At 40.3% G+C, this 115,343-nt stretch carries 95 protein-coding genes (2 of these 95 only partly in view); 53 read left to right on the top strand and 42 right to left on the bottom strand.

What is annotated here, in order from left to right:
- The 5 genes from J4861_RS04840 to J4861_RS04820 all read left to right on the top strand — a co-directional run.
- Positions 1 to 2,310: the 3' portion of a TonB-dependent receptor gene (locus J4861_RS04840; RefSeq protein ID WP_211816011.1), read on the top strand. It extends 951 nt beyond the left edge of the window; the window shows 2,310 of its 3,261 coding nt (coding positions 952–3,261); its start codon lies off the left edge, out of view; it ends in the stop codon at positions 2,308 to 2,310.
- A gap of 158 nt (positions 2,311 to 2,468) precedes the next feature.
- Complete coding sequence (locus tag J4861_RS04835; protein WP_211816010.1) at positions 2,469 to 2,801, top strand: cupin domain-containing protein; 333 nt, start codon at positions 2,469 to 2,471, stop codon at positions 2,799 to 2,801.
- Positions 2,802 to 3,088: 287 nt separating this feature from the next.
- Entirely contained in the window at positions 3,089 to 4,186 is a 1,098-nt protein-coding gene (locus J4861_RS04830; RefSeq protein ID WP_487247510.1) for a cyclically-permuted mutarotase family protein, read from the top strand.
- 120 nt (positions 4,187 to 4,306) lie between these two features.
- On the top strand, positions 4,307 to 5,533 hold the full coding sequence (locus J4861_RS04825) for an MFS transporter (protein WP_211816009.1): 1,227 nt from the start codon (positions 4,307 to 4,309) through the stop codon (positions 5,531 to 5,533).
- A gap of 98 nt (positions 5,534 to 5,631) precedes the next feature.
- Positions 5,632 to 6,549, top strand: coding sequence for a dihydrodipicolinate synthase family protein (locus J4861_RS04820; protein ID WP_044046045.1), 918 nt, complete (start codon positions 5,632 to 5,634; stop codon positions 6,547 to 6,549).
- 118 nt (positions 6,550 to 6,667) lie between these two features.
- On the opposite strand, the gene J4861_RS04815 is transcribed toward J4861_RS04820, so the two are convergent.
- A complete protein-coding gene (locus tag J4861_RS04815; RefSeq protein WP_211816008.1) occupies positions 6,668 to 7,708 on the bottom strand; it encodes an asparaginase in 1,041 nt (346 codons plus the stop codon).
- Between the two features lie 445 nt (positions 7,709 to 8,153).
- Between J4861_RS04815 and J4861_RS04810 the strand changes: the two genes are divergently transcribed.
- From J4861_RS04810 to mnmE, 3 genes are read left to right on the top strand one after another with little or no spacing between them, the layout of a single operon-like run.
- Complete coding sequence (locus J4861_RS04810; RefSeq protein WP_211816007.1) at positions 8,154 to 9,029, top strand: nucleoside phosphorylase; 876 nt, start codon at positions 8,154 to 8,156, stop codon at positions 9,027 to 9,029.
- An 8-nt stretch (positions 9,030 to 9,037) separates the two neighbouring features.
- Entirely contained in the window at positions 9,038 to 9,799 is a 762-nt protein-coding gene (locus tag J4861_RS04805) for an exodeoxyribonuclease III (RefSeq protein ID WP_211816006.1), read from the top strand.
- Positions 9,800 to 9,809: 10 nt separating this feature from the next.
- Positions 9,810 to 11,198, top strand: a complete 1,389-nt coding sequence (gene mnmE, locus J4861_RS04800) for a tRNA uridine-5-carboxymethylaminomethyl(34) synthesis GTPase MnmE (RefSeq protein ID WP_211816005.1) — start codon at positions 9,810 to 9,812, stop codon at positions 11,196 to 11,198.
- A gap of 41 nt (positions 11,199 to 11,239) precedes the next feature.
- Here the strand turns inward: mnmE and J4861_RS04795 are convergent, their stop codons facing one another.
- The 6 genes from J4861_RS04795 to rfbC form a co-directional block, all read right to left on the bottom strand.
- Positions 11,240 to 12,085 (bottom strand): DUF7281 domain-containing protein, encoded by an 846-nt coding sequence (locus J4861_RS04795; RefSeq protein WP_211816004.1) that lies wholly within the window; start codon positions 12,083 to 12,085, stop codon positions 11,240 to 11,242.
- A gap of 12 nt (positions 12,086 to 12,097) precedes the next feature.
- Positions 12,098 to 15,745 carry an ATP-binding protein gene (locus J4861_RS04790; protein WP_211816003.1) on the bottom strand — a complete coding sequence of 1,216 codons (3,648 nt, stop codon included), beginning with the start codon at positions 15,743 to 15,745 and terminating at the stop codon, positions 12,098 to 12,100.
- Positions 15,729 to 16,286 (bottom strand): condensin complex protein MksE, encoded by a 558-nt coding sequence (locus tag J4861_RS04785; protein ID WP_211816002.1) that lies wholly within the window; start codon positions 16,284 to 16,286, stop codon positions 15,729 to 15,731. The genes J4861_RS04790 and J4861_RS04785 overlap by 17 nt, the downstream gene beginning before the upstream one ends.
- The gene (locus J4861_RS04780) at positions 16,276 to 17,475 is read right to left on the bottom strand and encodes a hypothetical protein (RefSeq protein WP_211816001.1); all 1,200 of its coding nucleotides are present in this window, start codon (positions 17,473 to 17,475) and stop codon (positions 16,276 to 16,278) included. Before J4861_RS04780 ends, J4861_RS04785 begins: the two co-directional genes overlap by 11 nt.
- Before the next feature lie 609 nt (positions 17,476 to 18,084).
- Complete coding sequence (locus J4861_RS04775; RefSeq protein ID WP_211816000.1) at positions 18,085 to 18,876, bottom strand: DUF4738 domain-containing protein; 792 nt, start codon at positions 18,874 to 18,876, stop codon at positions 18,085 to 18,087.
- Between the two features lie 103 nt (positions 18,877 to 18,979).
- Positions 18,980 to 19,534 carry a dTDP-4-dehydrorhamnose 3,5-epimerase gene (gene rfbC, locus J4861_RS04770; RefSeq protein WP_036921329.1) on the bottom strand — a complete coding sequence of 185 codons (555 nt, stop codon included), beginning with the start codon at positions 19,532 to 19,534 and terminating at the stop codon, positions 18,980 to 18,982.
- A gap of 138 nt (positions 19,535 to 19,672) precedes the next feature.
- Between rfbC and J4861_RS04765 the strand changes: the two genes are divergently transcribed.
- Positions 19,673 to 20,668 carry an HU domain-containing protein gene (locus tag J4861_RS04765; RefSeq protein WP_455080671.1) on the top strand — a complete coding sequence of 332 codons (996 nt, stop codon included), beginning with the start codon at positions 19,673 to 19,675 and terminating at the stop codon, positions 20,666 to 20,668.
- A gap of 189 nt (positions 20,669 to 20,857) precedes the next feature.
- On the top strand, positions 20,858 to 21,391 hold the full coding sequence (locus tag J4861_RS04760; protein WP_211815998.1) for an FHA domain-containing protein: 534 nt from the start codon (positions 20,858 to 20,860) through the stop codon (positions 21,389 to 21,391).
- A gap of 334 nt (positions 21,392 to 21,725) precedes the next feature.
- Here J4861_RS04760 and J4861_RS04755 read toward each other — a convergent pair whose 3' ends face one another.
- Positions 21,726 to 22,112: a DUF1573 domain-containing protein gene (locus tag J4861_RS04755; RefSeq protein WP_120175251.1), complete on the bottom strand. Its 387-nt coding sequence runs from the start codon at positions 22,110 to 22,112 to the stop codon at positions 21,726 to 21,728.
- A 290-nt stretch (positions 22,113 to 22,402) separates the two neighbouring features.
- Here J4861_RS04755 and aspS point away from each other — a divergent pair, with 290 nt between their 5' ends.
- The 8 genes from aspS to J4861_RS04715 all read left to right on the top strand — a co-directional run bounded on the left by aspS (position 22,403) and on the right by J4861_RS04715 (position 30,774).
- On the top strand, positions 22,403 to 24,160 hold the full coding sequence (gene aspS / locus J4861_RS04750; RefSeq protein WP_211815997.1) for an aspartate--tRNA ligase: 1,758 nt from the start codon (positions 22,403 to 22,405) through the stop codon (positions 24,158 to 24,160).
- Positions 24,161 to 24,401: 241 nt separating this feature from the next.
- Complete coding sequence (locus J4861_RS04745; RefSeq protein ID WP_036865141.1) at positions 24,402 to 24,683, top strand: winged helix-turn-helix domain-containing protein; 282 nt, start codon at positions 24,402 to 24,404, stop codon at positions 24,681 to 24,683.
- A 65-nt stretch (positions 24,684 to 24,748) separates the two neighbouring features.
- Positions 24,749 to 25,078 (top strand): hypothetical protein, encoded by a 330-nt coding sequence (locus J4861_RS04740; RefSeq protein WP_211794564.1) that lies wholly within the window; start codon positions 24,749 to 24,751, stop codon positions 25,076 to 25,078.
- A gap of 127 nt (positions 25,079 to 25,205) precedes the next feature.
- On the top strand, positions 25,206 to 26,273 hold the full coding sequence (locus tag J4861_RS04735) for a mannose-1-phosphate guanylyltransferase (protein WP_211815996.1): 1,068 nt from the start codon (positions 25,206 to 25,208) through the stop codon (positions 26,271 to 26,273).
- Positions 26,274 to 26,634: 361 nt separating this feature from the next.
- Positions 26,635 to 27,669 carry an esterase-like activity of phytase family protein gene (locus tag J4861_RS04730; protein WP_211815995.1) on the top strand — a complete coding sequence of 345 codons (1,035 nt, stop codon included), beginning with the start codon at positions 26,635 to 26,637 and terminating at the stop codon, positions 27,667 to 27,669.
- A 647-nt stretch (positions 27,670 to 28,316) separates the two neighbouring features.
- Positions 28,317 to 28,523, top strand: coding sequence for a hypothetical protein (locus tag J4861_RS04725; protein WP_346267008.1), 207 nt, complete (start codon positions 28,317 to 28,319; stop codon positions 28,521 to 28,523).
- A gap of 36 nt (positions 28,524 to 28,559) precedes the next feature.
- On the top strand, positions 28,560 to 30,206 hold the full coding sequence (locus J4861_RS04720; protein WP_211815994.1) for a hypothetical protein: 1,647 nt from the start codon (positions 28,560 to 28,562) through the stop codon (positions 30,204 to 30,206).
- A gap of 97 nt (positions 30,207 to 30,303) precedes the next feature.
- A complete protein-coding gene (locus J4861_RS04715; protein WP_211815993.1) occupies positions 30,304 to 30,774 on the top strand; it encodes an HU family DNA-binding protein in 471 nt (156 codons plus the stop codon).
- Between the two features lie 402 nt (positions 30,775 to 31,176).
- Here the strand turns inward: J4861_RS04715 and J4861_RS04710 are convergent, their stop codons facing one another.
- From J4861_RS04710 to J4861_RS04695, 4 genes are read right to left on the bottom strand one after another with little or no spacing between them, the layout of a single operon-like run.
- Positions 31,177 to 31,866, bottom strand: a complete 690-nt coding sequence (locus J4861_RS04710) for a sigma-70 family RNA polymerase sigma factor (RefSeq protein ID WP_211815992.1) — start codon at positions 31,864 to 31,866, stop codon at positions 31,177 to 31,179.
- A gap of 35 nt (positions 31,867 to 31,901) precedes the next feature.
- A complete protein-coding gene (locus J4861_RS04705; protein ID WP_004359927.1) occupies positions 31,902 to 32,552 on the bottom strand; it encodes a DedA family protein in 651 nt (216 codons plus the stop codon).
- Between the two features lie 31 nt (positions 32,553 to 32,583).
- Positions 32,584 to 33,777, bottom strand: a complete 1,194-nt coding sequence (locus J4861_RS04700; protein ID WP_211815991.1) for a tetratricopeptide repeat protein — start codon at positions 33,775 to 33,777, stop codon at positions 32,584 to 32,586.
- A 17-nt stretch (positions 33,778 to 33,794) separates the two neighbouring features.
- Complete coding sequence (locus tag J4861_RS04695) at positions 33,795 to 35,513, bottom strand: glutamine--tRNA ligase/YqeY domain fusion protein (protein WP_211815990.1); 1,719 nt, start codon at positions 35,511 to 35,513, stop codon at positions 33,795 to 33,797.
- Positions 35,514 to 36,267: 754 nt separating this feature from the next.
- Between J4861_RS04695 and J4861_RS04690 the strand changes: the two genes are divergently transcribed.
- Complete coding sequence (locus J4861_RS04690; protein WP_211815989.1) at positions 36,268 to 37,530, top strand: Nramp family divalent metal transporter; 1,263 nt, start codon at positions 36,268 to 36,270, stop codon at positions 37,528 to 37,530.
- Between the two features lie 398 nt (positions 37,531 to 37,928).
- Here the strand turns inward: J4861_RS04690 and J4861_RS04685 are convergent, their stop codons facing one another.
- Entirely contained in the window at positions 37,929 to 38,150 is a 222-nt protein-coding gene (locus tag J4861_RS04685) for a hypothetical protein (RefSeq protein ID WP_211815988.1), read from the bottom strand.
- 209 nt (positions 38,151 to 38,359) lie between these two features.
- On the opposite strand from J4861_RS04685, the gene J4861_RS04680 reads away from it, so the two are divergent.
- The 6 genes from J4861_RS04680 (at position 38,360) to J4861_RS04655 (ending at position 44,070) form a co-directional block, all read left to right on the top strand.
- Positions 38,360 to 38,980 carry a Type 1 glutamine amidotransferase-like domain-containing protein gene (locus tag J4861_RS04680; RefSeq protein ID WP_211815987.1) on the top strand — a complete coding sequence of 207 codons (621 nt, stop codon included), beginning with the start codon at positions 38,360 to 38,362 and terminating at the stop codon, positions 38,978 to 38,980.
- A 62-nt stretch (positions 38,981 to 39,042) separates the two neighbouring features.
- On the top strand, positions 39,043 to 39,690 hold the full coding sequence (gene nth / locus J4861_RS04675; protein ID WP_013265335.1) for an endonuclease III: 648 nt from the start codon (positions 39,043 to 39,045) through the stop codon (positions 39,688 to 39,690).
- A gap of 135 nt (positions 39,691 to 39,825) precedes the next feature.
- A complete protein-coding gene (locus J4861_RS04670) occupies positions 39,826 to 40,536 on the top strand; it encodes a DUF2461 domain-containing protein (protein ID WP_211815986.1) in 711 nt (236 codons plus the stop codon).
- A gap of 802 nt (positions 40,537 to 41,338) precedes the next feature.
- Positions 41,339 to 41,545 (top strand): hypothetical protein, encoded by a 207-nt coding sequence (locus J4861_RS04665; protein WP_249110740.1) that lies wholly within the window; start codon positions 41,339 to 41,341, stop codon positions 41,543 to 41,545.
- 57 nt (positions 41,546 to 41,602) lie between these two features.
- Positions 41,603 to 43,144, top strand: coding sequence for a hypothetical protein (locus J4861_RS04660; protein WP_211815985.1), 1,542 nt, complete (start codon positions 41,603 to 41,605; stop codon positions 43,142 to 43,144).
- 494 nt (positions 43,145 to 43,638) lie between these two features.
- The gene (locus tag J4861_RS04655) at positions 43,639 to 44,070 is read left to right on the top strand and encodes an HU family DNA-binding protein (protein ID WP_211815984.1); all 432 of its coding nucleotides are present in this window, start codon (positions 43,639 to 43,641) and stop codon (positions 44,068 to 44,070) included.
- A 282-nt stretch (positions 44,071 to 44,352) separates the two neighbouring features.
- On the opposite strand, the gene J4861_RS04650 is transcribed toward J4861_RS04655, so the two are convergent.
- Positions 44,353 to 47,046, bottom strand: coding sequence for a valine--tRNA ligase (locus J4861_RS04650; protein ID WP_211815983.1), 2,694 nt, complete (start codon positions 47,044 to 47,046; stop codon positions 44,353 to 44,355).
- A 145-nt stretch (positions 47,047 to 47,191) separates the two neighbouring features.
- Between J4861_RS04650 and mazG the strand changes: the two genes are divergently transcribed.
- From mazG to J4861_RS04635, 3 genes are all read left to right on the top strand, one after another.
- A complete protein-coding gene (mazG, locus tag J4861_RS04645; protein ID WP_211815982.1) occupies positions 47,192 to 48,073 on the top strand; it encodes a nucleoside triphosphate pyrophosphohydrolase in 882 nt (293 codons plus the stop codon).
- Positions 48,074 to 48,102: 29 nt separating this feature from the next.
- The gene (locus tag J4861_RS04640) at positions 48,103 to 48,660 is read left to right on the top strand and encodes a lipocalin-like domain-containing protein (protein ID WP_211815981.1); all 558 of its coding nucleotides are present in this window, start codon (positions 48,103 to 48,105) and stop codon (positions 48,658 to 48,660) included.
- Positions 48,661 to 48,766: 106 nt separating this feature from the next.
- Entirely contained in the window at positions 48,767 to 49,681 is a 915-nt protein-coding gene (locus J4861_RS04635; protein WP_211816644.1) for a ribonuclease Z, read from the top strand.
- A gap of 598 nt (positions 49,682 to 50,279) precedes the next feature.
- On the opposite strand, the gene J4861_RS04630 is transcribed toward J4861_RS04635, so the two are convergent.
- Entirely contained in the window at positions 50,280 to 50,483 is a 204-nt protein-coding gene (locus J4861_RS04630; RefSeq protein ID WP_211815980.1) for a hypothetical protein, read from the bottom strand.
- A 137-nt stretch (positions 50,484 to 50,620) separates the two neighbouring features.
- Between J4861_RS04630 and rpsF the strand changes: the two genes are divergently transcribed.
- The 4 genes from rpsF to J4861_RS04610 all read left to right on the top strand — a co-directional run bounded on the left by rpsF (position 50,621) and on the right by J4861_RS04610 (position 52,941).
- Positions 50,621 to 50,965, top strand: a complete 345-nt coding sequence (gene rpsF, locus J4861_RS04625) for a 30S ribosomal protein S6 (protein WP_004359906.1) — start codon at positions 50,621 to 50,623, stop codon at positions 50,963 to 50,965.
- 3 nt (positions 50,966 to 50,968) lie between these two features.
- Entirely contained in the window at positions 50,969 to 51,238 is a 270-nt protein-coding gene (gene rpsR / locus J4861_RS04620) for a 30S ribosomal protein S18 (protein ID WP_004353605.1), read from the top strand.
- Positions 51,239 to 51,253: 15 nt separating this feature from the next.
- A complete protein-coding gene (gene rplI / locus J4861_RS04615; RefSeq protein ID WP_211815979.1) occupies positions 51,254 to 51,781 on the top strand; it encodes a 50S ribosomal protein L9 in 528 nt (175 codons plus the stop codon).
- An 86-nt stretch (positions 51,782 to 51,867) separates the two neighbouring features.
- On the top strand, positions 51,868 to 52,941 hold the full coding sequence (locus tag J4861_RS04610) for an AAA family ATPase (protein WP_211815978.1): 1,074 nt from the start codon (positions 51,868 to 51,870) through the stop codon (positions 52,939 to 52,941).
- Between the two features lie 110 nt (positions 52,942 to 53,051).
- On the opposite strand, the gene J4861_RS04605 is transcribed toward J4861_RS04610, so the two are convergent.
- From J4861_RS04605 to nspC, 3 genes are all read right to left on the bottom strand, one after another.
- Positions 53,052 to 54,599: a Gfo/Idh/MocA family protein gene (locus J4861_RS04605; protein WP_211815977.1), complete on the bottom strand. Its 1,548-nt coding sequence runs from the start codon at positions 54,597 to 54,599 to the stop codon at positions 53,052 to 53,054.
- 520 nt (positions 54,600 to 55,119) lie between these two features.
- Positions 55,120 to 55,815, bottom strand: coding sequence for a DnaJ domain-containing protein (locus J4861_RS04600; RefSeq protein ID WP_211815976.1), 696 nt, complete (start codon positions 55,813 to 55,815; stop codon positions 55,120 to 55,122).
- A 59-nt stretch (positions 55,816 to 55,874) separates the two neighbouring features.
- Positions 55,875 to 57,041, bottom strand: a complete 1,167-nt coding sequence (gene nspC, locus J4861_RS04595; RefSeq protein WP_211815975.1) for a carboxynorspermidine decarboxylase — start codon at positions 57,039 to 57,041, stop codon at positions 55,875 to 55,877.
- A 73-nt stretch (positions 57,042 to 57,114) separates the two neighbouring features.
- On the opposite strand from nspC, the gene J4861_RS04590 reads away from it, so the two are divergent.
- The 9 genes from J4861_RS04590 (at position 57,115) to J4861_RS04550 (ending at position 71,532) form a co-directional block, all read left to right on the top strand.
- Positions 57,115 to 57,723: a thiamine phosphate synthase gene (locus tag J4861_RS04590; protein WP_211813285.1), complete on the top strand. Its 609-nt coding sequence runs from the start codon at positions 57,115 to 57,117 to the stop codon at positions 57,721 to 57,723.
- Between the two features lie 54 nt (positions 57,724 to 57,777).
- Complete coding sequence (locus J4861_RS04585; protein ID WP_004359899.1) at positions 57,778 to 58,716, top strand: ribose-phosphate pyrophosphokinase; 939 nt, start codon at positions 57,778 to 57,780, stop codon at positions 58,714 to 58,716.
- A 1,187-nt stretch (positions 58,717 to 59,903) separates the two neighbouring features.
- Positions 59,904 to 61,016 carry an MORN repeat-containing protein gene (locus J4861_RS04580; RefSeq protein WP_211815974.1) on the top strand — a complete coding sequence of 371 codons (1,113 nt, stop codon included), beginning with the start codon at positions 59,904 to 59,906 and terminating at the stop codon, positions 61,014 to 61,016.
- A 40-nt stretch (positions 61,017 to 61,056) separates the two neighbouring features.
- Positions 61,057 to 63,141, top strand: coding sequence for an alpha amylase C-terminal domain-containing protein (locus tag J4861_RS04575; protein WP_211815973.1), 2,085 nt, complete (start codon positions 61,057 to 61,059; stop codon positions 63,139 to 63,141).
- A gap of 4 nt (positions 63,142 to 63,145) precedes the next feature.
- Positions 63,146 to 64,102, top strand: a complete 957-nt coding sequence (locus J4861_RS04570; RefSeq protein ID WP_211815972.1) for a hypothetical protein — start codon at positions 63,146 to 63,148, stop codon at positions 64,100 to 64,102.
- Positions 64,103 to 64,769: 667 nt separating this feature from the next.
- Positions 64,770 to 66,074: a hypothetical protein gene (locus J4861_RS04565; RefSeq protein WP_211815971.1), complete on the top strand. Its 1,305-nt coding sequence runs from the start codon at positions 64,770 to 64,772 to the stop codon at positions 66,072 to 66,074.
- Between the two features lie 47 nt (positions 66,075 to 66,121).
- A complete protein-coding gene (locus tag J4861_RS04560; RefSeq protein ID WP_211815970.1) occupies positions 66,122 to 67,483 on the top strand; it encodes an imelysin family protein in 1,362 nt (453 codons plus the stop codon).
- A 103-nt stretch (positions 67,484 to 67,586) separates the two neighbouring features.
- Positions 67,587 to 69,284: a di-heme oxidoredictase family protein gene (locus J4861_RS04555; RefSeq protein WP_004359892.1), complete on the top strand. Its 1,698-nt coding sequence runs from the start codon at positions 67,587 to 67,589 to the stop codon at positions 69,282 to 69,284.
- A gap of 82 nt (positions 69,285 to 69,366) precedes the next feature.
- Positions 69,367 to 71,532: a cytochrome c biogenesis protein CcsA gene (locus J4861_RS04550; protein WP_211815969.1), complete on the top strand. Its 2,166-nt coding sequence runs from the start codon at positions 69,367 to 69,369 to the stop codon at positions 71,530 to 71,532.
- Positions 71,533 to 71,765: 233 nt separating this feature from the next.
- Here the strand turns inward: J4861_RS04550 and J4861_RS04545 are convergent, their stop codons facing one another.
- The 4 genes from J4861_RS04545 to J4861_RS04530 all read right to left on the bottom strand — a co-directional run bounded on the left by J4861_RS04545 (position 71,766) and on the right by J4861_RS04530 (position 77,496).
- On the bottom strand, positions 71,766 to 72,518 hold the full coding sequence (locus tag J4861_RS04545; RefSeq protein WP_211815968.1) for an ABC transporter ATP-binding protein: 753 nt from the start codon (positions 72,516 to 72,518) through the stop codon (positions 71,766 to 71,768).
- Positions 72,499 to 75,858: a preprotein translocase subunit SecA gene (gene secA / locus J4861_RS04540; RefSeq protein ID WP_211815967.1), complete on the bottom strand. Its 3,360-nt coding sequence runs from the start codon at positions 75,856 to 75,858 to the stop codon at positions 72,499 to 72,501. The genes J4861_RS04545 and secA overlap by 20 nt, the downstream gene beginning before the upstream one ends.
- An 84-nt stretch (positions 75,859 to 75,942) precedes the next feature.
- The gene (locus tag J4861_RS04535; RefSeq protein WP_211815966.1) at positions 75,943 to 76,311 is read right to left on the bottom strand and encodes a hypothetical protein; all 369 of its coding nucleotides are present in this window, start codon (positions 76,309 to 76,311) and stop codon (positions 75,943 to 75,945) included.
- A 6-nt stretch (positions 76,312 to 76,317) separates the two neighbouring features.
- Positions 76,318 to 77,496 (bottom strand): Lnb N-terminal periplasmic domain-containing protein, encoded by a 1,179-nt coding sequence (locus tag J4861_RS04530; protein WP_211815965.1) that lies wholly within the window; start codon positions 77,494 to 77,496, stop codon positions 76,318 to 76,320.
- A gap of 155 nt (positions 77,497 to 77,651) precedes the next feature.
- On the opposite strand from J4861_RS04530, the gene bamG reads away from it, so the two are divergent.
- The 5 genes from bamG to J4861_RS04505 all read left to right on the top strand — a co-directional run bounded on the left by bamG (position 77,652) and on the right by J4861_RS04505 (position 85,337).
- Positions 77,652 to 78,959 carry a BamG family beta-barrel-assembly machinery protein gene (bamG, locus tag J4861_RS04525; protein ID WP_211815964.1) on the top strand — a complete coding sequence of 436 codons (1,308 nt, stop codon included), beginning with the start codon at positions 77,652 to 77,654 and terminating at the stop codon, positions 78,957 to 78,959.
- A gap of 1 nt (position 78,960) precedes the next feature.
- Positions 78,961 to 79,614 carry an LPS export ABC transporter periplasmic protein LptC gene (gene lptC, locus J4861_RS04520; protein ID WP_211815963.1) on the top strand — a complete coding sequence of 218 codons (654 nt, stop codon included), beginning with the start codon at positions 78,961 to 78,963 and terminating at the stop codon, positions 79,612 to 79,614.
- Between the two features lie 322 nt (positions 79,615 to 79,936).
- Positions 79,937 to 81,202 (top strand): hemolysin family protein, encoded by a 1,266-nt coding sequence (locus J4861_RS04515; RefSeq protein ID WP_211815962.1) that lies wholly within the window; start codon positions 79,937 to 79,939, stop codon positions 81,200 to 81,202.
- A gap of 100 nt (positions 81,203 to 81,302) precedes the next feature.
- Positions 81,303 to 83,450 carry a peptidylprolyl isomerase gene (locus J4861_RS04510; protein WP_211815961.1) on the top strand — a complete coding sequence of 716 codons (2,148 nt, stop codon included), beginning with the start codon at positions 81,303 to 81,305 and terminating at the stop codon, positions 83,448 to 83,450.
- A gap of 222 nt (positions 83,451 to 83,672) precedes the next feature.
- Positions 83,673 to 85,337 carry an AMP-binding protein gene (locus tag J4861_RS04505; RefSeq protein ID WP_211815960.1) on the top strand — a complete coding sequence of 555 codons (1,665 nt, stop codon included), beginning with the start codon at positions 83,673 to 83,675 and terminating at the stop codon, positions 85,335 to 85,337.
- 522 nt (positions 85,338 to 85,859) lie between these two features.
- Here J4861_RS04505 and J4861_RS04500 read toward each other — a convergent pair.
- Complete coding sequence (locus tag J4861_RS04500; protein WP_211815959.1) at positions 85,860 to 86,492, bottom strand: cation diffusion facilitator family transporter; 633 nt, start codon at positions 86,490 to 86,492, stop codon at positions 85,860 to 85,862.
- Between the two features lie 73 nt (positions 86,493 to 86,565).
- Positions 86,566 to 87,357 (bottom strand): Cof-type HAD-IIB family hydrolase, encoded by a 792-nt coding sequence (locus J4861_RS04495; RefSeq protein ID WP_211815958.1) that lies wholly within the window; start codon positions 87,355 to 87,357, stop codon positions 86,566 to 86,568.
- Positions 87,358 to 87,492: 135 nt separating this feature from the next.
- Here J4861_RS04495 and trmB point away from each other — a divergent pair, with 135 nt between their 5' ends.
- Positions 87,493 to 88,290, top strand: a complete 798-nt coding sequence (trmB, locus tag J4861_RS04490; protein WP_211815957.1) for a tRNA (guanosine(46)-N7)-methyltransferase TrmB — start codon at positions 87,493 to 87,495, stop codon at positions 88,288 to 88,290.
- A 207-nt stretch (positions 88,291 to 88,497) separates the two neighbouring features.
- On the opposite strand, the gene J4861_RS04485 is transcribed toward trmB, so the two are convergent.
- The 11 genes from J4861_RS04485 to gcvT all read right to left on the bottom strand — a co-directional run bounded on the left by J4861_RS04485 (position 88,498) and on the right by gcvT (position 101,031).
- Complete coding sequence (locus tag J4861_RS04485) at positions 88,498 to 89,208, bottom strand: LytR/AlgR family response regulator transcription factor (RefSeq protein WP_211815956.1); 711 nt, start codon at positions 89,206 to 89,208, stop codon at positions 88,498 to 88,500.
- Entirely contained in the window at positions 89,183 to 90,265 is a 1,083-nt protein-coding gene (locus tag J4861_RS04480) for a sensor histidine kinase (RefSeq protein WP_211815955.1), read from the bottom strand. The genes J4861_RS04485 and J4861_RS04480 overlap by 26 nt, the downstream gene beginning before the upstream one ends.
- A 251-nt stretch (positions 90,266 to 90,516) precedes the next feature.
- Positions 90,517 to 91,122, bottom strand: a complete 606-nt coding sequence (locus tag J4861_RS04475) for a riboflavin synthase (protein WP_211815954.1) — start codon at positions 91,120 to 91,122, stop codon at positions 90,517 to 90,519.
- Between the two features lie 575 nt (positions 91,123 to 91,697).
- Positions 91,698 to 92,144, bottom strand: a complete 447-nt coding sequence (locus J4861_RS04470; protein ID WP_211815953.1) for an HU family DNA-binding protein — start codon at positions 92,142 to 92,144, stop codon at positions 91,698 to 91,700.
- Between the two features lie 272 nt (positions 92,145 to 92,416).
- The gene (locus J4861_RS04465; protein ID WP_211815952.1) at positions 92,417 to 94,204 is read right to left on the bottom strand and encodes a fimbrillin family protein; all 1,788 of its coding nucleotides are present in this window, start codon (positions 94,202 to 94,204) and stop codon (positions 92,417 to 92,419) included.
- A 42-nt stretch (positions 94,205 to 94,246) separates the two neighbouring features.
- Positions 94,247 to 94,465: a hypothetical protein gene (locus J4861_RS13345; protein WP_249110738.1), complete on the bottom strand. Its 219-nt coding sequence runs from the start codon at positions 94,463 to 94,465 to the stop codon at positions 94,247 to 94,249.
- Positions 94,466 to 95,166: 701 nt separating this feature from the next.
- On the bottom strand, positions 95,167 to 96,531 hold the full coding sequence (lpdA, locus tag J4861_RS04455; RefSeq protein ID WP_211815951.1) for a dihydrolipoyl dehydrogenase: 1,365 nt from the start codon (positions 96,529 to 96,531) through the stop codon (positions 95,167 to 95,169).
- 34 nt (positions 96,532 to 96,565) lie between these two features.
- Entirely contained in the window at positions 96,566 to 98,056 is a 1,491-nt protein-coding gene (gcvPB, locus tag J4861_RS04450; protein ID WP_211815950.1) for an aminomethyl-transferring glycine dehydrogenase subunit GcvPB, read from the bottom strand.
- Between the two features lie 31 nt (positions 98,057 to 98,087).
- Entirely contained in the window at positions 98,088 to 99,398 is a 1,311-nt protein-coding gene (gcvPA, locus tag J4861_RS04445; protein ID WP_211815949.1) for an aminomethyl-transferring glycine dehydrogenase subunit GcvPA, read from the bottom strand.
- Positions 99,399 to 99,526: 128 nt separating this feature from the next.
- The gene (gcvH, locus tag J4861_RS04440) at positions 99,527 to 99,907 is read right to left on the bottom strand and encodes a glycine cleavage system protein GcvH (protein ID WP_211794518.1); all 381 of its coding nucleotides are present in this window, start codon (positions 99,905 to 99,907) and stop codon (positions 99,527 to 99,529) included.
- Positions 99,908 to 99,945: 38 nt separating this feature from the next.
- A complete protein-coding gene (gene gcvT / locus J4861_RS04435; RefSeq protein ID WP_211815948.1) occupies positions 99,946 to 101,031 on the bottom strand; it encodes a glycine cleavage system aminomethyltransferase GcvT in 1,086 nt (361 codons plus the stop codon).
- A gap of 246 nt (positions 101,032 to 101,277) precedes the next feature.
- On the opposite strand from gcvT, the gene J4861_RS04430 reads away from it, so the two are divergent.
- Positions 101,278 to 102,363: a 4Fe-4S binding protein gene (locus J4861_RS04430; protein WP_211815947.1), complete on the top strand. Its 1,086-nt coding sequence runs from the start codon at positions 101,278 to 101,280 to the stop codon at positions 102,361 to 102,363.
- Between the two features lie 520 nt (positions 102,364 to 102,883).
- Here the strand turns inward: J4861_RS04430 and J4861_RS04425 are convergent.
- The 4 genes from J4861_RS04425 to J4861_RS04410 all read right to left on the bottom strand — a co-directional run bounded on the left by J4861_RS04425 (position 102,884) and on the right by J4861_RS04410 (position 106,663).
- Entirely contained in the window at positions 102,884 to 103,636 is a 753-nt protein-coding gene (locus J4861_RS04425; RefSeq protein ID WP_211813308.1) for a shikimate dehydrogenase family protein, read from the bottom strand.
- Between the two features lie 240 nt (positions 103,637 to 103,876).
- Positions 103,877 to 104,611: a bifunctional demethylmenaquinone methyltransferase/2-methoxy-6-polyprenyl-1,4-benzoquinol methylase UbiE gene (gene ubiE / locus J4861_RS04420; RefSeq protein WP_013265560.1), complete on the bottom strand. Its 735-nt coding sequence runs from the start codon at positions 104,609 to 104,611 to the stop codon at positions 103,877 to 103,879.
- Between the two features lie 132 nt (positions 104,612 to 104,743).
- The gene (locus J4861_RS04415; protein WP_211815946.1) at positions 104,744 to 105,694 is read right to left on the bottom strand and encodes a phosphoribosylaminoimidazolesuccinocarboxamide synthase; all 951 of its coding nucleotides are present in this window, start codon (positions 105,692 to 105,694) and stop codon (positions 104,744 to 104,746) included.
- 21 nt (positions 105,695 to 105,715) lie between these two features.
- A complete protein-coding gene (locus J4861_RS04410) occupies positions 105,716 to 106,663 on the bottom strand; it encodes a PhoH family protein (RefSeq protein WP_211815945.1) in 948 nt (315 codons plus the stop codon).
- Between the two features lie 108 nt (positions 106,664 to 106,771).
- On the opposite strand from J4861_RS04410, the gene J4861_RS04405 reads away from it, so the two are divergent.
- The 5 genes from J4861_RS04405 to J4861_RS04385 all read left to right on the top strand — a co-directional run bounded on the left by J4861_RS04405 (position 106,772) and on the right by J4861_RS04385 (position 111,380).
- Positions 106,772 to 107,566, top strand: a complete 795-nt coding sequence (locus tag J4861_RS04405) for a DUF5715 family protein (protein ID WP_211815944.1) — start codon at positions 106,772 to 106,774, stop codon at positions 107,564 to 107,566.
- 352 nt (positions 107,567 to 107,918) lie between these two features.
- Positions 107,919 to 108,140, top strand: a complete 222-nt coding sequence (locus J4861_RS04400; protein ID WP_211813310.1) for a hypothetical protein — start codon at positions 107,919 to 107,921, stop codon at positions 108,138 to 108,140.
- 39 nt (positions 108,141 to 108,179) lie between these two features.
- The gene (locus J4861_RS04395) at positions 108,180 to 109,883 is read left to right on the top strand and encodes a hypothetical protein (protein ID WP_211815943.1); all 1,704 of its coding nucleotides are present in this window, start codon (positions 108,180 to 108,182) and stop codon (positions 109,881 to 109,883) included.
- 146 nt (positions 109,884 to 110,029) lie between these two features.
- Entirely contained in the window at positions 110,030 to 110,491 is a 462-nt protein-coding gene (locus J4861_RS04390; protein WP_211815942.1) for an HU family DNA-binding protein, read from the top strand.
- Between the two features lie 337 nt (positions 110,492 to 110,828).
- Entirely contained in the window at positions 110,829 to 111,380 is a 552-nt protein-coding gene (locus J4861_RS04385; RefSeq protein WP_211815941.1) for a 30S ribosomal protein S16, read from the top strand.
- Between the two features lie 778 nt (positions 111,381 to 112,158).
- Here the strand turns inward: J4861_RS04385 and hutI are convergent.
- The 3 genes from hutI to hutU all read right to left on the bottom strand — a co-directional run.
- Complete coding sequence (gene hutI / locus J4861_RS04380) at positions 112,159 to 113,403, bottom strand: imidazolonepropionase (RefSeq protein WP_211815940.1); 1,245 nt, start codon at positions 113,401 to 113,403, stop codon at positions 112,159 to 112,161.
- Positions 113,404 to 113,512: 109 nt separating this feature from the next.
- Positions 113,513 to 114,994: a histidine ammonia-lyase gene (gene hutH / locus J4861_RS04375; RefSeq protein ID WP_211815939.1), complete on the bottom strand. Its 1,482-nt coding sequence runs from the start codon at positions 114,992 to 114,994 to the stop codon at positions 113,513 to 113,515.
- A 34-nt stretch (positions 114,995 to 115,028) separates the two neighbouring features.
- Positions 115,029 to 115,343 carry the final stretch of a urocanate hydratase gene (gene hutU / locus J4861_RS04370; RefSeq protein ID WP_211815938.1) on the bottom strand. The gene runs 1,695 nt beyond the window's last position, so only the last 315 of its 2,010 coding nucleotides appear in the window; the start codon falls outside the window, past its right edge; the stop codon is at positions 115,029 to 115,031.

Raw genomic sequence — 115,343 nt, 5'->3', positions numbered from 1 at the left:
TCTGAGCAGTCAGCTGTTGATGCAGCAAAGGCAAATGATATCTTGGTTAAGATTGCTGATATTGCTAAGCGTCAAGGTGTAAACTTCCCAACAGCACTTTCTAACAGTGATATTTATACAAAGAGTAATAAGGTGGGTTTGAAGCTCGACTGGAATATTAATGAGACCAATAAAGCCTCTCTTCGTTGGAGTCTTGTTGATGCAGTTCAGTTGAATAATGCAGGTTCACGAACAGCTGTTAATGGTAGTAGCTATGCTTTCCCATTTGAAAGTACTACCAATTCATTCATTGCAGAGTTGCAGAGTCGTATCTCTCCATCTGTTGCTAATGAGGCTCGTGCAAGCTATGTACGTGTAAGAGATAATCGTGCTATCTCTGGTGAATATCCTAATGTTACTATCAATAACGTCGGTGGTGGCGCAGTAAACTTAGGTATTGACCGTTCTTCTATGGCTAACCGCTTGGATCAGGACATCTATACATTGGAAGATAACTTGACTTGGTATAAGGGTAATCACACCTTTACATTCGGTACTCACAACGAATTGTATAAGTTTACCAACCTCTTCCTTCAGGATCTCTTTGGTAGTTATACCTTCAAGAACTATGATTCTTTCGTAAGCTACTACAATGATTATGTTAATGGAACTATCGATCCAAAGAAGTCATATATCAACTTGTATCGTTATGGTCATGCAAATGTTGACGTAACAGGTAACCCACGTTGGGAATCTTCATTTGGTGCGGCTCAGTTGAGTTTCTATGCACAGGATAAGTGGGATGCAACCACAAACTTCCAATTGACTTATGGTTTGCGTATGGATATTCCAATTATCATGGATACCCCTACAGCAAATGAGCCATTTGCTCAGTATGCAGAGACAAAGGGATGGAATGTTAAGACTAATCAGCGTTTGGCAAGTAGTCCTCTTTTTAGCCCACGTGTAGGTTTCCGTTGGGATATCAAGAAAGATCGCAGATTTATTCTCCGTGGTGGTGCTGGTGTGTTCACTGGTCGTATACCTTTCGTTTGGATTAGCAACAACTATGCTAATACTGGTATTCAGGTTTCATCATTTAATGTTAATTCTCCAACTGGCTTGGATTTGTTGCTTGACCCTAATGGACAGGAGGCAAATGCTAATAAGTTGAAGGCATTAGGAAGTCAGACTATCAATGTTTACGATCGTAACTTCAAGTATGCACAGAACCTTCGTTTCAACCTCGGCTTTGACTTCAATGTTCTTGGAATCAACTGGACAGCTGAGGCTATCTACTCAAAGACATTGAATGATATCCTTTATGAGAATCTTGCTTACGAGCAGACTGGTAAGACCTTCGGTGAAGTCTATGGTAGTGCAGGTGCTCCAGTAGAAGACAATCGTCCACTTTTCTCTAAGGTAACTGCTGGAAGTCCTTATACAAATGTTTATAAACTCAGCAATACTTCAAAGGGTTATACAATGAACTTGAGCTTGAAGGCTGAGAAGCATTTCGACTTTGGACTTGACTTGATGGCAAGTTATACTTGGACAAAGGCTATGAGTGTTAATAATGGTAGCTCATCTGTTGCTGAGAGTAACTGGAGATATAATTATACTTATCGTAACCCTAACGACCCAGAGTTGGGCTATTCTGCTTACAATATTCCTCATCGTATTCAGGCTTCTGCTTACTATCACATAAACTATGGTGCACAGAAGCAGTGGCAGACTACCGTAGGTCTTATCTATCAGGCTAAGAGTGGCTCTCCATATAGTATCTATTATTATGGTGATGTTAACGAAGATGGCGCAAATGGTAACGACCTCTTCTTTATCCCAACAGATGCTCAGATTGATAAGATGCAGTTTGAAGAGACTAACTTCTCTGCTAATGCACTTACCAAAGCAGTCTTTGGTGATAACTTCACTGCACCTAAGTTGACTGCTGATATGCAGCGTGCAATGATGAAGCATTGGATTGGCAATGACTCTTACATGAAGAATCACCGTGGTGAATACTACAAGCGTTATGCTGATAACCTCGCTTTCGAACATCACTTCGATGTTCACTTCGCACAGAAGTATAGCTTTAAGGTAGGTGGTCAGATTAATTCTCTTGAGTTGAGCTTCGATATCATCAATGCTGGTAACATGCTGAATAAGAACTGGGGTCATACTTATGGTGATGGTTTCGGTGTTTATTATAGTCCAGTTAACTACCAGAGAAATGGTCGTTACCAGTTCACTGGTGGTTATGCAACACGTAACTATAACGACTACTACAGCCGTTGGCGTGGTCAGCTTGGCTTGCGTTACACATTCTAAGATGTAAGATAAAACTATATAAAAAGCAGAGACTCTTGTTGGGGTCTCTGCTTTTTTTGTTACCTTTGTGCTTGATAGACTGCATTCGGTAATCTGTGAGCAATCGTTCATAGCATCCATTTGCACTATCTTCATATAAGATTTAAAAACCATACATTATGATTATTGATTTTGACAAGATTACCGAAGAGCATATTGAAGGCTTTAAAGGCGGTGAAGGAAAATTGGATGTGCGTGCTTTTGTAGATGATCAGGCACGTATCATGTACTCAACCTTGCGTCCTGGTGCAAATAGTGGAAAGCATCAGCATGTTGGCTCTTTTGAGGTGATGTATGTTATTAGTGGTGAACTGACTGTTCATTATGACGATACAACGGAAGTTGCAAGGGTAGGACAGTTACATTATTGTCCAGAAGGGCACTTCCATTGGTTTGAAAACTGTACAGACCATGATGTCGTTTACCTTGCTCTCGTACCAACTTTGAGATAAGAGCGAATTCTTTTCATGAAAAAAAATATTTATTTTCGTGATGAAAAAGATTTCTTTTCATGATAATAATTCTTTCTTTTCATGAAAAGAATTTGTTTTTATACTATCATATTGCCTCAGCTATCTCGGTCGTTTTCAATTAAATAGTAAGGGAAATGTAGGCTACTTGTGGTTAGTAGGCAAAATGATTACGGCATGGAATTTTACATTATACGTACGTAAATACTGTTGTATAGTTGTATTATAGTAAGATGGGGGTAACCCAAGCGATATTTCAACCTAAAACGATGAGAATTAAAAACCTAATAATGACAACGATAACTTTATTGACGGGATTGGGTGCAAACGCCTCTGATGCCGATAGCTTAATGGTGATGCGTGGTTTTCCTACGGATGAAGTAGGAATCGAACATGGCGTTTCTGCTTGTTATGCAGGTAGAATTGATGACCAACTTGTTATGGCTGGTGGTTGTAACTTTCCGGTAAATACGTTGGCTCCTGATAGTAAGAAGGTTTATTACAGTGGGATTTATGCTACCAAAACTGGCAATGGAAATCAACTGAATTGGAAGTTGGTTGGTCACTTGCCTGAACCTTTGGCTTATGGTGTTACTGTGACTTGCGACAACAGTATGATTGTTGTAGGCGGAATGAATAACGACGGAAGCTATGGAAAAGTTTATCGTGTAACTCTTGTTGATGGTAAAGCTGAAGTTTCTCCTCTCCCTTCTATGCCTTGCTCAGTGGATAATATGGCTGGTGCTTTGGTCGGTAAACATCTCTATATAGCAGGAGGAGCAATGGATGGTAAGGCTTCTAATCGTATTTTGCGCCTTGATTTAGATAACATCTCAGCAGGATGGAAGGACATAAAGCCTTTCCCCGGTATGGTACGTGTGCAGCCAGTGGCAGGGTGTATGGGTGATAATCGTTTCTGTCTTTTCGGTGGTTTCGCTCCTGCAGCAAATGGTGAGGAAGCAAAGTTGTCGTTGAATGGTTGTGTATATGACGAGACGACTGATGAGTGGGAGTTGGTTGAAGGTCCGAAAGACGACCAAGGAGAGCCTCTATTCGTTGGAGGTGGTACAGGTATAAACCTAACTAAAGACCAGCTTTTAGTAATGGGAGGCGTAAACAAAGATGTTTTTCTCTCTGCTGTCAATCATCCTCAACCAGATTATTTGAGTCATCCTATTGAGTGGTATCGCTTTAATCCATACACTTTATACTATAACAAAGATGGCTGGAAAGTTCTTTATAAGAGTTCAGAAACGGCACGTGCTGGTGCATCCTTGGCACAGACAGATCATGGTTTGTACGTCATTGGTGGCGAGTTGAAGCCGAGAGTGCGTAGTAATAAGATAGTAAAGTACCCGAAACGCTAATATCTATTGGAGAAATTAAGCTTCTAATTTAAGTAATTTATTAATCGCCCGTTGTTCTCTATGACATTCATTGCTTACTTATGTAAGATGATTGATATGCGGGGAGGGCTGTAATCTTTTATGAAAAAATACTATCCTTGGGTACTTGTTGCCCTCCTTTGGTTTGTAGCCTTACTGAATTATATGGATCGACAGATGTTGTCGACGATGCAGGAAGCTATGAAAGTCGATATTGCAGAACTAAATCACGCAGAGGCTTTTGGTGCATTGATGGCTGTTTTCTTGTGGATTTATGGTATTGTAAGTCCATTCGCAGGTATTATTGCCGACCGAGTTAATCGTAAGTGGCTTGTTGTTGGTAGCATCTTTGTATGGTCTGCTGTGACTTATCTTATGGGTTATGCTGAGAGTTTCGACCAACTTTATTGGCTCCGTGCCTTTATGGGCATTAGCGAAGCACTTTATATTCCTGCAGCTTTGTCGCTCATTGCTGATTGGCATGAGGGAAAATCACGCTCATTAGCGATAGGTATTCACATGACAGGACTTTATGTTGGTCAGGCTGTTGGAGGTTTTGGTGCAACGTTGGCAGCGATGTTCTCATGGCATGCTGCCTTTCATTGGTTTGGTATTATCGGTATTGTTTATTCACTTGTATTACTTTTATTCTTGAAAGAGAATCCTAAGCATGGACAGAAAGCGGTTTTACAAGGTGAGACTAAGTCAAGTAAGAACCCTTTCCGTGGCTTGTCTATTGTCTTCTCGACGTGGGCTTTCTGGGTAATACTCTTCTATTTTGCCGTGCCAAGTCTCCCAGGTTGGGCAACAAAGAACTGGTTGCCAACGCTATTTGCTAATAGTTTGGATATTCCAATGTCAAGTGCAGGACCAATGTCAACGATAACTATCGCCGTATCATCATTCATTGGCGTTATCATGGGAGGTGTTATTTCTGACCGTTGGGTACAGCGTAACTTGCGAGGACGTGTCTATACTAGTGCCATTGGACTTGGTCTTACCGTTCCAGCCCTTATGTTATTGGGCTTTGGTCATAGTCTTGTGTCTGTCGTCGGAGCAGGTTTATGCTTTGGTATTGGTTATGGTATGTTTGATGCTAACAATATGCCAATCCTCTGTCAGTTCATTTCTTCAAAGTATCGTAGTACTGCTTATGGTATTATGAACATGACTGGAGTCTTCGCTGGTGCTGCTGTTACACAGGTATTAGGCAAGTGGACTGATGGTGGTAACCTTGGTAATGGCTTTGCTATCTTGGGAGGTATTGTTGTATTAGCTTTGGTTTTGCAGCTCTCTTGCTTGAAACCAACAACCGACAATATGGAGTAACGAATCGCTTATAATTGCTTATTATTATCATATATAATCGCCTTTCCCACGCATACAACCCCCTTTTAGAGGATTAAAGGTGGAGGGCAACAATGTTTATGGAAAAGATTATTGGATTAATTGACGCACCGTTTACGCCATTCTATGCTAATGGCGATGTCAATCTTGAGCCTATTGAGGCTTATGCAGCCATGTTGCAGAAGAACGGTTTGAAGGGAGTGTTTATCAATGGTTCATCTGGTGAGGGCTATATGCTCACAACTGAGGAGCGTATGCAGTTGGCAGAACGCTGGATGCAGGCTGCACCAGAGGGCTTCAAGGTTATTGTACACGTGGGTAGTTGTTGCTTGCGTGAGAGCGTACGTTTGGCAGAACATGCAGAGAAGATTGGTGCATGGGGTATCGGAGCTATGGCTCCTCCATTCCCAAAGATTGGTCGTATCGAGGAGTTAGTGAAGTATTGTGAGACGATTGCAGCCGCAGCTCCCTCACTTCCTTTCTACTACTATCACATCCCAGCATTTAATGGTGCATTCTTATCTATGCTCGAACTCTTGAAAGCTGTCGATGGTCGTATCCCTAACTTCGCAGGTATCAAGTACACCTTTGAGAGTCTTTACGAGTACAACCAGTGCCGTCTTTACAAGGATGGTAAGTTTGATATGCTGCATGGACAGGACGAAACGATTCTCCCAAGTTTGGCTCAAGGCGGTGCAAAGGGTGGTATTGGCGGTACAACCAACTATAATGGTCGTGAGCTGACAGGTATCATCGAGGCATGGAACAAGGGTGATATCGAAACAGCACGTGAGAAACAAAACTTCTCACAAGAGGTTATCAACGTCATTTGTCACTTCCGTGGCAATATCGTTGGTGGTAAGCGCATCATGAAGTTGATGGGTTTTGACCTTGGTCCTAACCGTGTTCCTTTCCAGAATATGACAGATGAAGAAGAGGCACGCATGAAGAAAGAACTTGAAGAAATCGGTTTCTTCGAGCGTTGCAATAAGTTCTAACAAACATAATTCAGCCCAATATTTCCTTTTATTCTTCCTTTCAATGCTTATTGATTTGTAGGAAGAGTGGGAAATATTGGGCTGTTTTGTTTTTTATCAAGCCGTTCGCAGTAGTCTATCAATTATAGATAGTGATTTCACCTGCAATCGACTGGTTCATATATTTGCGAATTGTTTCTGTGTCGTTGTATTTAGCTTGCAGATACATCAACTTTGTTACAGCAGCTTCAACCGTACTATCATAACCACTAATAACGCCAGTATCCTTAAGTTGATACCCCGTATCGTAACGATTCATCTCAACCTGTCCGCTAATACACTGACTGATATTAACCACAATAACGTCACGTTCTGAAACCTTACGAAGTATGTTCATAAGCCAAGGTTGCTGTGGAGCGTTTCCACTTCCGTATGAACGCATGACAATACTTCTCAACTCTGGCGCATCAAACATGTGATGAATCAAATGCTCCTCAATACCAGGGAAGAGAGAAAAGATAATCACATTGTTATCCAACTCGAAGTGTGGCACCATTGGTTTTGCAAAGTCTGGCTTTAGGATATTGTGTTCATTAAAGTTGAAGTTGACGCCAGCCTCACAAAGATGAGGATAGTTAAAGGTGTCAAACGCATTGAATTCGTCTGCGTTCTGCTTAGTTGAGCGGTTGCCACGTAGGAGATGACCGCTAAAGTAGATACAAACTTCTGGTACCATTGGCGTGCCATCTAAGTGATGAGCAGATGCTAATTCAAGACTTGTCATGAGGTTTTCCTTACCGTCTGTACGCAGCTGACCTATTGGAAGTTGTGAACCTGTAAGGATGATTGGTTTTGTAAGGTTCTCAAACATAAATGACAAGACAGAGGCTGTATAAGACATCGTATCTGTACCATGCAAAACAACAAAACCATCATACTCATCATATCGGTCTGAAATAACTTTCACCAACTGCTTCCATCGCACTGGCGACATGTCAGAAGAGTCGATAGGAGGGTCGAACTGATAGGTATCAACCTCCGTAGGGATTAGTTTAAACTCAGGAACGTTCTCAACAAGATGATTGAAGTCTAATGGCTCCAATGCGCCTGTCCGTTGGTTATGTCCCATACCAATGGTGCCGCCTGTATAAATAAGTAATACTTTGTTGGTTCTGTTCATCGTGCATTAGTTTGTTATTTTTGCAAAGATAAGAAAAACATTTAATTCCTATCGTAATTTTAAAAGATAATTTTCTATATAATGCTGTATGGTAAGCAAATATCTTATATGTTAGTTGTTAGTGGCTTGTTTCATATGGTAATGCCCTTTATCTTATCGTTTTCTTTTGTTATATTGTGGCTTGTTAAGCCTTGTTTTGTAGGTAAGCACCAATGGTGTTAATGCTCCGCACCAATGGTGCTGACGCTCCGCACTAATGGTGCTGATGCTTAATAACGATGTTATATATCTCCCTTTTTGGTGCGGAAACTATGTTATTCGCCCTTTTGTGAGGCTTCATTCTGATATGTTTTTTCCTTTACAACCTTTGGTTATCTCTTCTTTTATGCTTACCTTTGTTTTTTAAACATGATCAATCACAATATTACCAAATCATCTTTCGACTATGGAGAAGAAATATTTTGCCCCTTCAGAACTGATTATAAATGAGGATGGAAGTATCTTCCACTTACACTTGAAGCCAGAGAATCTTGCAGATAAGGTTATACTTGTTGGTGACCCTGGTCGCGTGGCACTCGTTGCTTCACACTTTGAGAATAAAGAATGTGAGGTTTCTAATCGTGAGTTCTGTGCTATCACAGGTACTTTCAAGGGAAAGAGAATTACGGTTTTGAGTACAGGTATTGGCTGTGACAATATTGATATCGTTTTAAACGAATTGGATGCGCTTGCTAACATAGATTTCAAGACACGTACAGAGAATGAGCAGTTGCGCCAGTTGACACTTGTACGAATCGGTACTTGTGGAGGATTGCAGCCTTACACTCCTGTTGGTACTTACATTGCATCTGCCAAGAGTATTGGTTTCGATGGTTTGTTAAACTTCTATGCAGGTCGTAATCAGGCTTCTGACCTTGAGTTTGAAGCGGAATTCAAGAAGCAGGTTGAATGGGATTCGCAGTTGGGAAATCCATACGTGGCTTGTGCTGACAAGGATTTGCTTGACACTATCGCTGCTGATGATATGGTACGTGGTGTTACGATTGCTTGTGGAGGATTCTTCGGACCACAGGGACGTGAACTTCGTTTGCCATTGCAGGACCCTAAACTGAATGAGAAGATAGAAAACTTCTCTTATAATGGTATGCAGGTAACTAACTTCGAGATGGAGTCATCGGCTCTTGCTGGTCTTGCAACGCTTATGGGGCATAAGGCTGTAACGGTTTGTATGGTTATTGCCAACCGCCTTGCAAAAGAAGCAAATGCAAGCTATAAGAATATTATCGACGGCTTGATAGAGAAGGTGTTGGAGAGAATATAGGACTCTTTATGAGGATAATTTCTTGGAATACTTTTGGTATTAGGACAGCTTTACCAAATCTCCAGAAGATGTTGGAAAGCTGTACTCCTGATATAGTATGTCTACAAGAAACCAAAGTAAGAACGCGATATGCCAATTTTGACTTTAAAGGCTATCGGCAGTATTGGAATGAGTCAACAGACTTTGCACATTTAGGTACTGCTCTTTTGTCAAAATCAAGCTCTCTTATATCTGTTACATATGATAACTTTGATGCATATTACGACAAAGGGAATGTCATTGTTACAGAGTTAAAAGAGATTTATGTTGTATGTGTTTATGTTCCTTATGCAGGGGCAACAGCAACAACAAGAGATAATAGACACCATTGGTATAAATGTTTTCAAAGTCTTATTCACCAATTACAGCAAAATAAGCCATGTGTTATATGTGGTGATTTCAATGTTGTGCAGCAAGATATAGATGCTTGGGATAAGGCTGTTATAAACACTTCTTTAGCTTGTTTTAGTAAAGAAGAACGTGCAGAGATTGAAAGGTTTGTTCAAGAAGAACAGTTGATTGATGTCTATCGTTACCTATATCCCAGCACTAAAAGTGAGGGATTTACTTATTTCCCGTTCGGGTCTGACTATAGAAAGAATAAGAAAGGGTATAGAATAGACTTGTTTCTCATTAGCAAACAATTAATCAGTAAGGTTGTTGACTGCTGTCCATTACAGGATGTAGAAGGTTCATGTAATGTTCCTCTCTTACTCGATATAGATATATAACAATAGTAAAATGAATTCAAAGGGTACATTTTTATCAGTATCTGATACAGTGTGTAGTCTTGCTACTCAGCCGGGTGGAGCTATAGGTGTCATCCGTGTGAGTGGTGAGAAGGCGATAGAAGTGACGGACAAAGTCTTTCATGGTGTTCGTGGAAAGCATTTAACAGATGCGAAAGGGAACACCTTGCATTATGGTGAAATCCTCGATAAGGAGGGAAATACCATTGATGATGTTTTAGTTAGTGTCTTCCGTGCTCCCCATAGTTATACGGGTGAGAACAGTACGGAGATATCCTGTCATGGTTCTGCTTATATTCTTAATCAGGTTGTAAAGGCACTCATTAATGCTGGCTGTCGTCAGGCTCAGCCGGGAGAGTATACACAGCGCGCTTATCTGAATGGTAAGATGGATCTTAGTCAGGCAGAAGCTGTTGCCGACCTTATCGCTGCTTCTAATCGTGCTACGCATCAAGTGGCTTTGAGTCAACTGAAGGGCCATTTTAGTTCAGAGCTTTCACTCTTGCGTGAACAGCTTTTGAAAATGACTTCTTTGTTGGAGTTAGAACTTGATTTCTCTGATCATGAGGAACTTGAGTTTGCTGATCGTACAGAACTAAAAGCTTTGGCAGAGACGATTCATCAAAAGATAAAACTTCTCACAGATTCCTTTGAGACGGGTAAGGCTTTGAAGAAAGGTGTGCCTGTAGCCATTGTTGGTAAGACAAATGTGGGTAAGTCGACTCTGTTGAATTGCCTTCTTCATGAGGAGAAAGCTATTGTTTCAGATATTCATGGTACGACACGCGATGTCATTGAAGATACTACAGAAATCAAAGGTGTCACATTCCGTTTTATAGATACGGCTGGTATTCGTCACACTGATGATCAAATTGAGAAGTTAGGCATTGAGCGCGCTTATCAAAAGATGGATGAGGCAGCCATTGTTGTGTGGGTTATTGATGAACAACCAACAGCAGAAGAATGTACTGAAATGCAACGTTTGACACAGGGTAAGCACTTGATAACAATCTTCAATAAAATCGATAGTAAAGCGGTAGAGCCTAAGCAGGTAGATAATGACTTACATACGGTCTATATATCAGCAAAGTTAAAGCAAAATATTAAGGCTTTGGAGGAGGCTATTTATGAAGCTGCTGATATCTCTGAGATAAGCGAGAATAGCGTTATCATTACTTCTGCGCGTCATTACGAGGCATTAACGCATGCTGACGAATCTATCTTACGTGTCATAGAAGCTCTTGACTTTGGACTTAGTGGTGACCTCGTTAGTGAAGATTTACGCATCTGTCTTCATCAACTCGCTGATATAACTGGTGGTCAGATTACCCCACATGAAGTGCTTGGGAATATATTTAAGCATTTCTGTATCGGTAAGTAAGGTCTTTGGATAGGTTGCTCTCTTTGTGTTGTAAGTCCTTATTATTGAGAAATGTAACCCTCTTGATCATAGCCTTTACGCTCATGATGAATGAGGTCTATCAATTGTTGAATCTCTATTCTATCTGATTTAATATCCTTATAACGAGCATATTGTTCGTTATAACGTCTTGTTGAGGCACATCTTAATCGTGAGGAGATATCTTCTGGGATTAAGAAAGATGTGCGTTCTGTGCCTAAATGCTTCTGGAACTCAGACAGGAATATATGAATACCAGCCAAATCAAAGTCACCAAAGTGGATATATGGATTGGGAATAGTTACCAGCCATTCTCTAAGATCAGTTGATTGTGGATAGCGTGAGACGAACAGTACTTTTTGTGAAAGGCAGTGTTTATGTAGATATTCATCGAAGAAGAGCCTTTGTTGACGTACTTTTCTGAAATTCTCCATGTTCTCAATTCCAATGATAGTTACATCTTCTGGAATTGTAAAAGTTCTCCAATCAGAAACAAATAGGAAACATCCTTCTTGCGGATTGATGATAAATGGCTTTTCATTCAATCGACATTCAATAGGCTCATACGTATTCACTGGGAATCCAGGACACGAACGTACAGTCACGAGTTTAGAGTTTCCTGTCTCGCTTGCCATAGAACTTCTTGAGTTGAAATTATCGACATCTAAAATCCGATAGTTCTCATCCTTGTCAATGAGAAATCTCTTCAATGCTTCGATGTTATTAGCACGATACGACTTTCTCGACCCATGTGTAATGATTTGCAATAGACCTTCCTGAATAAGTTCTGTCAGTAGTCTATTACTTATCCTTGAGCCTGCAACGGTCTCACCAGCTATTAACGCTTGTATAGATGCACTTACTGCCATAGTCTTTCGATGTTATATTCTCTTTAAAAGTTTCTCAACTTTCGTCTTTACACCATGCTTGCTTAGTAGGTAAGTGTACCGGTAATCGTACGGATTATAGGATGTTGGTGAACTATTTATTAGCTGGATATTACGTGAGTTGGCAAACTGTAAGATTCCTTTAATGTTGTTTGGATGTAGACGACCAATCTCATCCATCATACAATGGACGATGAAATCACCACTCTTACGGGCTGCCTTCTTCTTGAATACGTTGATAAGCATGATGTTAACCATTGCCTTCACTAAGATGTCTGTTCCGTCTGAACCAACGTTATTAATGCGTTCTACCCAGCTTGTATCGTTGTCGTTCTCCTTTACACGGAACTGTAAACGGAAGGCATCGCCCAATGATACGATGTTACGATTTGGCTCGTTCTGTAACTGACGAGATAAGCTCTTCAGATAGTCTACAACCTTTCGGTTTACTTCATCACGATTATCACTTGAGAAGAGGTTAAGTTCTCCTATAGAAAGAGCATTCTCTATGCAGTAATTATGAATGGATATAAGCAACTGCATAAGCTTGTCTGACGACTCATTTGCTCTTAATTCTATACTTTTAATAACTCCAGCAAAGTTCTTCTCAACAAAGTCTCGATTGATGTCAAGGATTACTCCATCTACATCTGATCTACGTTTCATCAACGCGCCGACCTCAGTTGAAATACGTCCTAAGATGTCTTTATAATGTTCACTGGTACGTCTTCGATACTCTTCTATCTTATTATTGTCGATAAACTCTTGTAAGTCAACTGCAATCTGCATATAATCTGCGTCTGTGATAGGCATTGTGTTGAAGTGAAAAGCATTCTGAGGCTTAAAGTTACGATTGAAGTTTACGACTGTTCCTTTTAGTATCTCAATGGCTTCTCGTTTCTGATTAATGGTGCCTCTCAGCTGACTTATTAGCTGTAGACAGTCTAAATGTGTAGACTTAACCTTATTATCAGCAAGATAATCGTTGGATACTAAGTGTTCATTTTCTATAACTTGATGATATTGATTTAGTCCATCTCGTCTATGAGCGAGGTCTTTTTGGATCGCTCTCTGTTGGTCTTCAAATCCCTGCCTCTTCTTCTCTATGCGTATTCTCTTGTCTTCGTAACGTTGTTGCAACATAATAAGTCGCTGCCCAATCTCCTTTATATTGTTTCTAATATCAGCCTCTTTGGAGAATAGAGACTCCACCGCATCTTCGTATTTGATTACGTCATTGCGGTCTGTTTCTATCTGTTGAAGTAGCTTGTTAAGTTCATCAAGTGCTTTGCGATATTCGTTCAATAGTTTGATATCTACTCCCTTACCTTCAAGCTCAGCTTTTTGTTGCTTGTCAAGTTGAGCTTTTTGATTTTCAAACTCCTGATTATGCAATTCGGATTCAGACTTTTGTTGCTCTTGAAACGCATGTAGTTCATTATTAAGTGCCTTTACAGACCTATTGAAAGCAGCATCAAGTTCCTTCAAGTCCTTTTCGTTCTTAGCATCATTCTTAGCTTGCCTTTCTTTCTCAGCTTCAACTTTAAGAGTGGCATCATTGAATGCACGCATACGTAACTCTTGTTCGCTTGAGATTATTTCCTGCTCTTCCATCTCTAATTTATGCCATTGGTTCTGCAGGTTCTGTCTCTTTATAGGTATTTGATCAACCTCCACTCTTAACTGAGTAGCCTCTTGACGCAATGGTTTAAGTAGGTTACCATACTTCTTACCAAGTTTAGATATTTCCTCTTGGAGGGTTATTGGCAGTTGTGATAACTGTCTATTCAGAAGTTGAAGTCGTTCTTCTAATTTCTTCTTCTCTGTCCGATACTCATCAGGAGTACGGTGAGTTGACTCAATGTTGTCTAAGTTGAGTCTTACACCAAATAAGTTGTTTGTTTTATAGTCTAACGTTGGTTCAAGTCCTTGCGCATAGAGTATTCGTTCTTCATCTACAACTTTTCCAATCGTATCTTCCCATCCTTCAGCATTCTCACACAACCAATGATACAGCGAGTCATCCAGATGTGATAGCAAGTCGTTGATTCTTTCAATCTCATTACGGCATATCGCACGATTGTCTTCCAATCGCTTTTGTTCCTGCAAAGAGGCTTGTTTCAACTCAGCCTCTTTCATTTCGAATTCGTTAGTCAGCTTTTCTATTTGAATTCTAACAGTTGTCTGCTGTGCTTCGTTCGCCTTTTCTTTGATATCTAATTGTACCAGTTGCTCCTTTACCAGCTTAATATCATCCTCTTTAGGGTGCCATTGACGCAGTTCTTTAAGTCTACTATCTGTTCTATACTGTTCAGCTATAAGGCTTTGAAGGCGTTCTTTAGATTCAAGTGATAAGGTACGATACAGGTTCATAACCTGATTTCTGTTCTTAGAACGCTTTTCTTCATAGCGATTTCGTTCTTGTTGTAGCTCTGTTTGCTTTGTATACAAAGCCTCTCTCAGCCTATTGGTAAATGCTTGATGAGCATTTTCAAGTTTTGTTTTGGCGATATTATATTTCTCTGCTATTGATTCATTCGTTTTGAGCAAATCATCCAATAGCATTTTTTTCTCATCCGCCTCATACTTTAATGACTTCTCACGGGCGTTAAGAGCAACCTTTTCTTTTATATTGATAGCATCAAAATACTTCCGTTTCTCAGCTATCTCTTTCAGTTTACTATTCTTTCCTCCAAGGTCTTGATTGAGTGAGTCTTTTTCTTTGTCATAGTCTGCTTTAAGTTCCTTCTGACGTTTACTCTCTTTCTCAATATTGTTTCTTACATCTACAAGTTTACTTTCCAATAGTGGTATTTGTTGTTCATCGTCCGCTACAACATAGTTCAGCATGTGCCATACATCAAGTAGTTGCTGATCAAACGCAACAATCTTACGGCCCTGTTCTGCTATTTTCAGTGCCTGCTGGCGTACGGGATAAATTCCGTCACGTGTCTGTCGGAACCAACAGTCTATTTCATCGTATTCCCTTTCAAAGTCTGTTACCAGTCTTCTGTACGTTTGTAAATCAATAGGGTGGTCTTCGTCAGCCATTGACTGGATGATAGTATTCTTCACAAAGTCAGCATCCAACTTCGTGTTAAGGAATACATTTTGAATACTTCGGGGTATGTTTTGATAGTGGGAACTCTGTACTAAGGCATAGCGAGTAAACTTATGGTCGTGTGTATTACCAAAGATGATATCCTTAAACATCACCCCTGAGTCGATTCTTGCCGATACACTCACATTCTTATCAATACGTTCACGTATCTTCACCCAGTCACTTAATACCTGTTTATCATTGTCAATGAGCCACTCCCTTTGGTATGGTGCATCAATAAAGCGCCAAGAAGCACGTCCTTGGTATCGGTTGACTAATATGGTATATGCTCCATTATCACGCATTACCTCATAGAGGATATGCGAGTTAGATTGGCGGAAATAGAACTCATCAAACGACTTCTGGCCTTGTTGAATACCCAACTTATGCTTGTCGGCATTGTAGAAGAACAGTAGTGCTCTTAGTACTGTACTCTTTCCTACACCCTGTGTCCCAGTGAAATGCACGTTGCCATCTACTGATATTTCAGCATAAGGAATATTAGCACTATTGATAAATATGATTCTATTCAGGTATTTCATCTTCGTTAGCTATTTGAATCATGTTAACCAATTCCTCAGCATAACGGAATGCAGAGGTTATCTTAAAAGTCTCATCTTGAATATTGACACATTCAGCAAACCCCATGTTTTGCATCTCTTGGAGTAGCTTGTTCACTATCTCTTGATTTGAGCCTGCGCCATACTTCTTAAACAGGTGGTTAGCTTTTTCCTTCAATTCAATATCTAAACTGATTTGTTCTATCAGATGTCCTTTACGAAATTGATAGCCAGCCGAGAATGCTTGATTGTAGCATTTAAGGAAGTCAAGATAATCAAGCCACTTAGAGAAACTCTCTAACTTCTGTTCTATAGCTTGTTTTCCTTCCCCTATACGAGAGAAGTAGAAGTAACCATTGCCTTGTTCTAATTGTAGACCAATCTCCTTAAAGTAGTCTGCATAATCTTCAAAGTTTTCTTCTAAGTCATCATATAGATGGCGGATAGAATTGTCAGAACTGTCAACAGAGAGGAATTCTCCGCGGATTAATCGTTCATATATTCGTTGAGTGTTATTTCGCATAGATGATTGGATATTCAATGTTTTGGTAAGTTGCGTATTCTCCTGTCATTTTACATTCGTCAGAATGTAGGATGACAAGTTGACAAAAGAGGGTTGCATGATCTTCTATTTCACGTTTTGTGGTATAGTTATACTTTAGGATGAACTCAAATAAATTGTAGCTTGATGCAGCAAAGGCATTCCAGACTTCAGTAGGGTCAATCTCTTTCAGAAGTTGTACTTGCTCTTGTAAGTCTTCCTTTGTAAGTGGCTCTGCCTCTGTTCGTGACGTCTTTTGTATACCGTTACGTTCTGCTATTCTCCTTAAAACCTTTGCTATCTCATCATTTTCTCTTAATGCCTCCAATGAAAGACGAATCTTACTATATTGCCGAGACTCCATCCATAGCGGATTGTTATCTTCTAATACTTGTGTAATATTAGTTTCTGTCTTGATGAGAACTTGGTCTTTCAGATACTTTAATTTGCGTATCTTCTTGTAAAGCTGGTTCTGTTGGTCTATTTGATTGATATAGACAATAATTTGTCTATCTATCTCCATCAGTGCATGATAGGCTTCAACGAAATCGTGTCTTACATTGCTACAAGTCTTAGCCATGTGTGGGTCATTGGCCATAATGAAGAAGGCTTGCTCATTGTCCATTAGTTTCTCACATTCACGTATCATCGAGCGTATGCTATGACTTTTCTCATCAAGGTTCTGGAGTTTCGTTTTCTTGTTGAGATAGTTTGGTTCTTGCTTATAGGTGTTGTCCATGTTTCGTTTCAAGTCCACTACATTTTTCAACGTCCTAAAGCCTGTCTTCTTCAAGATTTGGCGTACACTATCTTGGTAGCCAGCCTTCCGATTTACGTTTGTCTCTTGTAGGAAATAAGTGATATGCTCCTTTAGTGTGTTGATACATTCCTGCACACTTAACACACTTATTTCCTCATTCACGTTCAGTACCTCCTCGAAGAAATTAAGATAGTCGCTCTCTATTTCAAGAGAATTGCCAGTTTCTACTACTACACCATAGTCAATGAGCCTACTTAGTCGGCTCTCATTCCCTCCAACTAACTCCAGTGCTATTCCTTTGGGGAATTTTATCAGCTTTCGCTTTTCAAACATCTCACTCAGTAGTCTTTGTTCGCGTGAGAGTGTTTTAGTTAGCTCTTCTATTGTTCTAAAGTGTGACAGTATGTCCATGTGCTTGTTTTATATATCAAGAGTATGATAGTCTTTAACTTTATTATTGAATAAGGTGGGAATAAGCAAGATTTCTTAATACATCAGTTTTGTATGGATAAGAATTTGTTTGCTTTCAGACCAGCATCTTATACTTAAGGTATTAAAACAGATACAAATATAATAATTACTTTTGAACAATGTTGCTAATTCCTGATAAAATCTGAGTAACTTATGATAAACACACCGTGTACATGCCCTTTTATCGGTATGTTCGTGTGAAATGGATAGTAATAGACGAACTTATATACATCTTTCTCTTATTGTGCGGGTGCTCCGCACATGTGGTGCGGAGGCTTAACACTATGCGTGCGGAGGCTTAACACCACACAAGTTTATGGTAAGGATAAAGGTAACTTATCGTCGAGAAGTGTGCAAAAGTTATCTGATTGGCATGAATTTCTATGTGGTTAGGATGGCGTAAGCATTTGATAAATAGTATCTTATATAGTATGGTTTCTTCTTCCTGTTTAATTAGGTAATATTAAAAAACCGTACTTAGTTACTCTCGTAATTAAGTACGGTTTTTTATTTGTTAGAATATTGATTTGTTGTTGACGATAATCAATTTTACTTTAACTTCTTACTCATTCTTCCATCAGGAGTTACTCTCAGTTCGATAACGTATGTTGTGGCAGCATCAGGGATTCCGATAATAACATAATAGTAGAGTGCTTTGGCATCAGCATGTGTGAAATACATCTTACGCAGGATGCTGCGAGAGAGAAAACTCTTAGGGATAAGCGACTGGAACTCCTGCTTACGGAAGTCATGTGCGAAGACAGGAGTACCATGATTGTACAATCGCAGTAATGCAACATTATCAAGATAGATGTTATCAACTTCTACTCCGTTATCGTTATAAGTTGACTTAACCACCTTATCAGATGTTGTTTGTACATGAACTTTACTCTGGAAATAACCTAAGTCTGTACAGATAACGGTATCTTGTGATTGCTCCAAGAAGGTGTTCATAGCGTAAACATGATAGTTAAAAGCAGGATAGAGCGCTTTATCATTACTCTTTATCAACTTTACTTCATCACCATTTTGGTTGGCAAATTTCAGTAGGTGAGCAGCCTGTTTCTCAATTTTATAGCCATGAATGTTTTGACCTTGCAGGTAGATTGTATCTTGATAAATCCAGAAGCGTACAGGCATACTTGCAGAGTCAGGGTAGAAGATGCTATCTCCCTTTACTAACATAGCAGGATCACTATTCTCTCCATTGGTCCATAAGCCCTGCAACATCTCTTTTGCTTGCTTGTCCTCATGTTGCTGTTGATAATCAGCTCCACGATTGTGGCAAGCTGTTAAAAGAACCAGTAACGTTAATATGCAGACAAATAACTTCTGTTTCATCTTTACTGATACATAGTAGAACGCTCCGATTGTACGTTCGTAAATAAATTTGTTATGTCGGACGCACAATCACTGCGCCCGATATTGTAAATGATTTTGGTGTTTATTCAAATACTTTTGCGTCCTTCAAAGACAGTCCCTTGTTAAGGTCTTTGTCTGAAAGTATGACATCCTTTGCATCGATAGGCCATTTAACACCTACAGTCTCATCATTCCAACGAAGGCTTGCTTCAGTCTGTGGAGAGTAAACATTGTCCACCTTATAAGTAAAGATTGCCTCATCAGACAGAACGAGGAAGCCATGTGCAAAGCCACGTGGTACAAAGAACTGACGCTTATTCTCGTCAGACAACTCAACCATAACATACTTTCCGAATGTAGGTGAGCTCTTGCGAAGGTCAACAGCCACATCAACTACCTTACCTTTGATGACACGCACCAGCTTAGCCTGTGCGGTATCGCCCTCTTGGTAATGTAGTCCACGCAGAACACCATAGCTTGATTTAGACTCATTGTCCTGTATGAAATCAACATGATAACCAACGTTTTTGTCGAATTCAGCCTGTTTGAATGATTCAAAGAAATAACCTCTGTCGTCATTGAACACCTTAGGTTCAATAATCCAAACGCCATCAATTTCTGTCTTAATAAACTCCATTGCTTTATTTTTAGTTCTTATTGCAAAGATAGTAAGTTTTATCGATTATCGGAAGGATTATTTCCTTTTTCATTATTCAAATAAGAATTTAACGTTGGGGACTTGCCACTTCCAAATAAATTACTTAATTTTGCAAACGTGATAAAACTCGACCGACATATAGAGATACTTCTGTTGGAGAATGACTGTGTTATTGTCCCAGGCTTAGGTGGCTTTGTTGCCCATCATGTTTCAGCAAGATATGATGAGCAGGATGGCTTGTTTCTGCCACCTTATCGCACACTCGGCTTTAATGCACAGCTGCGAATGAACGACTCTTTGTTGGTACAATCTTATGTTGATGCCTATGAATTAAGCTATCCTGAGGCTTTAGCACAGATAGAAAAAGAGGTTGATGAGATTTATCAAGCATTAGATGAGGAAGGATTATTTGAGCTAAATGACCTTGGAAGTCTATCAAGAAATAGTGAAGGTAATTTAGAGTTTGAACCTTTTGAAAGTGGTATTCTCACGCCATTGTATTATGGTTTGAGTAGCTTTAACTTCACAAAGTTTGTTACTGAGAAGCAGTCTGCACCTACAACGATTGAGGTTAAGACACAAAAGCAGGGTGTTGTCTTTGTTGATGACTCAGATACTGCGAATAAACGTATTAGCATCAGTATGCGTGCCGTGCGCAATGTAGCTGCTGCAGCAGTCTTCCTTACTGCGGTCTTCCTTGTTGCTTTCCCTGGTTCTAACCGTCAAGGAGCAAATGATAAACAGCAAATAAAGAGCGGAGTTCTTTATAATATCTTTGATTCAGACGATACGTCAAATGCTTCTCAGCAATTAAATACGTTAACACCTACCAATCAAGTGTCAGGTGTAAAGCTACAGCAGACAACTCCTACTATTACTTCTCATTATTGGGCAATCGTTATGGCAAGCCACGTAACAGAGAGTAATGCACGTGCTTTTGTACATAAATTGCAAAAGAGTGGACTTTCTGATGCACGTGTCTATGAAGGAGCTGAAAGCATAAAGGTTCTTTATGGCTATTTCTCAAGTCAAAAGGAAGCTTATGAAAAGATGAAGTTTATCAATAAAACTACAGATTTTAAGGAAGCTTGGGTGATAGAGATAGGAAAGTAAGATAGGCTCACATACAACGAAGGGGTAGGGCAGATATATTTTTCTTCCACATAGAATCCAATACAATAAAGTTTAGAGAGAAGACTTTTCATTGCTTATTTATGTTTAGCCTTGTATGTTTCTCCATGATAGCCTCTTTATCCTCTTCTGAGGTGAGGGGCATTTTTATTAAAATTACTTTTATTATATATGAAGCGCGTAAGATGTCCGAAGTGTGATAACTTCATAACTTTTGATGAGACAAAATATAAGTCGGGACAACGTCTTGTTTTCCAGTGTCCTCAGTGTAGTAAGGAGTTTGGAATCCGTATAGGAGTTTCTAAACTTCGTAAGACACAAAAAGAGGAAAACGATGCTCCAGCAGATGAAGAAGCAGAGAACAAGTATGGCTCTCTTCACGTGATTGAAAACGTCTTTCATTTCCGCCAAGTAATTCCTCTACAGATGGGTGAAAATGTTATCGGACGTTATATGAAGGGAAATCCAATTAACTGTCCGATTGAGACGGTTGACCCAAGTGTTGACATGACGCACTGCTCTATTACTGTTAGTAAGAATAAGCATGGAAAATTGCAATATGTGTTGCGTGATGGTCCTTCTTATACAGGTACGTTTGTTGACAATGTGATTCTTGGCGACCGTGAACGTCGTGTTATCGAAGGCGGTACGCTCTTTACGATTGGTGCCACAAGTATTATTCTTCATACTCCAGATGAAGATTAAGTTGTGAAAATACTTTACAACAATTAGGGTGATTTACTCTTAAAACCCTAAGAATGTACGTCTTTTTGTCGACTTTGTAACTATCAGTATATCAGTTTGTAGTAAAGTCGTGTTCTTGAAGGTGCTTAATAAGGGTTCAAAAGGGCGTTAGTTAGACTCCAAAAGGGCATCTTTTAGAAGCCGATTGGTGCTTAATTCGAATGCAATTAAGCATCAATAAAAATTGAACTTGTGAATTTTTATTACAAAACACTTGATTGTTCAGTGTTTACAAAACAATAGAGCCAACTTTTACAGATGCGTAAAAGTTGGCTCTATTATTTTAGTTTGTTATTTATTTACCAGTCATGACACCCTCTATATATAGTCGGGTCATTTCTACTTTTCCATTTGTTCGTACGGTAATACTCTTCTTGAAGTGTCCAGGGAACTTACCAGTTCCGTTGTATGTCACGTCAATCGTACCTTTCTGACCTGGTGCAATCGGTTTCTTATCGTAGTTAGGAATAGTGCATCCACAACTTGCAACAATCTGATTAATAACCAATGGCGCCTTTCCAACATTTGTGAATGTGAATGTTGTTTTGTGCACTGGGTTGTCGTCAGAGAAAGTACCGAAGTCGTAAGTTACCTTATCAAATTTAATTTCTGCCTGATTCTGTGCTACTGCAAATGTCAGTCCGAAAACTAACATCACTGTCATTAATAAGAACTTTTTCATGTCGTCTTTGTTTAATTGATATTTATTAAGTTCGATGCAAAAGTAATGAGAAAGTTTATAGTTTCATTAAAATTTCACAATAATTAAGGAGATATTGTTATTTTAACGCCTTTCAGATAGCAGACTTAACAATAAATCCGTAGAACTTTCTTTATATTTTTATAAGGTGTTTCCCATTTTTAATTTAAAGTTCGTATCTTTGCAGGAGATTATTAAAACCAAACAATTACGTTTGATTTCCCTTTTGGGGATAATTGCAGAAGCGAAATATAATAAACATATAATAAGATATGTATAGAACAAATACTTGTGGAGAGCTGCGCCTTTCGGATGCAGGCAAGGAAGTGACCCTCGCTGGATGGGTACAGCGCGCACGTAAAATGGGAGGTATGACTTTTGTCGACCTTCGTGACCGCTATGGTATTACCCAGTTAGTTTTCAATGAGGCCGATAATGCAGACCTTTGTGGCGAAGCTAACAAGTTAGGACGTGAATATTGCATCCAAGTTAAGGGTGTTGTTAATGAGCGTCAGAGTAAGAATAGCAAGATTCCTACAGGTGATATAGAGATTATTGCTAAGGAGTTGAAGGTGCTTAGTAGCTCAGAAACTCCTCCTTTCACAATTGAAGATAACACAGACGGTGGTGATGACCTCCGTATGAAATATCGCTACTTAGACCTTCGTCGTGAGGCAGTGCGCAAGAATATGGAATTACGTCACCGCATGACGATTCTTATTCGCAACTTCCTTGATGCTGCACAGTTTATGGAAGTTGAGACACCTATACTCATTGGTTCAACACCAGAGGGTGCACGCGACTTCGTTGTACCATCACGTATGAACCCAGGTCAGTTCTATGCACTCCCACAGAGTCCACAGACATTGAAGCAGTTGTTGATGGTTGCGGGTTTTGATCGCTACTTCCAGATTGCTAAGTGTTTCCGTGATGAGGACTTACGTGCCGACCGTCAGCCAGAGTTTACACAGATAGACTGTGAAATGTCATTCGTTGATCAGGATGATGTTATCAATTTGTTTGAGGAGATGGCACGTCATCTTTTCCGTGAGATTCGCGGTGTAGAGCTTCCTAAGTTAGAGCAGATGAAGTGGCATGATGCTATGAAGCGTTATGGTTCTGATAAGCCAGACTTGCGTTTCGGCATGGAGTTCGTAGAGTTGATGAACGACTTGAAGGGTACAGGTTCATTCTCTGTATTTGATGAGGCTGCTTACATTGGAGGTATTGTTGTTCCTGGTTGCGCTGACTATAGCCGCAAACAAATCAACGAATTGACCGACTTTGTGAAGCGTCCACAGGTAGGTGCTCAGGGCCTTGTATTCATTAAGTACAATGCAGATGGTACTATTAAGAGTTCTATCGATAAGTTCTATACAGAGGAGCAGTTGCTGAAAGTTAAGGAAACAACAGGTGCTAAGGATGGCGACCTTGTGTTGATTCTTTCTGGTAGCAACGTTAGAAAGACACAAGTTCAGCTTTGTTCTCTGCGTCTTGAGATGGGCGATCGCTTAGGACTTCGCGATAAGAACGTATTTAAGTGTCTTTGGATTGTCGACTTCCCATTGTTTGAATGGAGTGATGAAGAGCAGCGTTTGATGGCTACTCACCATCCATTTACAATGCCTAACCCTGATGATATCAAGTTGTTGGATGAGCATCCAGAGCAGGTTCGAGCAAAGGCATACGACTTTGTTTGCAATGGTATCGAAGTTGGTGGTGGTTCACTTCGTATTCACGATACTCAGTTGCAGGAGAAGATGTTTGAGGTTCTCGGCTTCACACCGGAGAGTGCTAAGGCACAGTTTGGCTTCTTGATGAATGCTTTCAAGTATGGTGCACCACCTCATGCAGGTCTTGCTTTCGGTCTTGATCGCTTTGTGAGTATCATGGCAGGTCTTGATTCAATTCGTGATTGTATCGCATTCCCTAAGAATAATAGTGGACGTGATGTCATGTTGGATGCTCCTTCGTTTATTGATCAGAAGCAGTTGGACGAATTGGAAATCAAGTTAGATTTGAAGGCATAACACTCTTTTGGGTTGACTTAAGTCAATAAAATGTCGCAGGAGGAGTTAAAGCGTTCATTATCTGTTACTTTTCGTCGTAAGTATTTGACACATTGGAATATTTGATGTACTTTTGCAACAAATAAATAGCATTCACCAGAAGAAAGCTAACAACTCTTTTGTATGTTTGCATTATTTAAGTAGATTGATACATATAAATAATTATTCGATTGCTTGAACAATACTTTAATTGTGTAAAACTATGACAGAAAAGAAAGAAGTTAAGTCTGCTCCTAAAGCAGCAAAGAAGGCTCCTGCTAAGAAAGCTCCTGCTAAGAAGTCAGTTGTAGCTATTAATGCAGAGAATGTCGGTTTTAAGGCTGGCGATGTTTACAATGCTCTTGCTGCTGAAGCCAAGGCTTTGACAGTTGCTGAGATTGCTAAGGCTGCTAATATTAGCACTGAGGAGGTTTATCTTGGCATTGGTTGGCTCTTTAAGGAGGGCAAAGTTAAAGGTGAAAACGATAAAGTTGCTCTTGCATAATTAGAGTAATTATTATAACACAGGAGGGGGAGTCTGTATGGTTAAGGTATAGGCTCCCTTTTTGTATGCAATACGATAAGGAAATATTACGGGTTCTTGCTGAAGCAGGAAACGAGGGACTTTCAGTTCAGAAAGTCTCCCGTCATGTTTTTAATGCTTGTAATTCTCTTTTCAATTCATTGAATCAAGAAGACGTACACAAGTATGTACAGACGTACCTCTTGAAGAATAGCAAGTCTTGCAACTCTCTTATAGAAAAGAGTAGGAAAGGAGTTTATAGGCTAAATGAGAATAATCAGTTATCTCAACAACTGATTCTTCAGTTTCATGACGAGGTAGAAACTCCTAAAGAAAAGCCTGCTGAAGATAGAAGTCTGAATCTGTTTGATTTCTGATTTTATAGCTTTATTACTCAGTAATCCTTGCTTTCTACCACTAAAAAAGAAAAAGCGACATTAATAATTGTCGTTATTCATTTTTATTTGTATATTTGCAATCATATTAATTTTTTGATAATAAGTTATGGCGCAAACTGATAATCATCTCGTCATTATGGCAGGTGGCGTAGGAGGTAGATTCTGGCCGATGAGTACTGCAGACTGTCCTAAGCAGTTTATTGATGTCTTAGGAGTAGGTAGATCACTCATCCAGTTGACCTATGATCGCTTTGCAGGTGTTGTTCCTTCTGACAATGTGTGGGTTGTCACGAACCAAAAGTATGTCTCTTTAGTTCATGAACAGCTCCCAGAGATACCTTTGAATCACATCTTGAGCGAGCCTTGCCGTCGTAATACAGCACCTTGTATTGCATACGTGAGTTGGCGTATCAAGAAAGAAAACCCAAAGGCTAATATCGTGGTGTCACCAAGTGATCATATTGTGACCAATGAAACGGAGTTCAAACGTGTTATTTCTAACTGTTTGAAGTTTACTGCAGAAACGGATGCTGTGGTTACTTTGGGTATGAAACCAACACGCCCAGAGACGGGTTATGGCTATATACAAGCTGACCTTTCAACAGCTTCAGCGCGTAATCGCGAGATTTATCGTGTTGATCAGTTCCGTGAGAAGCCTGATTTACCAACAGCAGAACAATATATCAAGCAGAATAACTTCTTCTGGAATGCAGGAATCTTTATTTGGAGTGCCTCTACTATTGTCAATGCTTTCCGTATCTATCAACCAAGTATAGCAAGAATTTTCGAGCGTATCATGGATGTCTTGGATACAGTCGATGAACAACGCGTGATTGATGAGGTATATCCTGAGTGTGAGAATATCTCTGTCGATTATGCTATTATGGAAAAGGCTGAAGAGATATTTGTTTGTCCTGCAGACTTTGGATGGAGTGATTTAGGAACTTGGGGCTCGTTGCTTGCCCAGACACAGCATGATATTTACGGTAATGCTGTTATTGGTAATGATGTTCATCTGTTTGATAGTAAGAACTGTATTGTACATACAACGGAGGAACGTAAGGTGGTTATCCAAGGTCTTGATGGCTATATTGTAGCTGAACAGGATGGTAAATTGCTTATTTGTCGCCTTTCTGAAGAGCAGCGTCTGAAGCAGTTTACAGGAGAAGGATAGGCTTATTCAATTCGAATTCGTAAATTAAAAGCTTGCGTAGGTACTTGTTTTATAAACGAGACCTACGCATATCTCTTTTATAACAAGAGGGCTATGTGAGATGTACTAATAGCTTGTTTAACGATTAAAAAGGCTGTTGTCTGATTTGGTTAACCAACTTTTCGTTCTCTTTCTGAGGTTCGTTTGTGTTGTGTTAGGTCCCCGCACCATTGGTGTTCACCCTCCGCACGCCTCGTGCGAAGCCTTCGCACAGTATGTGCCAAGGATAGTAAGGATGTTAATTAACCTTATCTTATATAATAAGACTTTATTGATTAAGGTAAAAGGGAGTTATTATTAGACGGCTTAAAACCAAAAATTCATGGTTATGAAACTAAAACTCAAGCATATTTTATTCTTTGTTTTCTGTTTCCCATTTACGCTTTTTGCACAAGCTCAACAGCTTGTCAGACTCAATCCACAGCATTACTTTCAGCGTACAGTTCCTAAAGGAAACTATAGTGGGTTGACATGGTTGGGTGGTGACCGTTATGCAGTGGTTTCTGATAAGACGTCTGAAAGTGGCTTCTTTCGCTTTCGTATACAGATAGATTCTGTTAGTGGAGATATTAAAGACGTTGTGAATGAGGGCTTCCAATCATCGGGCGAGTTGAATAAAGATGAAGAGGGCATAGCTTTCTTTCCTAAAGACAGCACGTTGTTCATTTCCCGTGAAGCAGATAATAGTATCTTAGAATATGGAATGAATGGTAAACAGACGGGTCGGAAGCTTACTATTCCCTCCGTTTTCAGTATGGCTATACCTGCTTATAGTTTTGAAGCACTAACTTACAATGCCCATACGCATCGTTTTTGGACGACTTCTGAAAGTACGTTGAAGATAGATGGAGAACAAGCTAATGCAAAGAATCAAGTGAAGAATAGACTTCGTTTTCAAAGTTTCGATGACTCCTTTATTCCTCAAAAGCAGTATGCTTATCTGATGGATGCTGCGGAGATTCACCCTTCTGTGCCTAATTATGCAATGGGTGTATCAGCAATGACAGCCTTAGATGATGGAAGGTTACTTGTCTTGGAGCGGGAGTTCTTAGTGACTTCAAGTAAGATTGGTTCGTTTGTAGAGAATAAGATTTATTGTGTTGACCCAGTGAAGTCTATGACTATCAGTCAAGAAAAAGCACTTGATACGGATAGTCCGTATATGCAGAAGACTTTGATTGCAACGTGGAAAACCTCCTTAGGACTGCTTCGTCAGAATCTTGCTAACTATGAGGGTATGTGTCTTGGCCCCCGCCTTGCAGACGGAAGCCAAGTTATAGTACTTTGTGCTGACAGCCAAGACCAGTATGGTGGTGTTCTTCGTGACTGGTTTCGCACGATTATTATTCGTTCGTGAATACGTTTTCTATTATTAAGGGATGATATGCCTCTTTATATTATTTTATCAAAAAGGTCTTTTTTGCTTAAAAGCTTTTGGCATTTAGAATATTCTTATTACCTTTGCAGCCGTGAAACAATTAGCAATGACATATCAGACCAATCCAGCGCAGCAAAGAAACTTTAATTTCTTTGCCTTTTTTAGTGCTTTATATTTGGTAGTTTCAGATATTTTGCTAACACACACACACACACACACACACACACACACACACAGGCGCACCTAGCGTTTAATCATCTATTTTTTCTTCCATCCTACGCGCGCGCGAAGCGTGGCGTAACCCTTGTAAACAAAGGACTTCACGAAGGTTCCTTTGTTCGCTTTTTTGTGCCCATTTGCGAGCTGTCAAGAAAGCAAAATAAGAACGTTTTAAGTACTGATTTTACCACAATAATTCATTGTATTTCTCTAGTAATAGTTTGTTTTCTCTCGTTGATTTCTCAGGTAGGCAGCAGTAAGATGCTGTCTGCCTGTAGAGAGGGAGAGGGCAAGCGGTTAAGAGGAATAGATAATGAGTTCAACAGGATGTATATAATAAAAGGTGAGCAATGAAGCCACATAATAGAGAGTAGATAACAACTATTTTTAATCAAATCAAAAAAGCAATGAGAAAAAGACAAGAAAAGAAGAATTATTCTGCACCACGTTGCATGATAATTCAAGTGAATGAAACTAGTTATTTAATGGATACATCCATGCCTGGTCAGCATAAGAAGGCAAATCATGGTACTGGACCTGCCAGTGCAAAATCAGCCCCAGCTTGGCAAGATGACAATGAAGAGACATGGGACAGCCCTTCTTGGGAAGAATAGTAAAATGAGAGTTATAATCACAAATTAGAAAAAGTAATGATGAAAACAAAACAATTATTTAAGACACGTTTATTCTCCCTTGCAGCACTTTTCAGTATGGCACTGGCAGCCATCTCTTGTGCCAACGAAGACATCGTGCAGAATGGTACAACCAGAGAGAACGGCAAAGGCTTTGCAACCTTTGTTGCAGATGCACCAACACAGACTCGTACCTCAATCGATTATGCAACAGGCGATTTCTATTGGGAAGAGGGCGATAAGATATACGTAAAGGACGACGACGGCACGATGCAAGTAAGTAATGCCGTAGATGCAGCTCACGCACATTCAGCTTCGTTCAAGTTCAAAGTTCCTGGAAAATTCGGAGGAAGCGCAACTTATAAGGTTTACTATCTTGGCAAGAATGGTGGCGGTAATCAAGTAACGATCCCGACAGCCCAGACCCAAACAAAGCCAAACGCAACCGATCATCTTGGCGATTCAGGCGACTACGGTACAGCCACGGCAACAGGTACTTTAGGCGGTAGCATCTTTAGTTTCCAGTTAGAGCACCAAGCAACTTATCTCGTCTTTCAGCCTTACACAAGCAATGCAATCTTACAAAACTGCTACCTAACTAAGGTTGAGGTAACTTCCGACAACGATATAGCGGAGACTTATACAGTCAACACTAGCACGGGCAACCTGGATGCTTCGGCAGGTAGTAAGCAAATCATTCTTACCACAAAAGACCCAGTGACTGGAAGCACTAACGAGAAAGGTTTCTCTTTCACCAATGCAGCCTCTATCTCTACAGCTGATAAGATCTACATGCTTATCAAGCCGGGTACACATACACTTAAGGTTCGTTACTGGATAAAAGATTATGTAACCAACGTAGAGGGAGCGATTACCAAAACTTTGCCTTCTTACAATTATGCAAAGAACACCTACTACGACATGACAGCCAGTTTAGATGCAAAGAACTATGATTCTAATTATTGCCTTTGGGATGCCCAGCAGCCATTCTGGTACGGACATGAGTGGAATGCTCCAAATCCTGCTGATCGTTGGCAGCCGCTTGTTTCTGTGAAACCTTTCCCTCACGCATCAGAATTAATAAACCCTACAGATGTACGTGCAGCAAGCACCGTCTTCCCAGGGCAGGGAGTTCGTAACGATGCTGTTAACCTCTGTAAAGATTGTCCTAATGCTAACGAGATAGCATGGTATGCAGAAAAAGGCGATCCACGATTTGATGCCGATCTGGTTTGGACCACTATGGGACATCTTTACAAAGGTGGCTTTTGGTTGAAGAAGAAAAGCAAGATGGCACTTGATAATAGTACGACGGTAGCAAATATAGAGAGTATGGGTCCTGATGGTACGGATTGGTGTACCAGTTCTACATCTAAAACTGTAACTAAAACTTATTCTATTACCACTCTTCCATCTGCTACCGAAGCGGTTAATTATTTCTTTGTACCAAGCATAGGGTATGGATTAGGATTCTCAGGGTTCGAAGAATTTACTATGAACGGAACACTGGGGGTATTTTGGTCATTGAGTGGATGTGCTGAGTCAGCTGGAAATGCCAGCGCATATTCTTTCCATTTAAATTATTATAATTCTCAGATATATGCAAGTGTAATTAGTAATTACAGTCGTACTAGCAACATATGCTATCCTTTGAAATTCGAATAAGATGCAAAAATAATTTTATCATATTCACAACGCTCCGTGGGCTAAAAGGTCTCGAGCTTACGGAGCTTTCACAAACAGAGACCGCCTTAATGATAATATGGCTAACAAACCTATTCAATTTTTCTTGAGAGAACAGAAACTGAACATTGGTAAGCAGGCAGGAAAGACTGTTATCGTAGCGCGCCCGACGGGTAGGCAACGTGTAGACTTCCGTAACTTCTGCGCACGTATTGCTAAGTCAACAACCTTTAATGCTCAGGAGGTAGCAGCCGTACTGAATCTTGCCAGCGAGACCGCTCGTGACATCGTAGCCAATGGCGACATCGTGGAATTTGGCGACATGGGTACATTGACACCTTCGTTTAAGAGCAAGGCGGTAGAGCGTGTTGAGCAGTTCCGTGCACAGCAGCATATTGAGAAACCTGTTGTGAAGCTCCTTGCTTCTCGTAAGTATTTCACGCTGAACGATGTTACCTTTGAGCAGGTAATACCAGGGGAAAAGAAAGCAAAAACAGAGAAGAAGACTGAGAAAAAGAAAGAAAATCCAGGTCCAGTTCCTGAAGATTAATAAAGACACAATTCTTTTGTCTAAGACATCTAATGTAAAGTTCGCGAACAAATTCAAAAAAGTTCGCGAACTTTTTTTGATTTCTTCGCGAACAATTTTTTGCGTTTCTTATAAGATGACTTTTTCTAATGTAGTTTCCTGATTTAGCTTGACTATCTTTGCATCTTATCTTTAGAGAAAGTTGACTTAATTTGCCTAGCCACTTTTTGCTATAGTAGCTGAACTGTGGCCACAGGTTTTATAAGTATAGAGGACAACTAGATGCAGAAGAACGAAAAAGTTTAGATAACAAACTCTTCAAATAGAAAGCATAAAAAGCCATATTCTTTCTATTGAAGAGAGAATGAGATTATACAAATTCTTTCATTTCTTTCTCTACAGAATGAGTGGATTGGGAAGATTTTATTTGTTTAGTTTTTTATGAAGTTTGCGCAAAGCCTTGTCTCGAATCTGGCGTACACGTTCACGCTTTAGCCCCATATCTTCTGCAATCTCTGCCATCGTATAGTGTGCTCCGGTCAATCCATAGATATAAGTGATGACCCTTTTTTCACGTTCATCAAGTACATCTAATCCTTTTTGGATTTCATTGCTGAGGATTTCTTGGTTAAGATGTTCATCAGCATGCTTGGCATTTTCATTCTCAAGGATATGCTGAAGTGTGAAGTTATTATTGCTACCTACTGGTACAGGCTGGTCAATAGAGATAGCATGTGAACGCTTCTGTTCAAATCTACTTGTCTCGTTCTTAGGAAGTTTATAGAGTGTTGCTTGCTCTTTGATAGCCTCTTCCATAGCTTTACGGATGTAAGGAGCCGCAAAGACAACAAAGCGTACACCTTTTGAACCATCAAACTTCTGTGCGGCATACATCATACCAATATTTCCCTCACTGATAAGGTCGTCTTCACCCAATCCTCGGTTACGGTATTGATGAGCCAATGAAACAACAAACTTCAAGTTAGCCTTGGTCAACTTCTCCAAAGCTCTTGCGTCACCAACCTTTATCTTCTCTGCTAACTCCTGCTCTTCTTTATCTGAAAGAAGCTGCTCGTTAGCTATATCTTCTATGTATTTCTCGTTTGAAGTCATAAAAAAGTGTTGTGGTAGAATATTATTATATAGGGTTATACCTGCTGTGAATGGTTCTTGTTGTTCTTCTTTTTCTTTACATACCACTTAACAAGGAAGTAAAAACAAACAACAATTACCAAGAAGATAAGACCAAACTTAATATACTCTCCATACTCTAAAATCTTCTCTTGGAGCTGATCTTCTGGTACAAAAGAGTGCATGTAATGTCCTAAAAGTGCAAGAATAGTGTGCCATGAGGCTGCACCTATAGTAGTATAAAGCAAGAACTTCCAGTAGCTCATCTTCGCCAATCCTGCTGGAATGGAGATAAGATGGCGAATACCTGGCAAGAGACGGCCAGTGATTGTAGCCACCATACCATGCTCATCGAAGTATCGTTCGCTCTTTTCAACTTTCTCTTGATTCAACAAACACAAGTGTCCCCACTTACTATTGGCAAACTTATAGATGATAGGGCGACCAAGATACCATCCTGCAAGATAGTTAATAGTTGCACCAACGTCTGCTCCTAAAGTGGAGAAAAGAATTACCAACCATATATCAAGGTTGCCTGCGGCAGCATGATAGGCAGCTGGGGCAACAACTAATTCTGATGGTACAGGGATAACCGTACTTTCAAGAAGCATCAAAATAAAGATGGTGCCATAGTTGAGATGTCCGAGCATGGATGTGATAAAACTCATAATGATATGTTATTAATTATAATTCTGTTTGTTATAAAATACGAATATTGGGGTAGTCTTGTGGGCTTGTTCCTTCTGGATAGAGGTCTGATAGTACCTCTATACTCTCCTCTGGATTCTTTTTAACGGCTTGTCGCAAGTATATCTTGAATTCTTTTTTTAGTTTTAATTCATAACAACAGCGTGCGAGATATGCAAAACCGATGTCCCAGTCGTCATCCATTTCAGGCAATAACGTACTAAAGATATTGTAAGCATATTCGACATATCCATTGTCAAAGGTTGAAATACCAATATGGATGAGTGTCAGACTCTTGCTCTGTGTTTCTGCTAATGCTAAATGATAATATCGTTGCGCTTCTGAAGCGTTGCCGTGCATGAGATGTATATGTCCGATAGTAACATCAACGACAGTTGTATCTTGATTATGGCAGAGCTTCTTATAACGCTCGTAGTACTTCAGAGATTCCTCATAATTTCCAAGTGTAAAGAGTCCGTTGGCCTTGTTGAGGATAGCTTCTTCATCATCAGGGTTGATGGCAATAGAGTATTCGCTTGATGTGATAGAGTCCTTTATGTCATTCCTTAAAAGCTGATTCTGGGCTAACTGATTCCAGTAAGGACCAGAATAAGGGTTGGTATCAAGTAACTCATTGAGAATGGACTCACTCTCTTTATACTTCCCACGGCTTTTGAGAAGACGCGCACGAAGTTCCTTATAATCGTTATCTTCTGTCTTTGTTGAGCGGCTCAACCATTTCTCTACATATTCATTTTCTTCATAATCGGAAAAGAGAGCAGCAACATCAAGGACATAATCCTCGCGGTCTTCTTGTGAGATAACCTCGTCATACTGGCTTTGAAGGAAGTCATCTGCTTCGCCTGCCTTATTGTCAACAATCATGATTTCAGCCTTAAGATAGAGATAATCTAAGTCGCTCTTGTCAACAATCATCTCTGCTATCTCGTTAGCAAGCTCTGGGTCTTCGTCGATGAATAATGCTAAACGTGCCTTGAAAGCAAGTGGAGTAGTGGCTGTTGGATACAAGCGGGTGGCATAATCGATAGCGTCTAAAGCATTGTTATCCTCACCAATATAGTGGTAATATTCAGCAACATCAGTCAGTTCCTCTGGGTCGAGGAACTCGCTGATGTTGTCTTTTTGCAGTTCTTCATATCTATGAAGGACTTGCTTGAATTTATCACTCTGATAGTATATATCCAAATCTTACTTTACTTTAGTTATGCTTTGGCCTTCTTAGCCCAAGTATCTTTCAAGCCAACAGTCTTATTAAACACGAGGTGGTCGGCTGTTGTATCTGGGTCAAGCATGAAGTAGCCAGTACGCTGGAACTGTAGGTAATCACCCGGTTTCTTCTCAGCGAGATACTGTTCAACGTAGCACTCTGTGTGTACAGTAAGGCTCTCTGGATTGAGAAGCTCACGGAAATCACGCTCATCAGCAGCAGGATTCTCTACGTTGAACAAGCGGTCGTACTCACGTACCTCTGCCTTTAAGCAGTGGTCTGCGCTAACCCAGTGGAGAGTACCTTTCACCTTACGGTCAGCACCCTGCATACCACTCTTGCTGTCAGCATCATATTCTGCTTGAATCTCAATGATATTGCCCTCAGCATCCTTAGTACAACCAGTACACTTAACGATGTAAGCGTTCTTCAATCTCACTTCCTTACCTGGAGACATACGGAAGAATTTCTTTGGAGCATCCTCCATAAAGTCAGCACGTTCAATCCAAAGATTCTTTGAGAAGGTGATAGTGTGTGAACCATCTGCCTCATTCTCTGGGTTGTTAATAGCCTCCATCTCCTCAGTCTTTCCTTCTGGATAGTTGGTAATAACAAGTTTTACAGGGTCGAGAACAGCGCTAACACGTGTAGCCTTCTTGTTCAAGTCGTCACGTACAGCAGCCTCCAACAATGCTACATCATTGAGTGCATCGAACTTAGTATAGCCAATAGAGTCAATGAAGTTACGGATAGACTCCGGAGAATAACCACGACGACGCATACCACAGAGTGTCGGCATTCGTGGATCATCCCATCCCTTGACATGATGTTCATCAACCAATGTATGAAGTTTACGCTTTGACATTACTGTATAAGTAAGGTTCAAGCGGTTGAACTCTATCTGTCGTGGGCGGTTATCTGATAGGTTGTCATCGGTGCCATCACTTTCTTTTAAGAAATCAATAAACTTATCATAGAGAGGACGGTGAGGCACAAACTCGAGTGTACAGATAGAGTGGGTAACACCCTCAAAGTAGTCACTCTGTCCGTGTGCAAAGTCATACATTGGGTAACAATGCCACTTTGTACCTGTACGATGATGTGGAATCTGAATGATTCGATATATGATTGGATCACGGAAGTGCATATTAGGATTAGCCATATCGAGCTTCGCACGAAGCACCATACTTCCCTCAATAGCCTCTGGTGTGTTCATCTGCTCAAACAAAGCAAGGCTTTCCTCGATAGGACGATCACGGTATGGTGATGCTGTACCAGGCGTTGTTGGTGTACCTTTCTGTGTTGCAATCTGCTCAGAAGTCTGCTCGTCAACATATGCCAAGCCCTTCTTAATCATCCAAACAGCAAAGTCCCATAACTTCTCAAAGTAATCACTTGCATAATAAATGTTACCCCATTTGAAACCAAGCCAGCTAATATCATGAAGGATATTCTCTACATATTCGTTGTTCTCCTTGCTTGGGTTTGTATCATCAAAACGAAGATTGCAAATACCCTTATAGTTTTCAGCTACACCAAAGTCCATGCAAATCGCTTTCGCATGACCAATATGAAGATAGCCATTTGGCTCTGGCGGGAAACGTGTCTGAATACGTCCTCCGTTCTTACCCTTTGCGAGGTCTTCCTCTACCAGTTGTTCTACGAAGCTCAAGCTACGCTTCTCCTCATTGGTGTTGTTCTCTATCGTAGTCATATTTTCCTATTTATTATTATGCTGCAAAGTTACTCATTTTTTCTTGTTTATGATGCACTTTGTTCTAAATAATTAATGTATATTCTTTTATGCAGTTTGAAATTATTCATACAAAATGCTTTTCGAGTAATGTTTTATAATGTTTTGTATATTTTCAGTAACGAAATAAAACCAATTTTCTTTATCTTTTTAAAGTGTTTAATAAAAGTGAATGTGAACAGCTTTCAGCGATAGGTGTATGTATGATAACAAATGTTTCATTCTTAATAAAAAAGTTGCATAAAAGTTTGCACATATAAAAATAATGCCCTATCTTTGCAAACGTTATCCTGAATACAATCTTTTTACCTTAAAGAAACTAATACCTATTGAGATTGAATGCCCATCGCTGTGAAGCGTAGGGCATTTTTGTTTTTAGTAATTTTGAGGTGTCGTATTTTTATTTACAATATTATTTTTATGCGTTTTAGATATCTTAAAATTAATATTATATTTTTCTTTATAGTTCTTTTAAGCGACTTTCTGATTTAAACTTAGGTGTTATTGTGACCATTCAAAGTACATTTTAACGCTTAGTACCAATCTTTTGTTATTCGTTTTATTGGAGTATAGTATATGGTAATATTACACATTTAGCTTGAAAAGAACTTTCCTTAAATCCACCTACCTAATTGTTTGTATTTTTTTCAATATTCTCTTATCATCTTGTAGTTTGTCATATAGATATTGTAACTTTGCATAAAACTTGATTAGAATGAAGAATATATTAAAAGAACTACGACGTAAGGACCACCCACGAGTGTTGGGTGCCTTAGATATATTTAAGTTTATTGGTCCCGGTTTGTTGGTGACCGTAGGCTTTATCGACCCAGGAAACTGGGCAAGTAACTTTGCTGCTGGTTCAGAGTATGGCTATGCATTGTTATGGGTAGTAACCCTTTCGACAATCATGCTTATAGCTTTACAGCATAATGTTGCCCATCTTGGAATTGTGACAGGACTCTGTCTCAGTGAGGCTGCAGTTAAGTATGCACCTAAATGGATAGGTCGTCCTATCATCTTGAGTGCAATTCTTGCCAGTATCTCTACCTCTTTAGCTGAGATTCTTGGTGGTGCAATTGCGCTACAAATGCTCTTTGGTATTAGTATTCCTACAGGCTCTGTCTTAACAACAGTGGCTGTGTTGATAATGCTTTTTACGAATAGCTATAAGAAGATGGAACGTGCCATCATTGGCTTTGTGTCAATGATAGGCCTTTCGTTTGTCTATGAACTCTTCCTCGTTGATATTCATTGGCCTGCAGCCATTGAGGGAGCATTCGTTCCTACTGTCCCTCAAGGTTCTCTTTTGATTATCATGAGTGTGTTGGGAGCGGTTGTGATGCCTCATAATCTTTTCCTTCACTCAGAGATTGTACAGAGTCGTGAGATTTATTTGGAGGGTGACGAGCGCATCCGTCACATGTTGAAGTATGAGTTTGTCGACACTCTTTTCTCCATGATTGTGGGTTGGGCTATTAACTCTGCGATGATTCTCTTGGCAGCAAGTACGTTCTTCTCTCATGGTCAGCACGTTGACGAACTGTCTCAGGCGCAAGCAATGTTACAACCACTTTTGGGTAATAATGCTGCGAATATATTTGCTATTGCCTTACTTTTAGCGGGTATTTCAAGTACGATAACCAGTGGAATGGCTGCGGGTAGTATCTTCTCTGGGCTTTTTGGTGAGTCATATAATGCAAAAGATACGCACTCTATTGCTGGAATTGTGCTTTCATTAGGTATTGCCCTTCTGATGATATTCTTTATTGGTGACCCATTTAAGGGATTGATTATCTCACAGATGTTCCTTTCTGTCCAACTTCCTTTCACCGTTTTCTTACAGGTCGGTCTGACATCTTCCAAGCGTGTGATGGGTAAGTATGCCAATAGTAAGTTGAATATGGTCTTCCTTTACTCGTTGGCAGGCATCGTCACCTTACTTAATATATGGCTCTTGATAGAGAGTATATCATAGTGGTGATGTCTTGCGAGGTGGAATATTGTAAAATAAATTCACAGCTTTGAAATTAAAAGATGCTTAATTGCGTTCCAATTGGGCGTTAATTGAGGTCCAAAAGGGCGTTAGTTGGCATGCAACTAACGCCCTTTTGCAATGCAATTAAGCACCTTTTATAATATTCTTTTGCAACTCTTTGATACCCTGATGGTTATGAGTGCAGTCTTTTTTGATGTTTCCAAGGTAGAAGAAGCTTCTTTCCTCTCTTTTTGTGTAATGATTTTTCAATTCAGCTATAAGCGTTTTACTCCTATAAAAACCAACTTCTGAAGATTAATCCCACATTATATAATATAAAGAAGACAGGAATGATACAACCATATCATTCCCGTCTTTTATGTTATTTGCTATTAATCTTAGATAGACTTGTAGCCGTTCGTACTGTTATGTGCAAGCAAGTCTTTCAGATTAAGCTCTCTGCCACCATGTGCTTCGTAAGCTTCTTTCATTTCTTCTTCGCCCTCAGCCTCTTCTTCAGAGTGAACGAATGTAACACACTTGTCTTTAAGCTCTGCGACTACCCAGCCAATCAGTGCAATGATTAGCAGTGCAATCAGTCCTGTCATTGGAGTTATCATAATTGATTTGTTTTTTATTTCTGATGCAAAATTACATTAAGTTTCGGAAAGCACCAAATTATCTGTTAGTTTTTAGTAACTTTGCAGTATTAAACGTGAAATGTATGAGGTATAGATTTATAATATTCTTAATTATAATACTTATTTTTATTCCTGTTCAAGCTGTTTACAGTACTAATGATAGGGAAGTTCTAAAACATAATATATCAATGAAGAAAATCTTTTTATGTTCATCTTTTGCTGATGTTGCTTCAATTTTATCCGAATCCGTTTCAGTTCCGTTGAGGGGCAAGACTGTAGCATTTATCCCTACAGCAAGCATTCATGAAGAGTATACACAGTATGTGGAAGATGCCAAGGTGGCACTTGATTCTCTTGGACTTATCATCAAGGAATTGGAAATTACTCAATGCAGTAAGAATGAAATGGAAGAGGTCCTGACAAGCTGCGACTGTATCTATGTATCGGGTGGCAATACGTTTTTTCTCTTGCAGGAATTGAGGAGAACTGGGATTGACAGGTGTATCATAGAGCAGGTGGAGCAAGGAAAACTATATATTGGGGAATCTGCTGGAGCGATGATACTTGCTCCCAACATTGAATATGCAAAGGGTATGGATGACTGTTATTCGCGGGTGTCAGGAATGGAGGATTTTGTTGGTCTTGGCATTGTTGGATTCTATCCTGTCGTACATTTCGATAGTTATCCTTTTGAAAAGGCTGCACGGGAAGTTGTCAACAAGAATAGCCATCTGCCCTTGAAGATTATTACAAATCAGCAAGCTATTGTTGTTGTGGGAAATAATATCGTAATAAAAGAAAGAAAATAATTTTTATTGGCTGAGATAATTGGCTGAGCTGTTTATTTTATGCTGTACTATACTATAAGAAGATGACAAGAAAAGAAAGATATGATTATGCACTGAGTTATTTTCGCAAGAATGTTGGGCATGTTTCAACTGAGCTAAATTTTGGTTCAGCATTCCAACTTCTTTGTGCGACACTCCTTTCTGCTCAGTGTACGGATAAGCGAATCAATGCGATTACGCCAGAATTGTTTCGTCATTATCCAGATGCAAAGGCGATGGCAGAGGCTACAGCCGATGAGATATTTGAGTATGTGAAGAGTGTTTCTTACCCCAATTCAAAGGCAAAACATTTAGTTGAGATGTCGAAGATGTTGGTTGAGAAATTTGATGGTGAGGTGCCTTCTGACCCTAATGCACTCGTTACGCTGCCTGGAGTAGGGCGTAAGACGGCAAATGTTATTCAAGCAGTGTGGTTTGGTAAGCCAACACTTGCTGTCGATACGCATGTATATCGTGTCAGTCATCGTCTGGGACTGGTTCCTTCAACAGCTAACACGCCTCGTAAGGTTGAGGATTATTTGATGAAGAATATTCCTACAGAGGAGGTCTCGGATGCACATCATTGGATATTGCTTCATGGCCGTTATGTTTGCAAGAGTGCTAAGCCTGATTGCGAACATTGCCCTTTTGATGATATCTGTCCAAAGTTGTTGGAGAATAGTAAGTTGTAGGATAGTATAGTTGACGAGTTAACGAGTTTACAAGTTAACAAGTTAATTGATGGTAGGTTTATAGTTGACGGTTGACGAGTTAACAAGTGAATGAATTGATAGTGTAAAATTAAACAAGATAAAACGCAAAAGATTATGAATACAAAGAAGATAATGCACTTCCTGCAAGGTATTGCTGCGAACAATAATAAGCAATGGTTTCAGGAACATAAGGCTGAATATGATGCGGTGAAGGCTGATTTCGAGAACGGAGTTGACCAAATAATATCTTGTTTGGCAACCTTTGATGATGAGGTTTCACACTTGACGGCAAAGGATTGTACTTATCGCTTCTATCGTGATATACGTTTCTCACCTGATAAGAGTCCGTATAAACGCCACTTGGGTGCATACATCTGTGCACGTGGTAGAAAGGCATTGCGAGGCGGTTATTATATACATCTTCAGCCAGGGAACTGCTTGGTAGCTGTTGGTTGCTATTGGTTGCCTACGAATATATTGACTTCATGTCGCAATGAAATCATGGCGAACATTCATGAATGGCGTAAAGATGTAGAGAATGAGGACTTTCTTAATCTGTTCGGACGACCTAATGAGGGCGAGTGGACCGACGATAAAGTAAGTAAGAGAGGCTTTGGATTTGCAGCTTTAAAGACTGTTCCAAAGGGATTTCCAAAGGATTATGAGCATCTTCAGTATCTTCGGATGAAGGATTATTGCTGTTGGGTGTCTGTGCCCGATGACTTCTTCGAGGGCGATGGCTGGGTTGAGCAGTTAGAACATATCTGTAAGACAGGTAAGCCTATGATGGACTTTATAAATAATGTGGTAGATGATTATGAGTAGAAACAAATAAAGAAGGTGTGTCAAAATGCAAATTAATAACTTGACAACCTTCAATTTATAAGTAGGATTCTTCTAAAGACAAAGAATAGACCATTTCTTTACTCAAAATCGAGTACAGAAATGGTTATTTTTATTGGATTGTTTCAGACTGTAAGATTATAAAAATGGTATTTGTATTTTGACACATCCCCACGGGGGGTAAGGTTTTTTCTTCTTTTCCTTGCCCATTCAATTTATTCTTCTTACCTTTGCCGCCGTGAACAAATTAGCAACGACATATCCAGCCAATCCAGCACAGCAAAGAAACTTTGATTTCTTTGCCTTTTTTAGTGCTTTATATTTGGTAGTTTCAGATATTTTGCTAACACACACACACACACACACACACACACACACACACACACACACACACACAGGCGCTACTAGCGTTTAATCATACTTTTTTTCTTCCATCCTACGCGCGCGCGAAGCGTGTCGTAACCGTTGTAAACAAAGGACTTCACGGAGTTTCCTTTGTTCGCTTTTTCGTGCCCATTTGCGAGCTATCAAGAAAGCAAAATAAGGACGTTTTAAGCACAGATTTTACCGTAACAGATAATTGTAATTCTCTAATAATAGTTTGTTTTCTCTCGTTGATTTCTCGGGCAGGCAGTGGTAAAGCGCTGTCTGCCTGTAGAGAGGGAGAGGGTAGGCAATCAGAAAGGATAAATAATGAGTTCGTCAGGATGTATATATAAAGGTGGCGTAATGAAGCCACATCTAGAGAACAGTAACAACTATTTTTAATCAAATCAAAAAAGCAATGAGAAAGAAACAAGAAAAGAAGGATTATTCTGCACCACGTTGCATGATAATCCAAGTAAGCGAAACCACTTATTTAATGGATACGTCTTACCCTGGTCAGCACAACCCAGCCCAGTCAGGCGGAACCTCTGGTGATGCCAAGCAGGCCCCAAGTTGGATGACAGAAAGCGAAGAAACGACGGAGCATTCTTCATGGGAAGACTAACAAAGAGAGTTATTAACCAAGTAAAGAAAACAAAATCACAAAAAGAAGAAACAGACAATGAAAAAGAAATTATTCAAGACCCGCCTGCTATCGTTCGCAGCTTTCTGCGGGCTCACATTAGCGTTTGCATCTTGTGCCAATGAAGACGTAGCACAGAACCCAAACAACACAGATAACGATAAGAACCTGACGACCTTCACAGCAGGTGACCCCTCAACGCGCACCTCAATGGAGAGTGATGGCAAGTTCTTTTGGGAAGCAGGCGACAAGATTTGGGTAAAAGATGATAACGGTGCATGGCGCCAAAGCAGCAATGCCCCAACAGCAAAGACTGCCAGCTTTAAGTTTAGAGTGCCTGGTAAGTTTACACAAAGCAGCACCTATAAGGTTTATTACCCTGGTAAGAATGGAAATCGAGACAAAGTAACAATCCCAGCTACCCAGAGCCAATCAGAGCCAAATACCACTGCTCACTTTGGTACATCAGGCGATTGCGGTATGGCTGATGCATCGAAGCAGTCAAACGGCTCGTTTGCTTTTGCGCTTGACCACAAGGCAGCTTATCTTCTCTTCTTACCTCGTACAACCAATACTATCTTACAGAATTGCTATTTGACAAAGGTGGAGGTAAGCTCTGATAATAACATTACCAGTACATATACCCTCAACCCAACAACAGGCGAACTCACAGGCACAGGCACAGGTAAGCAAATTATTGTTTCAACAGGTGGTAGCGGAACATACGCTAACGGTTTCCCTTTAACTAACAACTCCACAAGCGCCGCTACCAATGGTTCTTACGTTGTTATAAAGCCAGGCACTCACACACTCAGGATACGTTATTGGGTGAAAGACATTGCAACAAACGTAGAGGGAACTATAACTAAGACATTAGCATCAGCTACCTACGACCAGAACAAGTATTATAATATCACTGCTAACCTTAACGTAAAGGACTACGACGGTGACCATTATTACATGTGGGATGCTCAGAATCAATATTGGTACGGTTACGAATGGACAAAGAACTTGCCAGCAGGCGTAGGCCAGCCAACTCTTAACGATAACAGTTCATCAAATTACGCCCAGAGCAACACTGACCCACGTTACTACAACGAGGGCAGCGGTTCAGGTCGTTTCGATGCTACCCAGAGTTGTGCTACTCTTCCTAACGTGAACGAGATGACTTGGTACGCTGTCAAGGGTGATCCCCGTTGGGATCGTGATGAACTATGGACAACTATGGGTCATTTATATAAAGGCGGCATGTGGTTTAAGAAGAAGGCAAAGATAAGTGGATTCGACAATAACACGGCTGTCGACGGCAGTGATTGGCGTGGAAACATACGCGATGAGCACTGGTCCGCATCTAGAACTCTTCCTTCCGCTGCCGACGCAGGTAATTATTTCTTCCTGCCCGCCTTGGGTTTCTACAACTCTGGTGAGCTGACCCGCGTTGGCACTCACGGCTACTATTGGTCGTCTAGTGCTTACCCGTGGGGCAGCGGCTTCGCGTACTGCCTGAGAATCGAGAGTGGTTCCGTCTTTCTGGATAACAGCAGCCGCATCTTTGGGTACAGAATCGGGGTGTTTGAGTAGTCCTAAAAGCCCCACTCCAACCCTCCCCCAAAAGGGGAGGGAGCCTAACAGGATAAGGGAGGATGAGAGATAAGAGAAAATCTAACCCGTTGCAAGAAAATTTCTAACCTGTCAGAAATTTACGGGGAACGTGTTAGCGGGAAATTTCTAACAGGTCGGAAGAAAATTTCTCTACGGTGAGAAATTTACGTACCTACGGTTGGAAATAAATTTTTCACAAAGAAAAATTTTCTTCTGACCGTAGGAAAATTTAAAGCCCTCCTTTGGCTCTGAAAAAGATGGGTGGAAGTTTCAATTTTCTATAAATGGAAATGCTATTATCTTGAAGACAAAGAAGGTTTCTAACCAGAAAAAAAAGAGAAAACCATTGACACTACAAACTGGATAAAACCTTATTCAGAAAAGAATATGAAAAACGGAGAATAAACCATGGAACAAACCAAGGTGTAAATGCCGTAAAAACTTAAATATTTACTTTTAAAAACAAAACAATTATGAAGATTAAACTTCAAAAGAAAAAGAATCCGCAGAAGCGGACAGAGGAAAAGTTCTATGCTAATCCTGTAAATCTTGGTAAGAAAAACTTGCGAGACATTGCACGCGACATTGCGGGGCGTTCTTCACTCACACGTGGTGACATCGAAAACGTACTGGCAAACTTTATGGATTGTTTGCCTCATTATCTTCGTGACGGCTTTAGCGTGCAGTTGGGCGAGTTTGGTACGATGCGCCTGACTCTTTCAAGCGAAGGGGCTGCAACAGAAAAGGCCTTTAAGACAGAGACCATCAAGCCACGCGTAACGTTTACGCCGGGTGTAGAACTAAAGGCCGCTTTGCGCGAGAACTCGTATGAGACGGTGAAAGAGGAAAAAACGGGCTCTAAGGAAGAAGGGGGCGGAAAGACTCCTGGACCCTTGCCAGGGTAGTCCTTGCCAACTCCTCTGAAAAAGGGAAAGCCTTATCTTCAAGAGGGTTTGTCAAAATGCAAATTAATAAGTTGACAACTTTTAAACTATAAGTAGTTTTTCCTAAAAGCAAAGAAAAGACCATTTCTTTACTCAAAATCGAGTACAGAAATGGTCTTTTTTATTGGATTGTTTCAAACTGTAAGATTATCAAAATGGTATTTACATTTTGACACATCCCCTTGTTTTTATATTTACTAAAATGCTTTGGCTAATGAACCCATTAGCCAAAGAGATAATAGATTATTTCTTTCTTAATTCCTCAAGACTTGCTTTCAAAGCAGCAATCTTCTCCTCTGAGTCGCTCTGCTTTTTGCGCTCACGCTCGATAACTGCAGCAGGAGCATTTGCCACGAACTTCTCGTTTGAGAGCTTCTTCTTGATACCTGTGAGGAAGCCTTCAAGATGCTTGAGTTCCTTCTCCTGCTTCTCAATCTCAGCTGCAACGTCAATCAAGTCGCCCACTGGGACAGCGAAACTGTCGGTACCTACCATGAAGCCAGATGCATCGCCGCTCTTCTCTGTTACTACTTCAATAGTCTTCAAGTTAGCCATCTTAATGATTACACTGTTGTAAGCCTCGTAGTTGTTCTGACCGATTACGTTCAAGTCGAGTTCAACCTTTGGTGCAATATTCTTCTGGTTGCGTACGGTTCTCACACCGCTGACAATCGCTTTAACCTGCTCAATAGCTTCGATAAGGTTCAACTCATCCTTGCTTGGAGTATCGAGCTTGAGTTCATCACGCATGATGCTCTCGCTCTCCTTGCGATCATAGATGTGCTGCCACAACTCTTCAGTGATGAAAGGCATGAATGGGTGGAGCATCTTCAAGAGTGAATTGAAGAATTTAAGGGTTGCTTCGTAGGTAAGCTTGTCGATTGGTTTTCCATATTCTGGCTTAATCATCTCCAAGTACCAGCTTGAGAACTCGTCCCAGAAGAGGCGGTAAACAGTCATCAAAGCCTCTGAAATACGATAGCTCTTAAACTGCTCATTCATTTCTGCATTCACTTCTTTCAACTTAGCTTCGAACCACTCAACAGCAATCTTGTTTGCCAATGGCTGCTCTGCATCTGTTGTTTCCCAACCCTGAATGAGGCGGAAAGCATTCCAAATCTTATTGTTGAAGTTACGTCCCTGTTCGCAAAGTGTCTCGTCGAAAAGGATGTCATTACCTGCAGGTGCAGAGAGCATCATACCCATACGAACACCATCAGCACCATACTTCTCAATCAACATGATAGGATCTGGTGAGTTACCAAGACTCTTACTCATCTTTCGACCGAGCTTATCACGTACAATACCCGTGAAGTAAACATGCTTGAATGGGAACTTACCACGATACTCATAGCCTGCCATAATCATACGTGCTACCCAGAAGAAGATAATGTCTGGACCTGTAACAAGGTCGCTGGTAGGGTAGTAGTAGTTGATTTCTTCGTTGTCAGGGTTGTTGATTCCATCGAAGACAGAGATTGGCCACAACCAACTTGAGAACCAAGTATCCATGCAATCGCTCTCTTGTTCAAGGTCGGCAGCTGTTACTGAAGGATTAATCTCCTGTGCCAACTTCAATGCTTCTTCAGTAGTTTCTGCCACAACGGTGGCATTCTTGCCTTCTACATCTTTGAAGTAGTAAGCAGGAATACGATGACCCCACCACAACTGACGGCTGATACACCAGTCCTTGATGTTCTCTAACCAGTGGCGATATGTGTTCTTATACTTCTTTGGGTAGAACTCTATGTCGTCGTCCATGACAGGAGAAAGGGCGATATCAGCAAAGTGCTGCATCTTTAAGAACCATTGTGTAGACAGCTTTGGCTCAATAGGTACGTGTGTACGCTCTGAGTATCCGACTTTATTATCATAGTCCTCAACCTTCTCCATGAGGCCTGCAGCCTCCAAATCCTTTGATATCTGCTTACGTACATCCATACGATCCTGACCTACATACAAGCCAGCAGCCTCGGAGATAGTACCATTATCGTTGAAGATATCAATAGTTTCCAAACCGTGTTTCAAGCCAAGTGCATGGTCGTTAACGTCGTGAGCAGGTGTTACCTTCAAACAACCAGTACCGAACTGGATGTCAACGTATGAGTCTTCAACTACAGGAATCACACGGTTTACCAATGGAACTACAACGCGAAGACCCTTCAACCATGTGTTCTTAACGTCCTCTGGATTGATACACATAGCCGAATCTCCCATGATCGTCTCTGGACGAGTGGTTGCGACAACAGCATAGTAGCCCTTTGCATCTTTATGTATTACGTTGCCTTCATCCTTACGTTCAACCTTTGCTTGGTCGTCATCGGCAACATAATATTTAAGGTGATAGAGCTTAGAATGTTCATCCTTATAGATTACTTCTTCGTCAGAAAGAGCTGTTTGCGCCTGTGGGTCCCAGTTAACCATGCGTACACCACGATAGATGTAACCCTTCTTATAGAGGTCGCAGAATACCTTGATAACACTCTTGCTACGAGTATCGTCCATGGTGAAAGCAGTACGATCCCAATCGCATGAACAACCAAGTCGACGCAACTGCTTGAGGATAATGCCACCATGTTCGTGTGTCCAATCCCATGCATGCTCAAGGAACTGCTCACGAGTGAGGTCAGTCTTCTTTATACCTTGCTCTGTGAGGCGGTTCACAACCTTTGCTTCTGTAGCAATACTTGCGTGGTCAGTACCCGGTACCCAGCATGCATTCTTACCTTCCATGCGGGCACGTCTTACCAAGATGTCCTGTATTGTGTTGTTCAACATATGGCCCATATGAAGCACACCCGTTACGTTTGGTGGAGGGATAACCACAGTGTAAGGCTCGCGGCCATCAGGCTTAGAACTGAAAAGCTTGTTGTCCAGCCAATACTGGTACCATTTTGATTCCACTACTTGTGGATCATACTTGCTTGCTAATTCCATTGTCTCGTATATTATTATTTCTTTATTATCTTTAAAATTACGATGCAAAAGTACAAAAAATCCGCCTAAAAAGCGTATCTTTGCATCAATAATAGTACACTGATGAGTACTTTAACGTTTATGTTTAACTTTAAACATCAAGACTTTGCATACTAAAGAAGATAAACTGAAAGCTTTTTCCCGACTTTTAGATATTCAAGAACGACTCCGAAAGGAGTGCCCATGGGATAGTAAACAGACTAATGAAAGCCTCCGTCCCAATACGATTGAAGAGACCTTTGAGTTGGCAGATGCGCTCTTAAAAAATGACTCAAAGAATATCTGTAAAGAGCTTGGAGACGTCATGGAACATGTTATCTTCTATTCTACATTGGGTGAAGAAAAGGGGGACTTTGATGTTGCTGATGTCTGCAATGCGCAATCCGACAAACTTATGTTTCGACATGATTTTATCGATTGGACGGGTTGGAGTGTGACACATTCTGATATGGTAGTTAATGCTGCAGGACAAGTAGTTTACAAAGATGAAGAAGAACAGGCTGCTAAGAACGCACAGTCGACAACTCCTAATACTGCTTCACAGGTAGAATCAACATGGGAACAGCGCAAGCAACGTGAACGTGACGGAAACACTTCGGTACTCTCTGGTGTGCCCAATTCACTGCCAAGTCTTATTAAGGCTTACCGTATCCAAGACAAGGCACGTAATGTTGGTTTTGATTGGGAAGAGAAAGAGCAGGTCTGGGATAAGGTATATGAAGAATTAGAAGAACTGAAGAACGAGCTGATGAAGGAGGATAAGCAACGTTCAACAGAAGAACTTGGCGACTTTTTATTCTCTCTTATTAATGCAGCACGCCTCTATCATTTGAATCCTGATAATGCTCTTGAGCACACGAATCAGAAGTTTATCAAGCGATTTAACTATATTGAGGAAGCTGCTAAGGCAAAGGGTGTTACGATAAAAGACTTAACTCTTGCTGAAATGGATGAGTTATGGAATCAAGCTAAGGCTGCTAACAATTAAAATTACGATAAAAATTAAGGAGTGTAAATATGAAAAGAACCTTTTATTTTATCATGTCTTTGTTTATTCTTGCAGTAGCAATCTCTTGTAAGGATAGCAAACCTAAGTCTATGTTGTCTGAAACTGAAGAGGCTGAAGACTCTGTTGCCACAAACGATAGTACTATCTATGGTACGATGGTGGATGGTGGTATGAACTCTATTGTTCTGCTTACCGATCATGGTGACACACTTGAATATCTTGTAAACCCAAATGATACATTTGAAGTTGTTAAAGGTGGAAAGATTAATGGTGACCGATTTGCCATTATTGGTTATAAAGAGTATGGTGATAACTTTATGCGTTCAGCGATTAATCTTACCTCTTTGTTAGGTAACTGGAGTAGTCTTGATCGCAACTTTGAGATAAAAGAAGGAGGAAGCGTTACTTCAAGCTTGCAGTCTGAGAAGAATCCATGGACATCATGGAAAATATGGAACGGTAAGCTGATTCTGTCAAAAGACACCTTTGACGTAGAAAGCCTTGGAGCAGACACATTGTCATTAGAGAATAAATCGGGACTTTTTGTCTTTACAAGAGGTAAGTAAGTTCTTCGCTATACTCTCTTTAAAGAGAATGTAACGGCTATTATATAAGCTAATCTTTTCATTCCTCTCTTAAAAGGGTGGGATGAAAAGATATTGGTCAGTCTATATGGAACCATTCAAAGTACATATTCTTGGTTGCGGTAGCGCGTTACCAACTTTGCAACATAACGCTTCTTCCCAAGTTGTTGAGCTTAGGGAGAAGCTTTTTATGATTGATTGCGGAGAGGGAACGCAGATACAACTTCGTCGGTCGCGCATACATTTCTCAAAGATTATTGCTGTTTTTATTAGCCACTTGCATGGCGATCATTGCTTTGGCTTGCCTGGTATGATTTCAACCTTTGGTATGACAGGGCGTACGGCTCCATTACATATCTATGCTCCCGCTGCTTTTGAGCCTATACTTGACCAAACATTGAACTTTTTTTGTCAGGGATTAGAGTTCGAAGTAGTGTTTCATGCTGTTGATACAAAGCAGAATAAGGTGGTTTACGAGGATAGGAGTCTGACGGTTGAAACAATTCCTTTGCAGCATCGTATAGATTGTTGTGGTTATCTGTTCCGTGAGAAACCAACGCTACCACATATCCGCCGTGACATGATAGACTTTTATCATATTCCTATCAGTCAGATTAATAATATAAAGGCTGGGGCTGATTGGGCAACGCCAGAGGGTGATGTGATTCCTAATAGTAAGCTAACAACCCCTGCTGCACCTGCTCGTAGCTATGCTTATTGCTCTGATACGCGATACATTAAAACACTCCATAATCTTGTAAAAGAGGTAAGTACGCTCTATCATGAAAGTACATACGCAGCGCAAGATGCTGATCGTGCTCGTCTTTATTGGCATAGTACGTCGCAGCAAGCAGCACAGGTGGCTCGGGATGCAGCTGCAGGGAAACTTCTTTTAGGGCATTATTCAGCACGTTATGGTAATGAACAGCAGCTATTAGATGAAGCTAAAGAAATATTTCCTAATACTTTCCTGACACAAGAAGGTGCAAGTTTTGATATATAAGTTGGTTTGTTAGAGTTGTTTTGATGCCATTCTATCTGCTATAATATTATATAAAGAGGTTGCATACACCTTTTTATATAATATAAAACCTTTTAGGCTCTAATGACCGACTTGGGTTAAATATCTACCTATTATCATGTCTATCCATCTTTTATAAACAACTTGTTCTTATATCGATAGATATTTGTAAGCTATTTTCATGCAATTCGAAACCAATACATGCTCTTTTGGCTTTTTAAAGACGCCTAATTGACTTGCAATAGGTGCCCTTTAAGACCCTTTTTAACGCCCTTTAGAAGTCCAATTAAGCACCTCTTTACGTATTATTTTATAACTAATTGATTTTCTGTTGTTTGTAGACTTGTTTTTTATACGTGTTTTTGTCCTTATTTATAAATGTTTTATTTGAAATTATGTAATGATTTTTCATGGTTTTGTCTGCGAATTATCAACATACAAGAAGAAAGGGGGCTCTATGTTGGAAAGTGATAATAAAATAGGTAGTTTGACAATCTTGCCTATGTTTTTCTTTGATGTTTAACTTTGACTTCCAGTAAAACGATACGAAAAACATCCACATATTTAACGAAAAATCCTGTTAATCCTCCTTCTCTCCCTCCTTTGAAGATTGGAATGAGGCTAAACGCTCTCCCCTTACAAATATGATAACACCACTCAAGACCAGTACTAATCCACCGAAAAGAAGCTCGTTCCCATTGAAGTGGAGAATGACATGGAGTGCGAACAGAAGCAGACCTAAAATAATGTCTGCAATGCCTAAGTATTTGATATATCTTTTCATACAAAAGTGTAAATATACTATTTATTGGAGCAAAAGTACAAAAAATATTTGGTCAGTTGCATAAAAATTACTACTTTTGCACCGCATTATGCGAAAGCAGGTGTAATTTAATTCACAATTTTATATTTTTAAGTAGTATGAATCAATACGAAACCGTTTTCATTTTGACTCCCGTTTTGTCTGATGAACAGATGAAGGAAACGGTCGCTAAATTCAAGAAACTGCTCACCGACAATGGCGCTGAGATCTTGAACGAGGAGGCTTGGGGTTTGAAGAAGTTGGCTTACAACATTCAGAAGAAGTCATCTGGCTTCTACGCATTGTTAGAGTTCAACGCAGAACCAACAGTTATCGACACTCTCGAGACCGGCTTCCGTCGTGACGAGAAGGTTATTCGTTACATCACCGTTAAGCAGGACAAGTATTCTGCAGCTTATGCTGAGAAGCGTCGTGCTAAATGGGCAGCTAAAAAGGAGGCTTAAATCATGGCAGAGCAGAAATCAGAAATCCGTTATTTGACCGCTCCTTCTATCGATACAAAGAAGAAGAAGTATTGCCGTTTCAAGAAGAGCGGTATTAAGTACATCGATTATAAGGATGGCGAGTTCTTGAAGAAGTTCCTCAATGAGCAGGGTAAGATTCTTCCTCGTCGTATTACAGGTACTTCTTTGAAGTATCAGCGTCGTGTGGCTCAAGCTGTTAAGCGTGCACGCCAGATTGCGCTCCTTCCATACGTAACCGATTTGATGAAGTAAAAAGGAGGTCAATAGATGGAAATTATTTTGAAAGAAGATATTATCGGTCTTGGATACAAGAACGATATCGTTAATGTGAAGAACGGCTATGGTCGTAACTATCTCATCCCAACTGGTAAGGGTATCATCGCTTCTCCATCTGCAAAGAAGCAGTTGGCAGAGAACTTGAAGCAGCAGGCTTCTAAGCTCGCAGCTCTCAAGGCTGAGGCAGAGAAGAAGGCAGCTCAGTTGGATGGTGTAGAGCTTGCTATTGCAACTAAGGTATCTGCTACTGGCGTAACTTACGGTTCAGTAAACGCAGCTACTGTTGTTGAGGAACTTGCTAAGCGCGGTATTGAAATCGATCGTAAGATTGTTACAATGCGCGATATGAAGAAGGTTGGCACATCTGAGGCTACTGTACACTTCCACAAGGAGGTTGAGGTTAAGATTCCTGTAACTGTTGTTGCAGAGAACCAGCCGGCACCTGCTGTTGAGGAGGCTCCAGTAGAGCAGCCAGCAGAGACACCTGTAGCTGAGGAGGAAACTCCTGCAGCTGAGTAATTTTATATTGACATTTTGCACTGTAAAGCAGTAATGTTAGATAATAATCCCTTTCACTTTCGGGTGGAGGGGATTTTTTAGTCATTATGAAACGAATTGTACTTACCGGCGGACCTTGTGCCGGAAAAACGACTGCACTTGTCAAGATCATTGAGCATTTCTCAAGTCTTGGCTATAAGGTGTTTATCATTCCAGAAGTTCCAACGCTCTTCTCTCAGGCGGGTATGGATTATCTTACAGATAATGCTGCGTTCTTCTATGAAGGAGAGAAGGCAACATTGGAGGTTCAGCTTGCTTTGGAAGATAAGTTTACGCGTATGGCTGAGACCATTGATAAACCTACGATTATAGTATGTGATCGTGGTACAATGGATATCTCTGCTTATATGAAGCCAGAGATGTGGAAAGAGATTACAGCTGGTGTAGGAACAACTTCTGAGGAACTTCGTGCTCGTTATGATGCAGTTCTTCACCTTGTGAGTGCTGCGGATGGAGCAGAACAGTTCTATACCACTGCTAATAATGCTGAACGTACAGAAGGGCTTGAGCTTGCACGTGAAATGGATAAGAAAGTCATTCAAGCTTGGTCGGAACATCCGCACTTGCGTGTAATCAACAATCACGAGAACTTTGACACAAAGATTAAGCGTGTTATACAGGATATTTCTAATGTATTGGAGATTCCACAGCAGATTGTCGAGGAGCGTAAATACATTGTTCGATTGACTGGTGAGATTCCTGATGCTATCGAAAGTGAGATTACACAGACCTATCTAACCTCAGAACCTCGCAGTGAGGTGCGTCTACGTCGTCGTACTCTGAATGGTGTTTCGGTTAATGTTCGTACAACAAAGAAGACTTTACCGAATAATGAACAGGTTGTTACTGAGCGACAGATAGATAATAATCTATATGAATCATTGATGCGTCAGGCAGATCCTTATCGTCAATCTATCCACAAGATTCGCAAGACTTTTATCTGGCGTGGTCAGTTCTTTGAACTTGACACTTACCTTGCTCCAACCTCTAATCTTCAGATTTTGGAGACAAAGGGAATCGTTGATCATGAGGATGTGAACTTCCCTCCATTTATTGAAGTACTTGAGGACATCACTGGTAATACGGAATATTATAACTACAATTTAGCTTTGAAGAGATAAAGAGTTAAAGCCTTCTGTGTTAAAGAATAGCTTTACCACTTTAAAGTAAAATAAATGCCGTAACACTCTCTGAGCGTTACGGCATTTGTATATTTAGTTTTCGTAGGAGTTTACTTCTTCTTTGCAGCCTTGTCGACTTTCTCCCAGTATTTCTTACCTTTTTCCTTCAACTTAGTTGTGAAGTCCATTGCGTCTGCCGCAGCCTGTGCTTCATCAGCAGGAGATGCATAAGCGTGTTGGAATCCCTTAACCTTATTCCACTCTCCGCGTGTGAAATCAGGCACCTCTACTGGGATGTTACCATTGTCCATGGAGATAGAACCTAACTCAGCTAAGCAGCACCATTCTGCTAAGTCATAAACGTCAATGTCCAAAGGAAGACCATTCTGCAAGCAGTAGACCAAACGTGAATCCATGATGAAGTCCATACCACCATGTCCACCAACTTCTTTTGCCTGCTTCTCATATTTAGCAACGATAGGACTCTCATACTTCTCTATCAATGCTTTTGTATCAACCTGTGAAAGATAAGAGTGACCTGAAAGGTTGTCTGATGACGGAGTAACACCTGATTTCTTCATCTCCTCAGCAGAAAGCGCAAAGCCTTCAAAAGGATACTTATTGGCAAAACCCTTTGTACCAGTAAGCTGATACATACGATTGTATGGCTGTGGGGTCATTACATTATGATGAATCTCAATAACTTTTCCGTTTTCAGTGCTGATAAGGGTAGTTGTTTGGTCACCATTACGGAACTCTTTACAAGGCTCACCAGTCATCTTTTCAACCTGTTTCTTACCGTTAACAGACTTTGTATCCATAGCAATAAGCGTATTCATCTTGTCACCTCTGTGGATATTCAGAACCTGTGCGATAGGACCTAAGCCATGAGTAGCGTAAACATCACCACGGAACTTCTGGTTGTAATCCAATCTCCAGCCTAACTTGTCTTGTGCATCCTTCTTCCAATATGCGTCCCAGAATTTAGATAGTTCATGACGATAGGCACCCTGAACATAAAGAATCTCACCGAAGACATCTTTCTGTGCCATGTTTAGTGAGTTCAACTCAAAGAAGTCATAGCAGCAGTTCTCAAGCATCATACAGTGCAGACGCTTCTTCTCAGAGATATCGATGAGTTTCCAAATTTCTGTAAGGTTCATGGCAGCAGGTACTTCTACGGCAACGTGCTTACCATTATTCATAGCCTCGTAGGCAACAAGGAAGTGGTGCTTCCAGTCTGGAGCTATATACACAAGGTCAATATCCTTACGCTTGCAAAGCTCCTTGTAGCCATCTTCGCCAGAGTAAATGTCGGCTGCAGGCATACTTGCTTTACGCAGATATTCTTGACATCTCTCAGCTCTGTCACGCTCATAATCACAGAGAGCCATTACTTGGATGCCAGGGATGTGTGTCCAACGCTCTACAGCATCATGACCGCGCATTCCTAAACCAACAAAAGCTACGCGAACAACCTTTAACTTAGGTGTCGTCATGTTCAATGCACTTTCCTGTCCAGCTGCACGTACTGGAACTTCCGTTACAGCTTTTCCATTGGTCACCTTGTATGGCCAATTGAATTGAGCCGATACGCTTGATGGTAAGAGTAAGCTACCAAGAATAAACGCAGCAGCTATTGATTTTCTAATACTCATTGTTTTTAGTTATTTGTTTATTGGTAAATTTTGTATTCTAATATTCAAAGTATTTGTAGGCAAAGATACTAAAAAATATTTAAACAAAAGAAGTATGACTTCCCCTTTTTCCTAATGATTTAGCCATTGTTTAGTAAGACTCAACTATTCAATGTGTTATGTATTATTACTTACGTTTATACTTAAATTAGTTTATAGGGCTTTTAGGCTGTCGACAAAAAATCTCGAAGTTGTTAATCATAAGTTTCTCACTTATATTATAATGATAGAAAAGATTCTTTCTTTTGGTTTTCTACTGATTTGTTGATGTTAAGCACGTGTGGTGCGGATGGTGAACACCAATGGTGCGAATGGTGCGCACCACACGTGTTGTTGGTCAACACTTATCAAATAACTATACCTATTAATATGAATAATTGATGTTTTGGTTTAATGATGGGCTTGTATGACAATGCTTGTGATACAAAAAAAAGGAACTCCTACATTGAGTAAAAGTTCCTTTGTTGTGTCTATATGCTTATTATCCTTCGCGTCTCATCTGCTCAATCAGCTCTTTCTGACGGTCAGTGAGGTGGTCAGGAAGTTTCACATTGTAGGTGATAATAAGGTCGCCGAAGGTACCATCACCTCGGTCATAACCCTTACCACGTAGGCGAACCTTTGTTCCACCTTGTGTCAATGGTTTTACCTTCAGTTTTACTTTCTGTCCACCAGAGAGTTGAATAACGATTTCACCACCTAAAAGAGCCGTGTAGAGGTCTATGCCGACATTAGCCTCCATCTGCCCTGTTGGCTGTTGTCCATGAGCTCTACCCGTGTTGAATCCAGATGAACGGCGACGTCCACCACCTCCGAAGAGGTCTTGGAAGAAGCTGCTAAAGCCGCCTCCGCCATTACCGAAACTGCTAAAGTCGAATCCGCCAAAAGGATTTCCGCCACCTTGTTCGCCTTGGAATCCACCAAAACCACCAGCATTTTCATAGGCTTCAGCATTACGCCACTGTTCTCCGTATTTATCGTATTTAGCTCGCTTTTCAGGATCACCGATAACCTCAAATGCCTCGCTCAGTGCTTGGAATTTAGCTTTTGCCTTTGGGTCGTTTGGATGTAAGTCTGGATGAAACTGCTTAGCTCTCTTTCTATAGGCTGCTCGCACATCTTTTTGAGGGATATTGCGGTCAACACCAAGAATCTTATAATAATCTATAAATGCCATAATATTTCTTCCTTAATTAATGTTTTAATACCGTCTTTAAGGTAGCAAATAATGTGCCATTAGTCCATTCTGTCACGATAATCCTCGTATGTATATTCGCGAAGCATCTCGAGTTCGTTATCTGTATGGAGTAGGGCGATAGCTGGGTGACTGATACCATTGAACATATTTGTCTTGACAGTCGTGTAGTGGAGCATATCTTCAAAGATAATGTTCTCGCCTACTTCCAGTGTATGACCAAAGTCCCACGAGCCCATCCAGTCACCACTCAGACAGCTGTTGGCACCCAATCGGTAGGTATATTCGCCTTTTGCAGAACCATCTTCATCGACAAGTTTTGCATTGCGAATGGTAGGGTGGTAAGGCATTTCAAGACAATCGGGCATGTGACAGGTAAAACTTGCATTGAGGATAGCTGTCTTTATGCCATGATCCTCTACTATATCAACAACTTGTACTACCAGTGGACCCGTCTGCCAAGCAAAGGCACTACCTGGTTCGAGGATAACCTTAAGCCACGGATAGCGTTTACGGAATCCTCGCAAGATATGTATCAGACGTTTAACGTCATAGTCTTTGCGTGTCATGAGATGACCACCACCAAAGTTAATCCACTTTAGTTGAGGGAACCACTTGGTAAACTTCTCTTCTATATGTACTAAGGTGCGTTCGAAGACATCGCTACCACTTTCGCAATGACAATGGATATGAAAGCCATCAATGTCCTCTGGTAGTGTTTCTGGTAGCTTATCGGATGATATTCCAAAGCGAGTACCAGGCGCACAAGGGTTATAAATGAGCGTTTCTACCTCTGAGTACTCAGGATTTACACGCAAACCGAAACTTAACTTCTCATTTTCAATCTTGGCACGTACGTGAAAACGCTCGTATTGTGTCAATGAATTAAATACAAGATGTGATGAACAGCGAGCGATGTCGTCAATTTCATAATCCGTATAGCCTGGTGAGAAGGTGTGTGTGGGTGCTCCAAATTCCTCAAAGCCCAGTCGAGCTTCAAAGAGAGAGGAGGCTGTTGTAGCCTTGATATACTCACGAAAAATAGGAAACGTACGCCATAATGCGTATGCTTTGAATGCGAGAATAATCTCAACATCAGCCTCTTTTGCCACGTGGGCAATGAGGTTTAGATTTTCTCTGAGCCTTGTCTCTTCCAGCACATACATTGGGCGAGAGAGTTCGGCGTATGTTAATGGATTTATTTTCATGGTGCAAATATAAGGAAAAATTTGCAGTTATGGGAAATAATCTCTACCTTTGCAATACAAATAAACTAAAGGCATGAAACTGGTCATCATGACTAAGTCCACGTATTTTGTGGAAGAAGATAAGATTTTAAGTATGCTTTTCGAGGAAGGGCTTGATAGTCTGCACATCTCGAAGGCAGATACTTCCCCACTTTATTTGGAACGTCTTCTTTCACTTTTGCCTTCTGAATATCATCGTAAAATCACAATACATCAGCATTTTAATATGAAGAATGAGTTTTCTTTGGGTGGTATCCACTTGGATAACTCAAGTATTGCTGTGCCTCGTGGCTATCGTGGCTCTCTAAGTAGAACTTGTGATGATGTAATGCAGCTAAAGGCTATGAAGAAACAATCGGACTATGTCTTTCTAAAGAATATCCACCAACCTCGTGAACAATCGGAAAAAGAAGAGCGTGTTATCTCTGATCTTGAATTAGACGAGGCTTATAGGCAGGGCATTCTTGGGCGACATGTTTATGCAATGGGTGGTGTAACGATAGACGATATACCTATTCTTCGTGAGCTTGACTTTGGTGGAGTAGTGGTTCGGAACGACTTATGGGATAAGTTTCGTATCTATAATGAACAGAATTTTAGCTCTATCATTAATCACTTCCGTAAGCTGCGTGCCCTCTGTTAATGATACAGAGACTTATAAAGATTTATACGTTATCAATATAAACAACTAAAAGAAATGAGTGAAAATAACTCTTTTTTGGTATTCTCTGGTACAAAGACGAGATACCTTGCTGAGAAAATCTGCGCCAGCCTTGGCTGTCCGCTAGGTAACTTGGTGATGACCCGCTTCTCTGACGGCGAATTTGTCGTTTCTTACGAGCAGAGTATTCGTGGTAAGGATGTCTTCCTTGTACAGAGCACTTTCCCAAACTCTGACAACCTTATGGAGCTTCTCTTGATGATTGATGCGGCTAAGCGTGCTTCAGCTCGTCACATTATCGCTGTTATGCCTTATTTTGGTTGGGCGCGTCAAGACCGTAAGGATAAGCCACGTGTCAGCATTGGTGCGAAATTAGTAGCCGACTTGTTGAGTGTTGCTGGTATCGACCGTCTGATTACAATGGACTTACATGCAGATCAGATTCAGGGTTTCTTCAATGTTCCTGTTGACCATCTCTATGCAAGTGGTGTTCTTCTTCCTTATGTTCAGGGCTTACATTTGAAGGATCTTGTTATAGCAAGTCCTGATGTAGGTGGCTCTAAGCGTGCTAATACTTACGCTAAGTATCTTGGTTGTCCACTGGTTCTTTGTAACAAGACTCGTGCACGTGCCAATGTCGTTGATACAATTCAGATTATTGGTGATGTGAAAGATAAGAACGTTATCATCGTTGATGATATGGTTGATACAGCTGGTACTATCACCAAGGCAGCTGACGTTATGAAGGAGGCAGGTGCTAAGAGTGTACGTGCTATTGCTTCTCATTGTGTGATGAGTGGTCCTGCTACTGAGCGTGTAGAGGCTTCTGCGTTGGAGGAGATGGTTTTCACAGACTCTATTCCATATACAGATCGTTGCTCAAAGGTAAAGCAGATTTCTGTAGCTGATATGTTTGCAGAAACAATCCAGCGTGTATTGAACAATGAGAGTATCTCAAGCCAGTACCTTATATAATAAGGAATGACGTAAGATAAGTCTTTTTTATAAAAGGATATATTATAATGTTGGGACGCATAGTTTATGTGTTCCAACATTTTTTATTTGTGATTATTCTGCCTAAAAGATGGCTTTTGTCTTATGGCATTTGCTCATTATAAGTCAACTTCTTTCCTCCTTCTTTCCCATATCCCTTCTTTGTTATTTCACTTGATGTATGTCAATAAACGTCGTTTCGCTGAAAATAATCGTGAAAAAGTTTTGTTGTGTGCGCAAACAGTTGTACCTTTGCATCGTCAAAAGACAAATATAGATTGTTTAGGTTAGTAGTAATAGATTTAGGTTTTTAGTTATTATTTTAAGGTAGAACAAAAGAGATTGTTCAGGTTAAATTTAAAATAGGTTTAGTTAAGGTAATATGAGATTGATTAAAGGATAACAATGATGCAAGATGATTGGGGAACGCCGTGAGGCGCGAACCAAAAGTCAAGCTCAAAGAACTCACAGAAATGTGGGTATTAAAGGGCACAGCAAATTACTTGCTGTGCCCTTTAATTCTTTTGTAATTCTCTCTTTAACAGTGTTATTTAAATATTCAAGCGGTGTGTTTGTTATTTTCTTTTTTGATGAAGTCTTCCGATAAACATATAGAAGTGGAGTTTTACGCAATGTTGTAATGGTAGAAACGCATCTATCTACTTGTCATTTCTCAACATTCTGATGATGCGCACATGTTGTGCGGAGGCTTAGCACATAGCGTGCGGAGGCTTAACACCATTCGTGCGGATGGTAAATAGCATTGGTGTTGAATGTTCTTTGTTTTGTAAAATATAGTCAATATGATTACAGATTGGGGTTGCAAAGGTGTTATATCACCCGCTGCAGATATTAGTTTGATATTGAACTTACTTTTACAAAGAAATAAGATATAATTCAATGTCTGCTTTTTTATAGTGACACATCTTGAAAATTTAATTATAAAAAGAGAACTTTATCCTATTAGTTTAAATATCATACTCCCTCACTTTGTTCAAATTTCTTTATCATTTACAATGGATTTCGCCCCTTCTCTGTAAAAGTAAATGCTTACGAACGTAATTTTGAGAACATGGCTTAAAAATGTTTTATAAATTTGTTGTTCTCAGTTGAAATCGGTATCTTTGCATATAGGTTATTTTAATTATAATAAACTAAAAACGAGAAACGTGAAACATAAATATATCATCATATTGTTACTTCTCCTTCCTTCGTGTCTCTTTGCACAAAACATAGAGATAGGAACTTGTACAACAACGGATGGAGGAACTTATCATGGACAGATGTTCCGTGGTAAACCAAATGGTAAAGGAAAAACAACTTATAAGAAAGGTAATGTCTATGAAGGTGATTATATGAAAGGTTTACGCCATGGACAAGGAACCTATAAGTTTGCAGATGGTGAGAAGTATGTAGGTCAGTGGTTCCAAGATCAGCAACATGGGCAAGGTGTTTACTACTTTGCCAATGGTAATCGTTATGATGGTTTATGGTACAAGGACTATCAGCAGGGACAGGGAACAATGTATTATTACAATGGTGATAAGTATATTGGTAATTGGGACCATGACAAAAGAAGTGGTGAAGGAAAGTATATCTTTGCCAATGGTGCGTTTTATGAAGGCTCATGGAAGAACGACATGAAGAACGGACATGGTAGTTTCAAATGGCCTGACCGCTCATCGTTTACAGGAAATTGGGTGAATAACCTAAAAGAAGGTAAAGGAATTTATATTTATGCAGATGGTGATGAATATAATGGAGAGTGGAAGAATGACCTACAGAATGGTAAGGGAATCTATAAATTCAAGGATGGCGAAAGCTATGATGGTGAATATTTAGATGGTGAACGCACAGGACAAGGTATCTTCCGTTATAAGAATGGCGACCAATATTCTGGCCATTTCCTTAAAGGACTTAAGTCTGGCTATGGCACAATGTCATGGAATAATGGCGATATCTATGTAGGTTATTGGGAGAAAGACATGCAGAATGGACAGGGTAAACTGACCAAGAAGAATAAGGATGTGTATGAAGGGCAGTTCCGAAATGGTTTATTAGAAGGACTAATCATCATACACTATGCTGATGGCAGTAAGTTTCGTGGCAGCTACCACAATGGCAAAAGAAATGGAACAGCTGTTGAGGAGACTACTGATGGTGTTCGTTTTGAAGGTAACTATCGTGATGACCACCGTGATGGAAAGTTCATTGAGCGTGATAAGAATGGTAAAGTAACTGCCAGCGGTTATTATGAAAGAGGAAAACGCTATACGAATTAGTCTTTACAAAATATAACAAATAACATAAAGCTTATCTACCATGGTTACAAAGAAGACCACAACAAAGAAGGCTCCAGTCAAAAAGACTTCTGCTAAAACGGTAAAAGTGAAGGAGCCGTCTCACATAGGCCTCGTAAAGAATGATGCCTATTTGGCTCCTTATGAGGATGCAATTCGTGGACGTCACGAGCATGCTCTTTGGAAGATGAATCAGCTTACTCAGAATGGCAAGTTGACACTCTCGGATTTTGCAAACGGCCATAACTACTATGGTTTGCATCAGACAGCTGACGGTTGGGTATTTCGTGAATGGGCTCCTAACGCTACTGAGATTTATCTTGTTGGTGATTTCAATGGCTGGAATGAGCAAGAAGCCTATCAATGTCACAGGATTGAAGGTACTGGTAACTGGGAACTTACGCTCCCACATGATGCTATGCAGCATGGTCAGTACTACAAGATGCGTGTACATTGGGAAGGTGGAGAAGGTGAGCGCATCCCTGCTTGGACACAACGTGTTGTTCAAGATGAAGCAAGCAAAATCTTCTCTGCACAGGTATGGGCACCTGCTGAGCCATATGTTTGGAAGAAAAAGACCTTTAAGCCACAGACTTCTCCACTATTAATCTACGAGTGTCACATTGGTATGGCACAGGATGAAGAGAAGGTTGGAACATATAATGAGTTCCGTGAGAAGGTATTGCCACGTGTAATTAAGGACGGATATAACGCCATTCAGATTATGGCTATTCAGGAACATCCTTATTATGGTAGCTTTGGTTATCACGTTAGCTCTTTCTTTGCAGCCAGTTCACGCTTCGGAACGCCTGAAGAGTTGAAGGCACTCATTGATGAAGCGCATAAGAATGGCATTGCTGTTATCATGGATATCGTCCACTCTCATGCTGTTAAGAACGAGGTGGAAGGCTTGGGCAACTTAGCTGGTGATCCTAATCAGTACTTCTATTCGGGTGAGCGTCATGAGCATCCAGCATGGGATTCGCTATGTTTCGACTATGGTAAAGACGAAGTTCTCCACTTCCTTTTGTCTAACTGTAAATACTGGTTAGAGGAATATCACTTTGATGGTTTTCGCTTTGATGGTGTGACTTCAATGCTTTATTACAGTCATGGATTAGGTGAAGCATTCTGCAACTATGCTGATTATTTCAATGGTCATCAGGATGATAACGCTATCTGTTATTTGACACTTGCCAACTGTCTTATCCATGAGGTAAACAAGAATGCAGTAACGATTGCAGAGGAAGTGTCGGGTATGCCAGGTTTAGCAGCTAAGTTTAAAGATGGTGGATACGGCTTTGATTATCGTATGGCAATGAATATCCCAGACTACTGGATAAAGACTATCAAGGAGTTAGCAGACGAAGCTTGGAAGCCTTCTTCTATCTTCTGGGAGATAAAGAATCGACGTTCTGATGAGAAAACTATTTCTTATTGCGAATCACACGACCAAGCATTGGTGGGCGATAAGACTATTATCTTCCGATTAGTAGATGCAGATATGTATTGGCATTTCCGTAAGGGAGACGAAACAGAGATGACTCATCGTGGCATTGCACTGCATAAGATGATTCGTCTTGCTACTATTGCTGCTATTAATGGTGGCTATCTGAACTTTATGGGTAATGAGTTTGGGCATCCAGAGTGGATTGATTTCCCACGTGAAGGTAATGGATGGAGTTATAAGTATGCCCGTCGACAGTGGAACTTAGTTGATAACAAGGAGCTATGTTATCACTTGCTTGGCGACTTCGACCGCAAGATGTTAGAGGTAATTACAAGCGAGAAAAAGTTTAATGAGACTCCTATCCAAGAGATTTGGCACAATGATGGCGACCAGATATTGGCATTTAGTAGGGGAGAGTTAGTCTTTGTATTTAACTTCTCACCAACACATTCTTATTCTGATTATGGTTTCTTGGTGCCAGAGGGTTCTTATAATGTAGTATTAAACACAGATGCTAAAGAGTATGGTGGCTTTGGCTTTGCTGATGATACAGTAGAGCATTTCACAAATAGCGACCCTCTTTATGAGAAAGATCATAAAGGCTGGCTCAAACTTTATATACCAGCTCGTAGTGCGGTAGTATTGAGAAAGAAATAAATTCATGATGGAAAGTAAGTTTATGCGTGCTATTTGCGCAGTACTATTTTGCTCATTCACATTCTGTTATCTGCTTTTCTATCAAGCAGATGTGATGACCGTAGTACAGCACTTGGCTTCAGGAAGGCAAACCTTCTATGATCCAATGTTGGGTGCAGTGCTGATAACATTTACTTTAAAGTTACTCCAAATGGGTGTAAGCTCATTATTTAAGTTGAAGAAGCGTGGCTTTGGCTTGACTTACTTTCCATCTTTTCTTATTCTTACAATTATCTCTGACCTTGGTCCTACAGCTGATAGCGTAACTTTTGGCAATTGGCTATGGATAGCTCCATTGCTCTTGTTGGTTTATACTTTTGTAATGCTCGCTGTCAAACGCTTTGAGCCTTATGAACCAGAATTGCGTAGCTATGGTCCGTTTTCACAGATGATTTGGATAAATCTACTGCTTTTTCTTGGCTTCTTCTTATTTACTGGACTTTTCAGTAATAGTAATCGCTATTTTCATCAGCGAGCTAAAGTTGAGGCTTTGATAGATAAGAAGGATTATGCTGGTGCATTGGATGTAGTACGAACAATGCCTCATACGGATTCTGTAACATCTATGCTAACCGTCTATGCAGTTGCGCGTAGAGGTCATTTAGCAGACAGCCTTTTCTATTATCCTTTGGTGGGTGGGGCAAGTACATTGCGTCCTGGTAAGGTACATTCGTGGCTACAACCTGATAGTGTACTCTATAAAGTTACCCATAATTCAGCTAACTATCAGTTGACAGGTTTCTTGTTAGATCGCAATCTTAATGACTTTGCTCGCTATCTTCCACAGTATTATCCTGCAGATAGCCTTCGTCCACGTTATTATAAAGAAGCTCTCAAGATTCTCTCGCTTAAGAAACGAGGATTAAGACTTATTGCACCTTATAAAAAAGGTAGCTATGCTGCCTATTATTATGCAAAGTAGCATTCTCCTTTATACAATAAATTTAGGTGAAAAATATCTTTACAAATATTGTAAAAATATTCTTTTAAAAACCGAATAAAACACTATTTCTCGGGATGTTTGTAACTTGCAGCGTATCAGTAAGTTGTAAAGATGCTTGCGAAGCGGTACTTAATTGGACTTCAAAAGGGCGTTAATATGACCTCAAAAGGGCATCTTTTGCAAGCCAAGAGGGCGTCTTTTCGAGTCCAATTAAGCATCAATAAAAATCTACGAAAGGAAAAATCCTTACATAATCGCCAATTTGTTGACTTCCTTTTAGCCCCAATAGCCTTTAAAATCTTAAATAGGTGTTGTTTGTTTTTGTAACGACGATTCAATAGAATGTGTACGTTATAAATATATATAGGTGGTTTTAGGATTATAATAGATGTTAGTATGTAATTCGTCTAATACGGAAACGTGATTATTGTGACCTTAATAATTAATTGTGATAAAATAGTTTATTTATGGAATGGAGTGTTTGTATTATTTTCAATAATACCTAAATATGGTGATAAACCTGAATAAAAGGTTGAGTGTTGTGGTATAACTTAGGTACATAATTTCAACAGATTTAGGTATTGTCATTTAATTCAGAAAACTCTATCTTTGCACACAAGTTATAAATATATTAAATAATAACTCAATGATGAAGTTTATATCTGGGGTAACTTTTGCCGTACTCCTTTCTGGTACGACCGCAGTACATGCACAAGTAAATGCAGCCGATTCTGTTATGACACATGCTAAAGGCAATAAGCTAAGTCTTGGCGGATATGGTGAAGCTGCTTATTCTCGTAATTTTTATAGTGATAATGGAAATCGTTACACGACGCCAGGTCTTTATAAGAAGGACCCAAGCCATGGAAGATTTGATATTCCACATGCCGTTATCTATCTTGGTTATGATTTTGGAAAGGGTTGGTCTGTAGGATCAGAGATTGAATTTGAACATGGTGGCTCTGGTTCTGCTATAGAATATGAGGCAGACGAGGCGATTGAGTTTGAACATGAAACAGAGAAAGGTGGAGAAGTTGAACTTGAACAATTCTGGCTTCAGAAATCATTCAGTAAGGCCTTTAATATTAGAGCAGGTCATATTGTAGTTCCATTTGGTTTAGTGAATGCACATCATGAGCCATTAAACTTCTTTACAGTATATCGTCCTGAAGGGGAAAACACAATTCTTCCAAGTACATGGCATCAAACAGGTATTTCTTTCTGGGGTAAGGCAGGCGATTTTAGTTATGTCACACAGATGATTGCAGGATTGGATGCTTATCATTTCAGTCGTGCTAATTGGATTCAGAAAGGTACATTAAGTCCTTTTGAATTCGAGGTCGCTAATAAGTATGGTTTCCTTGCACGTGTAGATAATCATACTATTCCTGGTCTTCGTATTGGTGTTAGTGGCTATGTTGGTCAGGCTATGCACAACAACGTTCCACATGATAGTGAGAAGGGAGAGAAGAAGAAGATTAAGGGTAATGTCTATCTTGGTAGTTTAGACTTCACCTATAATAAGTATAATTGGATTGCACGCGGAAATATTGACTATGGTTATGTAAGCAACGCGCAAGAGATTTCTCAGCTTTCATACCCTAATGTACAATATGTAAAGCCATACGAGTCAGGTAATGGTAAATACTTCGGAAGTCATGCAATGGCAATGATGTTTGAGGTAGGTTATGATGTTTTCTCTCAGATTCACAAGATGCGTGAAGACAATCAGAAGCTTTATGTTTTCGGACATATTGAGCACTATGATTCTTACATTCACGCTACAACAAAACAGTGGACGAATAGAACCGTTCTTGCAACAGGTATTAACTATTATCCTATCCCACAGATTGCTATTAAGGCAGAGTACAATTATCGTAATCTGAAGAAAGGATATAACGATGAACCTTCTATTAATATAGGTATTGCTTACGAAGGTTTCTTCCTCTAAAAAGCAAAGAATAAAGATTGTATAACCATAATTAGAAAGGGATTATAATGAAAAAAGTAACAAAACTTGCGATGTTCCTCCTTGCAGGAACATTAGCTACAGGCTTCGTATCATGTAGTAGTGATGATGATGAAGTTATTAACACAACAATTCTTACACCTGAACAGCAATCTGCTTTAAGCCAGGCCGAAAGCGAAAGTAGAGCAAACGCTAATAAAACAGAGATGGGTAAGGTTGTTGCCAACTACATTGATGAAGTTGTTAAACCTACATATTTAGACTTGGCAAAGAAGTCTGATATTCTTTATAAGGCTTGCCAAAATCTTTATCAGAAACGTAAAGCAGGTACTTTGACCCAGAATGATATTGATGCAGCTTGTGAGGCTTTCAAAGGAGCACGTCGAGATTGGGAGCAGAGTGAGTCTTTCCTCTATGGTGCAGCTTCTGACAATGAGATCGACCCACATATCGACTCATGGCCACTCGACCATGATCAGTTGACAAGGGCTTTAAATAATGCAGATGTTATCTCAGGTATTAATGGCGAGAATCCAACCAAGTATGTTTATGACAACAATGGTAACTTCGACTCTGTGTTAGGTTTCCACGGATTGGAGTTTGTTCTCTTCCGTAATGGTAAGAATCGTACAGTAGCAGACTTCAATGCTGAGAAAGAAACAGAACAAGGTCTTACAAGTGTAGGTACTGTAAACGAAGCAGCCTTTGCAGCAGCTGTTGCAGGTGACCTCCGTAACATGACTTACCTTTTGGAATATGGCTGGTTAGGTACAAGTATCCCAACATCACACTTGAATCAGCTTGCCAACGCAATGTGGGTAGTTAATGGAACACGACACAGAGGACTTTCTGCAAAGAATATCCCATACCGTGATTATTCACAGTTTGCTACAACGGAGAAAGGTATGTTTGCCTCATGGCATGAGACACTGAACAATATATTCATTGGCGGATGCTCTGGCATCTGCGAAGAAGTTGCTTCACAAAAACTTGGTCAGGCTTATCGCAAGGCTACAGGTACTGGTACGGAAAAAGATGCAGCTAACTACATCGAGTCACCATACAGTAAGCGTTCATTCCAAGACTACCAGGATAACATCTATTCTATCAAGAACTCACTCTATGGCGTACGTGGTACAGAGAACATCTCTACCCCAGCTCAGTACTCTATCATGAACTTCTTGAAGAATAACAACTATCCTAACTACAATGAGTTGAACAACGCTCTTAACGAGGCAATTGCAGCCTTGGAGACAGCTAAGAAGAGCGGTATTGCATTCATTGACCAACCAGGTAATCCACAGGTTAAGACTTGCATTGATAAGGTTGATGCTTTGAACGAAGCACTTAATGCTGCTGGTACATGGATTAACAAACAGACAGACAAGTAATCTGATTCTTGCAAATCTGAAAAGCAAATGTCAATAATAAACGTAGCCTTGTCTTCTCTAAGATAAGGCTACGTTTCAAACGTAAATTTAATTATAAAACATTATGAGACACAACAGCTATAGCAATTTTTTACTTGCTGGAGCACTATTATGTTCGTTTGCTGCATGCTCAGACGACAATGTTTCACCAGAAACACCACTAAAGCCATCAGAGCCTGAAACGAAGTACATTGGTCAAGCGGTAGGTAACTTCTCTGCAGACGAATGGTACCCAGGTGGCAAACTTGGTACAACAGAGAACACCGCAGCAGGTGGTTATGAGGACAACACACCAGCTATCGACGAACAAGGCCTAACTGATCTCTTCAACCAAGGAGATATGATGGCAAGTGCTAAGTACACGCTTAGTACTGAACCATACAAAGGTTGGGGCCCTGTAGCATCCCGTCGTTCATGCGAGTATTGCCACTCTGGCGGATATAGCCATGGCCATAGTCGTAATGACATGGAACCAGTAAAGGGCAACGGTTACATCGTTTCTGTTTATACTCCTGATGCCCCAGGTAGCAACAATGGTACACCAATTGACCAGTTGACTACCTTTACGATGCTTCAAGCTGTAGAGCCATTCTTGCCACCAGTAGATCCAAAGCAGATAAAGATTACTTGGCATGATGTTACTTCAATGCCAAGTGGACTCCCAATGCAATTCCCTGATGGTGAGAAGTTTAGTCTTCGTTATCCTTCTGTTGCTATTCCACAGTCTGCTTTCAACACAGACCCAGTGCCAAGCAACTATGAAGTACGTTTGATAGCTTCATGTAACTTCCAAGGTCTTGGTTTGATTGATGCTATTTCTAATGAAGACTTAAAGAAGCAATATGAAACAGAGGGACGCTTTGTAGAGTTGAATCCAGAGTTCTGGGACAATACAACAAAGCAGTTGAAGCCTGAAGCATGGGCAAGTGATTATTTTGGAAACAAGTTCATCAAGCGTTTCAACTACGACTTACTTGATGGCTGTCTTGAGAATGACGTTGCTCTTTGGGACGAGTTGAATGTTCTTCGTTCAGATATCAAGCACATTTGTTCTACAGAGCCATGGGCAAAGGCAATGTCAGAGAACGAGAACGTGATTAGTTACATCCAACAGCATGGTAGTGATCCTAACTCTTACGTACATCCATATTACAATGATGGAACACGTGAAGGTATCAAGAATGCTGTTCGTTATTTGCTTTCTCCAAGCGACAACGTAAACCTCTATAACAATCCTTACTTCAATTTCAAGCCGGAGATGAGTGACGATGCTTATCATGCATTTATGGTTTGGCACAGAGGTATTGCTGTTCCTCGTGCAAGAAATTTGAATGACAAGGATGTACAGCGTGGTAAGGAACTCTTTACTGGTGAGTTAGGATGCGCTCATTGTCATAAGGCTTCTTGGACTACGGGTGCAGACAATCATGGCTCTTCTAAGATTATTGGCAATAAGCAGTTGCCTAAGTATGCTAATCAGAAGATTTATCCTTACTCAGACTTTATCCAGCATAAGTTGGATATGAAGAATGATATTCATGGTTCATGGTGCCGTACAACACCTTTATGGGGTAGAGGTCTGTCACTTATCAACTCTGGTGCAGAAGATCGTCTCCATGATGCTCGAGCACGTAATGAGATTGAAGCAATCATGTGGCATGCTTATAGTAAGAACAGTCAGGCTTATAATGCTGCTGTGAAGTTCTATAAGTTGCCTAAGGCTGATAGAGATGCAGTGGTTAAGTTCATACGCTCTATCTAATAATTTTAGTAAGTAACAAGAACATTTATAGGAAGAAGATGTAGTCTCAGAAGGACTCATCTTCTTCTTTATTATCTTACAGATGCGAACAAAGAAGACGCTTGAAATTATTTATGTTCTCCTTGTAATAGTGATGGCAACGGGGACAATCATTGGGAAATATACCAGTCTTGATTATGTTTCAGACAACATCTTCGGGTCGTGGTGGTTTTGTTTGTTGTGGGCTATTGGTGCTGCAGCAGGCATTGTTTATTTTCTAAAGCGAAAGATTCGTCGACCAATTGTTATAACATTACATTTGTCTTTTGTTGTAATTCTCCTTGGTGCATTGCTAACTCATCTCACCTCTAATAAAGGTGTGGTACATCTTCGACAAGGGAAAGCGATAGATACGTATATTACCAAGGATGGAAACGAGGCTAAACTACCATTTAGTATTCAACTGAACAAGTTTACTGTATCTTACCATGCTGGCAATATGGCTGCAATGGATTATGCATCAAATGTCACACTTATCCAAGGAGATAAGCATGAACAGTATCAGATTTCAATGAATAATATTTACTCTGGATATGGCACACGCCTTTATCAAAGTAGCTATGATGAAGACATGAAGGGTAGTTATCTCACTGTTAATTCCGACCCGTATGGAATTCCTGTTACTTATTTAGGTTATGCTCTTCTGTTTTTCGGACTTATTGCGATGCTGATTGACCCTAAGGGAAACTTCCGGCGTTTGCTCCGTAAGGAAGCAATAGCTGGCATCATGTTGGTGATGGGCTGTTTGAATGTAAGTGCACAACCTGCATTACCACGTCAGACTGCTGACGAGTTTGGAAAGATATTGATTGTATATAATGGACGAATTTGCCCTATAGAGACATATGCTATCGACTTTACCACAAAACTTTATGGTAAGAAGAACTACAAAGACTTTACTCCTTCTCAGGTTTTAACGGGCTTTATGTTCTGGGGACAAGAGTGGATGAAGGAGCCTATCTTAAGACTAAAGGGAGCTGAACTGTGTAATAAGCTGAACTTAAATGAATATATTTCTCCTATGAGTTTGTTTGGACAACAAGGTTATATATTAGGACCTTACCTCCAAGATGCACATAACCAGGAGAATGACAATATATCAAAGCAGTTGCTTGATACGGACGATAAGATGATGCTGTTGATGGAACTAACGCAAGGTAAACCACTCAGAATTTTCCCTTATACGTCTAAAAGTAATACTGTTGACTGGTTTACACCTGCTGATAGATATCCGAAAGATATGCCAAAGGAACAGCAACAGTATATTCGATCTATTCTTCCTTTAGCGGGGCAGCTTGCCAGACAGGGAAAGATAGAGATGCTGAACGAGCTCATTCTGAAACTAAGAAGGTATCAATATAGATATGGTGGCAATACTATTCCATCTGATACAGTGATTAAAGCAGAGGGAATCTACAATCATTTCCCATTTGCAACTATACTTTTTATCTTTAATTTGACAGCAGGTTTACTTTCTGTATTATTCCTTGCACATAAGAAAAGATATAGACTTTTTACCTGGTTAATGTCTCTTTCATGGTGTGTTCTTACCTTTACTTTAGCTCTAAGATGGGTTATTAATGGTACAATTCCACTTGCTAACGGCTATGAGACGATGTTACTGTTATCTTGGCTCATCATGCTTGTATCTGTTTTGACGACAAGGAAGCTACAACTTATGACAACTTTCGGATTACTCATGAGTGGTTTTATGCTTCTTGTAAGTCATCTTGGCGAGATGGATCCAAGTATTACGCCGCGTATGCCTGTGTTGAATAGTCCACTATTAAGCATTCATGTAAGTATCATCATGATTTCTTACGCACTTCTCTCTCTTACGTTTATTAGTGCGATAGCCTATTTCCTTACTTGTAATAGTAAACGAGAAAGCGTTATGGCTGCTAATCGCCAGTTGACCGTTCTTTCACAGATTTTCCTCTATCCAGCCATAACAACATTAGGATTAGGAATATTTATTGGAGCTATATGGGCTAATATTAGTTGGGGAAGCTATTGGGGATGGGACCCAAAAGAAACGTGGGCTTTGATTACCTTTATGATTTATGCTATCCCCTTGCACACCAATTCATTTTCAGCATTAGGTAAACCAAAGAATTATCATCTCTTTATGTTACTGTCATTCTTTAGTATACTTATGACCTACTTTGGTGTCAACTATATCCTTGGAGGTATGCATTCTTATGCTTAAGGTGTACATGTGTGTTGTACTCATATGTTTATTTAGAGTTAAGGAGGGCTTCGCACAAATGGTGTTGACTATTAGCACCATATGTGCGGGGCTGCAACACCATATGTGCGCAGTAGTCGTACACTAATAGATAAGGACAAGAAAAGTTAGTTTTTGCTGTTGCTTACAAACGAATAAGGTCTGAATGTTTCGCACATTCAGACCTTATTCGTTTCTAATATTGTTTTATGTCTCTACAAGAAGTAGTTCTCTAACTCCTTTATCGACTCCTCTGTTATGTCATCAATATTCTTTATAATCTCACCTTTCTCCATCAATACAATTCTGTTACTGATATCTGTTGTATGGTGTAGATTGTGACTTGATATGAGAATAGAAGCCTTATGTTTCGTTTTATACTCTATCAAAAGTTTTTTAAGATGATTCTGACTACTTGGGTCGAGGAAGTTGAAAGGCTCATCAAGGATAACGAACTTTGGACAAGAGAGTAGGGCAGCAACTATGCCAACCTTCTGTTTGTTTCCTGCAGATAGTTCACGGATATATACTTTTCTGCCAAGAACCTCATCGCCAAGGAAGGATTGTAAGTTGTTAAGTCTTTCTTCCATCTCCTGTTCTTCAATGTTATTGACTTTCGCAATAAAGGTAAAGAACTCCTTTGGCGTAAGGAACTCTATTAAAAAACTCTCATCAAGATAAGCAGCTATATAACTTTTCCATGCGTCCTCAAGATGAGAAACCATAGTCACATTGCTGTTAAGATTTGCTTTATCCTGTTGAGTATTTTCATCAGTAAGACAGAAGTTTACGATACCACTGTCTGCTTTGATTAGATTAAGAATCAGACGGAAGAGAGTTGTCTTACCAGCACCGTTATTCCCAACAAGACCAATAATCTCGTTGGAGGGAAAACAAAAATCGGGGATAGACACAGCTGTCTTATCCCCGAAGTTCTTTATAAGGTTATTAACGGATATCGCGACCATGACAATTCTTAAATTTCTTACCACTACCACATGGACATGGGTCGTTTGGACGTGGCATCTTGTCTGCACGATATGGAGTGTGGTTTACTTCCTGTGCGCCTTCGCGGGTGTCATGCTGTGCTGCAGCAACCTGGTTAGGGTCATTTAGTTCCACCTTCTCCTCTCTGTACTGCTGGCTATGCTCCTCTGGTGCAGCCTCCTGAATGTCCTCAGCTGGCTGCATCTCTGGAATCTGACCACGCATGAGTACACTTGCAGTACGATTGTTCATATCGTCAATCATGTTGTCCCACAACTTCACACTCTCCAACTTGAAGATGAGCAATGGGTCTTTCTGCTCGTAAGAAGCATTCTGTACAGAGTGACGGAGGTCGTCTAACTGGCGGAGATTCTCTTTCCAATCATCATCAATGATATGGAGAAGAATAACCTTTTCAAACTGCTTAACAACAGACTTAGCCTCGCTCTCGTAAGCTTCCTTTAAGTCGCATGGAATGTTGTAAACGCGCTTACCATCTGTGATTGGAACCATGATACGCTCATACATTGCACCTTGATTCTCATATACCTGCTTGATGATAGGCCATGCAACAGTCTGGATACGCTCTGTCTTACGTGAGAACGCCTCCATTGCAGCCTGGAAACTGCGCTCAGAAAGTTCAGAAGTGTTACCACCATTGAACTCTTCCTCAGTGAATGGACATTCCATTGCAAGAATCTTCAAGAATTGTTCCTTGCAACCCTCATAGTCGTTGTTCTCAATGATGTTTACGCAACGGTCCCAGATAATGTTAGAGATATCCATGCCGATACGCTCACCCATCAAAGCGTGACGACGTTTCTCATAGATAACTGTACGCTGTTTGTTCATGACATCATCATATTCCAACAGACGCTTACGGATACCGAAGTTGTTTTCCTCAACCTTCTTCTGGGCGCGTTCAATACTATTTGAAATCATTGAACTCTCAATACGCTCACCATCTTCAAAGCCGAGTCTATCCATTACCTTAGCAATACGCTCTGAACCGAAGAGACGCATCAGCTTGTCTTCAAGTGATACATAGAATACTGATGAACCTGGGTCACCTTGACGACCAGCACGACCACGAAGCTGACGGTCTACGCGACGGCTCTCGTGACGTTCTGTACCGATGATTGCTAAACCACCAGCATCCTTCACTTCCTGAGAAAGCTTGATATCGGTACCACGACCTGCCATGTTGGTAGCGATTGTTACTGCACCAAGACCATCTACTGAACGACCTGCCTCGGCAACAATCTGAGCCTCCTTCAAGTGCTGCTTAGCATTCAATACCTGGTGTGGAATCTTACGCATGTTAAGCATCTTACTCAAAAGCTCACTGATCTCGACAGATGTTGTACCAACAAGACAAGGACGACCTTGATTTCTCATTGCCTCAACCTCGTCGATAACAGCTGCATATTTCTCACGTGCTGTCTTATAAACTCGGTCTTCCATATCCTTACGTTGGATTGGACGGTTGGTTGGAATCTCAACAACATCGAGTTTATAGATGTCCCAGAACTCACCAGCCTCAGTAGATGCTGTACCCGTCATACCTGCAAGTTTGTGGTACATACGGAAGTAGTTCTGTAAAGTAATCGTTGCGAAAGTCTGTGTAGCTGCCTCTACCTTTACATGTTCCTTTGCCTCGACAGCCTGATGTAAGCCATCGCTCCAACGGCGACCTTCCATGATACGACCAGTCTGCTCATCGACAATCTTAACCTCACCATTCAAGACAACATACTCATCGTCCTTGTTAAACATGGTGTATGCCTTTAAGAGCTGCTGCAATGTATGAACACGCTCACTCTGAACACCGTAGTGAGCCATCAACGCATCCTTCTGATCGATATATGTTTGCTCATCAATGACCTTATCATCCTTCTGCTTCTCAAGTGCAGAAAGCTCTGTGGTAATATCAGGTAATACGAACAACTGGTCATCTTTTACCTGTGCAGCTAACCATGCTGTACCCTTATCTGTGAGGTCGCATGAGTTCAACTTCTCGTCTGTCACGAAGTAGAGAGGTTCGATGGCCTTTGGCATTTCACGGTTGTTATTAGCCATGTAATACTCCTCTGTCTTCAGCATACCAGCTTTGATACCTTCCTCAGAGAGGTATTTAATGAGGGCCTTGTTCTTTGGCAGTGCCTTAAATGAACGATAGAGGGCAAGGAATCCTTCCTCTTGGAGCTTCTGGAATACCTCTTTATTGTTTGCATTCTTCTGTGCCTCAGCCAACTTGTGGCGAGCTTCTGAAAGAAGTTCTGTAGCCTGCTTGCGCTGAACCTCATAAAGGCTCTGTACCAATGGCTGGAACTCTTCAAACATCTGTACGTCACCCTTTGGTACTGGACCACTAATAATAAGAGGTGTACGAGCATCGTCAATTAACACAGAGTCAACCTCATCGACAATAGCATAGTTGTGCTGACGTTGTACGAGGTCGGCTGGTGATACGGCCATATTGTCTCGCAGATAGTCGAAACCAAACTCGTTATTGGTACCGAAGGTAATATCTGCTTGATAAGCCTTACGACGTGAAGGAGAGTTTGGTTGGTGTTTGTCAATACAATCAACTGAAAGACCGTTGAACATATAGAGAGGACCCATCCATTCAGAGTCACGTTTTGCAAGATAGTCGTTGACAGTTACGACGTGGACACCATTACCAGTGAGGGCATTAAGGAATACTGGAAGGGTAGCAACAAGGGTTTTACCTTCACCAGTAGCCATCTCGGCAATCTTACCTTGATGAAGAACTGTACCACCGAATACCTGTACATCATAGTGAACCATCTCCCATTTAAGGTCGTTGCCACCTGCTGTCCAGTGGTTGTGGTAGATAGCCTTGTCGCCATCAATAGTGATAAAGTCCTTTGAAGGGTCTGCAGCCAACTCACGATCGAAGTCGGTTGCTGTTACGATTGTTTCCTCATTCTCAGAGAAACGACGTGCTGTATCTTTGACAATAGAGAATGCTACTGGCATAACCTCATCGAGAGCCTTCTCATAGTTGTCAAGAGCTTCTTTCTCAAGTTTATCTATTTGATTGAAAATAGCTTCACGATCTTCAATCGGTGTAGCTTCAATTGTTGTACGAAGTTCGGCTATCTTCTCACGTTGTTCCTTACCTGTATCCTGGACATACTTCTGGATTTCCTTTGTCTTTGCACGCAATTCGTCATTGCTGAGTGCTTTAATCTCTGGATATGTAGCCTTAACCTTATCTACGTATGGCTGTATAAGCTTCATATCACGTGTTGACTTATCTCCGAAAAGTGCCTTTAATATCTTATTGAAATTCATTTATTCTAATTGAGTTTGTTATTTATATTAGAGGTTCTCCCTCTTTGTTTACTTCTATATATCTATGTTTTGTAATATTATTTATTATGCTAAAGGAAGTAAACTGGGGGCACGAATCTTGATTCCAGTCCTTAAGGAAGGATTAGGAAGGAATAGTTGTGATTCCTGATTATTATTTGATTGAGATGTTAAAGCAATGGAATAATTGTCGTATAAGTCTGTCACAAAGACTGCTTTGCTTTGTGCAGGCTCTATTTCTTCGTCTTCTTTAATCTGCTTAAAGGCTTCAAGAACTGACAAAATCTCCTGTTCAACACCTTTAAACGCTTGTTTATGGCAAAGATCTTCGATATTGACATCACCCAACGCAATCTTTAGCGCAGACTGATAGCTCTGCGCCTCGACTCCTGTTGCCGCAAGTACGACAAGTAAAGCGGTGATGTATTTATTCATTATCTTTTATTTCTTTGGACTACTCACGGTTGGTACAACCGCTTTATTAATCCGCAAATGTACTATACAATGTAATAGCAAGAATGATGCCACAATTAATATTGGCAGTGGTATTTCTTGGAATAAACTTCCGAAAAGTCCTAAAATGATAAGTACTCCCCATATTTTCCACCATATTACCTTCTTCTTTTTAATTGTACTATAGAGGAAGAACAATGGTAAAGGATTAAAGAATAATAGGATGAAATTCAAGCTAACACATGGATGTTGTGAGAAAATCATAACGAAGAAGATAATTCCCATGAGCCCCGATGTAAGCATTAAAGATAAGTCCCACGCCCAATAAACCTGCTGTCTGCGATAGCTAAAGAGCATCATTACAAGACTGATAACTGCAAATATGAGTGCTATAGATAGCGGAGAAAGTGGAAAAGCTGGTTCTGCCATTTCTGTTTCAGCATCCAATAGTACGTTTGTCTCCTTTACTAAAGGCTTTCCGTTGTATCTTGCTTTGTCAAAGTCACTCCTTAAGTTCTCTGGAAGAAACTGCTGTTCAGACTTTGTTGTCTTACGATCAGCATTCACACCGAGTAGGAGGTCTTCTCCGAATTGTGACCATTCATATTTATTGTTCCATTTATGTATCATAGAACGGAACGTTGCATCTTCTTCTGCTGGTGGATAAACAACCTTTCCATGGAGGTGATTGACGAGCATATCACGTGCCCTTGTGGTACAGTTATCAAAGAAGTAGTTGTAGCGATAAACTACATTTTCAGGCTTCATGTTCTCCTGCAATGCTTTATGGATAACCTCTTTATCTTCAGCTGATAAATTAAGAACCTGTTCGACAACTCCTCGCCCTTCATAACTATATTGAGCAAGGAACATATCCATAGGTTGAACTCCCATGCGATAGTCTGTCATACCAAGAACAAAACGAGGGATAAAGTAGGTTTGGTCGAGGGAGAAAATACCATAGTTGATGGCAAGGTCTTCTCCGCTTTCTTTGTCGTAATATCGAATAGCGGTATGACCATATTGTGCCCAAACTTCTTTACCAGGTGAACAAGTCAAAAGGGATATCTGAATACGATCAGGATTAGTCATAGACTGAATCCCCGCTGTAGCGTTAACAACAGACAGGATGAAAGTCAGTACAATATATAATAATCCCTTTTTCATTTTCTTTGCAAAGGTAGTAAAAAAGCATGAGAGCACAAAGAAAGCTTATTAAAAATCAAAATCCTTTATTGTTTTTCTGCAATATAGATTTTTTTTAATAACTTTGCGCCAATATATTGTTTAGACATATCGTCAGAATAAGAAAAAGATAGCGAATGAAAAAGATAATTGCAGCAGCGTTCCTTGCAGGTCTTGCAGTACAGGTGTCAGCTCAAAGCGGAACTAACTCTCCATATAGTCAGTATGGATTAGGTGCTTTGACATCTCAGGCAACAAGTTTTAATCGTGGTATGAACGGATTGGCATACGGATTTCATGAGCGTAATCAGGTGAACTATGCGAACCCTGCTTCATACGCTTTTGTTGACTCTCTTTCATTCATATTTGATGCAGGTGTTAGCCTTCAGTTGACTAATTTTGAGGAGAATGGCAACAAGGTAAATGCTAAGAATGCTAATCTTGAATACGTTGTTGCGTCATTCAGAGCTTTTAAGCATGTGGGTGTTAGCTTTGGTCTTTTACCTTATACAAATGTAGGTTACAACTTTAGTAACACTCAAAATGTCAATGCTTTCCCAAGTACATCTTCTGTAAATGCTACGTATTCCAATGCTTATAATGGTAGTGGTGGTTTACATCTTGTTTATTTAGGTGCTGGTTGGGAGCCTTTTAAGGGTTTCTCATTTGGTGCGAATATTGGTTACTTGTGGGGAACACTGAATCGTAATTCGACAAATACCTATAGTGACAGTTATGTTAATACATTGTCAAAGAATTACTCTGCACAGGTAAAGAGCTACAAGGTTGACTTCGGTGCACAATATACTTATGCTGTAGATAAGAAGAATGAGCTGACCTTGGGTCTTACTTACTCTCTTGGACATAATTTAGGGACAGAGGCTGAGTGTAATTTGATTTCAACAAATTCACAAACAAGCGTTTCTGATACAACTCGTTATGTTGTATCAAACTCTCTTGAACTGCCTCATACTTTCGGAGTTGGTTTGATGTGGAATCATAATAACCGTCTGAAGTTCGGTGTTGACTATCAGTTGCAGAAGTGGGCTAAGATAAAGTACCCACAATTAACCACAGTCAATGGTACAACAAGCTATAATCTTGTTGATGGACAATTCAATGACCGTCATAAGTTTACATTGGGAGGTGACTACTGCAAGGGCGAACGCTATCGTGGTTTCTTTAGTCGTATGCACTACCGTGCAGGTTTTAGCTATGCAAGTCCTTATCTGAAGATTAATGGTGTGGATGGACCACGCGAGCTTTCAGCAAGCCTTGGAGTTGGTATTCCAATCCTCAATGCTTACAATAATCGCAGTATGTTGAATATCAGTGCAGAGTGGGTGAACCAGAGTGTTACGGGAATGATCAAGGAAAATATGTTCCGTATCAACGTTGGTTTCACATTTAATGAGCGCTGGTTTGCTAAGTTCAAGGTTGAATAATATGCGTTCAAGCCTTTATTCATTTTTTATTGGATTAGTATTATTTACAGTGAGCTATGCTATGGTTTCCTGTTCGGAGGAACGTGAGCATACCGCTCCTGCTATTCATGACCGTGACTCTGTGCCAGTTATGACTACATATGGTGTCAATACACTTATCTCGGATTCAGGCGTTATTAAATATCGTATTGTTACTGAGCGTTGGGAAATTAATGAGAATAGAAGACCTTCGCGCTGGACTTTCAATAAAGGAATCCTACTTACTCAGTTTGATTTGAAGAAACATGTAGTGGGTTATATTCAATGTGACACTGCTGTTTACTTTGATAAGGATCGTCGTTGGGAACTAAGAGGGCGTGTAAGAATCCTTACAGCGCAAGGGCTTAATTTCTATAGCAATGAACTCTATTGGGATGAGCGTAACCATGAGATGTGGTCATATTCTTATTCACACCTCAAGACACCTGATAAGGAATTGCAAGGAAACTGGTTCCATAGCGATGAGCAGATGACAAATTACGAGATACGACAGACAAAGGGGTGGGGCATCTTCTCTAATAATGAGTTTATGTCGCCTGCTGGTTCTCCTCCCTTTACACCTATTGATACCACACGTGTTGATAGCATGAAAGGTCCTGTCGTTAAACAAAAGTAATAATTGTAGTTTGATAAAACTTAAATATTCTTCCCTACCATGTATAATCTCTCTTAAATAGATAGTTTCGTGTTGTTTTAAGCGTTAGTAAGTTTATCCTTACAATCCTTACTTACAACAAGTTGTTTTTCTTTCATTAATCTATTGCATTGCAATTAGTGCTCCGCACCATTGGTGCTAAGCCTTCGCACGACATGTGTGGGGCATCAACACAATCATAGAAGATGAGATAATAGGTTCATAACTGTCATATATAGGAAGAGACTTATGGCTAACATGTACGGGAAATGTTTACCAAGTCGCACTAAATAATAATAAGAAATTGGATATAAATTTAATTATAGGAATTATAATAACAATGGTACTCTCTGCATTCTTTTCAGGAATGGAGATTGCCTTTGTTGCAAGTAATCGTCTTCTTGCGGAGATGGATAAGGAGAAGAATGGTATTGCACAAAAGTGTCTAACCATCTATTATAATAATCCGAATGGTTTTGTATCTACGATGCTTGTAGGTAACAACATTGTTCTTGTTATCTATGGTATCTTCTTTGCTCAGATATTTGATACGACACTGTTTGCATCGTTTGATTCAGCAACACGTGTGATATTAGATACTTTAGCATCAACACTCATCATTCTTTTTACAGGAGAGTTCTTACCTAAGACCTTGTTTAAGAGCAATCCTAACCGCTTACTTACTTTTTTTGCCCCATTGGCATATGTCTTTTTTATTATTCTTTGGCCTATTAGTCGCTTTGCAACTTTTCTTGCGCGAGTCCTTTTGCGTCTTGTTGGTGTAAAGGTGGATGAGAAAGAGTCTGATGGTTCGTTTACGAGAGTAGACCTTGACCACCTCGTACAGAGTACTATTGAGAATGCTAAGAACGAAGATGAAATAGAAGACGAAGTAAAGATATTCCAAAATGCTTTGGAATTTCAAGATACGAAAGTGCGTGATTGCATGGTACCACGTACTGAGATTAAAGCTGTTGAAGAGAATTGCTCACTCGAAGAACTACAGCAAATGTTCATAGAAAGTGGTAACTCTAAGATAGTTGTTTATGAAGGGGATATCGATCATATAAAGGGTTATATTCACTCTTCAGAGATGTTCCGTTCTCCAAAGAACTGGAAAGACCATATCCGACAAATGCCGTTTGTGCCAGAGACGATGGCTGCACATAAACTTATGCAGGTTTTCCTTATCCAAAAGAAAAGCTTGGGAGTGGTTGTGGACGAGTTTGGCGGTACCAGTGGTATTGTTTCATTGGAAGACATCGTAGAAGAAATCTTCGGTGACATTGAGGACGAGCATGACAATACAAAGTATATTGCAAAGCAGATAAATGATAACGAGTATGTCCTTTCGGCACGTTTGGAGATTGACAAGGTGAATGAAATGTTCAATCTTGACTTGCCAGAGAATGATGATTATATGACAGTTGGTGGCTTGTTGTTACATGTCTATCAAAGTTTCCCAAAACTAAACGAAATTGTTACTGTTGGGCAATATGAGTTTAAGATAATCAAGAAGACCATGACAAAAATAGAACTCGTACGGCTAAAAGTCAATAGTACAGAGTAATTTCTGAATGAAAAATTATGATACTTGCCCTTTTTTTTGTATTTTTGTGGGCAATTTGTCATATTGAATAGAATAATTAAAATCAAATAATAAATCTAAAATGGCAGCATTAGGAAAAATCAGAAGCAAAGGTGGCATACTGGTAGCAGCTATCGGTCTTGCCTTGTTTGCATTCTTAGCTGGAGATGCAGCTCGCTCGTGTGATGGAATCAAGGGTGAAGCGCGTCAGCAGATTGGAGAAATCTTGGGCAAAAAGATTAGTGTCCAGGATTATCAGAAGTTGATTGATGAGTATCAGTCCGCAATTAAGTTTACTATGCAGCGTGATAATCTCACTGATCAGGAACTTAATCAAGTAAAGGACCAAGTTTGGCAGCAGCTTGTAAGCAATCGTGTTATCGAGGCTGACGCAGAGAAGGTTGGTCTTACTGTAACAGAGAATGAGATTCAGAACGTATTGAATGAGGGTACTAATCCAATGTTGGTTCAGACTCCATTCGTGAACCAGCAGACTGGTCGTTTTGATGTAAATGCTCTAAAGCAGTTCTTTGATAGCTATAACAAGGCTAAGGCTGCAAAGTCTCCACAGGTAGAGCAGATGCAGGCTATCTATGACTATTGGCTCTTTGTAGAGAAGAATCTTCGTGCTCAGTTGCTCGGTCAGAAGTATCAGGTACTGCTCGCAAGTTGTGTTCTCTCAAACAAGGCTGAGGCTAAGATGGCTTTCAAGGATAATAACGAGGAAAGTCAGATTCAACTTGCTTCTTTGGCTTACAGCACTGTAAAAGATGCTGATGTTAAGGTGACAGACGATGACCTCAAGGCTAAGTATGAAGAATTGAAGCCAGCTTTCCGCCAGAATGTTGAGACACGTGATATCAAGTTTGTTGACTTCCAGATTAAGGCAAGTGCTGCAGACCGCAGTCAGGTTGTTAAGGAGATGAACGACTTCCAGAAGCAACTTGCTTCTGCAGAAGATCCTGCTGCTGTTGTTAGCAAGAGTGGTTCTGAGATTCCTTATCTTGGTCTTCCTGTAAGTAACAAGGCTTATCAGCAGTATCCTGACATTGCATCAAAAATTGATTCACTTTCTGTAGGTACAACTGGTGTTGTTGAAAACGCTCAGGACAATACTTTAAATATCATCCGTGTACTTTCTAAGGCGCAGTTGGCAGACTCAATCCAGTTCCGTCAGATTAATATTGCAGCTGCAACTCCTGATGAGGCACGTGCTAAGGCAGACTCTATCCAGAAGGCATTGGCTGGTGGTGCTGATTTTGATGCACTTGCAAAGCGTTATGGTCAGACTGGTGAGAAGGTATGGTTTACTGGTCAGCAGTACGAGATGGCTCCAAGTATGAATCAAGACAATCGTACATTTATAAATGCTCTGCTCAATGGTGAGGTGAATGCAACGCAGAATCTTGCTCTTACGCAGGGTAACATTATCCTTCAGGTACTTGATAAGAAGGCCTTTACAACAAAGACAACTGCTGCTGTTATTAAGAAGGTCGTAGACTTCTCTAAGGCTACACGCAGCAATGCTTACAATAAGTTCTCTGAGTTTGTTGCTAAGAGTTCTACTGTAGCTGACCTTGAGAAGAATGCTCCTAAGTCTGGTTATCAGGTTCAGTCACTCAATGACATCTCTACGGCTGAGCACTATGTTGGTGGTATTCCTGGTACACGTGACGCGCTGAAGTGGCTCTTCGAGGCTAAGCAGGGTGAGGTTTCACCTCTCTATGAGTGTGGTAATAATGATCACCTCTTGGTTATCGCTTTGACTGCTGTTCATCCACAGGGCTATCGTTCATGGGATGATGCACAGGTAAAGGAAATCCTCAAACGTGAGGTTATTAAAGATAAGAAGGCTGAGAAACTCATGACTAAGCTCAAGGGTGTAAACTCTATTGCAGCAGCTCAGGCTAAGGGGGCTAAGGTTTCTTCTGTTAATCAGATTACATTTGCAGCTCCAGCATTCGTACAAGCAACTGGTTCTGTAGAGCCAGCTCTCTCTGGTGCAGTTGCAGGTACAGCAGCAGGCAAGTTCTCTAAGGCTCCTGTAAAGGGTAATGCTGGTGTTTATGTGTTCCAGGTAGTAAAGAAGTCTATGCGTGCAGGTTCTAAGTACGATGAAACTTTGGTAATGCAGCAGGCTGCTCAGGCAAATATGCAGTTGGTTGGTAACTTTATGCAGGATCTTATCCTCAAGGCAAAGGTTGTCGATAACCGCTACCTCTTCTTCTAAGAGATAACTACACCTTATGTATATAAGACGGATGTACTATCAAAGTATATCCGTCTTTTTCTTTATACAATTTTTTTATGGCTTTAACAAGCTGAATATTGTGTTATAATAATTATTTCTTTGATGCTCTTATTTACCCCAATCTTTATATATTTCTGCACATAATATTTTGAAATGTGCTTATAAATATGTATCTTTGCACAGAGATTGAAATATTGTGCAATGGAAAAGATTCCGAGTTTTAATGAATTAATAGAGAAGAGTATCATCGAACATTGGGACCGTGATGCTCTAACAGATTATAAAGGCAAGACCCTTCAATATCATGATGTTGCAAGAAAGATTGAAAAGTTGCACATTATGTTTGAGGCAAGTGGGGTAAAACGTGGTGATAAGATAGCGTTATGTGGAAGAAACTCTTCTGCTTGGGCTGCTTCTTTCCTTGCAGTACTCACTTATGGTGCGGTAGCTGTGCCTATCTTGCATGAGTTTATGCCAGAGCAGATTCATAACATTGTCAATCACTCAGATGCAAAACTTCTTTTTGTAGGTGATGTCGTTGTGACTCAGATTGACGCCATGAAGATGCCAAACTTGGAGGGAATTATTTATATTCCAGATTACTCATTGGTAGTAAGTCGTACGGATAAGTTGACTTATGCACGTGAACATCTCAATGAGGAGTTTGGACGTCGTTACCCTAAGTACTTCCGTCCAGAGCATATACACTACTATCGTGAGCAGAGTCCAGACGAACTTGCTTTGATAAATTATACCAGTGGAACCACAGGTCGCTCTAAAGGTGTAATGCTTCCATACCGTTCTTTGTGGAGCAATGCTGATTTTGCTAAGCATGTTTTAGGCCATGTAATTAAGCCAGGAGATAATGTTATCAGTATTCTCCCAATGGCTCACATGTATGGAATGGCATTCGAGTTTATCTATGAGTTCCTCTCAGGTGTTCACATTTACTATTTGACACGTATCCCTTCTCCTGCTATTATCTCTCAAGCACTTCAAGAAGTAAAGCCCGTTATTATGATTGCTGTACCTTTGGTAATTGAGAAGATTATTCGTAAGAAGGTATTCCCAAAGATTCAGAACAATCGTATGCGTCTTCTGCTGAATATGCCAGTAATTAATAAGAAGGTACGTGCAAAGATTCGTGAGCAGGTATATCAGGCCTTTGGTGGTAATCTTTACGAGATTATTATTGGTGGAGCAGCTCTCAATGGTGAAATCGAGAGTTTCTTACGTCGCATAGAGTTCCCATATACTGTAGGTTATGGTGCAACAGAATGTGGTCCAATTATCTGTTATCGTGATTGGAAGACCTTTAAGCAAGGCTCTTGTGGTCAGGCAGCTTTACACCAGGAAGTACGTATCAATAGTTCTGATCCAGTAAACATACCAGGTGAAATCTTGACCAAGGGACCTAATGTTCTTCTTGGTTACTATAAGAATGAAGAAGATACAGGTCAGACGATTGACAAGGATGGTTGGTTCCATACCGGTGACCTTGGTTTGATGGATGAGGATGGTAACGTCTTTATTAAGGGACGTTCTAAGAATATGCTTCTTGGAAGTAATGGGCAAAATATCTACCCAGAGGAGATTGAGGATAAACTTAATTCTCTGCCTCTCGTAAGTGAATGTTTAGTTATTCAGAGTGGTGAAAAGCTTATTGCCTTAGTTCATCCTGATTATGACGAAGCTCAGAACTTAGGACTCAATGCGGATGACCTCAAGAATATTATGGAGGAAAACCGCACACAGTTGAATACAATTGTACCAGCTTACTGCAAGGTTGCTGAGATACGTATTCAAGAAGAGGAGTTTGAAAAGACACCAAAGAAGTCAATCAAGCGATTCTTATACACAGAATAATCTTTTATTCTATTAGAATATCGGGGATATAAATCCTCTTTTATCCAGCATTTTATGCAACTATGGGTAGAAGGGAATTTATGTCCCTCTTTTTTTTACCCTTTTGATAGATTGATTTATAGTTGAGGAATTCTAACTTTGCCCTTTATTATAGTACTACAATAGTTAGTAATGTAAAATAAATTCACATAGCCAATTTATAAAGACCACCAAATAGCTTGCAATTAACGCCCTTTTGGCTTGCAAAAGGTGCCCTTTTGGAGTCTTATTAACGCCCTTTTGAAGGCTAACTAAGCACCTTTTAAAAGGCTATCTTGTAATGTTTTGAGTGTGAGTTGATTACAAAGGTGTGATGTGAGGCTATTTTTATGTGTAAAATAGCATGTTGATTTGTAAGTTTTGTAATGTTTTTTCTTTCCTTCTAATATACACTCATCAGACTTATTTTAAGCTGATGAGATAGAATTAATCGGCTATTATTAACCCTGAACTTTAGAATGAAATATGCGATGGCAGACAAAACTATAACATTGTTAGTGATCTGCCAGTATCCCATAATAATCGTTTTGCCCAACGGAGAACAACCAATGCGCTGACAACGGCTACTGCTGAGTCAATCCAAGTAATATTCCAAAACATGGCACATAGTATTCCAATGATTGCTCCAATCTCTGTTAGAGCATCTGAAAGGACGTGGAGGTAGGCTGCATGGCTATTGTAGTCTGCTGCACCATGATGTCCATGAAGGATTGAAGCACTAATAGTGTTTGCTACCAAACCTATTCCTGCTGTTGTTAATGCCAATTCATAGTTATGGATTTCTCCATGTGTAGAGAATCGTTCTACTGCTTCTACGATAATAAAGATAGCTGTGAGAATCAGAAATATACCACTTGTAAAAGCAGCTAAGTTCAGTATCTTTTCTGTATCGTAATGGGCCGTACCCTTGTTTTGTAAGTAGCGTACTAACACGTAGGCTGCCCAATTGAGTCCGATAACCAATACGTGTGAACCCATGTGAACGCCATCTGCAAAGAGTGCCATTGAGTGGGAAGATAGTCCCACAACAATTTCAGCAAGCATAACACAGAAAGCGAAGACTACCACAAAGGCAGTACGTTTTTCTTGTGAAGAACGTTCTATCTTGTTTGACATTGTTTTCTTTAATTCCTAATGTATAGTTATATATGCTTATGAATCAAGATTCAGAAGCCATAACCCTTAATCTTTAGTTGTTTATAATTCCGAAATGTATGAAGGCATTTCGTATGCCGTCCTCATCTACACTTGTTGTGACATAGTCAGCCACAGCCTTTACTCCTTCATAGGCATTTCCCATTGCAACACCGATACCGGCTGTTTGGAGAATCGTCATGTCATTGCCACCATCACCGAAGGCAATACATTCTTCCAAACCGATACCGAGATGCTTTGACATCTGCTTCAATGCGTTCCCTTTGTCAGCTCCTTGTATAGTAATATCGGTGAAACTTGGATGCCAACGTGCTGATACACAGTGTGGCATTGAAGGAGAAATAGCCTTCTCATCTTCTTCACTGAAGAAAGGAGTTAGCTGCAGAACAGGTTGGCTGAGCAGTGGCTCTACAGGTTTATTGATATCGATGTTGTTAACACCCAAGGCTTGGACGAAGATTTCGTCAAAGATAGGTTTATGATTATGAAGTGCAACAACATCTCGACCACATACCAAAACGGCATAGTCGCGACGGTTAGCATCCTCAATCATTGCTCGTACCTCGGTTTTGGGAATAGGCATCAAAGTGATATCTTCTTCGCCAACAAAGGAACGCGCACCATTAAAGGTGATATATCCATCAATAAGATGTCGGATGGCATCAATGTTATTAATAATGGCTACAGGGCGTCCTGTGGAGATGAAAATCTTCACGCCTTGTTCTTTTGCCTGCTCAATAGCCTTTATCGTAGATGCTGGAATCTGGTGCGTCTTAAAGGATACTAACGTGCCATCTATGTCGAAGAATGCAGCTTTTATTGCCATGATGAATCACTTTTAGAGTACAAAGGTACAAAAATATCTTGTAATCAAGTGAATTTATGGCTATGCAGTCAGTCTAAATAAATTAAATACTGCTCCTTACGGCTCGTTCCTTATTTTTATTGTACCTTTGCACTCATGAGTAAAGGTAAGTTAAAGAAATTTGCAGAGATGGAAACGTTTAAGAACGTTTTCCAATATCCTTATGGCGTTATCAGTGAAGTTCCGTTTGAAATGAGAGGGCATTGGCGTGAGCAGTATTTCCATAACGATAACCCGATTGTACTTGAGTTGGGATGTGGTAAGGGTGAATATACTGTTGGTTTGGCACGTGTTTACCCTAATATCAACTTTATTGGCGTTGATATCAAAGGTGCTCGTATCTATACAGGTGCTAAACAAGCTTTGGAAGAGGGGTTGGATAATGTTGCTTTCTTGCGTACCAGCATTGAGATTATCGACCGTTTCTTTAGCGAAGATGAGGTGCAAGAGATATGGCTTACCTTCTCTGATCCTCAGATGAAGAACGTGCATAAGCGTCTGACTTCTACCTTCTTCATGAATCGTTATCGTCGTTTTTTGATAGATGGTGGTATTGTTCATCTTAAGACGGATTCTAACTTCCTCTTTACATATACTACTTACATGGTTAATATGAACCAATTGCCAGTTCTGTTCCGTACAGAAGACCTCTATGGTAATGAGTTAAGCGAGGGTAGGGTAGCTGAAAATCAGATGGATGAAAAGACACGTGAGATTCTTGGTATTCATACTTATTATGAGAATCAATGGATTGAACGTGGATTGAACATCAAGTATATGAAGTTCCAGTTGCCAAGAGTTGGCGAACTGGTAGAGCCAGATGTTGAGATTGAACTTGATGATTACCGATCATTTAAGCGCACGAAACGCAGTGGATTGACTACGAGTAAGTAGCATTGTTCTGATGTTCGCGTGGTAGAAACATATATATGAGTCTTGAAATGGATAAGTTTCACTATCCATTTCGTCTTTTTGACTTCTCTTACCCATATAGTTATCTATGGGTTTAAAGCATAAAAAAGACACTAACTTCTATTTTCTTCTTTCAAAGGAGATAGAAGTTAGTGTCTTTATTATTTTGTTTGTTTTATTTTTTCAAGCTTATAATGTATGTCCATCAAGATAATCTTGAAGAGCGGTTTTATAACTATCTGAGATTGGGAGGGTAGAATCTCCGATTACAACGCGGAAACGATCAATGCCATCAATCTTCTTCATGTGTACGATGTAGGAGCGATGAATGCGCATGAATTCAGGTTTAGGAAGTGACTCCTCAATCTTCTTCATGTTCATTAGACTCATGATTGGCTTATGGTCGTTAGCAAGATAGATCTTAACATAGTCCTTCAATCCTTCAATATAGAGAATGTCATCAAACATGATTTTAACCAGTTTGTACTCGCTCTTCACAAAGATAAAGCGGTCGTTTGACGCATTCTCTGTCTGACGGGTACTTTGGAACCAGTCTAAAGCTCTGTTTGCACCAGCTAAGAAGTCATCATAGCTAATTGGCTTCATAAGATAATCAATTGCATTTGCCTTGTAACCATCGATAGCATATTGGCTGAATGCAGTTGTGAAAATAATCTTAGTTTCCTTTGGTAGAATCTTTGCAAACTCCAGTCCACTAAGTTCAGGCATCTGTATATCTAAGAATATGAGGTCAACCCTATTCTCACGGATCGCTTTTACGCCTTCTACAGCACTATTAAAAACACCAATTAAGTTCAAAAAGAGTGTTTTCTTTGCATAACTCGCAAGCAAGTCTGCTGCTAAAGGTTCGTCGTCAATGATTATACAGTTTAGTGTCATAAATGATAATTTTAGATGAATATGTATTTCTATTACTATCAAATCCCTTCTCCCATTTGTACTTACCAGGGTAAGCAAGCTCAAGACGGCGCTCTACTTGTTTGAGGCCTATGCCATGGCCGTTCCTTTCTGCCTCTCCCTTTGGGTTATTACTGTTTTGTATGGAGAATATTATTTGCTCATTATTTGCATCTAACTTTATGTGAATAAAGTTCTTTTGCTCTGGATTAATACCATGTTTAAAGGCATTCTCTAACAATGAGATAAATATCATTGGCGCAACATGGATGTTACAATTAGATGGGATGTTACACTCGCGTTTGATTTCTACATTCTCTGGTATGCGTATCATCATCAAGTCGACATAGTTTTGTAAGAACTCTACTTCTTCCTCCAGACATACGTAAGGTTGCTGATTGTCATAGAGAATATGTCGTAACATCTTTGAAAGGTCGATAATAGCCTTCTGCGCCTTTTCTGTATCGAAAGCTGTCAGCGCATAGATATTATTCATTGTGTTGAGTAAAAAGTGTGGGTTGACTTGCTGACGTAAGTTTACCAACTCGGCTTTTGTCATTGCTGTTTCTGCCTCACGCTTTTCCTTTTCAGCCTTTGACCAACGCTGTGCCATCAGTATCGATGTTGCAACACCAGCACAGATACTTAGGTTAAAGACATTGCGTATAATAAAAAAGATGTGTGGGTATACGTACTTGTCCTCTTTGTTTTCTACAAAGATTTGGTATGGATAAGTCATCAGGTTTTGGTCACCTGAGATGTAGTATAACCATTCGTGCTGTACAATAGATAAGAAAAGGATGAGCAGTGTATTGATTACCCAAAACTCTTTCTTCCGTCCCTTTAATAACATGGGGGCAAGTACAAAATAATTGGTATATGCAACTGCCATCATTGAAAGGGGAATGATATATATCGATAAGTCGTTTTGCCATGATGTATGTCCTTGCGGAGCGTACAAAATGGGTATGAGGAAAAGCGGAAGCCAAATGATAATTTGGTTCCAAAAGCTCTTAAATATGTCTGTTTGTTTCCTCATTTATTACTTTTATTTGTCTTTACAACTATATCTGCAAACAAAGGTAATAAAACTTTTTGTAAAATAAAATGTATTGATTGAATATGTGAGTTTTTTTTACATTAACCTATTGTTATGTATATACAAAAGGTTTTTAATTAACTTATTTTTATAATAAAACAACCCTAACCAACACTGAAATAGCTTTTTTTACTCTATTTCCTATGTTGTTTAGAGTTGTTAGATGCTATGACAATAAATATTTACAATATCTATTTTGTAAAGCTGTTTAAGCGTGCTATATATTTGCCAAGAATGTCAAACTCGAGGTTTACCACAGTGCCAATATGAATGTCAGCAAAATTGGTATTCTCTCGTGTGTAAGGAATGATGGCTACCTTAAAGCTGTTATCTGTTGGTTCGCAAACAGTCAGTGAGACACCATTGACCGTAACTGACCCTTTATCAACAGTGAAATAGCCACGTTGTGCCATCTCTCGGTTGCACGGATATTCGAAGGTGAAATAGGTACTACCATCTGCATCTTCCATATTAACACACTTAGCTGTTTGATCAACGTGACCTTGTACGATGTGTCCATCTAATCTACCGTTCATAATCATTGAACGTTCTATATTCACACGATCCCCCACTTTGAGTAAGCCTAAGTTCGAGCGGTCAAGGGTTTCCTTCATGGCTGTCACCGTATAGGTATCGTCTTGGAAGCGAACGACTGTAAGGCACACTCCATTGTGTGCAATACTTTGGTCAATCTTCAATTCCTTTGTAAATGAACATTGAAAAGTGAAATGGATATTCTCCTGTTCATGTTCAATCCCTCTAAGGATTGCCATCTCTTCTACAATTCCTGAGAACATTGCTAAATTTCTTTTATTATCCCCTTTAAGAAAGCCTAAATGATGGTATAAGTTCTGATAGCTAATCTTTTATAACTTCACAGGCTACTTATAGGAGGTTAAGTTTTACATAATTACTATACGCTTGAATAATTGAAAAAGGTGGGGAATCACTTGGAAACCCCACCTCAATCCCTCTTCTTTAAAGAAATGGGAATTAGAAAAGTCGTATCGACGATGTGATGAAAAGTCCGAGTATCAATGATAAGAGAGCTCCTCGTCTTTGTAATCCACTGACCTTGCGGCTTAGTCGCTGAAATGCGATTTATGTGGCCCGCCATTAACAAAAGAAGTCATCTCGGGTTTTCTAATTTATTTGATGACTATCCCAATCGAATCGATACGACTAAATCTGTATCCTTTCTGTCTGCAAAGTTAGTATAAAGATTTTTATCCTCCAAACATTTTATACTTAAAAGTATTTACTTCTGGAGGCAAATCTCCTCATTTCTCTACCGAAAATTGTTCGCGAACAATTTCCGATTTGTTCGCGAACTCTTTTTCGTTTATCCTTGACCAATCAGTCAACGCTTCTTTTAGTCTTCTGGCACAGGTCCAGGATTCTCTCCGCCTTTCTTGTCTTTATGAGAGGTTTTTGAATTAGAGTTTTCCTCCTTCACCGTCTCATACGAGTTTTCGCGCAAAGCGGCCTTTAGTTCCACACCTGGCGTAAATGTTACGCGTGGCTTGATAGTCTCTATCTTAAAAGCCTTTACCGTCGCAGCCCCCTCGCTTGAAAGTGTCAGGCGCATCGTGCCAAACTCGCCCAGCTGTACACTAAAACCATCGCGGAGGTAATGAGGCAGGCAATCAATAAAGTTTGCCAGCACGTTTTCGATATCACCACGTGTCAACGAAGAACGCCCCGCAATGTCGTGCGCAATATCCCGTAGGGTCTTCTTACCAGCATTGACAGGACTAGCATAATACTTCACTTCCGATTTCTTTTGCGGATTCTTCCGCTGAACCATTTTGATTTTCATTTGGTTATAAGATTTAAATTATTAATTATTATCGTACTGTACTTTGCAGCACTTCTTAATGCTCAAAAAAACAATATTCAAAGGTCAAAATTCAAAGCCCAAAGGTCAAAGAAAAAATTATATACGGTTAGCCGAAAATTTTTATTTGATATAAATTTATTTCTAACCGCTTCCCCGTAAATTTCTAACCGTATATAAATTTACGGGGAACCGTATATAAATTTTCCGCTGTCCGCATGCTTCTTTTTTACAAGCAGTATACCCCTGATTGACTATTCGTCATAATGAATGAAAGGGCGGACATGAAGCAGCGTACTACCAGTTGTATTACCGTTATAACCTGCCCAATACCATCTGAAACCATGAAGGACACCATAAATCGTGCAAGGATAATAAAATGAACCATTCTCACTACTTTCAGAACTAGACCAATAATAGTCGCTAACAGGCTGTGATACTCTAGGATCTTCCGTGAAGGAAGTCCCACCTACTTGTGTAAAAGCTTCTGTTGCTAAAAGATCATACCACCAAGAATAGTATCCTTGAAGATGTCCAATACCTGTTTGATAATTCTGCATACCTGAAGAATCATCATTACCCCCTAACTCAAAACAAGCAAGTTTCCATTCTCCTAAAGATGGTAAAAACCATTTTTTACCTACCATCTTTCCTGTGAGTTGTACTCCTGCCGGTAAAGTCGGAGTATATTCTGCGGCTGCTTTGAAAGCAGGGAAATCACTACTTGTTCCCTTTACGGTCACATTATCTGTACTAGCAGAGGCATCCCAAGTTTCAGAATAACCATTATATAAGGAAGTTTGGTCAAACGTATTTTTACCTACGGCACTCTTATTGTAAGGGGTTGATGTATACGTAGATCCAGTAGAACACCAGTCACATGGATTTCCGTTATTAGCATCAGTTAGAGCGATAGCCAAATGCTTGCTACGACTTACAACAACAGCAATAGGTGTCTTTGTCCCTCCACCATAGGTGGTATCTTTAAAGAAGCCTCTTGTTCCATCACTCATCAGATAAATAAAATTCTTTTTCAACTTAATATTAAGTATATAAGAGCCATTTTTATCTAACTTTAATGGAGAGGCAGGATTGAAAATAAGTCCTGCACCTGCTAAATTGAGATTATAATATTTACCATTGGTAAACGTGAATTTTAACTTTGAGACATCTGTTGATGGAAGAAAGGCAATCTCACTGCTGATAGCACGATAAACCAGAGTATTACTAGCCCATGGATCCATCTCACCCAAAGTAGACGAGAATGTTGTATTAGATGATACTGCTGTACCTGTTCCCATAGTCCAAGAATCGTTAGCAGCATCATATACGGCAGAACTAGGGATAGCTGTGCTATTTATAGAAGAAAGTACGCCAGTGGTATTTGCCATATCAAACTCGCCATACCCTTCTAATCGAATTTTAACTACGGCCCCTGCATGTTTCATTGTAAATGCAACCTTTTGCTTTCTAGGAGTAGCGGTAATCACCTGTGTTGTGCGTCCTATCCATGCATCAGCTGCGTTTGCTTGAGTTACGGTAAGATTATTACCGCTACGTGTCACCTTGTCATTATAGAGGACAAAGTCGTAAGTACCTGGAGTAAGACTTATGCTTTCATTAGAAGAGGTCGGGGTAAAATCCCAATTACCACCACTATAAGTTACGCTTCCTGTTACGCTGCCCTTGTAAGCATGAGTTGAGGCATCAAATGCCAGCATAGTGTATGCGAAAGTACTATATAAGGCACGTGTGCGTGGGGCATGTTCTTGTTTAACGGTATCACGTTGCAAAGTGCATTCTGCAACAATACCATTACCAAGGTCTATATCACTCTTCGCGAGTTTAATATCCTCTTTGGGTGCACGAGTTACGTTTACACTTTGTTCGGTATTATAATCGGCAAAGTTTACTTTAAACTCTATTCTTTGCGCAACATCAACTTTTCCATTTTCAATAGCATTCTCATCATTGTTGCTACATGCTGTCAATGCCAGCAAAACGATGCCTAAGATACTTGATAAAATCGTTTGTTTCTTCATTGTTCGTTCTTTTTAATTAGTGATTTCTGCAAAGAGGGTCCTTTAGTCTTCATCCTCTTCAAAATAGTTTCTTTTAGCTGGAGCAACAGTCGTTTCATCTCCTAGAAGAATAGATCCTACTTCATGTACGCCCTTATCATCATAGCTCCATTGATGTTGTGAGGCACTTGCATTGGGAGTGACAGATGTACAGATAAATGTTTCTGTCTCCATTTCGTGAACGTTACACTCGGGTCGTTCATAATCTTTCTTTTTTCTCATTGCTTTAATTGATTAAAAAATAGTTATTATTAATGATTCTCACTTGCTTTACTTCGTGTCACAGAGTTCAAGAGAGAGACGAAAGCATAAGAAAAGTTGTTAAAACAATGAATTATCTCCTCCTCCTGATGCTCTGTGGCACTATGTAAGTTTGATTTTATACTCGAAAAAATTGCTATATTTTGCGTTTTAGCGGTCTTCAAAAAGGGCACAAAAAAGCGAACAAAGGAAACTCCGTGAAGTCCTTTGTTTACAAGCGTTACGGCACGCTTCGCGCGCGCGTAGGCTGGAAGAAAAAAAGTATGATTAAACGCTAGGTGCGCCTGTGTGTGTGTGTGTGTGTGTTAGCAAAATATCTGAAACTACCAAATATAAAGCACTAAAAAGGCAAAGAAATCAAAGTTTCTTTGCTGTGCTGGATTGGCTGGATATGTCATTGCTAATTGTTTCACGGCTGCAAAGGTAAAACATCTTTTTAGAATTGGCAAGGAAATCTTGCGGAAATATTGAAATTAGACAGAATAACCGAGAAAAGGAGAAGTAGAAAGACAGAATAAGGAGACTGAAGGATATAGTAACAGGGTAACTTTCTCTTTTTACCTTTAACTTAAATCGGTCCATTAGAACCTAAATAGGTTTTGTATAGTTATTAACTTAACAACAAGAATAAACATTGTGTTCTAATGAACCGATTTTTTATTTTAAAGGAGTGCATCTTGCAGAATCTCACTCAACGTTGGATGGATATGAATGATGTCGCGTATCTTATCCAGTTTAGCATCACAGTTCATCAAAGCTGCAATTTCTTGAATAAGGTCAGCAGAGTGAGCACCATAGCAGTGTGCGCCCAATATAGAGCCATCTTCAGCTATTAGCACCTTTATCATGCCTTCAGTTTCTTCCATGCTTAAAGCCTTACCATTGGCGCGATAGAAACCTTTTCGAGTAGAGTACTTGATATCCTCAGCTTTACACTGGTCTTCAGTCTTACCTACGCAGGCTGCTTCTGGATATGTAAAGATTGCAGATGGCATGATATTAAGTCGAATGTTATCGTCTTTTCCAAGAATATGATTGACAGCGCGGAAGCCTTGGAAGGTTGCTGCATGCGCTAACATTTGGCGTGCATTGACGTCACCGATAGCATATACACCCTTCACATTTGTTTCCATATTGTCATTGACAACAATACCCTTTGCGTTTACTTCTATGCCAGTCGATTCAATACCGATATTGTCGAAGTTAGCTTGACGACCAGTAGCAATCAATACAAGGTCGGTATCAATTCTATCTTCTTTACCCTTTTTATCGAATACAACTGTTGTATACTCCTGTCCACTCTCTGCAGGTGATAGGATTTGTTTTACTGCACTCTGCATGTAGAAGGTCACACCTCTTTTCTCTAATGTCTTTCTTAAGCGTTTAGCTATATCGCTATCAATAGGAGGGAGGCATTCCTTCATAAACTCGATAACTGTTACTTCACTACCGAAAGCTGAGAAAGCTGAAGCAAATTCCATTCCGATAACTCCTGCCCCAATGATTGTGAGGCGGTTAGGAACTTTCGCAATAGAAAGTAATTCCGTGGATGTGACAATGTTTTGTGCTGTTTCAGACTGGCTCAAGAAGTCTTCTTCACTCATGAAAGGTGGTATCTTTGAACGTGAACCAGTCGCAATGATGATATGCTCAGCCTCTATTTGTTCGCCATTTACTTCAACAACATGGTCAGAAACGAAACGAGCCTCACCTATAATAAAGTCTATACCAGGCTGACTAAGTAAAGTGCTTACGCCCTCTCTAAGTTGATTGATAACTCCTTCTTTCCTCTCCATTACCTTCGCAAAATCGAGTGGGGGAGTCGTTTCGTAAAGAGAAGAAGTCGTAAGGCGCAGCTCAGCATCATGTGCAAGGCATTTCGTAGGAATACAACCAGCATTCAAACAGGTTCCACCAGGCTGTGCTTTCTCAATGATTGTCACTTCCAAACCACTCTGAGCAGCATAGGAAGCGGTTCGGTAACCACCAGGTCCCGAACCGATTATTAATAGATTTGTCTTTTTCATATTCAATCTCTTATAGAGTTACTGTGGAGATACGCTATACATTCTCCTCTACGTCGTTGACAAGCTGACGATAAGTCAGGATTGGATGCTTAGCTGCAAGGACATCATCTACACGTCCAATAGGTGTGTTGTATGGTGCTCCCTTAACAAGCTCTGGGTTCTCAAGAGCCTCTTTTGCAATGGTATGCATCACCTCTATAAATCCATCAATAGTGTCCTTACTTTCTGTTTCTGTTGGTTCAATCATCATAGCCTCATGGAACAGAAGTGGGAAATATATTGTTGGAGCATGATAGCCATAATCGAGTAGGCGTTTGGCAACATCCATTGTTGTTACACCGGTACTCTTATCTTTCAAGCCATCGAATACAAACTCGTGTTTACAAAGTGTGTCAATAGGAAGTTCGTAATCATCCTTTAGACATTCCTTGATATAGTTCGCATTTAGAGTTGCAAATGGTCCAACCTCCTTGAGATGCTTCTTGCCAAGTGTGAGTATATAAGTGTAGGCACGAAGAATAACGAGGAAATTGCCTAAGTAACCACTAATACGAATATTATCAGATGAGAATTCTCCTGTCGTATCTGGATTGTCAATAACAAAACCATCCTTCGTCTTCTTTACATGTGGCTTTGGTAGGAATGGAATTAGTTTCTCACCGACACCGACAGGACCAGCACCAGGGCCACCTCCACCATGTGGTGTAGAGAATGTCTTGTGTAGATTGAGGTGAATAACATCAAATCCCATGTCTCCAGGACGTGCTGCACCTAATAGTGGATTGAGGTTGGCACCATCATAGTATAGCAGACCGCCGCAGTCATGTATGAGCTTAGCAATCTCTGGAATATCTTTCTCAAAGAGACCTAAGGTGTTAGGATTGGTCATCATCATGCCCGCAATGTCATCACCCAAGAGCGGTTTTAAGTCGTTGACATCAACAAGTCCCTCAGCTGTACTCTTTACTTCCACAATCTCTAAACCACAAACAGCAGCAGAGGCAGGGTTAGTACCATGAGCAGAGTCAGGTACGATAACCTTTGTTCGCTTTGTGTCACCACGCTGTTGATGGTAAGATGCTATGAGTATCAAACCTGTTAACTCGCCATGCGCACCAGCGTATGGGTTAAGCGTGACTTCTGCCATACCCGTAATAGAAGCAAGAGCACGTTGAATATTGTATTCAACCTCCAGTGCACCTTGGACTGTTTCAATAGGTTGGTGGGGGTGAAGGGTTGTAAAGCATGGCATTGAAGCTATCTCTTCGTTGATGACAGGATTGTACTTCATCGTACAAGAGCCTAAAGGATAGAAACCATTATCAACGCCAAAGTTATTCTCACTATGATTAGTATAATGACGTACAACCGTCATCTCATCACATTCTGGTAGCTCTGCATCTTTCTCTCGTTTGCAGAAGTCGGGTAAAGGATGATGCCCAAAACGATTCTCAGGGAGGCTGTAAGCACGTCTTCCTGGATGTGACAACTCAAATATCAGATTGCCATATAGTTTATTATTCATTGTTGCGTAGATTTAGAAAAACTTTGTGTGACTATAATAATCCGACGAGTGTATCAATCTCCTCTTTCGTACGTTTCTCTGTAACGGCAATAAGGAGTTTGTCATCATCAACCTTGATACCTGGGAGAATGCCCTGTTTGATAGCCTTGTCGAAGAAGGTGTCGCGTTCCTCCATTTGAATAAGGAACTCATTAAAGAAAGGCTTGTTGTGAACAAGCTTAACTTTACCTGTACTAAGGAGTTGTTCGCAAAGGTAATGTGCACCATCATAGCCTATCTGTGCTGCTTCCTTTATACCCTCTTTTCCCATCATACTCATGTAGATAGTGGCATAAAGTGCCATCAAACTTTGGTTAGAACAGATGTTTGACGTTGCTTTCTGACGGCGAATATGCTGCTCACGTGCTTGTAGGGTCAGTGCGAATACACGCTGTCCACGGCTATCACATGTCTTACCCACGATACGACCAGGGAGCTTACGCATTAGCTTTTCAGTTGAACACATGTAGCCAGCGTATGGTCCACCAAATGCCATTGGAAGCCCAAGACTCTGAATATCGCCTATAGCAATGTCTGCACCCCATTCTCCTGGTGTCTTTAATAAAGCAAGGTCAGCTGCAACACTGTTAATAATGAACAATGCCTTTTCTTCATGACAAGTATCGGCAAAGCCTGTAAAGTCTTCAATAATACCATGTCGATTAGGCTGTTGTACGATAACTCCAGCCACACCACCTGCCTGTAATTGGTTCTTTAAGTCTTCGTGTGAAGTCTCACCATCAACCGCCTTGATAGCCTTGAGTTTGATGCCATGGAAATGTGCGTAAGTCTTTAATACACCAATGACATTCTTGCATAAGGTCTCAGAATATAATACAGTGTCAGCCTTCTTTGCATTATCGAAAGCCACCATCATAGCCTCAGCTGTTGCTGTAGTGCCTTCATACATAGAAGCGTTGGCAATATCCATACCAGTAAGTTCAGCCATCATACTTTGGAACTCAAAGATATAATGGAGTGTTCCTTGTGATATTTCAGCTTGATAGGGGGTATATGATGTAAGAAACTCCGAACGACTGAGAAGATTCTGAATAACACTTGGTGCATAGTGGTCATATACTCCTCCACCTGCGAAGCAAGTAAGCTTATCATTCTTTTGTCCAAGTTTCTCAAAGAAAGCGCGTATTTCTAACTCGCTCATCGTCTCAGGAATATCATAATCTCCCTTGAAACGGATGCTCTCAGGTACTTCAGCATATAGGTCTTCAAGCTTCTTTATGCCAATACGGTCAAGCATCTGTTGTATATCCTCACCTGTGTGAGGTAAAAACTTATGAATCATTTGTTTAGGATTGAATAGGTTAGTAGTAGACTGATATAAATATAAATAAGCGTTTATAAGCGATGATAGGCTTTTCTATCATCACCTATTTGCACTTATAAACGCCCATATATTTATTTCGTAGAACTTTATTCTGCACAGAATTCTTCGTAAGCTTTAGCATCCATAAGATTCTTCAGCTCTGCAGTATCTGTAAGTTCAACTTTTATAATCCAGTTTTCGTATGCATCTTTATTGAGCAAGTCTGGTTCATCTTCCAATGCCTCATTAACTTCGATAACCTTACCTGAGACTGGAGACTTGAGGTCTGAAGCAGCTTTAACACTCTCGATAGCACCGAAATCTTCGTCTACTTCAATGTCATCGTCTACATCTGGCATATCAACATATACGATGTTACCTAAAGCGTGCTGTGCATAATCGGTAATACCAATATAGCCAACACTGCCAACTACTTTCACGAACTCATGTGACTCTGAATAATAGAGTCCTTCAATTACTTTTGCCATAATATTATTTTTTTGATTGTTTATTAGCTTTATAGATTTTATTTCTTATAGTGATTCTCATAGAATTTCTTCTTAACAACAGTGCCAGGGAAAGTCTTCTTACGGATTTGGATCTCAAGTCTATCACCCATCTGAACGGAAGCATCTACCAATGCGACAGCACAACTCTTATCAACAGAGATGAGGTGGTAGCCCGTGGTGACTTCACCAACTTCTACACCATCTTTTAGAACCTTGTATCCATGACGAGGAATAGCATTATCGTCTAACTCAATACCACGGAGACGCTGGCTGACACCTTCTGTCTTTTGTTTCAAAAGGGCTTCCTTTCCGATAAACTCTTCTTTATCAAACTTCACGAACATTGATAAACCAGCCATGACTGGAGTTATCTTATCAGAAAGTTCATTGCCATATAGAGGCATTCCTACCTCAAAACGCAAGGTGTCTCGGCAGCCTAATCCGCAAGGTTTTACGCCAGCTTCAATCAACTTATCCCATATCTTTACGATATGTTCTGGTGTGCCATAAACTTCAAAACCGTCTTCTCCAGTGTATCCTGTACGAGAAACGATAACCTCAGTACCATCTTGCTGAAGGCGCTTAACCTCATAGAACTTCAATTCTTTGCAAGCAAGCCCGAGCACATCTTCTAACATGCTTTCAGCCTTTGGACCTTGAATTGCTAACTGACCATAAGCTTCGCTCTTGTTCTCAATAACAACATCGAAATCTTCTGCGTTCTGTTCAATCCATGCTACGTCCTTATCAATATTGGAAGCATTGATTGTCATGAGATACAAGTGGTCGTCAAGTTTACAAATACATGTGTCATCTACAACTCCACCATCAGGATAGCAAATCATACCGTAAAGCACCTTACCCGCAGCAAGTCCGTTTACGTCATTTGTGAAGATATGGTTAATAAACTTGTCAGCATCGGGACCTGATACTATTACCTCTCCCATGTGAGACACATCAAAAACTCCGCAATGTTCTCTTACTGCGTTATGCTCATCAATAATTCCTGTATATTGGATGGGCATATCAAAACCTGCAAAAGGAGTAATAAGTGCGCCTAATGCTACGTGTTTGTCATATAGACATGTTCTTTTGTTTGTCATATTGTTTAGGTTTATAAGTTTGGTTCTTCGTTTGGTAGCTTGTAAGTATATGCTTAGGTAGACCTATTAGCTAAGTCCGATTGCAAATATAGGAAAAAGCCGTGAAGAGGCAAAATAAAATCTAATATTTTGATGTTAATAAAGTTAAAGTATAAAAAAGTTCAATTATGTGTATATCTCATTAGGTTGATTTCGATATTTATTTGTATTTTTGCATTTCCCAGAATAAAAAGATGTATCAGTTTAATGAAGAAACTACAACAATTATTTTTGTTATTAGCCTGCATATTGGTTTTGGCAGTTGCGGCAGTACAACGTGATGGAAAACTATTGGGTAATCGTGTGTTCAGTAACGATAAAAAAGAGGCAAAAAATAAGATAGATACCCTTCGTACATTAGATGATGGTAGGGTTGTTATCAATACCACTTATTTAGCAAAGGATGTGAAGGGATTTGGAGGTGCTGTCCCTTTAGAGATTTATCTTAAGAAAGGAAAAGTTCAACAGGTAAAGGCATTACATAATTCTGAGACCCCCGAATTCTTCCAAGAAGCCAGTGAATTATTAAATCGGTGGAATGGTAAAACGACCGAGCAGGCGTTGGCTATGAAGGTTGACGGCGTAACAGGAGCAACTTACTCTTCAAATGCTATTATTGGAAACATGAAGGCTGGTTTACAGTATGCGGCTAAGAATGTGAAAGAGACTTCGTTCTTCGATAGACTTGACTTACGAGCAAAGACGATAATTGGTTTTATTGTTGTTCTTATGGCAGCTATTATTCCATTGTTTGTTAAGAACAAGCGTTATCGTATCTTCCAGCTCTTATTGAACTTTGTGGTTTTAGGCCTTTGGGGAGGAACATTCATTTCATGGTCTGTTCTTGTTGATTTCATGTCTGGTGGTATGAATGTATGGATATCATTGATTCCTATCATTATGTTGATAACAGCCTTCATTTATCCCCTTTTTGGTAAGAAGAATTACTACTGTACACATGTTTGTCCGTTAGGCTCTGTACAAGAGTTGGCGGGAATGACAAATCATAATAAGTTGAAGATGAGCAAACAGACGGTACAATATCTTGAACATTTCCGTAAACTATTGTTTTGGGTGTTAATGATCTTGATGCTTGCAGGTGTCTGGTCACAGTGGATGGATTATGAATTGTTTGTAGCTTTTATATTCAAATCAGCAGCTTGGGTAATTATTCTGATAGCTGTTGTGTTTATCTTGCTGTCATTCTTTGTGCCACGTCCTTATTGTCGCTTTGTCTGTCCAATGGGAAGTCTATTAAAGTTGCCTACAACTAAGGTTACAAAGTGGGTGTAGTGTAGGAATAAAACAGCCCGCATTCATCTTTAAGTAAATAGGTTGGGAATATGTATCCGTTGTGAAAAATATTGACATTAGATTGCTAATTTCCCCCTTTGGATGGTCAAAAATCACCTCTTTTTTATACGCTTGTAACACGCAGAGAGTCAGATACTTGTAAAATTCGAAAGGAAAAGGTGCTTAGTTGGACTTCAAAAGGGCGTTAGTAAGCCCTCAAAAGGGCACCTTTTGCAAGCTTATTGGGCGTCTTTTAGAAGCTAAAAGAGCATATTCTTAAAAGTCTGGAGTGAAAAATTAGGACAAATACTCTTATATCAACCTCTCTTCAAATGGGTAGGGGAGTTGACGATGTGTTTGCCGTATATAAAATAAGGAGGAAAGATGTGCTTAATCTTTCCTCCTTATTCCTCATCTCCTTTCAGAAAGTTTTATGGGTCTTCAGTAATTTAGAGTGATAAGGTTTACCTTATTATGTAAGGGCTTTAGTTTATCACTCCATATTTCGGATGAATCAGTTTTATTTCTGTTCTTCTCCTTCCCAAAACTCCCAGCTTGCGAAAGCCTGTAGAAGAAGCATTTCAAGACCATTTTTTACAATAGCTCCATGCTCACGACCCTTTGCCATAAATAAGGTTTCATCAGGGTTGTATAGTAGGTCGTAGAGTAGTGTGTGGCTGTCCATAGCCTCGTATGGAAGTGATGGGCATACCTCCGTATTGGGGTACATGCCGAGTGGAGTACAATTAACAATCACATTATACTCACGAATAATCTCAGGAGTTATTTCTTCGTAGGTGAAGACATCAGCTCGTTTCGTACGTGATACGAACTTCGTTTCCAGTCCGAGCGACTTTAGTCCATAGTTGATAGCCTTCGATGCACCACCAGTGCCGAGGATAAGCGCCTTTTTATGGTGGCGTTCAAGTAAAGGTTCAATGCTACGTGTGAAGCCAATCACATCACTATTGAAGCCTTTAAGTATTGTTTTATTGCCTTTGTGGGTGACACGAATAACATTTACAGCGCCAATAGCTTTAGCTTCTGGACTAAGACTATCAAGATAAGGAATTACCTGCTCCTTATAAGGAATGGTCACATTCAGTCCACGTAATTGAGGATTAGCATCAACAACCTCTTTGAAATCCTCTATTGATGGAATTTCAAAGTTGATATATTGGGCATTGATGTGTTCGTTCTCGAATTTCTCATTGAAATAGCCAATAGAGAAAGAGTGCCCTAATGGGTAGCCAATTAGTCCGTACTTGTCCATATCTTAACCTTGTTCTATAAATTATTTAATTCATCCGTTGCGTCGAACGATATTCCACTTACAAACGAACTTTCCTGTCACTTCTGTCATTCTGATTAGTTGCTTAATATTCTGTATTACAGTAGTTTAATGCAAAGTGTTAAATGTGACAGGAAAACGAAATCAAAACTATTATGATAGTATGTTTAATAATGTCCCCTTATCTTATTAGGTTTTGTAAGTCAATATCTCAGAAGAATCTTATTTCTCTGCAAAATACATTGTACAGATACCGAATGTCAATCGGCGGAAAGAGCTTTTCGCAAAGCCTGCTTTTTGGAATATCTCCATCATCTTTTCGCCTTGTGGGAAAGCCTCAACAGTCTTGTTAAGGTATTCGTATGCACTTTTATCTTTTGAGATAAACTTAGCATAGTTCAGCAAGAATGTGTTAGAATAGATGCGGAAAAGTTGTTTCATAGGGAACTTAACAGGCGTTGTCAGTTCTACTATGCTTAGATGTCCGCCCTTCTTCAGTACACGACAAATCTCGGCAAGTCCTTTGTCGAGGTTCTGGAAGTTACGAATACCGAATGCTGCTGTCACAGCATCAAACGTATTGTCAGGAAAAGAAAGGTTAAGACAGTCTTCCTTCTGGAAAGAAATGACGTCACTCAGTCCTGCAGCTTTTACCTTCTCACGACCGATAGCCATCATACCTTCAGAAATATCTGCACCGATAAGATGTTCTGGCTTCAGCTCTTTGGCTGCAAGAATGGCAAAGTCGCCAGTACCTGTAGCAATGTCAAGCATCTGCTTTGGACGGAAAGGCTGCAACTGACGAATAGCTTTCTTACGCCATCCCTTATCAATATTTCCAGAAAGTCGATGATTTAGGGTGTCGTAAGTTGGTGCGATGTTATCAAACATTTCTTCTATTAGTTTTCCTTTCTCGCCCTCTCCATCATAGGGCTTAATCTTTTCCTGCTCGTACATAATTCTTTTAATTCATAATTCATAATTCTAAATTCATAATAATGATTACTATTCTTTGATGTTATGCTGTTTGTCAGCGAATAGTTCTAATCAAATTTAAGAACTTAGAATTATGAATTAGTATTTATCATTTTACTTTCTTGAAGCCAGATACTGCTTTACATTCTTCTCGATACGTGCAGCAATATCACCATCTTCAACAGCCTTGTCAAACTTCTCGCCTGTGATATGCTCGTAAAGCTCGATATAACGGTCGCTAACTGTCTCAGCATATTCATCTGTAATCTCAGGCATTGTCTGTCCTGGCTCATTCATAAAGTTGTGTTCGATAAGCCACTGACGAAGGAATTCCTTAGAAAGCTGCTTCTGTGGTTCGCCCTTCTCAAATTTCTCCTCGTAACCTTCTGCATAGAAGTAGCGGCTTGAGTCTGGTGTGTGAATCTCATCAATGAGGTAGCACTGACCATCACGCTTACCGAACTCATACTTTGTATCAACGAGTATCAAGCCCTGCTTTGCAGCAATCTCCTGACCACGTGCAAAGAGTTTGCGTGTCCAGTCTTCGATGATTGCATAGTCTTCTGCAGAAACAATACCCTGCTCAATAATCTCTTCCTTAGAGATGTTCATGTCGTGACCTTCGTCAGCCTTAGTAGTTGGAGTTACGATTGGCTCTGGGAAACGCTCGTTCTCACGCATACCATCAGGGAGTTTTACGCCACAAATCTCGCGACATCCGTCCTTGTAGGCACGCCATGCAGAACCTGTAAGGATTGAACGGATAATCATTTCAACACGAAAGCCTTCACACTTCAGACCAACGGTTACCATTGGATCAGGAGTAGCCAACTTCCAGTTAGGACAGATGTCTGTTGTCAGGTCAAGGAACTTGGCAGCAATCTGGTTCAAAACCTGTCCTTTGAACGGTATTCCTTTAGGTAGTACAACATCGAATGCTGAGATTCGGTCGGTAGCTACCATGACGATAAGATCGTCGTTGATGTCATACACATCACGTACTTTGCCGTGATACACACTCTTCTGTCCATCGAAATGGAATTCAGTTTTTGTTAATGCTTTCATTGTTTTTATGTTTATAGAGTCCTATCTCTTGTTAGCTTTATCGTGTGCTTCGTATGCATTCACGATACGCGTAACTAATTTGTGTCTTACAATGTCTTTTTTATCAAGATTGACAACCGAGATACCATCCACACCATTTAGAATAGAAAGTGCTTCCTTTAATCCGCTCTTCTCTGCATGAGGGAGGTCAATCTGCGTCAAGTCACCTGTGATAACCATCTTTGTATTCCAGCCCATACGTGTTAAGAACATACGGATTTGTGCTGGTGTTGTATTCTGTGCTTCATCAAGGATTACTACAGCATCACTCAGTGTTCGTCCTCGCATGAATGCCAATGGAGCAATCTGTATGATATGTTTATCCATCATATCCTGTAGTTTTACAGCTGGAATCATGTCCTCTAAAGCGTCATAAAGTGGTTGCAGATAGGGGTCAATCTTATCCTTCATATCACCTGGAAGGAATCCAAGTTTCTCACCAGCTTCAACGGCTGGGCGTGATAAGATAATCTTCTTTGCAGCTTTTTCCTTAAGAGCTTTTACAGCCAAAGCTATACTGAGATAAGTTTTACCCGTTCCTGCTGGTCCAACAGCAAATATCATATCGCTTTTTTCGAAGGCATCAATCAGTTGCTGCTGATGCTCCGAACGACCTTTGATAGGTCTGCCCGATACAGAATAAACAAGGACGTCCTTTACCGCATCAGCTTTGGTCTTACGACCTTTCACGATATCAAGGATGTCCTCTTCTGTAATGGTGTTATACCGCTCCACATGCTTACGCATGGTTTCAATGTCTTCTTCAATCTTTACCATCTCTTCTTCATCACCTAAGATGCGAATAACATTGTCTCTTGCAACAATTCTCAACTTAGGGAAGAGTGATTTTATCATTTGGAGGTGACCATTGCCAACCCCATAGAAGACTACTGGGTCTATATCTTCAAGAACTATATGCTTCTCTATCAATTTTTTCTACTTTATATTTGTTCGCAAAGTTACTATAAAATAATGATACTTACAAATTATTCTTAATTCATAATTCGCAATCAGCAAAAACTTATTACCTTTGTACCAATGAAACAAAAAAAGAAGATAACAAAGAATCGTTTTTTATTGGGCTTCATTGCTGTAACTTTTCTTTTAGCCATCATAAGGTTACTGTTTCCGTCTATCGCTCATGATAGGATGAAAGCATTATCCAAAGGTGATGGTGATAGCACGCATGTCATGGAAAAAATTGACTCAGCTAAGATTAAAGCTCAATCAACTCCAAGTAATGTTAAGATGTCTCATTTCTTTACATCAGATGGTTCACAGAAGAAAAACAGAATCGTTGGTGTAAGAGATTATGAAGAGAGCTTCCCTGATTCGCAGCCACAGCAACTTGAAGCTGCGTTGCGTTATGGTGTGAAGCCTGTTGCTGATCGTGCTGATGCTGAGAAGCGTAAGAGCGAGTTGGTATATGTCGGTAGTAATCCATATTATAATATGAAGAAGTTGAATAGTAGCATACCATATCTTGTGCCACGTGCTGCTATCTTACTTCAAGATATTGCCCGTAACTTTATGGATAGCTTGCAGACAAAGGGAGTGCCTATCAATAAACTTTTAGTTTCAAGCGTATTGAGAACAAAGGAAGATGTTGAGAAACTTCGTCGGCATAATCATAATGCAACAGAGAATAGCTGCCATTTGTATGGTACAACCTTCGACATTGCTTACAATAAATATGCTTCAGTTACTCGTCCTGTGACAAATGATACTCTTAAATGGGTTTTAAGTGAAGTGCTTAACGACTTACGTTCACAAGGACGATGCTTCATAAAGCATGAGAAGCATCAGTGTTGTTTCCATATAACTGTTAGATAGTTTTTTGTTTAAGAGACTTATTTTTTCTACAGATTCCTTGTTCATTCCATTTTATCTTCTTACCTTTGCGGCCGTGAAACAATTAGCAATGACATATCAAGGCAACGATATACTGCAAAGAATTATCAGATTCTTTGCATCTTTTTGCACTATATATTTGGTCAATCCAAATAATTTGCTAACACACACACACACACACACACACAGGCGCTACTAGCGTTTAATCATATTTTTTTTCTTCCAGCTTACGCGCGCGAGAAGCGTGCCGTAACCCCTGTAAACAAAGGACTTTTAGGAGTTTCTTTTGTTCGCTTTTTTATGCCCTTTTTCCAGCTGAAGAAAGGGTTGATTTATGGCATTTTTAATTCAACAAACAATTATAAAAATGAAGAAAGAATTATTAAGAAAACAACATTATGCCTCTCCTTGGTGCAAGGTTATCGAGGTAGAGACGGCAAACTTGATCTGTGCCAGTCCTAAGATCAAAGCAATGCCCAGCGGTCCTGGATTTACAGAAGAAGATTGGGACAATGAGCAGACCATAGATGACGGAGATGAGAACGAGTTTGAATAGGTTTATTCCTAGAATAGTAAAAATTAATTAACAACGACAATGAAAAAGATTTCTATTTTATCATCAATAGCCTGTGCAATGCTTGTGATGCTGACAACGGCTTGTAGCAATGAAGATAGCACAAATGGTAAAGGAGAGTATGTACAGGCTGCACAGTTCCGCATAGTAGAAGAGGATTTCGGAGCTGACAACCAGACAACACGTGCCGTTTCCGCTAAGGAGACGCCAACCATAGCAGAGCTCAATGACTGCGAAGCAGAGACCAGCATAGAGAACGATCCAACAGCGAGTATCGCTGCCCGCACACGTAGCGTGACAACTCCTGTGCATTATACTATCCGTGCCTATGATGGTGGCGCATTGCGAGGCGAACTGAAAGGAACTTTCAGTGGTTCAACATTTACACCTGATGCCAGTACACCTGATCATATAGAGCTAAGTTATAACCGCACCTATACTTTTGTCTGCTTCAATGACAAGGTAACCCCAAACGGCAATCAGCTTGAAGTAGCTTTGGCAGATGCCGGCACAGCACGCATTGGACGGGTACAAGTAGCTATTGGTACGACAGATAAAACCATTACGATTGCATCCAAACATGCTGGTGTACGCGTTCGCACGCAGATGGCGGCAAAGAAGGATATTCCCGCTATTTCAGCCGCACTACAAACTACTGCCAATATTCCACAGACCGTTTCATACGATCCTGCTACAGGAAGCTATACAGCAACGAACTCGGCACCAATGACAGCCGAAGCCAATAACTTTGCTGCCAGCACTGAAACCAAATACTCGGCTTCAGCCTATGGCAAGAATTATGCTTATACTTCCACGGCTGATTACCATTACATTCTGCCAGGGACAGATCTTGCAGCATTGAAGCTGAACTTCACAGGCGGTATCTTGTTCAACGAAGCCCTTAATGGCATTGTTCAGCCTGCTAAGACAAGTAAGACAGTTGTTTCTAATGAAACCTATATGGTCAAAGTAAAGATGATGCCTTCTTTCCTGTATCTGATGAGTGACGGAACTGTTGGTAAACTCAAGGACACAACCTTTGGTGGTGGAACGAAGACACCTATAGCAGTAGTCATAGATAAAAACAAGCACATGGCTGTTGCATTGAAAAATGTGACACTGGTAGGAGGCAATAGAGTCTGGGCAGATCCTTACTATGCCCACACCTCTCCTCTATATTTGAACACGAATACACACAGTGTAGATATGGACAACCATCCAGAGACTTCACTTACAACCAATGCAACCAGTGGTAAAGATGAGACATGGGATGCAAGTTACAGTACAAGCCTTGTCAGGGGTGACAAGGTGAAAGGAAAGAATACAGACTTCCCTCCTTTTAAGGCAAGTGTTGACTATGGCAATAGCATTACCTATACAGGAACACCAGCATTGACATGGTATCTGCCGTCTAACAGTGACTTCCGAGTGTTATATAATAACCTTGGATTTGGTGACAGAAGTACCGTCATAACAGATATACAACCACATTACCAGACTGCTACTACATACGGATGGTATAGTGAATTGATGAATGATGCTTTCACAAGCGTTGGAGGCACAGCTATGAGTGGACGATACTGGTCGAGTACACTCTTTTACCGAACGAGTCCCAGTAATTATGCCTGTGGAGGATGGATGATGGTGGAAACTCCATCCCTGCGCTGGACATATTTCCCATACCATAATATGGTAGGTTCCGCACGTGCTTTTGTTGAATATTAAATGCCCTATATCTCTGCAAAGCATATCTCAATAGGAAGGTAATCGTATTCCCAATAGGAATACAAAGATATTCCCAATAGGAAGCCGATGGCTTTCCTATTGGGAATATAAAACACTTAACATTATTCATTCAATACGTTAAAAACATGATTAGTTTTAAAGTTGTCGAGCGCGTGCTTGGCGTAGGTCCTCGCAAAGGACAGAAAGCTTATGGCGCAGAGCCAAAGTCTATTAACAAGTTCTCACAGGCATGGCTTGTTGAACGTATTGTGCGTGAAACCTCATTGAGTGAAGGCGATGTGCGCAATGTGCTCATCACGCTGCGAAACATTGTCAAAGAAGTTGTCACCTTAGGTGGTTCACTCGATTTAGGCGATATCTTCTCTATCCGCACCGCAATCCCATCGAAGATGGAGAAAGAGGCAAAGGATGTGTCTGCTGCCTCATTGAAGCATCCCCGCATCATCGTTCGCTGGAAGTCGGCGGTTGCTGATGCACTGAAGAAAATTGAAGTGGATGTGGATAATCCTGCAAGGAGGAAGATTAAAGATGGAAAGGAAGAAAAGAAAAAGAAAGAAGGAGGAGGACCAGAACCAGAGCCGGAATAAAAAGCCCTAACTGCCCCCTCCACCGCCCCTCCCCAGTAGGGAGGGGGCAGCCTCTTCCCCGCCCCCTCTCCAAGAGGAGAGGGGGAGTAAAATTCGAGATACCCCTATGGGAGGGGAATTAACCCTTTGTTTCATTTTATCCGTTAGTTTTTAAATAAGAGTAATGGCTATTGTGGATTAATGGTTGATTAGGATTTTAATACGTCCAAGAACGGTACTTCAATGGAATATAATCATCCGATTATTTGGTAGTTACCGAAAAAAGAAGTAATTTTGCATTCGCTGTCACGAGATGACAGCATTAAATTCAAACCTTTAAAATATTTATTAAAGAATTATGGCAACAAAAATCAGATTGCAGCGCGGTGGTCGTAAGAACTATGCTTTCTACAGCATCGTAATCGCTGACGCTCGTGCACCACGTGATGGTAAGTTTACTGAGAAGATTGGTACTTATAACCCTAACACCAATCCAGCCACAGTAGATTTGAATTTTGATCGTGCTCTTTACTGGGTTGAGACTGGTGCTCAGCCAACAGACACTGCTCGTAACATCCTTAAGGGTGAGGGCGTTTACATGATGAAGCACCTCCGTGGTGGTGTTAAGAAGGGCGCATTCGACGAGGCTGCATGCCAGCAGAAGTTTGATGCTTGGAAGCAGGCTAAGGTTGCAGCTACAGAGGCTGTTGAGAAGAAGGTAACCGACGCGAAGAAGGCTACTGCTGCTCAGAACCTCGAGGCTGAGAAGAAGGTTAACGAGGCTATTGCTAAGAAGGTTGCAGACAAGAAGGCTGCTGCCGTTGCAGCACAGGCTGAGGCTGAGGCAGCACAGGCTGCTGAGGATACTACTTCTGAGGCTCCTGTAGAGGAGGCACCAGCAGAGGTATAACCCTCGCTCGCAATTAAAGCATAAGTCCATAGACTCTTCAAGAGTTTATGGACTTTTTTATTTGTGATAGATTCAAAAGTGTTACAATACGGTAAGCATTCCCACATAAATAAGTCATTCTTGTCTTACTAAATAAAGGTAATAATGTCCGATTTTTTCACATATCGATTTTGTAAATACCACTAAACGGCTTGCTATAAACGCCTGATTGGCTTGCAAAAGATGCCCTTTAGATGTCTAACTAACGCCCTTTTGAACCCTTGTTAAGCACCTTTTAAAAGCCCCCTCTGCAACTATTTGATAACAAGTAACTTATGCAAGCGTTAAAACAACTCACTTTTAAGTCACTTCCCTGCCTTTCCTTCAATCTTTTTGTCAATATATTTCTTTGTCTTGCGACTTTAAATCTCACACAGATGCACGAAGGTAACGAGGGCTTTATTTAAAGATACGTAGCCCACTATGACACCGACGAGGGAGGAATCAAAGGACCATAGCTGCAGTTTTTATTGGAAAAATAGATGACAAAGATGTCAGAAACCTGTGTGGAACATCTCTGTTGCTCTTTATACCATAGGTATCTCCGTCTATAGCTATTAGTCCTCTTTGCTCTCCGTGTACCTTATTATCTAAGGGTCTACTTTATCACTCCATCTTTTGCAAGAACCGTCATAATGACTTGTTCCCCCTTTTCAATAGATGTGTCGTTGAGGCTTGATTACCTTGCTATATGTTACTAATGTAGTTTCAACTTATTATGATGCGTCATTAAATCTACCTATACATACTCTTCTCCTTGCAGGAAAATTCGTTTTACTATAGGGGTTGTATAAGCGTATGGGATAAATTCTATAGAAGGGATTGTGTCTGTAATAAAGAAGTTAGCCACCTTTCCACGTGTAATAGAACCATATTCTTTACTCAATCCCATTGCACATGCTCCATTCAAGGTTGCAGCATTGATCGCTTCTGTTGGCATTAGGCGCATCTTGATACAGCCAAGAGAAACGATAAACTTCATGTCTCCTGATGGGGTAGAGCCTGGGTTGTAGTCACTTGCAAGGGCAAGTGGAAGTCCTTGGTCTATCATCTTTCGTCCTAAGGCAAAAGGTAGGTTGAGGAAGAAGGAGGTTCCTGGGAGTGCAGTCGGCATTGTTTCGCTATACTTTAGAATCTCAATCTCTTCTTCAGTCATACTCTCTAAGTGGTCAACTGATAGAGCGTTATATTCTACACCAACCTCTACACCACCAGATGATTCTAACTCGTCAGCATGTATCTTGGGTCGCATTCCATATGCTGCACCAGCTTTAAGAATCCGTGCAGTTTCTTTTGGTGTAAAGAAGCCCGTGTCACAGAATACATCGATGAACTCAGCCAATTTCTCAGCACCCACAGCGGGTATCATTTCGTTGATGATTAAATCAACGTAGGCATCTTGTCTACCTTTATATTCACGCGAAACGGCATGTGCACCAAGGAATGTTGCAACGACTTTCAGCCGTGTTGTCCCTTTGATACGACGGATAACACGGAGCATCTTTAGTTCATCTTCCGTGTTGAGTCCATATCCACTTTTTATCTCTACACATCCTGTTCCTTTCCTAATAATCTCATCAACACGCTTCATCGCTTGTTGATAAAGTTCGTCTTCGCTCAGTTCATGAAGGCGATCTGCTGAGTTAAGGATACCACCACCACGTTTAGCAATTTCTGCATAGCTGAGTCCACGAATCTTGTCAACAAACTCTTGCTCTCGACTACTTGCATAGACGATGTGGGTATGAGAGTCGCACCATGAAGGAAGGATGGTTCCCCCTTCGGCATCAACAACTTCTTCATTGTCAGAGAGAGAGGGGCAATCGCTCATCTTACCGTAATTAGCAAAATGTCCGTCCTCTATAATAAGGTAAGCATTGGGCAGCGTGTTTAGTTCTGTCATCTCTTTACCTTTAAGACATAGTTTTCCCTCATGCCCTATACCGGCAAGTAAGCCGATGTTTTTTACTATTAGTCTTTTCATTTCAAGTGTTCCTATAAATCTATGAAAGTGTGAGAATATGGGATGTTCAATAAGAAAGGGGCTATATCAAAACTGTAGACAATCTTGATACAACCCCTTTATGACTTATTTATTTACGTAAGAATTCAACAGACTTGGCGATGTGAGGTGCCATAAACTCGTCTGTGTCAATGAAAGGTACACTCTCACGATATGCCTTGTGGATAGCTTCAATCATAGGAGAAGACTTCAACGGACGACGGAACTCAAGTGCTTGTGCAGCATTGAAGAGTTCGATAGCAAGTACACGCTCCGTATTCAATACAACCTGATAGAGCTTTGTTGCAGCATTAGCACCCATACTAACATGGTCTTCCTGCCCTTGTGAAGATGGAATACTGTCGACAGATGCAGGCGTACAATAAGTCTTACTCTGGCTAACAATAGATGCTGCTGTGTATTGTGGAATCATAAAACCACTGTTAACACCAGGCTTAGCTACAAGGAAACTTGGTAGGTTTCGTGTGCCAGAAACGAGCTTATAGATACGGCGTTCAGAGATATTGCTTAGTTCGCAGAGTGCGATAGCAAGGAAGTCCATTGGTTGTGCAATTGGTTCTCCATGGAAGTTTCCTGCTGAGATAACAAGATCTTCATCAGGACAAACGGTTGGGTTATCAGTTGCAGCATTCACTTCAATATCTACGACAGACTTAACATAGGCAATTGTGTCCTTTGATGCGCCATGTACCTGTGGCATACAACGGAATGAATAAGGGTCTTGTACGTTGACTTTAGGCTGTTTGATAAGCTCACTGCCTTCTAATAGTTCTCTTATGCGTGCTGCAGTATTAATCTGTCCCTTGTGATGACGAACAGCGTGAACAGCGTGTGTGAATGGTTCAATACGTCCATCGTAAGCCTCAAGAGACATAGTACCGATAACATCAGCCCACTCGCTCAAACGTTCACTTTGTAAGAGTGCCCATACAGCAAAGGCATTCATATTCTGAGTTCCATTGAGTAAGGCAAGTCCTTCTTTAGAAACAAGTTCGATAACCTCCCATTTCATCTTTTTAAGGATGTCAGCACCAGAGAAGATTTCGCCTTTGTATTCAACTTCACCCATACCGATAAGTGGTAGAGAGAGGTGAGCTAAAGGAACGAGGTCGCCTGAAGCACCCAACGAACCTTGCATATATACAATAGGATAGATGTCGTTGTTGAAGAAGTCTATCAGTCGCTCGACAGTCTTCAGCTGACAGGCTGAGTAGCCGTAACTGAGCGACTGAATCTTGAGCAGCAACATTATCTTCACAATCTCATTGGGAACGCGGTCGCCTACACCACAAGCATGAGACATCACGAGGTTTTTCTGCAACTGTGAAAGACTATCCTTGTCGATAGATATCTTACAGAGAGAGCCGAAGCCTGTTGTCACACCATAGATAGGAGTTTCTGATTCTTTAATCTTATTATCGAGATACTCTCTACAACGAATAATTCGTTGACGTGCATCTTCAGAAAGTTCAAGCTTTGTGCCGTTCTTGATTATCTCACCAATCTGCTCAATAGACAGATGCTCGGCACTGATCTGATGAATTTTGTTCATAGTTTCTAAGGATTAGTATAATAGATTTAAATGATTAAAAAGCAGTGTTTATAACATCATCATCAACAATGTTAGGGAGTGTAACACAGAGTCCTGGTGTACGTTCCATCTCTCTTCGAATAGCATCAATAGAACCTGTGTTGCGTGCCCAACTACGACGTGCAATACCATTGTTGACATCCCAAAGGAGCATCTGACGGATGTGGCGGTCAGAGTCTTCGCTACCATCAATCACCATACCGAAGCCACCATTGATAACTTCTCCCCAACCAACACCGCCTCCATTGTGGATAGATACCCATGTTGCACCACGGAAAGAGTCGCCAATAACATTCTGTACAGCCATGTC

It is taken from the genome of Prevotella melaninogenica (genome assembly GCF_018127925.1).
In the GTDB taxonomy this organism is placed as follows: Bacteria; Bacteroidota; Bacteroidia; order Bacteroidales; family Bacteroidaceae; genus Prevotella; species Prevotella melaninogenica_C.
This window is presented reverse-complemented; position numbering and strand designations above follow the sequence as displayed.

Coding starts and splice junctions, on each gene's coding strand:
- J4861_RS04835 (WP_211816010.1), top strand. CDS start 2,469: ATGATTATTGATTTTGACAAGATTACCGAAGAGCATATTGAAGGCTTT.
- J4861_RS04830 (WP_487247510.1), top strand. CDS start 3,089: ATGAGAATTAAAAACCTAATAATGACAACGATAACTTTATTGACGGGA.
- J4861_RS04825 (WP_211816009.1), top strand. CDS start 4,307: ATGAAAAAATACTATCCTTGGGTACTTGTTGCCCTCCTTTGGTTTGTA.
- J4861_RS04820 (WP_044046045.1), top strand. CDS start 5,632: ATGGAAAAGATTATTGGATTAATTGACGCACCGTTTACGCCATTCTAT.
- J4861_RS04815 (WP_211816008.1), bottom strand. CDS start 7,708: ATGAACAGAACCAACAAAGTATTACTTATTTATACAGGCGGCACCATT.
- J4861_RS04810 (WP_211816007.1), top strand. CDS start 8,154: ATGGAGAAGAAATATTTTGCCCCTTCAGAACTGATTATAAATGAGGAT.
- J4861_RS04805 (WP_211816006.1), top strand. CDS start 9,038: ATGAGGATAATTTCTTGGAATACTTTTGGTATTAGGACAGCTTTACCA.
- mnmE (WP_211816005.1), top strand. CDS start 9,810: ATGAATTCAAAGGGTACATTTTTATCAGTATCTGATACAGTGTGTAGT.
- J4861_RS04795 (WP_211816004.1), bottom strand. CDS start 12,085: ATGGCAGTAAGTGCATCTATACAAGCGTTAATAGCTGGTGAGACCGTT.
- J4861_RS04790 (WP_211816003.1), bottom strand. CDS start 15,745: ATGAAATACCTGAATAGAATCATATTTATCAATAGTGCTAATATTCCT.
- J4861_RS04785 (WP_211816002.1), bottom strand. CDS start 16,286: ATGCGAAATAACACTCAACGAATATATGAACGATTAATCCGCGGAGAA.
- J4861_RS04780 (WP_211816001.1), bottom strand. CDS start 17,475: ATGGACATACTGTCACACTTTAGAACAATAGAAGAGCTAACTAAAACA.
- J4861_RS04775 (WP_211816000.1), bottom strand. CDS start 18,876: ATGAAACAGAAGTTATTTGTCTGCATATTAACGTTACTGGTTCTTTTA.
- rfbC (WP_036921329.1), bottom strand. CDS start 19,534: ATGGAGTTTATTAAGACAGAAATTGATGGCGTTTGGATTATTGAACCT.
- J4861_RS04760 (WP_211815998.1), top strand. CDS start 20,858: ATGAAGCGCGTAAGATGTCCGAAGTGTGATAACTTCATAACTTTTGAT.
- J4861_RS04755 (WP_120175251.1), bottom strand. CDS start 22,112: ATGAAAAAGTTCTTATTAATGACAGTGATGTTAGTTTTCGGACTGACA.
- aspS (WP_211815997.1), top strand. CDS start 22,403: ATGTATAGAACAAATACTTGTGGAGAGCTGCGCCTTTCGGATGCAGGC.
- J4861_RS04745 (WP_036865141.1), top strand. CDS start 24,402: ATGACAGAAAAGAAAGAAGTTAAGTCTGCTCCTAAAGCAGCAAAGAAG.
- J4861_RS04740 (WP_211794564.1), top strand. CDS start 24,749: ATGCAATACGATAAGGAAATATTACGGGTTCTTGCTGAAGCAGGAAAC.
- J4861_RS04735 (WP_211815996.1), top strand. CDS start 25,206: ATGGCGCAAACTGATAATCATCTCGTCATTATGGCAGGTGGCGTAGGA.
- J4861_RS04730 (WP_211815995.1), top strand. CDS start 26,635: ATGGTTATGAAACTAAAACTCAAGCATATTTTATTCTTTGTTTTCTGT.
- J4861_RS04725 (WP_346267008.1), top strand. CDS start 28,317: ATGAGAAAAAGACAAGAAAAGAAGAATTATTCTGCACCACGTTGCATG.
- J4861_RS04720 (WP_211815994.1), top strand. CDS start 28,560: ATGATGAAAACAAAACAATTATTTAAGACACGTTTATTCTCCCTTGCA.
- J4861_RS04715 (WP_211815993.1), top strand. CDS start 30,304: ATGGCTAACAAACCTATTCAATTTTTCTTGAGAGAACAGAAACTGAAC.
- J4861_RS04710 (WP_211815992.1), bottom strand. CDS start 31,866: ATGACTTCAAACGAGAAATACATAGAAGATATAGCTAACGAGCAGCTT.
- J4861_RS04705 (WP_004359927.1), bottom strand. CDS start 32,552: ATGAGTTTTATCACATCCATGCTCGGACATCTCAACTATGGCACCATC.
- J4861_RS04695 (WP_211815990.1), bottom strand. CDS start 35,513: ATGACTACGATAGAGAACAACACCAATGAGGAGAAGCGTAGCTTGAGC.
- J4861_RS04690 (WP_211815989.1), top strand. CDS start 36,268: ATGAAGAATATATTAAAAGAACTACGACGTAAGGACCACCCACGAGTG.
- J4861_RS04685 (WP_211815988.1), bottom strand. CDS start 38,150: ATGATAACTCCAATGACAGGACTGATTGCACTGCTAATCATTGCACTG.
- J4861_RS04680 (WP_211815987.1), top strand. CDS start 38,360: ATGAAGAAAATCTTTTTATGTTCATCTTTTGCTGATGTTGCTTCAATT.
- nth (WP_013265335.1), top strand. CDS start 39,043: ATGACAAGAAAAGAAAGATATGATTATGCACTGAGTTATTTTCGCAAG.
- J4861_RS04670 (WP_211815986.1), top strand. CDS start 39,826: ATGAATACAAAGAAGATAATGCACTTCCTGCAAGGTATTGCTGCGAAC.
- J4861_RS04665 (WP_249110740.1), top strand. CDS start 41,339: ATGAGAAAGAAACAAGAAAAGAAGGATTATTCTGCACCACGTTGCATG.
- J4861_RS04660 (WP_211815985.1), top strand. CDS start 41,603: ATGAAAAAGAAATTATTCAAGACCCGCCTGCTATCGTTCGCAGCTTTC.
- J4861_RS04655 (WP_211815984.1), top strand. CDS start 43,639: ATGAAGATTAAACTTCAAAAGAAAAAGAATCCGCAGAAGCGGACAGAG.
- J4861_RS04650 (WP_211815983.1), bottom strand. CDS start 47,046: ATGGAATTAGCAAGCAAGTATGATCCACAAGTAGTGGAATCAAAATGG.
- J4861_RS04640 (WP_211815981.1), top strand. CDS start 48,103: ATGAAAAGAACCTTTTATTTTATCATGTCTTTGTTTATTCTTGCAGTA.
- J4861_RS04635 (WP_211816644.1), top strand. CDS start 48,767: ATGGAACCATTCAAAGTACATATTCTTGGTTGCGGTAGCGCGTTACCA.
- J4861_RS04630 (WP_211815980.1), bottom strand. CDS start 50,483: ATGAAAAGATATATCAAATACTTAGGCATTGCAGACATTATTTTAGGT.
- rpsF (WP_004359906.1), top strand. CDS start 50,621: ATGAATCAATACGAAACCGTTTTCATTTTGACTCCCGTTTTGTCTGAT.
- rpsR (WP_004353605.1), top strand. CDS start 50,969: ATGGCAGAGCAGAAATCAGAAATCCGTTATTTGACCGCTCCTTCTATC.
- rplI (WP_211815979.1), top strand. CDS start 51,254: ATGGAAATTATTTTGAAAGAAGATATTATCGGTCTTGGATACAAGAAC.
- J4861_RS04610 (WP_211815978.1), top strand. CDS start 51,868: ATGAAACGAATTGTACTTACCGGCGGACCTTGTGCCGGAAAAACGACT.
- J4861_RS04605 (WP_211815977.1), bottom strand. CDS start 54,599: ATGAGTATTAGAAAATCAATAGCTGCTGCGTTTATTCTTGGTAGCTTA.
- J4861_RS04600 (WP_211815976.1), bottom strand. CDS start 55,815: ATGGCATTTATAGATTATTATAAGATTCTTGGTGTTGACCGCAATATC.
- nspC (WP_211815975.1), bottom strand. CDS start 57,041: ATGAAAATAAATCCATTAACATACGCCGAACTCTCTCGCCCAATGTAT.
- J4861_RS04590 (WP_211813285.1), top strand. CDS start 57,115: ATGAAACTGGTCATCATGACTAAGTCCACGTATTTTGTGGAAGAAGAT.
- J4861_RS04585 (WP_004359899.1), top strand. CDS start 57,778: ATGAGTGAAAATAACTCTTTTTTGGTATTCTCTGGTACAAAGACGAGA.
- J4861_RS04575 (WP_211815973.1), top strand. CDS start 61,057: ATGGTTACAAAGAAGACCACAACAAAGAAGGCTCCAGTCAAAAAGACT.
- J4861_RS04570 (WP_211815972.1), top strand. CDS start 63,146: ATGATGGAAAGTAAGTTTATGCGTGCTATTTGCGCAGTACTATTTTGC.
- J4861_RS04565 (WP_211815971.1), top strand. CDS start 64,770: ATGATGAAGTTTATATCTGGGGTAACTTTTGCCGTACTCCTTTCTGGT.
- J4861_RS04560 (WP_211815970.1), top strand. CDS start 66,122: ATGAAAAAAGTAACAAAACTTGCGATGTTCCTCCTTGCAGGAACATTA.
- J4861_RS04555 (WP_004359892.1), top strand. CDS start 67,587: ATGAGACACAACAGCTATAGCAATTTTTTACTTGCTGGAGCACTATTA.
- J4861_RS04550 (WP_211815969.1), top strand. CDS start 69,367: ATGCGAACAAAGAAGACGCTTGAAATTATTTATGTTCTCCTTGTAATA.
- J4861_RS04545 (WP_211815968.1), bottom strand. CDS start 72,518: ATGGTCGCGATATCCGTTAATAACCTTATAAAGAACTTCGGGGATAAG.
- secA (WP_211815967.1), bottom strand. CDS start 75,858: ATGAATTTCAATAAGATATTAAAGGCACTTTTCGGAGATAAGTCAACA.
- J4861_RS04535 (WP_211815966.1), bottom strand. CDS start 76,311: ATGAATAAATACATCACCGCTTTACTTGTCGTACTTGCGGCAACAGGA.
- J4861_RS04530 (WP_211815965.1), bottom strand. CDS start 77,496: ATGAAAAAGGGATTATTATATATTGTACTGACTTTCATCCTGTCTGTT.
- bamG (WP_211815964.1), top strand. CDS start 77,652: ATGAAAAAGATAATTGCAGCAGCGTTCCTTGCAGGTCTTGCAGTACAG.
- lptC (WP_211815963.1), top strand. CDS start 78,961: ATGCGTTCAAGCCTTTATTCATTTTTTATTGGATTAGTATTATTTACA.
- J4861_RS04510 (WP_211815961.1), top strand. CDS start 81,303: ATGGCAGCATTAGGAAAAATCAGAAGCAAAGGTGGCATACTGGTAGCA.
- J4861_RS04505 (WP_211815960.1), top strand. CDS start 83,673: ATGGAAAAGATTCCGAGTTTTAATGAATTAATAGAGAAGAGTATCATC.
- J4861_RS04500 (WP_211815959.1), bottom strand. CDS start 86,492: ATGTCAAACAAGATAGAACGTTCTTCACAAGAAAAACGTACTGCCTTT.
- J4861_RS04495 (WP_211815958.1), bottom strand. CDS start 87,357: ATGGCAATAAAAGCTGCATTCTTCGACATAGATGGCACGTTAGTATCC.
- trmB (WP_211815957.1), top strand. CDS start 87,493: ATGAGTAAAGGTAAGTTAAAGAAATTTGCAGAGATGGAAACGTTTAAG.
- J4861_RS04485 (WP_211815956.1), bottom strand. CDS start 89,208: ATGACACTAAACTGTATAATCATTGACGACGAACCTTTAGCAGCAGAC.
- J4861_RS04480 (WP_211815955.1), bottom strand. CDS start 90,265: ATGAGGAAACAAACAGACATATTTAAGAGCTTTTGGAACCAAATTATC.
- J4861_RS04475 (WP_211815954.1), bottom strand. CDS start 91,122: ATGTTCTCAGGAATTGTAGAAGAGATGGCAATCCTTAGAGGGATTGAA.
- J4861_RS04470 (WP_211815953.1), bottom strand. CDS start 92,144: ATGAAAATCAAAATGGTTCAGCGGAAGAATCCGCAAAAGAAATCGGAA.
- J4861_RS04465 (WP_211815952.1), bottom strand. CDS start 94,204: ATGAAGAAACAAACGATTTTATCAAGTATCTTAGGCATCGTTTTGCTG.
- J4861_RS13345 (WP_249110738.1), bottom strand. CDS start 94,465: ATGAGAAAAAAGAAAGATTATGAACGACCCGAGTGTAACGTTCACGAA.
- lpdA (WP_211815951.1), bottom strand. CDS start 96,531: ATGAAAAAGACAAATCTATTAATAATCGGTTCGGGACCTGGTGGTTAC.
- gcvPB (WP_211815950.1), bottom strand. CDS start 98,056: ATGAATAATAAACTATATGGCAATCTGATATTTGAGTTGTCACATCCA.
- gcvPA (WP_211815949.1), bottom strand. CDS start 99,398: ATGATTCATAAGTTTTTACCTCACACAGGTGAGGATATACAACAGATG.
- gcvH (WP_211794518.1), bottom strand. CDS start 99,907: ATGGCAAAAGTAATTGAAGGACTCTATTATTCAGAGTCACATGAGTTC.
- gcvT (WP_211815948.1), bottom strand. CDS start 101,031: ATGACAAACAAAAGAACATGTCTATATGACAAACACGTAGCATTAGGC.
- J4861_RS04430 (WP_211815947.1), top strand. CDS start 101,278: ATGAAGAAACTACAACAATTATTTTTGTTATTAGCCTGCATATTGGTT.
- J4861_RS04425 (WP_211813308.1), bottom strand. CDS start 103,636: ATGGACAAGTACGGACTAATTGGCTACCCATTAGGGCACTCTTTCTCT.
- ubiE (WP_013265560.1), bottom strand. CDS start 104,611: ATGTACGAGCAGGAAAAGATTAAGCCCTATGATGGAGAGGGCGAGAAA.
- J4861_RS04415 (WP_211815946.1), bottom strand. CDS start 105,694: ATGAAAGCATTAACAAAAACTGAATTCCATTTCGATGGACAGAAGAGT.
- J4861_RS04405 (WP_211815944.1), top strand. CDS start 106,772: ATGAAACAAAAAAAGAAGATAACAAAGAATCGTTTTTTATTGGGCTTC.
- J4861_RS04400 (WP_211813310.1), top strand. CDS start 107,919: ATGGCATTTTTAATTCAACAAACAATTATAAAAATGAAGAAAGAATTA.
- J4861_RS04395 (WP_211815943.1), top strand. CDS start 108,180: ATGAAAAAGATTTCTATTTTATCATCAATAGCCTGTGCAATGCTTGTG.
- J4861_RS04390 (WP_211815942.1), top strand. CDS start 110,030: ATGATTAGTTTTAAAGTTGTCGAGCGCGTGCTTGGCGTAGGTCCTCGC.
- J4861_RS04385 (WP_211815941.1), top strand. CDS start 110,829: ATGGCAACAAAAATCAGATTGCAGCGCGGTGGTCGTAAGAACTATGCT.
- hutI (WP_211815940.1), bottom strand. CDS start 113,403: ATGAAAAGACTAATAGTAAAAAACATCGGCTTACTTGCCGGTATAGGG.
- hutH (WP_211815939.1), bottom strand. CDS start 114,994: ATGAACAAAATTCATCAGATCAGTGCCGAGCATCTGTCTATTGAGCAG.